Origin of the sequence: Thalassovita autumnalis (assembly GCF_001458255.1) — a bacterium.
Lineage (GTDB): Bacteria > Pseudomonadota > Alphaproteobacteria > Rhodobacterales > Rhodobacteraceae > Thalassobius > Thalassobius autumnalis.
Genome location: NZ_CYSB01000029.1, coordinates 1 through 110,938, shown reverse-complemented (window position 1 = coordinate 110,938; position 110,938 = coordinate 1). Strand labels below are relative to the sequence as shown.

At 60.6% G+C, this 110,938-nt stretch carries 111 protein-coding genes and 2 tRNA genes (1 of these 113 cut by a window edge); 71 read left to right on the top strand and 42 right to left on the bottom strand.

The window, feature by feature from the left end:
* Both gcvP and TL5118_RS10875 read left to right on the top strand, forming a co-directional pair.
* Positions 1–2,839, top strand: the 3' portion of a protein-coding gene (gene gcvP / locus TL5118_RS10880; protein ID WP_058245034.1) for an aminomethyl-transferring glycine dehydrogenase. It extends 8 nt beyond the left edge of the window; the window shows 2,839 of its 2,847 coding nt (coding positions 9–2,847); the start codon falls outside the window, past its left edge; its stop codon occupies positions 2,837–2,839.
* 219 nt (positions 2,840–3,058) lie between these two features.
* Positions 3,059–4,501 carry a Hint domain-containing protein gene (locus tag TL5118_RS10875; protein WP_058245033.1) on the top strand — a complete coding sequence of 481 codons (1,443 nt, stop codon included), beginning with the start codon at positions 3,059–3,061 and terminating at the stop codon, positions 4,499–4,501.
* Between the two features lie 19 nt (positions 4,502–4,520).
* Here the strand turns inward: TL5118_RS10875 and TL5118_RS10870 are convergent, their stop codons facing one another.
* From TL5118_RS10870 to TL5118_RS10860, 3 genes are all read right to left on the bottom strand, one after another.
* A complete protein-coding gene (locus TL5118_RS10870; protein ID WP_058245032.1) occupies positions 4,521–5,375 on the bottom strand; it encodes an inositol monophosphatase family protein in 855 nt (284 codons plus the stop codon).
* A gap of 69 nt (positions 5,376–5,444) precedes the next feature.
* Positions 5,445–7,961, bottom strand: coding sequence for an ABC transporter permease (locus TL5118_RS10865; protein ID WP_058245031.1), 2,517 nt, complete (start codon positions 7,959–7,961; stop codon positions 5,445–5,447).
* Positions 7,958–8,650 carry an ABC transporter ATP-binding protein gene (locus tag TL5118_RS10860; RefSeq protein WP_058245030.1) on the bottom strand — a complete coding sequence of 231 codons (693 nt, stop codon included), beginning with the start codon at positions 8,648–8,650 and terminating at the stop codon, positions 7,958–7,960. The genes TL5118_RS10865 and TL5118_RS10860 overlap by 4 nt, the downstream gene beginning before the upstream one ends.
* Between TL5118_RS10860 and TL5118_RS10855 the strand changes: the two genes are divergently transcribed.
* A complete protein-coding gene (locus TL5118_RS10855) occupies positions 8,649–9,329 on the top strand; it encodes an arylesterase (protein ID WP_058245029.1) in 681 nt (226 codons plus the stop codon). The genes TL5118_RS10860 and TL5118_RS10855 overlap by 2 nt on opposite strands.
* Before the next feature lie 89 nt (positions 9,330–9,418).
* On the opposite strand, the gene TL5118_RS10850 is transcribed toward TL5118_RS10855, so the two are convergent.
* On the bottom strand, positions 9,419–9,625 hold the full coding sequence (locus TL5118_RS10850; RefSeq protein WP_039685727.1) for a cold-shock protein: 207 nt from the start codon (positions 9,623–9,625) through the stop codon (positions 9,419–9,421).
* Positions 9,626–9,848: 223 nt separating this feature from the next.
* Complete coding sequence (locus TL5118_RS10845; protein WP_058245028.1) at positions 9,849–10,055, bottom strand: cold-shock protein; 207 nt, start codon at positions 10,053–10,055, stop codon at positions 9,849–9,851.
* A 246-nt stretch (positions 10,056–10,301) separates the two neighbouring features.
* Between TL5118_RS10845 and trxC the strand changes: the two genes are divergently transcribed.
* The gene (gene trxC, locus TL5118_RS10840; RefSeq protein ID WP_058245027.1) at positions 10,302–10,733 is read left to right on the top strand and encodes a thioredoxin TrxC; all 432 of its coding nucleotides are present in this window, start codon (positions 10,302–10,304) and stop codon (positions 10,731–10,733) included.
* Between the two features lie 9 nt (positions 10,734–10,742).
* Here trxC and TL5118_RS10835 read toward each other — a convergent pair whose 3' ends face one another.
* Positions 10,743–11,063 carry an antibiotic biosynthesis monooxygenase family protein gene (locus tag TL5118_RS10835; protein ID WP_058245026.1) on the bottom strand — a complete coding sequence of 107 codons (321 nt, stop codon included), beginning with the start codon at positions 11,061–11,063 and terminating at the stop codon, positions 10,743–10,745.
* A gap of 190 nt (positions 11,064–11,253) precedes the next feature.
* Here TL5118_RS10835 and TL5118_RS10830 point away from each other — a divergent pair, with 190 nt between their 5' ends.
* Positions 11,254–11,901, top strand: coding sequence for a hypothetical protein (locus tag TL5118_RS10830; protein WP_058245025.1), 648 nt, complete (start codon positions 11,254–11,256; stop codon positions 11,899–11,901).
* Between the two features lie 54 nt (positions 11,902–11,955).
* Positions 11,956–12,438, top strand: a complete 483-nt coding sequence (locus tag TL5118_RS10825; RefSeq protein ID WP_058245024.1) for a HugZ family pyridoxamine 5'-phosphate oxidase — start codon at positions 11,956–11,958, stop codon at positions 12,436–12,438.
* 10 nt (positions 12,439–12,448) lie between these two features.
* Here the strand turns inward: TL5118_RS10825 and TL5118_RS10820 are convergent, their stop codons facing one another.
* The 3 genes from TL5118_RS10820 to TL5118_RS10810 all read right to left on the bottom strand — a co-directional run bounded on the left by TL5118_RS10820 (position 12,449) and on the right by TL5118_RS10810 (position 16,999).
* On the bottom strand, positions 12,449–14,737 hold the full coding sequence (locus tag TL5118_RS10820) for a glycosyl hydrolase family 28-related protein (RefSeq protein ID WP_058245023.1): 2,289 nt from the start codon (positions 14,735–14,737) through the stop codon (positions 12,449–12,451).
* Between the two features lie 141 nt (positions 14,738–14,878).
* On the bottom strand, positions 14,879–15,295 hold the full coding sequence (locus tag TL5118_RS10815) for a DUF4864 domain-containing protein (protein WP_242601770.1): 417 nt from the start codon (positions 15,293–15,295) through the stop codon (positions 14,879–14,881).
* A gap of 60 nt (positions 15,296–15,355) precedes the next feature.
* A complete protein-coding gene (locus TL5118_RS10810; RefSeq protein WP_058245022.1) occupies positions 15,356–16,999 on the bottom strand; it encodes a lysine--tRNA ligase in 1,644 nt (547 codons plus the stop codon).
* Between the two features lie 153 nt (positions 17,000–17,152).
* Between TL5118_RS10810 and TL5118_RS10805 the strand changes: the two genes are divergently transcribed.
* Together TL5118_RS10805 and TL5118_RS10800 are read left to right on the top strand one after the other, a co-directional pair.
* On the top strand, positions 17,153–17,581 hold the full coding sequence (locus tag TL5118_RS10805) for a tellurite resistance TerB family protein (RefSeq protein ID WP_058245021.1): 429 nt from the start codon (positions 17,153–17,155) through the stop codon (positions 17,579–17,581).
* Between the two features lie 156 nt (positions 17,582–17,737).
* Entirely contained in the window at positions 17,738–18,775 is a 1,038-nt protein-coding gene (locus TL5118_RS10800; protein WP_058245020.1) for a phospholipase D family protein, read from the top strand.
* Positions 18,776–18,827: 52 nt separating this feature from the next.
* Here the strand turns inward: TL5118_RS10800 and dacB are convergent, their stop codons facing one another.
* Positions 18,828–20,219: a D-alanyl-D-alanine carboxypeptidase/D-alanyl-D-alanine endopeptidase gene (dacB, locus tag TL5118_RS10795; RefSeq protein WP_306345435.1), complete on the bottom strand. Its 1,392-nt coding sequence runs from the start codon at positions 20,217–20,219 to the stop codon at positions 18,828–18,830.
* Positions 20,220–20,432: 213 nt separating this feature from the next.
* Positions 20,433–21,032 carry a nicotinate-nucleotide adenylyltransferase gene (locus TL5118_RS10790; RefSeq protein ID WP_058245018.1) on the bottom strand — a complete coding sequence of 200 codons (600 nt, stop codon included), beginning with the start codon at positions 21,030–21,032 and terminating at the stop codon, positions 20,433–20,435.
* Between the two features lie 154 nt (positions 21,033–21,186).
* Between TL5118_RS10790 and TL5118_RS10785 the strand changes: the two genes are divergently transcribed.
* The 8 genes from TL5118_RS10785 to TL5118_RS10750 all read left to right on the top strand — a co-directional run bounded on the left by TL5118_RS10785 (position 21,187) and on the right by TL5118_RS10750 (position 29,623).
* Positions 21,187–22,062, top strand: a complete 876-nt coding sequence (locus tag TL5118_RS10785; protein ID WP_058245017.1) for a bifunctional helix-turn-helix transcriptional regulator/GNAT family N-acetyltransferase — start codon at positions 21,187–21,189, stop codon at positions 22,060–22,062.
* A gap of 283 nt (positions 22,063–22,345) precedes the next feature.
* Positions 22,346–24,001, top strand: coding sequence for an energy-dependent translational throttle protein EttA (gene ettA / locus TL5118_RS10780; RefSeq protein WP_058245016.1), 1,656 nt, complete (start codon positions 22,346–22,348; stop codon positions 23,999–24,001).
* A gap of 116 nt (positions 24,002–24,117) precedes the next feature.
* The gene (locus tag TL5118_RS10775; RefSeq protein WP_058260785.1) at positions 24,118–25,095 is read left to right on the top strand and encodes a hypothetical protein; all 978 of its coding nucleotides are present in this window, start codon (positions 24,118–24,120) and stop codon (positions 25,093–25,095) included.
* A gap of 428 nt (positions 25,096–25,523) precedes the next feature.
* Positions 25,524–26,099, top strand: a complete 576-nt coding sequence (locus TL5118_RS10770) for a L,D-transpeptidase (RefSeq protein WP_082626430.1) — start codon at positions 25,524–25,526, stop codon at positions 26,097–26,099.
* 84 nt (positions 26,100–26,183) lie between these two features.
* The gene (locus TL5118_RS10765; protein ID WP_058245014.1) at positions 26,184–26,591 is read left to right on the top strand and encodes a universal stress protein; all 408 of its coding nucleotides are present in this window, start codon (positions 26,184–26,186) and stop codon (positions 26,589–26,591) included.
* Between the two features lie 94 nt (positions 26,592–26,685).
* Positions 26,686–26,967 carry a TFIIB-type zinc ribbon-containing protein gene (locus TL5118_RS10760; protein ID WP_058245174.1) on the top strand — a complete coding sequence of 94 codons (282 nt, stop codon included), beginning with the start codon at positions 26,686–26,688 and terminating at the stop codon, positions 26,965–26,967.
* Between the two features lie 187 nt (positions 26,968–27,154).
* Positions 27,155–28,969, top strand: a complete 1,815-nt coding sequence (lepA, locus tag TL5118_RS10755; protein ID WP_058245173.1) for a translation elongation factor 4 — start codon at positions 27,155–27,157, stop codon at positions 28,967–28,969.
* Between the two features lie 471 nt (positions 28,970–29,440).
* Positions 29,441–29,623 (top strand): hypothetical protein, encoded by a 183-nt coding sequence (locus TL5118_RS10750; RefSeq protein ID WP_058245013.1) that lies wholly within the window; start codon positions 29,441–29,443, stop codon positions 29,621–29,623.
* 110 nt (positions 29,624–29,733) lie between these two features.
* Here TL5118_RS10750 and TL5118_RS10745 read toward each other — a convergent pair whose 3' ends face one another.
* Positions 29,734–30,495: an alpha/beta fold hydrolase gene (locus TL5118_RS10745; RefSeq protein WP_058245172.1), complete on the bottom strand. Its 762-nt coding sequence runs from the start codon at positions 30,493–30,495 to the stop codon at positions 29,734–29,736.
* Between the two features lie 84 nt (positions 30,496–30,579).
* Here TL5118_RS10745 and TL5118_RS10740 point away from each other — a divergent pair, with 84 nt between their 5' ends.
* Positions 30,580–30,954, top strand: coding sequence for a hypothetical protein (locus TL5118_RS10740; RefSeq protein ID WP_058245012.1), 375 nt, complete (start codon positions 30,580–30,582; stop codon positions 30,952–30,954).
* Here the strand turns inward: TL5118_RS10740 and TL5118_RS10735 are convergent.
* Together TL5118_RS10735 and TL5118_RS10730 are read right to left on the bottom strand one after the other, a co-directional pair.
* Positions 30,893–31,807 carry a DUF817 domain-containing protein gene (locus TL5118_RS10735; RefSeq protein WP_058245011.1) on the bottom strand — a complete coding sequence of 305 codons (915 nt, stop codon included), beginning with the start codon at positions 31,805–31,807 and terminating at the stop codon, positions 30,893–30,895. The genes TL5118_RS10740 and TL5118_RS10735 overlap by 62 nt on opposite strands.
* Entirely contained in the window at positions 31,804–32,334 is a 531-nt protein-coding gene (locus TL5118_RS10730) for an RNA 2'-phosphotransferase (RefSeq protein ID WP_058245010.1), read from the bottom strand. Before TL5118_RS10730 ends, TL5118_RS10735 begins: the two co-directional genes overlap by 4 nt.
* A 112-nt stretch (positions 32,335–32,446) precedes the next feature.
* Here TL5118_RS10730 and TL5118_RS10725 point away from each other — a divergent pair, with 112 nt between their 5' ends.
* From TL5118_RS10725 to TL5118_RS21375, 4 genes are all read left to right on the top strand, one after another.
* Complete coding sequence (locus TL5118_RS10725; protein WP_058245009.1) at positions 32,447–33,043, top strand: TetR/AcrR family transcriptional regulator; 597 nt, start codon at positions 32,447–32,449, stop codon at positions 33,041–33,043.
* Positions 33,044–33,144: 101 nt separating this feature from the next.
* Entirely contained in the window at positions 33,145–33,819 is a 675-nt protein-coding gene (locus TL5118_RS10720; RefSeq protein WP_058245008.1) for a PspA/IM30 family protein, read from the top strand.
* Between the two features lie 51 nt (positions 33,820–33,870).
* A complete protein-coding gene (locus TL5118_RS10715; RefSeq protein WP_058245007.1) occupies positions 33,871–34,146 on the top strand; it encodes a YiaA/YiaB family inner membrane protein in 276 nt (91 codons plus the stop codon).
* A gap of 93 nt (positions 34,147–34,239) precedes the next feature.
* Positions 34,240–34,401 carry a hypothetical protein gene (locus tag TL5118_RS21375; protein WP_165590042.1) on the top strand — a complete coding sequence of 54 codons (162 nt, stop codon included), beginning with the start codon at positions 34,240–34,242 and terminating at the stop codon, positions 34,399–34,401.
* Between the two features lie 69 nt (positions 34,402–34,470).
* Here TL5118_RS21375 and glyA read toward each other — a convergent pair whose 3' ends face one another.
* Entirely contained in the window at positions 34,471–35,754 is a 1,284-nt protein-coding gene (glyA, locus tag TL5118_RS10710) for a serine hydroxymethyltransferase (RefSeq protein WP_106404204.1), read from the bottom strand.
* Positions 35,755–35,941: 187 nt separating this feature from the next.
* Between glyA and TL5118_RS10705 the strand changes: the two genes are divergently transcribed.
* Positions 35,942–36,697, top strand: a complete 756-nt coding sequence (locus TL5118_RS10705; protein WP_058245005.1) for an NAD kinase — start codon at positions 35,942–35,944, stop codon at positions 36,695–36,697.
* A 38-nt stretch (positions 36,698–36,735) separates the two neighbouring features.
* Here TL5118_RS10705 and TL5118_RS10700 read toward each other — a convergent pair whose 3' ends face one another.
* Positions 36,736–38,025, bottom strand: a complete 1,290-nt coding sequence (locus tag TL5118_RS10700) for a hydroxymethylglutaryl-CoA reductase, degradative (protein ID WP_278044376.1) — start codon at positions 38,023–38,025, stop codon at positions 36,736–36,738.
* A gap of 101 nt (positions 38,026–38,126) precedes the next feature.
* On the opposite strand from TL5118_RS10700, the gene TL5118_RS10695 reads away from it, so the two are divergent.
* Positions 38,127–40,085, top strand: a complete 1,959-nt coding sequence (locus tag TL5118_RS10695) for a cytochrome c3 family protein (RefSeq protein ID WP_058245003.1) — start codon at positions 38,127–38,129, stop codon at positions 40,083–40,085.
* A gap of 86 nt (positions 40,086–40,171) precedes the next feature.
* Here TL5118_RS10695 and prpE read toward each other — a convergent pair whose 3' ends face one another.
* The 3 genes from prpE to TL5118_RS10680 form a co-directional block, all read right to left on the bottom strand.
* Positions 40,172–42,061, bottom strand: a complete 1,890-nt coding sequence (prpE, locus tag TL5118_RS10690; RefSeq protein ID WP_058245002.1) for a propionate-CoA ligase PrpE — start codon at positions 42,059–42,061, stop codon at positions 40,172–40,174.
* 226 nt (positions 42,062–42,287) lie between these two features.
* Complete coding sequence (locus TL5118_RS10685) at positions 42,288–43,079, bottom strand: hypothetical protein (protein ID WP_058245001.1); 792 nt, start codon at positions 43,077–43,079, stop codon at positions 42,288–42,290.
* Entirely contained in the window at positions 43,072–45,351 is a 2,280-nt protein-coding gene (locus TL5118_RS10680; protein ID WP_058245000.1) for an NADP-dependent malic enzyme, read from the bottom strand. Before TL5118_RS10680 ends, TL5118_RS10685 begins: the two co-directional genes overlap by 8 nt.
* Before the next feature lie 222 nt (positions 45,352–45,573).
* Here TL5118_RS10680 and TL5118_RS10675 point away from each other — a divergent pair, with 222 nt between their 5' ends.
* The 6 genes from TL5118_RS10675 to TL5118_RS10650 all read left to right on the top strand — a co-directional run bounded on the left by TL5118_RS10675 (position 45,574) and on the right by TL5118_RS10650 (position 51,725).
* Positions 45,574–45,990, top strand: coding sequence for a cytidine deaminase (locus tag TL5118_RS10675; protein ID WP_082626416.1), 417 nt, complete (start codon positions 45,574–45,576; stop codon positions 45,988–45,990).
* A 3-nt stretch (positions 45,991–45,993) separates the two neighbouring features.
* Positions 45,994–47,298 (top strand): thymidine phosphorylase, encoded by a 1,305-nt coding sequence (locus tag TL5118_RS10670; protein ID WP_058244999.1) that lies wholly within the window; start codon positions 45,994–45,996, stop codon positions 47,296–47,298.
* A gap of 1 nt (position 47,299) precedes the next feature.
* Positions 47,300–48,511, top strand: a complete 1,212-nt coding sequence (locus tag TL5118_RS10665) for a phosphopentomutase (RefSeq protein WP_058244998.1) — start codon at positions 47,300–47,302, stop codon at positions 48,509–48,511.
* Positions 48,508–49,491: an adenosine deaminase gene (locus TL5118_RS10660; protein ID WP_058244997.1), complete on the top strand. Its 984-nt coding sequence runs from the start codon at positions 48,508–48,510 to the stop codon at positions 49,489–49,491. Before TL5118_RS10665 ends, TL5118_RS10660 begins: the two co-directional genes overlap by 4 nt.
* A complete protein-coding gene (upp, locus tag TL5118_RS10655; protein ID WP_058244996.1) occupies positions 49,491–50,123 on the top strand; it encodes a uracil phosphoribosyltransferase in 633 nt (210 codons plus the stop codon). Before TL5118_RS10660 ends, upp begins: the two co-directional genes overlap by 1 nt.
* A 66-nt stretch (positions 50,124–50,189) precedes the next feature.
* On the top strand, positions 50,190–51,725 hold the full coding sequence (locus TL5118_RS10650) for an SPOR domain-containing protein (protein WP_082626415.1): 1,536 nt from the start codon (positions 50,190–50,192) through the stop codon (positions 51,723–51,725).
* Positions 51,726–51,798: 73 nt separating this feature from the next.
* On the opposite strand, the gene TL5118_RS10645 is transcribed toward TL5118_RS10650, so the two are convergent.
* On the bottom strand, positions 51,799–52,842 hold the full coding sequence (locus tag TL5118_RS10645) for a hypothetical protein (protein ID WP_058244994.1): 1,044 nt from the start codon (positions 52,840–52,842) through the stop codon (positions 51,799–51,801).
* Between the two features lie 140 nt (positions 52,843–52,982).
* Positions 52,983–54,608, bottom strand: coding sequence for an AMP-binding protein (locus tag TL5118_RS10640; protein WP_058244993.1), 1,626 nt, complete (start codon positions 54,606–54,608; stop codon positions 52,983–52,985).
* A gap of 160 nt (positions 54,609–54,768) precedes the next feature.
* Between TL5118_RS10640 and TL5118_RS10635 the strand changes: the two genes are divergently transcribed.
* Both TL5118_RS10635 and TL5118_RS10630 read left to right on the top strand, forming a co-directional pair.
* Positions 54,769–55,431 (top strand): sulfotransferase family 2 domain-containing protein, encoded by a 663-nt coding sequence (locus TL5118_RS10635; protein WP_058244992.1) that lies wholly within the window; start codon positions 54,769–54,771, stop codon positions 55,429–55,431.
* Between the two features lie 148 nt (positions 55,432–55,579).
* The gene (locus TL5118_RS10630) at positions 55,580–56,401 is read left to right on the top strand and encodes a hypothetical protein (protein WP_058244991.1); all 822 of its coding nucleotides are present in this window, start codon (positions 55,580–55,582) and stop codon (positions 56,399–56,401) included.
* A 51-nt stretch (positions 56,402–56,452) separates the two neighbouring features.
* Here TL5118_RS10630 and TL5118_RS10625 read toward each other — a convergent pair whose 3' ends face one another.
* The gene (locus tag TL5118_RS10625) at positions 56,453–57,232 is read right to left on the bottom strand and encodes an SDR family NAD(P)-dependent oxidoreductase (RefSeq protein ID WP_058244990.1); all 780 of its coding nucleotides are present in this window, start codon (positions 57,230–57,232) and stop codon (positions 56,453–56,455) included.
* A 119-nt stretch (positions 57,233–57,351) separates the two neighbouring features.
* On the opposite strand from TL5118_RS10625, the gene TL5118_RS10620 reads away from it, so the two are divergent.
* Positions 57,352–57,918 (top strand): TetR/AcrR family transcriptional regulator, encoded by a 567-nt coding sequence (locus TL5118_RS10620; RefSeq protein ID WP_058244989.1) that lies wholly within the window; start codon positions 57,352–57,354, stop codon positions 57,916–57,918.
* Positions 57,919–57,980: 62 nt separating this feature from the next.
* Positions 57,981–58,949, top strand: coding sequence for a calcium/sodium antiporter (locus tag TL5118_RS10615; protein WP_058244988.1), 969 nt, complete (start codon positions 57,981–57,983; stop codon positions 58,947–58,949).
* Positions 58,950–59,016: 67 nt separating this feature from the next.
* Here TL5118_RS10615 and TL5118_RS10610 read toward each other — a convergent pair whose 3' ends face one another.
* The 8 genes from TL5118_RS10610 to TL5118_RS10575 all read right to left on the bottom strand — a co-directional run bounded on the left by TL5118_RS10610 (position 59,017) and on the right by TL5118_RS10575 (position 66,813).
* On the bottom strand, positions 59,017–61,218 hold the full coding sequence (locus TL5118_RS10610) for a 3-hydroxyacyl-CoA dehydrogenase NAD-binding domain-containing protein (RefSeq protein WP_058244987.1): 2,202 nt from the start codon (positions 61,216–61,218) through the stop codon (positions 59,017–59,019).
* Between the two features lie 22 nt (positions 61,219–61,240).
* Complete coding sequence (locus tag TL5118_RS10605) at positions 61,241–62,452, bottom strand: acetyl-CoA C-acetyltransferase (protein WP_058244986.1); 1,212 nt, start codon at positions 62,450–62,452, stop codon at positions 61,241–61,243.
* 9 nt (positions 62,453–62,461) lie between these two features.
* Positions 62,462–62,755, bottom strand: a complete 294-nt coding sequence (locus TL5118_RS10600) for a hypothetical protein (protein ID WP_131727436.1) — start codon at positions 62,753–62,755, stop codon at positions 62,462–62,464.
* A gap of 11 nt (positions 62,756–62,766) precedes the next feature.
* The gene (locus TL5118_RS10595) at positions 62,767–63,402 is read right to left on the bottom strand and encodes a glutathione S-transferase family protein (RefSeq protein ID WP_058244984.1); all 636 of its coding nucleotides are present in this window, start codon (positions 63,400–63,402) and stop codon (positions 62,767–62,769) included.
* A 277-nt stretch (positions 63,403–63,679) separates the two neighbouring features.
* Positions 63,680–63,892: a hypothetical protein gene (locus tag TL5118_RS10590; RefSeq protein ID WP_058244983.1), complete on the bottom strand. Its 213-nt coding sequence runs from the start codon at positions 63,890–63,892 to the stop codon at positions 63,680–63,682.
* 77 nt (positions 63,893–63,969) lie between these two features.
* Positions 63,970–65,748 carry an acyl-CoA dehydrogenase C-terminal domain-containing protein gene (locus TL5118_RS10585; RefSeq protein WP_058244982.1) on the bottom strand — a complete coding sequence of 593 codons (1,779 nt, stop codon included), beginning with the start codon at positions 65,746–65,748 and terminating at the stop codon, positions 63,970–63,972.
* 30 nt (positions 65,749–65,778) lie between these two features.
* The gene (locus tag TL5118_RS10580; RefSeq protein ID WP_058244981.1) at positions 65,779–66,183 is read right to left on the bottom strand and encodes a MerR family transcriptional regulator; all 405 of its coding nucleotides are present in this window, start codon (positions 66,181–66,183) and stop codon (positions 65,779–65,781) included.
* A 255-nt stretch (positions 66,184–66,438) separates the two neighbouring features.
* Positions 66,439–66,813, bottom strand: a complete 375-nt coding sequence (locus TL5118_RS10575) for a MerR family transcriptional regulator (RefSeq protein ID WP_058244980.1) — start codon at positions 66,811–66,813, stop codon at positions 66,439–66,441.
* A 113-nt stretch (positions 66,814–66,926) separates the two neighbouring features.
* Between TL5118_RS10575 and TL5118_RS10570 the strand changes: the two genes are divergently transcribed.
* The 3 genes from TL5118_RS10570 to TL5118_RS10560 are packed head-to-tail and all read left to right on the top strand — an operon-like array spanning position 66,927 to position 69,215.
* Positions 66,927–67,349: a PaaI family thioesterase gene (locus TL5118_RS10570; RefSeq protein ID WP_058244979.1), complete on the top strand. Its 423-nt coding sequence runs from the start codon at positions 66,927–66,929 to the stop codon at positions 67,347–67,349.
* Positions 67,349–67,858: a PaaI family thioesterase gene (locus TL5118_RS10565; RefSeq protein WP_058244978.1), complete on the top strand. Its 510-nt coding sequence runs from the start codon at positions 67,349–67,351 to the stop codon at positions 67,856–67,858. Before TL5118_RS10570 ends, TL5118_RS10565 begins: the two co-directional genes overlap by 1 nt.
* Complete coding sequence (locus TL5118_RS10560) at positions 67,851–69,215, top strand: MATE family efflux transporter (protein ID WP_058244977.1); 1,365 nt, start codon at positions 67,851–67,853, stop codon at positions 69,213–69,215. The genes TL5118_RS10565 and TL5118_RS10560 overlap by 8 nt, the downstream gene beginning before the upstream one ends.
* 174 nt (positions 69,216–69,389) lie before the next feature.
* Here TL5118_RS10560 and arsC read toward each other — a convergent pair whose 3' ends face one another.
* The 3 genes from arsC to TL5118_RS10545 are packed head-to-tail and all read right to left on the bottom strand — an operon-like array spanning position 69,390 to position 71,118.
* Positions 69,390–69,728, bottom strand: coding sequence for an arsenate reductase (glutaredoxin) (gene arsC / locus TL5118_RS10555; RefSeq protein ID WP_058244976.1), 339 nt, complete (start codon positions 69,726–69,728; stop codon positions 69,390–69,392).
* Entirely contained in the window at positions 69,725–70,783 is a 1,059-nt protein-coding gene (locus TL5118_RS10550) for a quinone-dependent dihydroorotate dehydrogenase (protein WP_058244975.1), read from the bottom strand. The genes arsC and TL5118_RS10550 overlap by 4 nt, the downstream gene beginning before the upstream one ends.
* Positions 70,780–71,118, bottom strand: a complete 339-nt coding sequence (locus TL5118_RS10545; protein ID WP_058244974.1) for a DUF952 domain-containing protein — start codon at positions 71,116–71,118, stop codon at positions 70,780–70,782. The genes TL5118_RS10550 and TL5118_RS10545 overlap by 4 nt, the downstream gene beginning before the upstream one ends.
* 314 nt (positions 71,119–71,432) lie before the next feature.
* Here TL5118_RS10545 and TL5118_RS10540 point away from each other — a divergent pair, with 314 nt between their 5' ends.
* From TL5118_RS10540 to TL5118_RS10505, 8 genes are all read left to right on the top strand, one after another.
* The gene (locus TL5118_RS10540; protein ID WP_058244973.1) at positions 71,433–72,992 is read left to right on the top strand and encodes a bifunctional metallophosphatase/5'-nucleotidase; all 1,560 of its coding nucleotides are present in this window, start codon (positions 71,433–71,435) and stop codon (positions 72,990–72,992) included.
* A gap of 93 nt (positions 72,993–73,085) precedes the next feature.
* A complete protein-coding gene (gene fosX / locus TL5118_RS10535) occupies positions 73,086–73,523 on the top strand; it encodes a FosX/FosE/FosI family fosfomycin resistance hydrolase (protein ID WP_058244972.1) in 438 nt (145 codons plus the stop codon).
* 9 nt (positions 73,524–73,532) lie between these two features.
* Positions 73,533–73,841 (top strand): DnaJ family domain-containing protein, encoded by a 309-nt coding sequence (locus TL5118_RS10530; protein WP_058244971.1) that lies wholly within the window; start codon positions 73,533–73,535, stop codon positions 73,839–73,841.
* 3 nt (positions 73,842–73,844) lie between these two features.
* The gene (locus TL5118_RS10525) at positions 73,845–74,516 is read left to right on the top strand and encodes an SOS response-associated peptidase (protein ID WP_058244970.1); all 672 of its coding nucleotides are present in this window, start codon (positions 73,845–73,847) and stop codon (positions 74,514–74,516) included.
* A gap of 267 nt (positions 74,517–74,783) precedes the next feature.
* Entirely contained in the window at positions 74,784–75,566 is a 783-nt protein-coding gene (locus tag TL5118_RS10520) for an energy-coupling factor ABC transporter ATP-binding protein (RefSeq protein WP_082626414.1), read from the top strand.
* A complete protein-coding gene (locus TL5118_RS10515) occupies positions 75,547–76,146 on the top strand; it encodes an energy-coupling factor transporter transmembrane component T family protein (protein WP_058244969.1) in 600 nt (199 codons plus the stop codon). Before TL5118_RS10520 ends, TL5118_RS10515 begins: the two co-directional genes overlap by 20 nt.
* A gap of 46 nt (positions 76,147–76,192) precedes the next feature.
* Positions 76,193–76,732: a biotin transporter BioY gene (locus tag TL5118_RS10510; RefSeq protein ID WP_058244968.1), complete on the top strand. Its 540-nt coding sequence runs from the start codon at positions 76,193–76,195 to the stop codon at positions 76,730–76,732.
* Positions 76,733–76,867: 135 nt separating this feature from the next.
* A tRNA-Gly gene (locus tag TL5118_RS10505) sits at positions 76,868–76,941 on the top strand.
* 41 nt (positions 76,942–76,982) lie between these two features.
* Here the strand turns inward: TL5118_RS10505 and TL5118_RS10500 are convergent.
* Positions 76,983–77,609: a LysE family translocator gene (locus tag TL5118_RS10500; RefSeq protein WP_058260790.1), complete on the bottom strand. Its 627-nt coding sequence runs from the start codon at positions 77,607–77,609 to the stop codon at positions 76,983–76,985.
* The gene (locus TL5118_RS10495; protein ID WP_058244967.1) at positions 77,602–78,075 is read right to left on the bottom strand and encodes an Lrp/AsnC family transcriptional regulator; all 474 of its coding nucleotides are present in this window, start codon (positions 78,073–78,075) and stop codon (positions 77,602–77,604) included. Before TL5118_RS10495 ends, TL5118_RS10500 begins: the two co-directional genes overlap by 8 nt.
* Positions 78,076–78,283: 208 nt before the next feature.
* Here TL5118_RS10495 and TL5118_RS10490 point away from each other — a divergent pair, with 208 nt between their 5' ends.
* The 3 genes from TL5118_RS10490 (at position 78,284) to TL5118_RS10480 (ending at position 83,959) form a co-directional block, all read left to right on the top strand.
* The gene (locus TL5118_RS10490) at positions 78,284–80,077 is read left to right on the top strand and encodes an ABC transporter transmembrane domain-containing protein (RefSeq protein ID WP_058244966.1); all 1,794 of its coding nucleotides are present in this window, start codon (positions 78,284–78,286) and stop codon (positions 80,075–80,077) included.
* Between the two features lie 487 nt (positions 80,078–80,564).
* Positions 80,565–82,448 (top strand): acyl-CoA synthetase, encoded by a 1,884-nt coding sequence (locus TL5118_RS10485; RefSeq protein WP_058245168.1) that lies wholly within the window; start codon positions 80,565–80,567, stop codon positions 82,446–82,448.
* Between the two features lie 143 nt (positions 82,449–82,591).
* A complete protein-coding gene (locus TL5118_RS10480) occupies positions 82,592–83,959 on the top strand; it encodes an ABC1 kinase family protein (RefSeq protein ID WP_058244965.1) in 1,368 nt (455 codons plus the stop codon).
* On the opposite strand, the gene TL5118_RS10475 is transcribed toward TL5118_RS10480, so the two are convergent.
* The 4 genes from TL5118_RS10475 to TL5118_RS10460 form a co-directional block, all read right to left on the bottom strand.
* Complete coding sequence (locus tag TL5118_RS10475; protein ID WP_058244964.1) at positions 83,910–84,140, bottom strand: hypothetical protein; 231 nt, start codon at positions 84,138–84,140, stop codon at positions 83,910–83,912. The two genes, TL5118_RS10480 and TL5118_RS10475, sit on opposite strands and share 50 nt — an antisense overlap.
* Positions 84,141–84,282: 142 nt before the next feature.
* On the bottom strand, positions 84,283–84,723 hold the full coding sequence (locus tag TL5118_RS10470; protein WP_058244963.1) for an acyl-CoA thioesterase: 441 nt from the start codon (positions 84,721–84,723) through the stop codon (positions 84,283–84,285).
* 10 nt (positions 84,724–84,733) lie between these two features.
* On the bottom strand, positions 84,734–85,894 hold the full coding sequence (locus TL5118_RS10465; protein ID WP_058244962.1) for an iron-containing alcohol dehydrogenase: 1,161 nt from the start codon (positions 85,892–85,894) through the stop codon (positions 84,734–84,736).
* A 132-nt stretch (positions 85,895–86,026) separates the two neighbouring features.
* Positions 86,027–86,101, bottom strand: a tRNA-Thr gene (locus TL5118_RS10460).
* A 327-nt stretch (positions 86,102–86,428) separates the two neighbouring features.
* On the opposite strand from TL5118_RS10460, the gene murA reads away from it, so the two are divergent.
* Positions 86,429–87,694 (top strand): UDP-N-acetylglucosamine 1-carboxyvinyltransferase, encoded by a 1,266-nt coding sequence (gene murA, locus TL5118_RS10450; RefSeq protein WP_058244960.1) that lies wholly within the window; start codon positions 86,429–86,431, stop codon positions 87,692–87,694.
* Positions 87,694–88,167: a DUF2948 family protein gene (locus tag TL5118_RS10445; protein WP_058244959.1), complete on the top strand. Its 474-nt coding sequence runs from the start codon at positions 87,694–87,696 to the stop codon at positions 88,165–88,167. Before murA ends, TL5118_RS10445 begins: the two co-directional genes overlap by 1 nt.
* A gap of 201 nt (positions 88,168–88,368) precedes the next feature.
* Here the strand turns inward: TL5118_RS10445 and TL5118_RS10440 are convergent, their stop codons facing one another.
* Positions 88,369–88,605, bottom strand: coding sequence for a hypothetical protein (locus TL5118_RS10440; protein ID WP_058244958.1), 237 nt, complete (start codon positions 88,603–88,605; stop codon positions 88,369–88,371).
* Between the two features lie 177 nt (positions 88,606–88,782).
* Here TL5118_RS10440 and hisD point away from each other — a divergent pair, with 177 nt between their 5' ends.
* From hisD to TL5118_RS10350, 18 genes are all read left to right on the top strand, one after another.
* Positions 88,783–90,084, top strand: a complete 1,302-nt coding sequence (gene hisD, locus TL5118_RS10435) for a histidinol dehydrogenase (RefSeq protein ID WP_058244957.1) — start codon at positions 88,783–88,785, stop codon at positions 90,082–90,084.
* A gap of 10 nt (positions 90,085–90,094) precedes the next feature.
* Positions 90,095–90,574: a UPF0262 family protein gene (locus tag TL5118_RS10430; protein WP_058244956.1), complete on the top strand. Its 480-nt coding sequence runs from the start codon at positions 90,095–90,097 to the stop codon at positions 90,572–90,574.
* Positions 90,571–91,041, top strand: a complete 471-nt coding sequence (locus TL5118_RS10425; protein ID WP_058244955.1) for an arsenate-mycothiol transferase ArsC — start codon at positions 90,571–90,573, stop codon at positions 91,039–91,041. The genes TL5118_RS10430 and TL5118_RS10425 overlap by 4 nt, the downstream gene beginning before the upstream one ends.
* Before the next feature lie 43 nt (positions 91,042–91,084).
* Entirely contained in the window at positions 91,085–91,480 is a 396-nt protein-coding gene (locus TL5118_RS10420) for a ketosteroid isomerase-related protein (protein WP_058244954.1), read from the top strand.
* Complete coding sequence (locus tag TL5118_RS10415; protein ID WP_058244953.1) at positions 91,477–92,073, top strand: GNAT family N-acetyltransferase; 597 nt, start codon at positions 91,477–91,479, stop codon at positions 92,071–92,073. Before TL5118_RS10420 ends, TL5118_RS10415 begins: the two co-directional genes overlap by 4 nt.
* Before the next feature lie 54 nt (positions 92,074–92,127).
* On the top strand, positions 92,128–93,018 hold the full coding sequence (locus TL5118_RS10410) for a carbon-nitrogen hydrolase family protein (RefSeq protein ID WP_058244952.1): 891 nt from the start codon (positions 92,128–92,130) through the stop codon (positions 93,016–93,018).
* Between the two features lie 83 nt (positions 93,019–93,101).
* Positions 93,102–93,320 carry a translation initiation factor IF-1 gene (gene infA / locus TL5118_RS10405; protein WP_037209844.1) on the top strand — a complete coding sequence of 73 codons (219 nt, stop codon included), beginning with the start codon at positions 93,102–93,104 and terminating at the stop codon, positions 93,318–93,320.
* Entirely contained in the window at positions 93,321–93,896 is a 576-nt protein-coding gene (locus tag TL5118_RS10400; RefSeq protein WP_058244951.1) for a Maf family protein, read from the top strand. It abuts the gene before it with no gap.
* Positions 93,893–94,915, top strand: a complete 1,023-nt coding sequence (locus tag TL5118_RS10395) for a ribonuclease E/G (protein WP_058244950.1) — start codon at positions 93,893–93,895, stop codon at positions 94,913–94,915. The genes TL5118_RS10400 and TL5118_RS10395 overlap by 4 nt, the downstream gene beginning before the upstream one ends.
* A complete protein-coding gene (locus TL5118_RS10390) occupies positions 94,915–95,118 on the top strand; it encodes a DNA gyrase inhibitor YacG (RefSeq protein WP_058244949.1) in 204 nt (67 codons plus the stop codon). The genes TL5118_RS10395 and TL5118_RS10390 overlap by 1 nt, the downstream gene beginning before the upstream one ends.
* A gap of 97 nt (positions 95,119–95,215) precedes the next feature.
* Positions 95,216–96,334, top strand: a complete 1,119-nt coding sequence (locus TL5118_RS10385) for an MHYT domain-containing protein (protein ID WP_058244948.1) — start codon at positions 95,216–95,218, stop codon at positions 96,332–96,334.
* A gap of 367 nt (positions 96,335–96,701) precedes the next feature.
* Positions 96,702–97,568: an FAD binding domain-containing protein gene (locus TL5118_RS10380; RefSeq protein ID WP_058244947.1), complete on the top strand. Its 867-nt coding sequence runs from the start codon at positions 96,702–96,704 to the stop codon at positions 97,566–97,568.
* Between the two features lie 20 nt (positions 97,569–97,588).
* Positions 97,589–98,083, top strand: a complete 495-nt coding sequence (locus TL5118_RS10375; protein WP_058244946.1) for a (2Fe-2S)-binding protein — start codon at positions 97,589–97,591, stop codon at positions 98,081–98,083.
* Complete coding sequence (locus TL5118_RS10370) at positions 98,080–100,509, top strand: aerobic carbon-monoxide dehydrogenase large subunit (RefSeq protein WP_058244945.1); 2,430 nt, start codon at positions 98,080–98,082, stop codon at positions 100,507–100,509. The genes TL5118_RS10375 and TL5118_RS10370 overlap by 4 nt, the downstream gene beginning before the upstream one ends.
* A gap of 92 nt (positions 100,510–100,601) precedes the next feature.
* Positions 100,602–101,468, top strand: a complete 867-nt coding sequence (locus tag TL5118_RS10365) for an AAA family ATPase (RefSeq protein ID WP_058244944.1) — start codon at positions 100,602–100,604, stop codon at positions 101,466–101,468.
* Positions 101,468–102,661 carry a vWA domain-containing protein gene (locus TL5118_RS10360; RefSeq protein WP_058244943.1) on the top strand — a complete coding sequence of 398 codons (1,194 nt, stop codon included), beginning with the start codon at positions 101,468–101,470 and terminating at the stop codon, positions 102,659–102,661. Before TL5118_RS10365 ends, TL5118_RS10360 begins: the two co-directional genes overlap by 1 nt.
* 13 nt (positions 102,662–102,674) lie before the next feature.
* Complete coding sequence (locus TL5118_RS10355; protein ID WP_082626413.1) at positions 102,675–103,580, top strand: XdhC family protein; 906 nt, start codon at positions 102,675–102,677, stop codon at positions 103,578–103,580.
* 28 nt (positions 103,581–103,608) lie between these two features.
* On the top strand, positions 103,609–104,058 hold the full coding sequence (locus tag TL5118_RS10350) for an SRPBCC family protein (protein WP_058244942.1): 450 nt from the start codon (positions 103,609–103,611) through the stop codon (positions 104,056–104,058).
* A 68-nt stretch (positions 104,059–104,126) separates the two neighbouring features.
* Here the strand turns inward: TL5118_RS10350 and TL5118_RS10345 are convergent, their stop codons facing one another.
* Entirely contained in the window at positions 104,127–105,476 is a 1,350-nt protein-coding gene (locus tag TL5118_RS10345) for an aspartate aminotransferase family protein (RefSeq protein ID WP_058244941.1), read from the bottom strand.
* Positions 105,477–105,624: 148 nt separating this feature from the next.
* On the opposite strand from TL5118_RS10345, the gene TL5118_RS10340 reads away from it, so the two are divergent.
* The 4 genes from TL5118_RS10340 to TL5118_RS10325 all read left to right on the top strand — a co-directional run bounded on the left by TL5118_RS10340 (position 105,625) and on the right by TL5118_RS10325 (position 110,658).
* Positions 105,625–106,491 carry a MurR/RpiR family transcriptional regulator gene (locus TL5118_RS10340; protein WP_165590041.1) on the top strand — a complete coding sequence of 289 codons (867 nt, stop codon included), beginning with the start codon at positions 105,625–105,627 and terminating at the stop codon, positions 106,489–106,491.
* Positions 106,492–106,536: 45 nt separating this feature from the next.
* Entirely contained in the window at positions 106,537–107,505 is a 969-nt protein-coding gene (locus TL5118_RS10335) for a TAXI family TRAP transporter solute-binding subunit (RefSeq protein ID WP_058244939.1), read from the top strand.
* A 109-nt stretch (positions 107,506–107,614) separates the two neighbouring features.
* A complete protein-coding gene (locus tag TL5118_RS10330; protein ID WP_058244938.1) occupies positions 107,615–110,230 on the top strand; it encodes a TRAP transporter permease in 2,616 nt (871 codons plus the stop codon).
* Complete coding sequence (locus tag TL5118_RS10325) at positions 110,227–110,658, top strand: universal stress protein (RefSeq protein WP_058244937.1); 432 nt, start codon at positions 110,227–110,229, stop codon at positions 110,656–110,658. Before TL5118_RS10330 ends, TL5118_RS10325 begins: the two co-directional genes overlap by 4 nt.
* Positions 110,659–110,720: 62 nt before the next feature.
* Here the strand turns inward: TL5118_RS10325 and TL5118_RS21530 are convergent.
* Positions 110,721–110,938, bottom strand: a 218-nt coding sequence (locus TL5118_RS21530; protein WP_207383448.1) for a hypothetical protein, incomplete at its 5' end; no start/stop codon positions are given.

Below are 110,938 nucleotides of genomic sequence, written 5' to 3'. Positions count from 1 at the left end.
CCAGCCAACCGACTATTTGCCCTACGATTTTGCCAACCGCCGTCACATCGGGCCCTCGCCTGAAGAAATGGCTGAGATGCTGCAAACCGTCGGTGCCGACAGCCTTGAGGCCCTGATTGATGACACTGTTCCGGCCCTGATCCGCCAGGAGGAGCCGCTGGGCTTCGGCAAGGCGCTGTCCGAGCGTCAGATGCTGGCCCGGATGAAAGAGGTCGCTGGCAAGAACAAGGTTCTGACCAGCCTGATCGGCATGGGCTACCATGGCACCGTGACCCCGCCCGCCATCCAGCGCAACATTCTGGAAAACCCGGCATGGTATACCGCCTACACCCCTTATCAGCCTGAGATTTCACAGGGCCGTCTTGAGGCGCTGTTGAACTACCAGACGATGATTTCCGATCTCACCGGTCTGGAGATCGCTAACGCCTCGCTGCTCGATGAATCCACCGCCGCCGCCGAAGCCATGACCATGGCCGAGCGTGTGTCGAAGTCGAAATCCAAAGCCTTCTTTGTCGATGAAAACTGCCACCCGCAGAACATCGCCGTGATGCAGACCCGCGCCGCGCCGCTGGGTATTGAGGTGATCGTTGGTGCGCCTGAAGATCTGGACGCCACCGCTGTCTTTGGCGCGATCTTCCAGTACCCCGGCACCTATGGCCACGTGCGCGACTTCACCGCCGAAATGGCCGCACTGCATGAAAACAAGGCCATCGGCATCGTGATCGCTGACCCGATGGCGCTGGTTCTGCTGAAAGAGCCGGGCGCAATGGGCGCCGACATTGCTGTGGGTTCGACCCAGCGCTTTGGTGTGCCACTGGGCTACGGTGGTCCGCACGCCGCCTACATGGCCTGTAACGACAAGTTCAAACGCTCGATGCCCGGCCGTCTGGTTGGTGTCTCGATCGATGCCCGCGGCAACCGCGCCTACCGCCTGGCGCTGCAGACCCGCGAACAGCACATCCGCCGCGAAAAAGCGACATCGAACGTCTGTACCGCGCAGGCCCTGCTGGCGGTGATGGCCTCGATGTATGCCGTGTTCCACGGGCCGGCCGGTCTGAAAGCCATCGCGCAGAAGATCCACCGCAAGACGGTGCGTCTGGTCAAAGGTCTGGAAGAAGCCGGTTTTGCGGTCGAGCCGAAGGATTTCTTTGACACTGTGACCGTCGAAGTGGGCCCGCTGCAAAAGGCCGTGCTGAAATCGGCTGTGGACGAAGGCATCAACCTGCGCCCCGTCGGCGACACCAAGGTTGGCATCACCATTGACGAAGCCGTTGTGCCCGCCACCATCGAAGCGGTCTGGCGCGCCTTTGGCATCAGTCGCAAGGACGATCAGCCCGGTGAATGGCGTCTGCCCGATCACGCGCTGCGCAACTCGGACATTCTGACCCACCCGATTTTCCACATGAACCGGGCCGAGACCGAGATGATGCGTTACATGCGTCGTCTGGCGGACCGCGATCTGGCGCTGGACCGTGCGATGATCCCGCTGGGCTCCTGCACCATGAAGCTGAACGCGGCGGCAGAGATGATGCCGATCAGCTGGCCGGAACTGTCGGATCTGCACCCGTTTGTGCCGCTGGATCAGGCGGCAGGGTATGCTGAGATGATGTCGGACCTGTCCGACAAACTGTGCGAAATCTGCGGCTACGATGACTTCTCGATGCAGCCGAACTCGGGCGCGCAGGGCGAATACGCTGGTCTTTTGACCATCGCCGCCTACCACCGCGCCAACGATCAGGGCCACCGTAACGTCTGCCTGATCCCGATGTCGGCCCACGGCACCAACCCGGCGTCGGCCCAGATGGTGGGCTGGAAAGTGGTTCCGGTGAAATCGCTGGAAAATGGCGACATTGATCTGGACGATTTCCGCGCCAAGGCGGAACAGCACGGTGAGAACCTCGCAGGCTGCATGATCACCTACCCCTCGACCCACGGTGTGTTTGAGGAAACCGTGAAAGAGGTCTGCCAGATCACCCATGATCACGGCGGTCAGGTCTATATCGATGGCGCCAATATGAACGCGATGGTCGGCCTCAGCCGTCCCGGCGATCTGGGCGGCGACGTGAGCCACCTGAACCTGCACAAGACCTTCGCCATTCCCCATGGCGGTGGCGGCCCCGGCATGGGTCCGATTGGCGTAAAGTCGCATCTGGTTCCACACCTGCCCGGCCACCCGGAAACCGGGGGCACCGAAGGTCCTGTTTCGGCAGCGCCTTACGGTTCGGCTTCGATCCTGGCGATCTCCTGGGCCTATTGCCTGATGATGGGCGACAGCGGTCTGACGCAGGCCACCCGTGTGGCGATCCTGTCTGCGAACTATATCGCCAAACGCCTCGAAGGTGCGTTTGAGGTGCTCTACAAAGGGCCAACCGGCCGTGTGGCGCATGAATGTATCGTGGACACCCGTCCCTTTGCCGACAGCGCCAATATCACCGTGGACGATATCGCCAAACGTCTGATCGACAACGGCTTCCACGCCCCCACCATGAGCTGGCCAGTGGCCGGCACCCTGATGGTGGAGCCGACGGAATCGGAAACAAAAGCTGAGATTGACCGGTTCTGCGATGCCATGCTGTCGATCCGGGCCGAGATTGAGGCGGTGGAAAAAGGTGACATTGATGCGGAAAACAACCCGCTGAAACGCGCGCCCCACACTGTTGAGGATCTGGTGGGTGAATGGAATCGCCCCTACAGCCGTGAACAGGGCTGTTACCCGGCCGGTGCCTTCCGCGTGGACAAATACTGGCCGCCGGTCAACCGCGTCGACAACGCCCATGGCGACCGCCATCTGGTCTGCACCTGCCCACCGATGGACGACTACGCCGAAGCGGCCGAATAAACCGCGGATATCAAAACAGAAAGCGCCCCTATCCGGGGCGCTTTTTCTTTGGCCGCTGCACCCTCCGCGCAGCGAAATACACCCCTGAATTACGCAGGGTGTCCATGCGCAACCGGTTCAAATTTAAGCCCAATTTGAACCATATTGCCGCCTGCAAGCAGGATTATCTTAAGCCTTGAGGACGTACGCCTGTTCAGGCGCAACTTGGGGCATTTGTTTATGGCTATCGGTGAGGCAGGGTCGATTACGACGAATTCTCCAACGGAGAATGCGCCGATCACTGTCACCCTAGAGGAGCCATTGACCAACCCGGTCTTTGCCTTCACCGCCACCAACAACGGTGGCGATCAGTTCACCATCCGCCTGACAGATCAGGTGCTGGACGGTGATGGCAACACCACCTCCTTCAGCTTCATCATTGAGGAATGGGAATACCACGACGGGCCGCACCCGGCTGTGGAAACCATCAACTGGCTGGCGATTGAGGCCGGGGTGCATACCCTGCCGGATGGCCGGATTATTGAGGCCGGAACAACCGCCACCGATGCCTCGGGCCGTTCGGCCAGTTTCAGCGGCAGCTTCACCGATCCGCCGGTGGTTCTGACCTCGGTCATGTCCAACAATGACACCACCACCGTGGACAGTGATCCGCTGAACATCACCTCTTCGGGCTTTGACCTCTCCCTGCAGGAGGAAGAGGCGCAAGCAGATGATCATGGCACGGAAACCATTGGCTGGATCGCCATTCAGGCGGGCGGCGATGGCTCCGCGGGCACAGCCAACACATTTGGCGGCTTTGACGATAACGTTGATACCTTCGGCCTTGGGGCCACCTTCACCGATGCAGTGGTGCTGGGCGAAACCCAGACGATCAATGGTGGCAACCCCGCCACGGTTGTCATCGACAGCCAGAACAATTCCAGCGTCGACATGTTCCTGGAGGAGGAGGCGTCGCGCGATAGTGAGCTGAACCACATCGATGAAACGCTGGGTCTTGTCGCTTTTGAGGATGGGCTGATTCCCTGTTTCACCCATGGCACCCTGATCCGCACCCCCGCCGGGGAGGAGGAGGTGCAACACCTGCAGAAAGGTCAGCTGCTGCCGCTCTGGTCCGAAGGGGCGGCGCGGGTGCGGCTGGTTCTGCAACGCCATCTGAGCGCCAAGGATCTGGCGGCCTATCCCCACTTGCGCCCGGTGAAGATCACGGCGGGCGCTATGGGGCTGGGGTTGCCAAAACGCGATCTCTGGGTTTCACCGCAGCATCGGATGCTGGTCGCCTCACCGGTGGCAAAACGGATGTTCGGCGCGGCCGAGGTGCTGGTGGCCGCCATCCGCCTGACGGAGCTGCCGGGGATCTACGTGGATGAATGGGTGGACTGCATCACCTATGTGCATGTGGTGATGGATCAGCATCAGGTGATCATCGCCGAAGGCAGCCCCAGTGAAACGCTGTTCACCGGGCCTGAGGCCCTGCGCGCCATGACGCCCGCCGCCCGGGAGGAGCTGTTTCAGCTGTTTCCCGATCTGGCCATCCGCCGCGGCCTGCCCGACCCCGCGCGTCCTATCCCGGAAGGCAAACAGCAAAGGCGGCTGGTTGCCCGGTTGCAGAAAAACGCCAAACGCCCCTTGGATCAGAAGGTGCTAGGCGCGCCGGGCGTTTGAGCGCACCCCTGAAGGGCGATCACTTCAGAAAGGCCAGATGCGCCGCAACCTCCTGCCAGACCTGTTCGTTGGCCGCTGTCAGCAGGTAGCCCTTGGTGATTGCCGTGTCATAATCGCGCCCATCAATGAACCGCGCCACACCGCCGGCGTTTTGCACCGCCAAGACACCTGCGGCATGGTCCCAAGGGTTCAGCATCCCCGACAGGCAGAAATCCACCGCGCCCTGCGCCAGCAGCCGATATTCATGACAGGAACAGCGCAGCATGAAGGTTCGGTTGAAACTGGGCAGCGCCGCCGCCATCTGCGCCTGCACCGATTTTTCCATCAGATACAGATGGACATAACCGGTCAGCGTGTCGAGCGGCCCACCCGTGGCCGTTTGCAGCGGCAGCGGTGGCATCCCATCGCGGGCCAGAACGCTGGGCGCCGCGTCATGAGTCACCACCCAGTCATCCATCACCACATCATAGAGCAGCCCAAAGACCGGCTTGCCCCGCACCGTCGCCGCCAGAATGACGCCGAAAACCGCCAGCCCATTGGCAAAGTTCCAGGTGCCATCCACCGGATCAATGATCAGCGCCAGATCTGCCCCGGCCGCTTTGGCCCGCAGGGTGGGATCGGCGCTGGCAGCTTCCTCACCAAGGATCATGGCCTCAGAGAAGGCTTCGCGCAGCACCGCCGCAATCCGGGCCTCAGCGGCCAGATCCGCCTCGGTCACCAGATCATCGGGTTTGGTTTTCGAACGGATGTCACCCGCTGCCAGATTGCGGAACCGCGGCAGTATTTCTTCGCGGGCCACCTCACGCACCGTGGCGATCAGCAGATCTTGTTGATCTTGGCTCAGCGATGGGTGCTGTTTGTGGTCCTGTGACATGGTGGTCCCCTCTGATGACATCACCAGAGGGGTGCCATCGTGCGATGACATTGGCAAGACAATGAGCGGTTATTCCCGTGCGCGCAGGGTATGCACCGGTTTGGTCCCCAGCGCCGCCCAGGCAAAGCCAAAGCCCGCCAGCAGCGTCGCAACCACACCGCCTGCCACGATCCCAAGGGCGGAACCCCAGATCACTGTGAACTCACTCTCCATCACAAAGCGCATCACCGCCCAGCCGCCGGCAATCCCGGCAAACAGCGCCACCAGCGCTGCGCCGCCGCCTAATAGGGCTGAACGCAGGGCGAAACTGCTCAGGATCCGGGGCCGTGTCGCGCCCAGCGTTTTCAGCACCGCCGCCTCATAGGCCCGCGCAGGGGCACCTGCTGCCGCCGCGCCGATCAACACAAGGAACCCGGTCAGCAGGGTTGCCGCCGCACCCCAGCGGGTGGCATTGGCGATGCCCTCCATCAACACGGTCACCCGGTCGATGGCATCGCGCACCCGGATCGCGGTGATGTTGGGATAGCTGTTGGTCTGATCGCGCAGGATCGCGGCCTCGGCCCCTTCTTCGGCGTAGACCGTGGCGATGAAGCTATGCGGTGCCCCGCGCAGCGCGGCCTCATTCATTGCCAGCACAAACCCCATGCCTGCGGTGGAAAAATCCACCTCCCGGAAGGAAGTGATAGTGCCGGTGATGTCACGGCCCAGAATGTTGATGGTCATGCTGTCGCCCAGGCTCAGACCCATCTCTTCGGCCTCTTCCGCGGCAAAGCTGATCTGCGGCGCGCCGTCATAGCCTTCGCCCCACCATTCGCCTGCCGTGATGCGGGTGGTTGCGGGCAGGGCGTCGGCGTAGGTGACGCCGCGATCGCCGGTGACAACCCAGTGATCGCCAGCCACCTCGGTCGCCGGGCGGTCGTTGATCTGGGTGATCACCCCGCGCAGCATCGGCGCATGTTCGGTGCGGCTGACCGCATCATCGGTGGTCAGCCGGTCCAGAAACCCGTCAATCTGATCGCGCTGAATGTCGACAAAGAAGAACGACGGCGCCTTGCCCGGCAGATCCTGCGCGATGGCGTTTCTGAGGTTGCCGTCAATCTGCCCAACAGCGGCCAGTACGGTCAGCCCCAGCCCCAGCGACAGAACCACCGGCGTGGCCTCATCGCGCGCGCTGCCGATCGCCGCCACCGCCCATCGCAGGGCCGGGCGGCCCCGGGTCCAGGGCGCAACCCGCCGGGCCAGCGCCCTGAGGGCCAGCGCCGCAATCGCCAGGATCACGAGGGACAGAACCACACCGCCAGCGGTCCAAAGTGTCAGCGTCACCGTGCCGGAAAAGGCCACCGCCACCGCCACCAGTGCCGCCGCCAGCAGCAGGGTGATCGCCACAAAGGGCAGGGGGGGCAGCAGTTTGGCACCCGCCATCGCATCGCGGAACAGGGTTGCGGCACGCACCTCACCTGTGCGCGCCAAGGGCCAGAGGGTGAAGATCAGCGCGGTCAGCGCGCCATAGATCGCCGCCTCAATCAGCGGGGCGGGATAAAGGCCAAAGGCCGCCGGCACAGGCAATTGCGCCGCAATCACCGGGCCCAGCAGAACCGGTACCAGCCCGCCCAGCAGCAGGCCCAGGGTGATCCCGACCAAAGACAAGACACCGATTTGGATGAAGTAGACCTGAAACACCGTGCGGCGATCCGCACCAAGGCTGCGCAGCGTGGCAATGACGCTGGTTTTACCCGCCAGGTAGGCGCGCACCGCAGCCGAAACCCCAACACCGCCAACCGCCAGACCGGAGAGGCCAACAAGGATCAGAAAGGCCCCCAGCCGTTCGACAAAGGTGGCAATCCCCGGCGCACCGTTACGGGCGTCGCGCCAGCGCAGGCCCGAATTGGCAAAGAGATCCTGCGCCTCTTGTTTCAACGGCTCCAGCTGGTGCCCCTCGGGCAGCAGCAGCCGGTATTTTGAGGAAAACAGGCTGCCCGGCGCCAGCAGGCCTGAGTTTTCCAAAGCCTCGCGCGTCACCAAGGTGCGCGGACCAAGTGCAAAGCCATCGCCGGCGCTGTCGGGTTCATTGGTCAGGGCCGCCATCAGCACAAAGTCCTGAGTGCCAAGGCGGAAGGTCTCACCGGGCGACAGCTCCATCTGATCGATCAGCAGCGGATCCAGCACCGCACCGGGCAGACCATCCTGCCCCGCCAGCGCCTGATCCAGCGGCAGGGTCGGGTCCAGCGCCACCTGACCGACCAGCGGATAGGCATCATCAACCGCCTTCACCTGTGTCAGCGCCCGCACATCCCCGCGCACCGCCATGGAGCGGAAGTCAGCCACCTCAGAAACGGCCACCGCGGTCTGCGCCATCCAGCGCCTCTCGGCGTCATCGGCAAACCGGTAGGTAAACTCCATCTCCGCATCGCCCCCAAGGAGCGCGGCGCCTTCATTGGCAAGGCCCGCCTCGATGCCGGATCTGACCGATCCGACCCCGGCAATGGCGGCCACACCCAGCACAAGGCAGGCCAGAAAAATGCGAAAACCGCGCAGCCCGCCGCGCAGTTCCCGTCGGGCCAGTCGGGCCGAAAGCGCCAGACTCATGCTGCTGCCCCTGCTGCCGCTTGATCAACGCGGCCATCGCGCAGCCGCACCACGCGGTCACAGCGTTCAGCCAATTCGCGGGAATGGGTGACAAGTACAAGGGTGGATCCATGCCGGTCGCGCAGCCCGAACAGCAGGTCAATGATCGCCGCGCCATTGGCGCCGTCCAGATTGCCGGTCGGTTCATCCGCCAGCAAGATTTTGGGGCGGGGGGCGGCGGCGCGTGCCAACGCCACGCGCTGCTGTTCGCCGCCAGACATCTGCGAGGGATAGTGATCGGCGCGCGCTTCCAACCCGACGGCTTGCAACTCTTCCATGGCGCGGTCAAAGGCATCCCGGTGACCAGCCAGTTCCAGCGGGGTGGCGACGTTTTCGAGGGCGGTCATGGTGGGGATCAGATGGAAAGACTGAAACACAATCCCCATGCTATCGCGGCGGAACCGGGCCAGCTGATCCTCATTCATCGTGGTCAGCTCCTGCCCCAGCGCGGTGACGCTGCCGGTAGTGGCCTGTTCCAGCCCGCCCATCAGCATCAGCAGCGAAGATTTGCCGGACCCCGAGGGGCCGATCAGCCCTAGGCTCTCGCCGCTCTGGACATCCAGTGAAATGCCGTGGAGGATTTCGATGCGCCCGGCGTTGCCATCCAGCGAAAGCGTCACATCTCTTAGAGAAAGAACCGGAGTCACCATGTCTATCAGCCTGTTTATTCGTGTGTTTCTGTCATATGGGGCGGCGATATTGAGGGGCAAGACCCTGCTGCTGCCGCTTTTTCTGCTGGCAGCCCCCGTCGGCGCAGAACCGCTGAGGCTGCTCGCCTTTGGTGACAGCCTGACCCAGGGCTACGGGCTGGCGCAGGGCGATGGCTTTGTGCCCCAGCTTGAGGCCTGGCTGCGTGATCAGGGCCAAGATGTCAGCGTGACCAACGCCGGGGTCTCGGGCGACACCACCGCAGGCGGCCTTGCGCGCATTGACTGGACCCTGACCGAACCCTTTGATGCGATGATCCTTGCCCTTGGCGGCAATGACCTGCTGCGCGGCACCGCGCCAGAGGTCACGCGGGCCAATATCGATGGCATTTTGCAGGTGGTGACAGCCAAGGACATGGATGTGCTGCTGGTCGGCATGGCGGCGCCCAAAAACTATGGCCCTGAGTTTGAAACAGCCTTCAACGGCATTTGGCCCGACCTGTCGGCGCAATATGGCACATTTTACGCACCGTCGTTCTTTGATGGGCTGCCCAGTGATGATCCCGCAGCACTGGGGCAATACATGCAGTCCGACGGCATCCACCCGAACGCCGAAGGTGTGGCGCTGATCGTTGCCGGGCTGGGGCCGCAGGTGCTGCAGTTGCTGGCAGGGGCAAAGTAAGCAGGGACACAGTAACAAGTTGGCAACAAAAAACGGGCCGCTACGGCCCGTTTCGATCTGCTTAACGCTTTTTCAGCTGTGTCGCGGGCTTAGGCCAGCGCGATGTTCACGGCCGATTCGCGACCGTCACGGCCTGCTTCCAGGTCGAAGGTCACCTTCTGGTTGTCAGCCAGACCGGTCAGGCCCGAACGCTCAACAGCCGAGATATGTACAAACACATCTTTGCCGCCGCTTTCAGGTGCGATAAAGCCGTAGCCTTTGGTGGTGTTGAACCATTTTACGGTGCCGTTGGCCATTCCGTAGTCTCCTAATATGTGCTGCCCGCGGAGGTGCGGCAGCCTGGCAGGTCATCAGCAAGATCGAAAAACTGAGCCGTATAATAGGAGCAGAGGTCGAAAGCGTTTAACGTAGCACCCCAGATATGGGCCGCTTCCGCCAACAAGGCAAGTTACCATTCAAAAAAATAACGGGCCCAGAGGGCCCGTCGATGTCATAAATGTATAAAAATCTGTCGGCGGTTTAGACCAGTGACAGGTTCACCGCCAGTTCGCGACCGTCGCGACCTGCTTCCAGATCGAAGGTCACCTTCTGGTTGTCAGCCAGGCCGGTCAGGCCCGAACGTTCCACAGCCGAGATATGCACAAACACATCTTTGCCGCCGTTTTCGGGCGCGATGAAGCCATAGCCTTTGGTGGTGTTGAACCATTTTACGGTGCCGTTGGCCATTCCGTAGTCTCCTAAAATAGTGGCTGCTCCGCTTACTGAAACAGCTTGGTGTCTCTATCGCTGACCTTGGGCTTAGGGCCGTAAACCGTGCTGCGACCAACGAAAGAAATTAACGAACACGCTGACTATGGGTAGAATTACGGTATCGGGCAAGCCTGTTGATGGATTTGCCCGGGCTTGTGGTTTTGCGGCGACATCTTATATCGCGTTGTGAATATGACTATGCCGATGACAACGGAGAGCGCGATGGCTGGCAAGAAATTGACCTGTCTGGACTGTGGGCTGGTGAACCGGGTGCCGGTGGACCGGCTGAGCGCTGGACCGAAATGCGGCACCTGCGGCACCAAACTGTTTGCGCAAAAACCTGTGGAGGTCGATCTGGCCACGCTGCAAAAGGCGGCGCGCAATGATGAGGTGCCGCTGGTGGTGGACTTCTGGGCGCCCTGGTGCGGCCCCTGCCGTCAGATGGCGCCGCAGTTTGCGCAAGCCGTGCAACCGCTGTCGGGCCGCGCCCGGCTGGTCAAGCTGAACACCGAAGCCCACCCCAAAGCCTCCCAGCGCTACGGCATCCGCGGCATCCCGATGCTGGCGGCCTTCCAGGGCGGTAAGGAAAAAGCCCGCAAAGCCGGGGCGATGCCGACCCCGGCGATTGTGCAATGGGTGCAGGGCGCGCTCTGACCCGAAGGGTCAGTCGTAGGAATGCGCCACCTCATACATCACCGGCTCAAAGCTTTTGCTCAGCACGGCAATGTCCCGGTTGCGTTTGCGCATCTCATCGGTGCGCAGCATCGCCTGAAAATCTTCGCGCCGTTGCCATTGCGAATAGTTGGCGATCCGGGTCTGGGCATCATTCACATGCAGGCCTGCCGCGATGAATCCGGGCTGTTTTGAGATGAAGTGTTCATAGGCATCCTGAAGTGCTTCGAGCAGATCTTGGCAGGTGCCTGGCGTCATTTCAAAGGTCGTGATGACAGTCTGAAAATCGTTGGATTGCGAGATCTTAGGCATGAGAACCTCCTCCTGATAGGATCAGCCTAGGCGCAGGACCCCGGTATCTGCAACGTTCATCCTCGCTTATTTTGATCTGACCTCTAGGGGGGCGGGCGTTCTGGGGCCGCATCCACGCCTTGTTAATCGGGGTTAACCCCCTGTTTACCGCTTTCGGTCAGGCTTGCTGGGCTCCGTTAGCGAAGGTCCCATGCGCAGCCTCATATGCCTCTTCTTGCTGATCCACTGTCCTGCCGCAGCTCTCGCTGGGGCGTGGCTGCGTGAGGAGGGCACAGGGTTTTCGTCCCTGTCGTTTTATGCATCCGAACCCTTTGATGAGGAAAGCTATTACACCGGCCTTTATCTGGAATACGGGCTACGGCCCAATCTGACCGTCGGGTTTGATCTGGGGCGCGGGGTGACCGGGCAGAACAAAACCATCGCCTTTGCCCGCCTGCCGATCAAGGCGCAGGGGCAGGACCGGTTGGCGTTTGAACTGGGGCTGGGACGGATCGCGGGCCAGCAGGTGCTGCGCCCGGGCCTTGCCTATGGGCGCGGATTTGACACGCGCTGGGGCGGCGGTTGGTTGGCGTTGGACAGTTTTGTGGAATTTGACCTCGGCGACCGGCAGGTGGATGTGAAGTCGGACCTGACCCTTGGCGTGACATTGGACAGTGGCCGCCGGTGGATGGTGCAACTGCAGGCCGGTCGCGCCGCGGATGAACCTGAGTTCCTGCGCATCGTGCCCTCCACCACCTATGAAATCCGCCCCGGCTGGCAGTTGGAACTGGGCCTGTCCAAAGCGCTGATAGGGGCGCGGGAAAATGGGGTCAAACTGGGCCTCTGGTATGATTTCTGATATTTTAACTCAGGAATGCTTGCCAAAGGTTAGCATCGGGTCTACATCGCGTTTATGCCTGAGTTAGTTCAACCCACCGATGATGAGGCCCGCGCGCTGGCGCGTGGGTTGATTGATGAGGCGCGCTATGGCGCCCTTGCAGTGAATGAGGCCGGCACCGGCCTGCCGATGGTGACCCGCGTGGCTGTTGGCACCACCCCAGAGGGCGCGCCTGTGACGCTGGTGTCCGGCCTGTCTCATCACACCAAAGCGCTGAAAGAGGATCAGCGCTGTTCGCTTCTGGTGGGGGAACCCGGTGACAAGGGCGATCCGTTGACCCACCCGCGGCTGACGCTGATGGCCAAGGTGCGCTTTGTGCACCACGGTGACAGCGAACGCGACGCCTTGGCAGCGCACTATCTGGCCAGCCACCCGAAATCGAAACTCTACATCGATTTCCCCGACTTCTGTTTTGCCATTTTCGAGGTGGACAAAGCCTATATGAACGGCGGCTTTGCCCGCGCTTATGAGCTGACGGCTGAGGATCTGGGCCTCTAACCCAGCGCCGCTAGTTGTTGTCGATCCGCGCCAGAACGGTCACGCTGCCCACAGTGTTTTCCGAAAACCGCAGCGTGATCCGGTCACGGTTTGTGCCCTGTTCGGTCGAGACATAGGGGAAATCGTAATTGGCCACATTGGCGGCATTGGCGATCTTGCCACGCGCCACCACCGAATCCACGTTCTGGGCATAACCGCCAAAGGGCAGCGGCCCGGAACAATCCACCGTCCAGACATTATCCAGCGCGTTTTGGTCATGGCTGATCCGTGCTGGGTTTTCGATCCCTTGGGTGATCGACTGGAAACTGTTGCCCTGCACCAGCACATTGCGGATGCGGCTGTAATCCAGATCGGCAAAGGTCGTGTCGACCAGATCCACCCGGTCCAGATTGCCATGGATGGCGCGGAACATATTGCCGGCGATGGTCAGCCCGTTGATGAAATGCCCCGGCCCATGCGGCTTGATCACAATGAATCGTGACCAGGGGGCGGAGCCGATTGATTGAAAGATATTGTCGGTGATGTTGAGCGCTGAGAAGGAAAACTCAGAGGCAAAATCCGGCTCGGGATCATGCTCATTGCTCCACTCGATAGAACAATTGTCGACGTAGTTGCCATTGATCGTGGCGCGGTTCTGTGTCGCCGTCAGCACCAGCCCGGCCACCCGCACGCCATCGGGTTCATTGTCACCCAGGAACCAATGGTTGCCGGTGATGATGGAGGAGGTGCCCCCAAGCACGGCAAAGTGACGGAACTGGGTGATCCGGTTGTCGCGGATCTTGACGTCATTGGCATTGGCGTTCACCGCAACGGTGCTGCGGTCCTGAACCCGCAGGTTGCCCTCATTTGACAGGAACTGGCAGCGGTCAATCAGCATCCCCTGACAGCCGTCCCCGGGTGAGGTGATGGCGCGGTCTTTCGGCGTGGTGAAGAAACAGTCCTTCACATGGAAAATCAGCCCGGCCGGGGCCATCAGCACCGCACTGGCGCGGCCGTTGCACAGAAACTCAATATCCGACATGGAGAATTTGGACAGCTTCTGGAAGCCGCTGAAATCCATCACATATTTGAACCGGGTGAAGGTGTAAGTCTGCCGCCCCACCGCGTCATAAAGCGGCGCGGAGAGGGTAATGACGCGCGTTGCTTCATTCTTTTCGCGCACATAGACCTCACGGCCGACACCGGCGCCGGTGATCAGCGCCCCAACGGGGATGTTGGCGATATTGTCCACGTCCGTCAGCTGCCAGTGGTTGGAGGTGGCGTAGCTCGCGGGCGAGGTCACCTGTTCGGTGTCCCAATCGCTGGAGTTTTCCACATAGAACATGCCGTTGCGGATATGGCGGCGTTGGGCATATTCGGTGCGGTTCGGCACAGCCGCCGCCATGTCAATCGGGGCCGAGATGTTGATGCGGCGCCCGCCCAGATCCAGCCCTTCGTGATCGGCATTGTTCAAAAGCGACTGAAACGCCTTCTTGAAGGCCAGGACCTCATCCCCGAAGGCGTTGATATAGGTTGGTAGATCAAAGCTTTTGGTCAGCGACAGGATGGCGTCATCGGGCATGCTCAGCGTGCCTTCGAACTCCACCGGGTTTTCCAGCGTCACGGATGAGGCCAGCCGATACGTCCCGGCTGAGATCAGCACCCGACGGCCATTGGCCGCCGCATCCGCGGCCAGAAAGGCCGCGCTGTCATCTGTTGTGCCATCGCCCAACGCGCCATAGTCGCGCACATCGACCCAGTTCATCATGTCGCGGTGGAAGGCCGCGGTGATATCTTCGATCACCAGATCATCAATGCGCACCACGCCGCCATTGCCGCCGGTCAGGTCCAGTCCGAAGTGGCCGTAGATCGCACCATCGCCCCAGACCATATCCACACCTGTGCGCGCGCCGGTGCCAACAATGGCGCTGACCGTGACCACCTCGCCATAAAGGCTGAGGTTGGTTGTGGGGCCGCTCTCCACCAGACCGCCGACGTTGCTGTCACTGGCATTGCCCGCCCAACCCGCAATCCGCACCGAGGGCAGGTTGCCACTGATCGCTTTGACCCGCGCGGTGATGCGCAGGTAGCAGCCGGGCAGCAGCGGAGTCTGTCCCATGTAGCGCAGCCGCTGCGTGCTGTTGGTTTTGACCATCTCAAGGCAGCCACCAAAATCCGCATCCGCCGGCACCAAGGCGGCGTTGGCCGCACCGTCATAGCTGGCCGATCCCGGCGTGCCGTCGCCACTGGACCATTGTGCTAGCCCCGCCGCAAAGGCCGGGGGCATGAAGGTGAGACCGTCGGTGATTGCCTTGTTCATCGCTATGCCCTTTCCCAGAAACGTCCCGCACTGCGGGCCTGTTGAGGGCTAGGGATAGGGGCACAAGGTTAATGCACGCTTGGACCACCGTGACGGTGGCGGCAGGGAGGTAGGCGGCGGGGGACTTGCGGAGCGGAGGCGTCAGACGCCCGCGTCCATCGGGGGGCGCAGGAAGACGCCATCGATGCGCCAGCCCTTATCGGTTTCCACCATCAGATAGTCCAGCTGGTGGCGTTTGCCGGATTTGTCCTGCACCTCAATGCGTTGCACCGCGCCGCCCTCCTGTTCCTGATGGTCCAGAAAGGCCAGGGCGGTGGGGCGCCAGACCATCGGGTAGCCCCGCTGAACCATGGTGCCGAAGTTCTGCGAGGTGCCAAACAGCCGGCGGATGTTGGGGCTGGCAAAACTGAAAGCCGTGGAGAAATCATCGGCCTGAAAGGCGGCGATCTGGTTTCGGATCACCTGCTCCACCGCCGAACGCTCCGCAAGGGCGGCGCGGGGCAGGGACAGCAGCAAAGGCAGCATCAGGGCAAGGGCTAGGGTCGGGATCAAACGCATGGCGGGCCTCCTGACATTCAGGTAGGCCCGCCAAAGTTTCCGTCAAATTTGAGGGATGCCTTACGACAGTTCGCCGTTCAGCCCCTGTTCGATCAGCGCCACAGTTTCCGCCGCACCGTAAAGCGCTGCGAAGGACCCAAAGCGCGGACCCTGCGATTGACCCAGCAGCACCTCATAAAGCGCCTTGAACCAGTCCCGCAGGTTTTCGAAGCCATGGTTCTTGCCCACTGCAAAGACCACCGACTGCAGGAAATCCCCATCGGTGAAATCGGCCTCAGGCAGCGGATCTTCGTTGCCCATCATGGTGTTTTTCTTGGCGATCTGTTCCAGCGCCACCTCTGCCGAGGCGAAGGCCGCTTTCAGATCTTCCAATGCGGCCCGTTCCTGATCGGTCGGGGTGCGGAACACCTTCTCAGGCTTTACGAAGTCGTTGTAGTAGCGCACCGCATAGCCCGCCGCCGCATCCATCTGCGGGTTGGCTTCGGGGGAGGCCTCAGGCGCATAGCGCTGGATGAAGCCCCAAAGCTGCGCCTTGTCATCCGCACCGGCAACCGAGGCCAGGTTCAGAAGCATCGAGAAAGGCACCACCATGTCCGAGGCAGGTACATCACCTGCGTGAATGTGCCAGACCGGGTTGTTCAGCTGGGCCTTCACATCCTGGCCGGGATAGGCGCGCAGCTGCTGGTGATATTCGTCCATCGCCTTGGGGATTACGTCAAAATGCATCCGCTTGGCGGTTTTGGGCTTTTGATACATGAAATAGGCCAGACTCTCGGTCGGGGCGTAGGTCAGCCATTCATCGATCGAAATCCCGTTGCCCGAGGTTTTCGAGATCTTCTGCCCATTGGCATCCAGGAACAGCTCGTAGGTGAAGTGTTCCGGCGCGCGTTGGCCCAGCACACGGCAGATGCCGTCATAGATCGGCGTGTTGGTCGAGTGGTCTTTGCCATACATCTCAAAGTCCACACCCAGCGCCGCCCAGCGGGCGCCAAAGTCCGGCTTCCACTGCAGCTTCACATTGCCGCCGGTGACCGGCACGGTCCATTCTTTGCCGTCCTCATCATCAAAGGTGATGGTGTAGGTCTCGGCACAGACCTTTTTCATCGGAACGTAGAGAACACGGCCGGTTTCCGGGTGGATCGGCAGGAAGATCGAATAGGTCTGGCGGCGCTCTTCGCGCAGGGATTTCAGCATGATGGCCATGACGTCATCATATTTCTCAACGGCGCGTTTCAGCACCTCATCGAATTGGCCGGATTCGTAAAACTCCTTGGCCGAGTAGAAGTCATACTCGAACCCAAAAGTATCCAGGAACCGGCGCAGCATGGCGTTGTTGTGATGGCCAAAGCTCTCATACTCACCAAAAGGATCGGGCACTGAGGTCAGCGGCTTTTGCAGATGCTCATGCAGGCTTTCGGCGTTGGGGACGTTGCCCGGCACTTTGCGCATGCCGTCCAGATCGTCGGAGAAACAGATCAGTTTGGTCGGGATGTCGCTGATCACCTCAAAGGCGCGTTTGATCATGGTGGTGCGGGCCACTTCGCCAAAGGTGCCGATATGCGGCAGGCCCGAGGGGCCATAGCCGGTTTCAAACAGCACATAGCCCTTTTCAGGTTTGCCCTTTGCATAACGCTTTACCAGCTTCCGGGCTTCCTCAAAGGGCCAGGCTTTGGATTTCATTGCGGCGTCACGCAGTTCAGACATCTGCTGTCTCCATAGATAAACGGTCCGCCCGCGCCCCATGCGCGGCAGACCGCCGCTTCCTATTGCGGCAGAGCGCATCAGTCAATATTCTGCAATTGCAAAGGGGCCTTTAGCGCCTCACCAGCCCCCCGTTAGCCCCAGAAAGGCCCGCATATGACCCGCGAACAACCCCCTCATCCGCTCAGCCCGCAGGACTGTCTGGTTGCGATCATGGTCGCAATCTCGGCGGCGGATGCAAATATGCGCACGGCTGAGCTGGTGAAGATCCAAAACGCCGTGAACCACCTGCCGATTTTCGGGTCCTATGACATTGACCGGATCGGGGATGTGTCGCGCATCGTGTTTGAGCTGTTCTCGGAAGAGGAAGGTCTGGACGCCCTCTTTGGCCTGATCCGCGACAACCTGCCGGAGCATCTGTTCGAAACCGCCTACGCGCTGGCCTGTGATGTGGCCGCGGCGGACGGCAACATCCCCGAGTCCGAGCTGCGCCTGCTGGAAGAGATCCGCCATGAACTGAACATCGACCGCCTGCACGCCGCCGCCATCGAACGCGGCGCCCGCGCCCGCCACATCGCCGGGTGACCGGGGACGCCTACGCGTTTTGAGTTCAAGAAACCCCGCTCACGCTGAGCGGGGTTTTGTTTTGGGTGGGGAAATCTTTAAGGTTGTTTTATTTTTTTTGTTGGATATTTAGGATTGTTATTTCTGCAAGATTAAGTTTGAGGTGGTGTTGGTCCAATGACAAGAATTGTAACGGGTCAGGATATTTTGGAGAACGCGAGGGACATTTGTCGCACAGACGATGAACTGGTGTTGGCAGTCTCTTATTGGGGTAAAAACGCAGCAGATTATCTCGGGCTGCGGAAAAGCGACAAAACTCGAGTCGTGCTTAATGTTGCTCATGGCGGTACCAACCCTGCGGAGCTTCAAGTGCTGGCGGATCTTTTCCCTGAAAGAGTGCGGGTGCATCCGGATTTACATGCCAAGATCTATGCGAGCCGCGCACTGGGCCTGATCGGTTCCGCAAATGCTTCGTCAAATGGTTTGCATGGCAGTCTTCATGGCGGTCATGAGGAGGCTGGTGTTGTATTGGTTGGTGAAGCTGCGGCTCAGGCCTTTTCGCAGGCCGAGGCGTTCTACGAAGCTGGCGAGCCGCTGAGTGATGAACACATTGAGATGTGTAAACACAGGTTTGGGGCTGCCACGCTTGGTGAGTATATGCGGATGCGGCCTGCGCAGACGGCCAAAAATGTGCTTGATACGATATGTCAGCTGGATGACCTTTTTGGAAATGTACCTCTGATTTTGACCTATGACACTGTCGCAGACGAAGAAATCCAAAAGGAGTTCACCAAACAGCAAAACGAAGGGGCGAAAGAGCTTCAGGGTGACTATGATGAAACGATCTGGGACTACTGCAATTGGCGATTGAGCCCAAAGTACCTTGGGAAAAAGTGTCTTTCCATTCATCGCTCCTCGGAAAACGCTGAATTTGAGTTGCGGATCGTCCGTCCTGTCAGTCACCCACCTGACAATGCTAAGGGAACATTTGCAGACATGATGGCAGGGAGTGAGCCATTGGCGTTTGCGCTCGGTATATGTGAGAACAAGAGGAAGCGTTACATTACAGTACCGAGGGAAAACGCGGACTGGAAACGTCTAAACGCAGCATTCCAAGTACTTGTTGATGATGGCGGCTGTTATCGGCCGAATGGGTATCAAAACGGCAGAGATCTCATAAATCTCCTGGAAAGTGATCCGAAGTCGACGACCTAACTGAAGGTTCGCAATGTGTTACGATTGTTGGAATAGCCGCCAACCCAGCCCCTCATCCCCCATAGACCCCGCCCCAGCGTTCCAGCAGGGTTTGCTGCAGGGATTTGGAGCGGCGGTTCCAGGCGCGGCCGCCTTCGGGGCGTTCGCGTTCATCCTTCTTCAGCACGCGGCGGCGTTTGTCGTCGGCGGTGAAGATGGCAAAGGCCATCTGCCGCCCGTCTGGCGCGGTGACATAGCCCGCCAGCGATGAGGCAAAGTTCAGCGTGCCGGTCTTTGCCACCACCTTCAGCGGGTGGCGGGTGTTTGGCTTGCCCTTGGCATCGCGCAGGGTGATCTGTTTCAGGAGCGGCCCCAGTTGGGTGCGCGCCTGCGCGGTGGTCAGCGCGGCCACCATATCCTGCGCCGAGAGGCGCGAGCCGTCGCCAAGGCCCGAGTGATCCAGAAACTTGGCCTGCTGCATGCCCAGCCGCTGTTTCGCCCAGCGGGTCATGGCCTGACCCGAGGTGCGCAGCGAGCTGGGGGATTTCCCGCCCGACTGAGTGGCGGCAAGGCCTACCATCTCAGCGCTGAGGTTGGTGGAATATTTCAGCATGCCGCGCAGGATCTCACGCAGGATCGGGCTTTGATGGGTGGCCAGCGTGGTGCCGCCGGGCAGGGACTTCACCACTTTTTCCTTAGGCAAAACAATGCCATGGGCGCGGGCTAGGGTGCGGAATACCTCCCCTGCGTAAAGGTCTGGACGACGCACCGGCAGCCAGCGTGCCCCGCCTTTGCCCAAGGCCCCGCTGGCAACCGTCCAGTGATCGGTGCTGCCCTTTTGCTGATAGGTGTAGACCGGCACCTGCCGTTTGATCACCGCCATGCGGGAGATCTGCACCTCAGGCCGGTAATTGGCCGAGCGGGCGTCCATGGTGACCCCCCAGCCGGCACCGGCGCGTTTCCATTCGAAATGCACCCGATTGTAGTTCAGCGACAGGCCGGAAATCGCCGGGTTATAGCCGACGTGATCGGGTTGGCTGTCATCGATCTGGCGCAGGTAGGGCAGGGCGCCGGCATAGAGCAGGAAGCGCCCGCGCACCTCACGCAGGCCGCTGGCCTTCAGCGTTTTGGCCAGCTGCGCCAGGGCTTCGGTGTCGAGCGTCGGATCGCCGCCACCGGCAAGGATCAGATCGCCCTGCAGCACGCCGTTTTGCACCGGTTTGGTGGCAATCAGCCGGGTGCGGAACCGATGATTGGGGCCCAGCCGGTCCAGCGCATAAAGCGCGGTGACCGCTTTGGTCACGCTGGCGGGGGGCAAAACGGCATTGGCCGCGCGCCCCTCCAGGATCTCACCGCTGTGGGGATCGGCGACCGCACAGCTCAGCCCGCCGCTGAGTTTGGCGCGGGCGAGCAGGGTTTCGATCGTTTCTGCCTTGGGCAGGGTGGGCGTGCCGGGACGCGCCACAGGTCGCAGGGAGCGATCGACGGGTCTGGCAACGGTGGGGCTGGCCGAAAATGCAGCCAGGGCGCTTATAAAAAAACGTCTGGAAAGTGAGTGAACCATAAGGCGCAGTTTACCCCGGGTCTGGGGCGGGCCTCAAGCACGCAGATGGGATGTTTTGATGAATTTCCCGCGACATTGCAGCCCCTTCGGGCCGGAACGTGGGGATAAGGTGGGCTAGCCCCAGCCACCACCGGCGCGGATCTGGGTGGAGGACTGCGCCACCATCGGCATGTTCACAAAGCACCAGCGCGGCGGGCGGCCCTGTGGCAGCGCCTGGCTGTGGCGCGGGGAGAGCTTTTGTTGCCGGTGCATCCGCGCTGCCTTGGAACAGCGCGCCGCCAGCCGGTCACCGGGGCGGGCCAGCACCCCGACGGGCACATCGGCCATGATCTGCTGCCAGTTCTGCCAGCGGTGAAACTGCACCAGATTGTCCGCCCCCATCAGCCAGACAAAGCGCACCCCTGGATAGAGGCGCTGCAGACGGCTGAGGGTTTCGGCGGTGTAGCGGGTGCCGATGTGGCATTCCAGATCAGTCACGGTCACGCGCGGGTGGTTGATCACCTGCCGGGCCCGTTGCAGCCGCTGCGCCATGGCCGCGGGCCCCCGTGATTTCAACGGGTTGCCGGGGCTGACCAGCCACCAGACCCGATCCAGCCCAAACCGCTTCAGCGCTTCGCGGGTGATATGGGCATGGCCGGCATGGGCGGGATCAAAGGATCCCCCAAGCAGGCCGATGGTCTGACCGGCGCGGGCGTATGGCAGGGTGTTGCGCATGTCTTTCCATCTCGGAGCGGGGGCGCGCTGTCAACCGTTAAGCGTCTTTTCGGGGCTGCATGCAGGGCAGGGTGGCGAGGCTTGCAATTTTGATATAGTTGCCTTAAGTCAACTATTCTATCAAGTAAGACATCGCTGCCAGGAAGCCCCCGTAATGCCGCAAGATCCCATCGCCCGTATCCGCCGTTTCAATCGCGCTGTCACCCGTGAAACCGGCGCGTTGGACAATTCCTTTCTGGGCCGCGGGCGGCCTCTGGGCCCGGCGCGGGTGCTGCATGCCATTGGCCCTGAAGGCCGCGATCTGGAATCGATCCGCAGCTATCTGGACCTCGACAAGCCGCTGCTCAGCCGGTTTTTGAAATCGCTGCAGGATGAGGGGCTGTTGGAATTGCAGCGCGATCCCAACGATGGCCGCCGCCGTATCGCCCTGCTGACCGAGGCCGGCAGGGCCGAACGTGATGCTTATAATGCGCTGTCGGATGCGCAGGCCGATAAGATCCTGTCACGCCACCCTCGACCCGAAGCGTTGCTGGAGGCGATGGATCTGGTCGCCTCGGCCCTTGGCCGGGACCGGATCGAACTGGTTGAATGTGACCCCCGTAGCCCCGATGCGGTGGGCTGTCTGGAGGCCTATTACAAAGAGCTGGGCGAGCGGTTCGATACCGGTTTTGACGTCAACCTCAGCGCTGATCCCGATGCCACCGACATGATGGCGCCAAGGGGCGTGTTCTTTGTGGCCTATTCCGATGGCATGCCGCTGGGATGCGTTGGCGTCAAAGGCACCGACAAAGGCTATGCCGAAATCAAACGCCTGTGGATTTCCCCCGCCGCCCGCGGTTTGGGCCTGTCCCGCACCCTGATGGCAGAGGCGGAGCGCGCCGCCAAAGACCTTGGCATCACCCTGCTGCGGCTCGACACCAATTCGGCCCTGCCCGAGGCGGTGGCGCTTTACCAACGCTCCGGCTGGAGTGAGATTGAGCGGTTCAACGATGACCCCTATCCCGACTACTTTTTTGAGAAGAAGATCTGAGGCCTGATTGTCGGCGCGTATTAAGGGGCATGCCTGTTCACTGCTTCTGTTGATGGGTTGGATTTTGCTAGTACGACCGCCTAGCGTTTTTGCCCCTGCCCAACAGGCACTGTTGGGCCGCGCCGTTCCGCCCCCACGGGGCGGCGCGTTCGCACCACCCCTCGGAACGGCGCTCGGTACAATTGGGCAGGTGTTGCATCGTCTCTATCAACCGCATTGCCCCCCCAAGCCCCATCCGCTATCACCTCTGCCAACCTAAGTTTTCCTGTAAGAGAGCTCCCCCATGGCATCCTATCAATATGTCTACCACATGTCCGGCGTCTCCAAGACCTATCCGGGCGGTAAGAAATGCTTTGAAAACATCCACCTGAACTTCCTCCCCGGGGTGAAGATCGGCGTTGTGGGCGTGAACGGCGCCGGTAAATCGACGCTGATGAAGATCATGGCCGGTATGGACAAGGACTTCACCGGCGAAGCCTGGCACGCCGAAGGCGCCAAGGTCGGCTACCTGCCGCAGGAGCCGGAGCTGGACCCGAGCCTCGATGTGCGCGGCAATGTGATGCTGGGTGTGGCCGAGAAAAAGGCTATCCTGGATCGCTACAATGAGCTGGCGATGAACTACAGCGATGAAACCGCGGATGAGATGGCGCAGCTGCAGGATGAGATCGACAGCCAGAACCTGTGGGATCTGGACAGCCAGGTTGATATCTCGCTGGAGGCGCTGCGCTGCCCCCCCGATGATGCCGATGTGACCAGCCTGTCGGGTGGTGAGAAACGTCGTGTGGCGCTGTGTAAGCTGCTGCTGGAAGCACCTGATATGCTGCTGCTTGACGAACCGACCAACCACCTGGACGCGGAAACCATCGCCTGGCTGCAGCAGCACCTGATCGACTACAAGGGCACCATCCTGATCGTCACCCACGACCGCTACTTCCTGGATGACATCACCGGCTGGATCCTGGAACTCGACCGCGGCCGTGGCATTCCCTACGAAGGCAACTACTCGGCCTGGCTGGAACAAAAAGCAAAACGCCTGCAGCACGAAGCCAAAGAAGACAAAGCCCGCCAGAAAACGCTGGAGCGCGAGCTGGAATGGATGCGTCAAGGCGCCAAGGCGCGTCAGGCGAAATCCAAGGCCCGTATCGCCGCCTATAACGATCTGGCCAACCAGTCCGAGCGCGAAAAAATCACCCGCGCCCAGATCGTGATCCCGAACGGCCAGCGTCTTGGTGGTAAGGTGATTGAGGTGAACGGCCTGAAGAAGGCGATGGGTGATAAGCTCCTGGTCGAGGATCTGTCGTTCAGCCTGCCGCCCGGTGGGATCGTCGGTGTGATCGGTCCCAACGGCGCCGGTAAAACCACCCTGTTCCGCATGCTGACCGGTCAGGAACAGCCTGATGAGGGCACCGTGGAATATGGCGAGACCGTGCAGCTGTCTTACGTCGATCAGTCGCGCGACGATCTGAAAGACAATGAAACCGTCTGGGAAGCGATTTCTGGCGGGGCGGAGCTGATTGAATTGGGCGATGCGCAGGTCAACTCGCGCGCCTATTGCTCGTCCTTCAACTTCAAAGGCGGTGATCAGCAGAAAACCCTGAACCTCTTGTCCGGTGGTGAGCGCAACCGTGTCCACATGGCGCGCCTGCTGAAAGAGGGCGGCAACGTGCTGCTGCTCGACGAACCGACCAACGACCTGGACGTTGAGACCCTACGCGCCCTGGAAGATGCGCTGGTTGATTTCGCCGGCTGCGCGGTGGTGATCTCGCACGACCGTTTCTTCCTTGACCGGATCTGTACCCACATCCTCGCCTTCGAAGGTGACGCCCATGTGGAATGGTTCGAGGGCAACTTCGAGGACTACGAAGAAGACAAGAAACGCCGCCTGGGCCCCGACGCGCTGGAGCCGAAGCGGATCAAACACAAGAAATTCACCCGTTAAGGGGTGGCAAAGCGGCCCTTCGGGGCCGCTTTTTTGTTTTGTGAATTCTCCGACTTGCACTCAAAGCGCGATTTTGCTTCTGATTGATGCATCTTATTGATGATTTGGGAAGCGATATGAGAAAGCTGTACATATTTGGTAACGGCTTAGGTCGTGCATTTGACAATGACTTCTACAGTTTAAAGCGGGCACTTGAGGAAGCCTGGTCCGAAGAAGGCCCCCTAAACGATGACGAACGTGCGCTAATTGCAAATTGCCTCAGCGACGGCGCTGTCGGGCCAGAGATGGCAGCTCCTACCGAAGAGGCTCAGTTACGCGATCTGCAACGAGTTGTGGATGCTTGCGATTTGATTGCGCATTTTCAAGAACGCGCCAATTGTGACGAGGCTTGGTTAACTGGTAATGGAGAAGATTTTCCCAATGCTGTGCGCAGGTATTTTCATCACGCAGCATCTCAGTTTCATAGTGCAGAGCACAAGTTACCCCCTGAGTTTGCCCAAAAATTCCGGGCCTTTGTTGAGCGTGACAGACCGCATATTGCTACATTGAACTATGATGATCTTTTGTACGGTTCTTTCGTGGAGACACCAATTGCGCAACAACACTTGTTGCGAGACGGTTTCTTGCGCGGGAAATTTGATTTCGAGTTCCATAAACGGCTTATGATAGAGGGTGAGGGCTGGTTTCTGCATCTCCACGGCTCTCCATTGTTCATTAGAAGAGGTGGTAAAGACCGGAAAATCACGAGAGCGGAGCTGCCTAGTCACCTAGGATACGAGAGAACTCACCTGGTTCTGACAGATGCTAAAAGCAAGCCCGGTGCTATCAATTCATCCGCAATACTTCGGCGATATTGGGCTGAACTTGCAGAGATACTTAAGCAACCAGTCGCGGTTACGCTTTTTGGCTATGGAGGCGCGGATCTACATCTCAATCGTTTGATATCCGAAGCCCATGAGGGCGCGACGATCCGAGTTGTTTCAAGAACTCCTGATGATGAAAATTCCGCAAAAGCACACTGGGAGTGTCTGTTTCGCAGCAGAGATCTGGAGTTTTTGTTTCTAGATAATATCCTCGATCTTCAGGACTGGTGATAATTACCCAAAACCAGCCCGGCTTTGCCGGGCAGCGCCCGAACCGCCCCCACGGGGCGGGCGCTTCGCTTCGCCCCTCGGTTCGGTCGCTAGGGGCTAAGTACAGAGGTATCCGCTTCTAAAACACATCCCCTCACAGCGCCGCCATCTGGCTGAAACATCGCTGGAAACAGGTCCTCGGCCTCCCCACGTCCTTAGACATAGGAGGACACACCGATGCCGAGATCTGAACCCCAACCCACCCGCAAACATGACCTGCCGCGTCCGTCGGAGGCGCAGGGCAGGGCACCTTATCGCTTCACCGATTGGGCGGCGATCTGAGTGCCCAAAGCGGTCCTATTGGCAAAAACGTGATCGCCGGGGCCTTTGAAAACATTGATTTTGCCACCCGGCTCAGGGCATTCTGCGGGCATTCCTTTGCAAAACATATGAGTGCCCCCCTGATGCTACGCCGCCATTTCCTCACCTCCGCTGCCGCCGCCTCGACCACGCTTGCGATGCCCTCCATCGCGCGGGCCTTTGAGGTTGATACGAAATACCTGCCGCAGGAGGTGCGGATCAAAAGCGGGGTAGAGCCGGGGCAGATCCTGATCCTGCCACAGGCGCATTACCTCTATTTGGTCACCGGGCCCAATCAGGCACGGCGCTACGGCGTTGGCGTCGGCAAGGCGGGGCTGGAGTTCAAAGGTGACGCGGTGATCCAACGCAAGGCCAAGTGGCCAAACTGGCGCCCCACGGCTGAGATGATCAAACGTGAGCCGCGCACCTATGCGAAGTTTGTCGACAATGACTACATTCAACCGGGTGGTCCGTCGAACCCTTTGGGCGCGCGGGCGCTTTACCTTTATAAAAATGGCCGCGACACTTATTTCCGCATCCATGGCACGACCCAGCCGCGCTCGATCGGGCGCTCGGTCTCCAACGGCTGTATCCGCATGATCAATGACCATGTGAAGGATCTGTATGAGCGGGTGCCCACGGGAACCCGCGTCACAGTGCTGTAATCCGCCCCTGACCCGGATCTGACCTGTATCAAGGTGGCCTCCTTTCGCCTGTGGCACTGTCACGGCAAGCGAAAGGAGATCCCTATGTATAAGAACATTCTTGTCCCCGTCTCATTTGAAGAAAACCGCGACTCGGCCGGTGCCTTGGAAATCGCCCAAGCGATCCGGGCCGAAGGCGGCAAAATGACCGTGCTGCATGTGATGGAGGCGGTGCCGGGCTATGCGCTGACCTATGTGCCCGAAGGGTTTCACAGCGATATGCAGAAAACTGTTGCCGAAGAACTGGCCCAAATGGTTGAGGGCATCGACGGCGCCGAGGTTCAGGTGGTGGATGGCCATTCGGGCCGCACTATTGTGGATTACGCGGCTGAAAATGACATCGACTGTATCGTCATCGCCTCGCACCGTCCGGGCATGCAGAACCTGCTACTTGGCTCCACCGCGACGCAAGTTGTACGCCATGCCAAATGCGCGGTGCATGTGCTGCGCTGATCGCTGCTGATTGCGTCGAAATGACCGTTGATGGGGCTTGTTCCAGCCGGGGCAAGCCCCATTTCTATGGGGCAACCATAAAGGAGTGATGATGATGCAATGTCCGATCGACGGCGCCCAACTGGTGATGACCGAACGCGCGGGGGTCGAAATTGACTACTGCCCGCAGTGTCGCGGTGTTTGGCTGGACCGGGGTGAGTTGGACAAGATCATCGAACGCTCCGCCGTGCCCGAGGCGCCGCAGCCCGCGCCGCGTCAGGCGTATCGCGAGGAACGCCGTGACAGCGGTTATGACAGCCGGGGCTATGACGATCGCAAGCACTATAAGAAGCGCAAACAGAAGAGCTTCCTGTCCGAGATCTTTGACTTCGACTGATCTGCACGAAGGTATCCGATGGCGCCCGCGAGCCGGGCGCCTTTGCTGTTTCTGAGGATCACGTTTCGTGGCCCAGGGGGCGCACAGCCACGAAAATCAGCCAAACCCCGCGTTCATTGTGCTTTTGCAGGGCGCGGGGCGCATGCGCCATATTGACCAGCGCCCGATTCCAACGCATATCCCGCTCATGACCGACCTGAAAAACATCCGCAACTTCTCGATCGTGGCGCATATCGACCACGGTAAATCCACGCTGGCTGACCGCCTGATCCAATCGACCAATACCGTGGCCGATCGGGACATGAAGGAACAGCTCCTGGACTCGATGGATATCGAGCGGGAACGCGGCATCACCATCAAGGCCAACACCGTGCGCATCGACTATCAGGCGAAGGACGGTGAGACCTATGTGCTGAACCTGATCGACACCCCCGGCCACGTGGACTTTGCCTATGAGGTGTCGCGTTCGATGCGGGCCGTTGAAGGTTCGCTGCTGGTGGTGGATTCGACCCAAGGGGTTGAGGCGCAGACCCTGGCCAATGTCTATCAGGCGATTGAGGCCGATCATGAGATCGTGCCGGTTCTGAACAAGATCGACCTGCCCGCCTCGGACTGTGACCGTGTGGCCGAGCAGATTGAAGATGTGATCGGTATTGATGCCACGGACGCCATTCAGGTCTCGGCGAAATCGGGCATCGGTATTGAGGACACGCTGGAAGCGATCGTGCAGCGCCTGCCGGCGCCGAGCGGTGATCGTGATGCGCCGCTGAAGGCGATGCTGGTTGACAGCTGGTATGACGCTTACCTGGGCGTTGTGGTTCTGGTGCGGATCATGGACGGCACCCTGCGCAAAGGGCAACGTATCACCATGATGCAGACCGGCGCCAACTACCCTGTGGACCGGGTTGGCGTGTTCCGCCCTGAGATGACGCAGGTTGAGGAGTTGGGCCCGGGTGAAATCGGCTTTATCACCGCCTCGATCAAACAGGTGCGTGACACCAAGGTGGGCGATACGATCACCACCGAAAAGAAAGGCGCCGAGGAGCCGCTGGAAGGCTTTAAACCCAGCCAGCCGGTGGTGTTCTGTGGCCTGTTCCCGGTCGACTCGGCCGAGTTTGAGGATCTGCGCGGCGCGATTGAGAAGCTGGCACTGAATGATGCGTCCTTCTCTTATGAAATGGAAACCTCCGCCGCGCTGGGCTTTGGCTTCCGCTGCGGCTTCCTGGGGCTGTTGCACCTTGAGGTGATCCGCGACCGGATCGAACGCGAATATAACATTGAGCTAATCACCACCGCGCCGTCGGTGATCTATCACGTCTACATGAAGGGCAAGGATAACGAGCCCGGTGAGATGATTGAGCTGCACAACCCGGCCGACATGCCTGACCTTTCCAAGGTGGACCACCTTGAGGAGCCGCGCATCAAGGCCACCATCATGGTGCCGGATGAATATCTGGGCGACGTGCTGAAACTGTGTCAGGACCGTCGTGGCCTGCAGGAAGATCTGACCTATGCTGGCACTCGCGCAATGGTGGTCTATGACCTGCCGCTGAACGAGGTTGTGTTTGACTTCTACGACCGTCTGAAATCGGTGACCAAGGGCTATGCGTCCTTTGACTATCAGATGACCGGCTACCGCGAAGACACGCTGGTGAAGATGTCCATTCTGGTCAACGAAGAGCCGGTGGATGCGCTTTCCGTGATGGTGCACCGCGATCGCGCCGAACTGCGGGGCCGCGCCATGTGTGAGAAGCTGAAAGAGCTGATCCCGCGCCACATGTTCAAGATCCCGATCCAGGCCGCCATCGGTGGCAAGGTGATTGCCCGTGAAACCCTGGCCGCGCTGCGCAAGGATGTGACGGCCAAGTGTTACGGCGGCGACATGACCCGGAAGAAGAAACTGCTGGAGAAGCAGAAGGCGGGTAAGAAGAAGATGCGCCAGTTCGGTAAGGTGGACATCCCGCAAGAGGCCTTCATCTCGGCCTTGAAGATGGATGACTGAGACACGACCCCGCACCTTGGTGCGGGGTTTCTTTTGGGGCGCTTCGCTTTTGGGGGCAGTTATGCAGCCCGCTTCATCCGCCTCTATTGTGCGGATGTACTTGGGCGGATTTCTGTATTGTTGATATTTTGACGTCTGTATGGTCAATAGTTTGACGTCATGCACTGACCTGTCGCGCGGCCCTGTGCACGCTTCAGTCGTAGGGAAATTTTAGTTGACAATTAAAACTTGTTTCATGCAAAAGCTGCCAAGTTTTAAAGGCTAAACCTGTATTTTTGAGGTCTGTTTAACTCGAGCGTAGGCTTGAAGAAAAAATATGCCATTTCCCGTATATCTACGGTTGTGGCGATCTGCTTGACCCTACGTTGCTGTCAAAATCACATACTTAAGTGTTGATTCAAATCAAAAGGCAAATCATTCAAAGTAAGTAATATGATCAAGACGTTGAAGTAACTGAATTGGGCGAAAGATATGCTCAGGCTTGCAGCCATCCTGCACCTCTTTATTGGTGCTACGCTTTCCGGCACATGTCTGATTATCGCGCTGGTGATGGGCCATGACAGGGTTGTCGGCCTGCTGACGGCGGCGCTGATTGGATTTGTTCTGTCGCTGCCACTGACCTACCTGGTCGCGCGCAAACTTTATCACGACTGATCAATAGGTTCTCGGCATCCCGCTTCGGCGGGAGGCGGCGATGGTGCTCGCGGGAAGGGGTCCCCCAGGTGCTGTCGCCGCCGCTAAGACCCGTGTGCCCTCCCGGTAAATCAGGTATTAGCGAGGTAGCTGCGCACGGCAGCTTCGAACTCACGCGGCTTTTCCGCATGCAGCCAGTGACCGGCACCCGGCAGTTTGGCAAAGTGGCTGTTGGGGAAATAGCTTTTGGTCAAATCCCGATCTTCCCGGCGCACATAGTCCGATAGCGCCCCGGCTAGAAACAGGGTTTTGCCATCGAACTGCCCGTCAATCTTGGGGAAGCTGAGGATCTGATCCATGTCCCGTGCCAGCACGTCCAGGTTGAGCCGCCAGCGTTTGCCCGCCACATCCAGTGACTGCGTGAAGAAGGTCGGCAACACCGGATCATCCACAATCGCGCGCAGCTGTGCCTCGGCGTCAGAACGTTTTTCGACCTGTGCCAGATCCACCGCGCGCATCGCCTCGATGTATTGGATCTGCGAATGGGTGTAGCTGACCGGCGCAATGTCCGCGATCACCAGCCGGTTGACCAGATCGGGGTGTTTCAGCGCCAGCACCATCGCCGCTTTGCCGCCCATTGAGTGGCCCAGCACATCCATCGGCGCGCCATGGGCGCGGATCACCTCGGCCAGATCTTCGGCCATGTCCTCATAGCTGTGGCTGTCATGCCAGGGGCTGTGCCCGTGGTTGCGCTGGTCAACAGCAATCACCTGCCGTTCGTCAGACAGGCGTTTGGCAATCACACCCCAATTGCGGCCAGAGCCGTAAAGGCCATGAACAATCAAAAGAGCGGGCTGGTCGGTCGGTTCACCGTGGACAATCTGGTTCAGCATGGGGGATAGATAGTGGAGCACGCGCGCGCGTGCCAGAGACATTCGCGCCCCAAAGGCGCAACACTGGATGCAGAGGACGCAAAAGTGATCGACCAACAGGCGCTGACCCGGATGGAGAGTGAGCTGAATGAGCTACTGGCCGAAAAGTTTGGCCTGTCCAGCGGGCCGCTGACCGCACGGTTGCAGCGGCTGGGGCGCCGGGTGCCGGGCTATGTGCGCCGCGCCGCGCAAGTGCTGGTCGAGGCCGGGGCCCATGTGGGCCACCCCAAGCTGATGATGCAGGTCGATGCAGCCGAGGTGGAGCGCGCCTATCGCACCCTGCGCCAGCATCTGAAAACCGTGGATGTCAAAGACCGCCGCAAAGGCGCGGTGCTGTCGCTCTTGGGCAGCCTGTCGTTCAACCTGCTGGCGGTGCTGGCGTTGTTGCTGCTGATTCTGGTGTGGCGCGGCTTTCTGTGATCCGCTGAGGCTGTACTGGCTGACGGTGCAGCGCGTGACGGATCACCAGGGTGACGGTTACGAAGCTGACGTAGAGCAGCAGATACCATGATCCCATCTTGGCAAAGCTGACCTTCTCCAGCGGGTTCTGCCCTGCATAGAGCCACGTGCCGGTGAGCGTGCCGATGTTTTCGGCCAGCCACAGAAAGAAGCTGGAGAAAAACGCCGCCAGTGGCAGCGGCATCCAATACCAGTTGTCGCCAATGCGAAACCAGATCCGGGTGCGCAGAAACATCACCAATGTGGCGGCAAACAGTAGATAGCGCATGTCGGGCACAAAATGATGGGCGAAGAAGTTCACATAGATCGCTGTGGCCAGCATCACCGTGGTCCAGAACGGCGGGTAGGGGGCAAACTGCATGTCAAACAGCCGGATGACCCGCGCCATATAAGACCCCACCGCCGCATACATGAAGCCGGAGAACAGCGGCACCCCCAATAGTTTCAGGATCCCCGGTTCGGGATAGGCCCAACTGCCGGCCTGCACCTTGAACAGCTCCATCGCGGTGCCTGTCAGGTGGAACAGGGCGATGACTTTGGCCTCTTCCCAGCTTTCCAGCTTCAGGCTGAGGAACAGCACCTGCAGGCCCACGGCCACAATGACCAGCGCGTCATAGCGGTGCAGCGCCCAGTCCGGCTGCCAGATCGCCTTGCTGCCGAGAATTGCAGCCAGCAGGCAAATCCCGAACAGGCAGGCCCAGCCCTGTTTCAGCACAAACATCACAAATTCCGCCACCGGCCCCGGCAGCCGCTCACGCATCCAGTCACCAAGGCGGCGTTCAACGGTCAGGGTATGGGGGGCGTGTTGGGTCATTCGGAGAGTGCCTCTGGCGCGACAGAGCCAGTCAGCCAAACGCCGTTTTCCGATAAGTAGAAAGCCTGCCCTTGTTGGTGGAGCGCCGAGGCTGCGACCTGCAAAATCACTGGTTTCCCGTGACGGGCGCCAACAGTCCGGGCCGTCTCCTTATCGGCGGAAAGATGGACGTGCTGGCGACCCATCGGTCGCAAGCCTTCTGCCAAAATTTGCGCGCGTGTGGATTCGGCGGTGCCGTGATAAAGGATTGAGGGAGGTGTGACTGGCTTGAGCCCCAGGTCCACATCGCGGGAGTGACCTTGCCGCGCGCGGATGCGCCGACCATCCTCAGATAGTGCAAACCTTTGTTTTGGATTGGTTTCAACAATCTCTAGCAATTCTTCGTGCGTGATCGGCTGACGGCTATTGGCAAGGATCGCATCCACCGGCGCCCAGCCAGCGGCATCAAGGGTAAGACCGATTTCTTCTGGGGAGTGGCGCAGAATGAGGCTTAGAAATTTGCTTTTGGATATAAGTGACTTTTTCATCGGTCCAGTTAGCCGCGCTTGGGCAGGGCTGTCCAGCTTGGGCCTTTCCCTCGGCGGGTCTTCGCGGTAGTCATGAACGACGTTCAATGTGTTTGGCGATGAGGGGACACAGATGGCAGGCAAGGTAGAGGCCCGGCGCGCGGCGCTGCGGGAGAAGCTGGTGGAACTGGCCGAAGCGCAGATCGTTGCCGAAGGGCTGGGATCGCTGAAGGCGCGGCAGTTGGCGAAAGAGGCGGGGTGCGCCCTAGGGGCCATCTATAACGTGTTTGAGGATATGACGGCGCTTGTGCTGGAGGTGAACGGCCGCACCTTTCAGCAATTGGGGGCGACGGTGCGCGGCTCACTGGAAGGGGCGGAGCATCTGGATCCAAATGCCCGGTTGATTCGCATGAGTCACGCTTATCTGGGCTATGCTGCCGACAACACGCACCTGTGGCGGGCGCTGTTTGATGTGGACATGTCGACCGAAAATGCGGTGCCACAGTGGTATATGCAGGCCTTGGGGGAGTTGTTTGCATTGATCGCCGCCCCCTTGGCCGAACTGTTCCCGGAAAAGGACCGCGATGAGCTGTCATTGATGACACGGGCCTTATTTTCCTCGGTGCACGGCATGGTTCTGCTGGGATTGCAGCAGCGGATTTCCGGGGTGCCACGCGATCAGATCGCAGAAATGATTTCGCAGGTATTGGGTCAAATCGGGAAAAATTGAACATCGTTCAAGAAATGTCTTGAACGATGTTCAGGAGTGTCTTACCTCTAGTTTATGAACGATGTTCACGACAGCATCGCAAGTGAATTGGAGGAAAGATTATGTTCTCGACTTTGAAGACCCTGGTGACCGGCGCAAATGCCCGTGCAGAAGAGCGTCTGCGCGACACCTATGCGATTGAATTGATCGATCAGAAAATCCGCGAAGCTGAGGCGGGTTTGAAAAACGCCAAATTCACACTGGCCAGCCTGATGCAGAAACAGCGCGGCGAGGCCAGCCAGCTGCAGCGGATTGACGGGCAGATCGTGGACCTGACCAGCCGCGCCACCGCCGCATTGGAGGGCGGGCGTGAAGATCTGGCGATGCAGGCAGCGGACGCCATTGCCCGAATGGAAAACGAACGCCAGCAGCGCCAACAGACGCTGGACCGGCTGGAGGCCCGTGTGATGCAGCTGAAACACTCGGTTGAACGCGCCCACCGTCGCATTCTGGATCTGAAGCAGGGCGCCCTGCAGGCACGTGCAGCCCACAAGGAACAGCAGATGCAGAAACGGCTGGGACGTCACGTGGCGCAGGACAGCGCCTTTGAGGAGGCCGAAGGGCTGATCGCCCGGGTGCTGGACCGTGATGACCCCTTTGAGCAGTCCATGATCCTGAATGAGATTGACGCCGATCTGCCCCCCGGCAGCGCCACAGATACCCTTGCTGAGGCCGGGTTTGGCCCCGCCACAAAATCCACCGCCGCCGATGTGCTGGCGCGGCTGAAAACCAAATAATCCCCAACCCAGCACCTGATAGATAACTGATAGACTTAGGAGAATTTAGAAATGACCGATCGTAATGACAACGCCCTTATCGTCCTTCTCAACATGGCTGGTGTCGCCATTGCCTATGGGATGCTGGGCGTCTCACTGTGGCTTTCGACTGAGGTGCCGCTGGCCACCAAAGGGTTCTGGGGCATGGGCATCTTGCTGCTGACACTGAGCCTGATCAACGTGGTGAAATACCGCTTTGACGCCCGCTCCAGCGAGGACCGCATTCGCAAGATCGAAGAGGCCCGCAATGAAAAGATGCTGGAGGAGGCCCTGCGCGAAGACGTGTAAGCCCGGCTTACAAGGTGGCAGCTGAAGTGCAGCTGTCACCACAGCCGTCTTCGCTAAGCTGACAGATAGACAGGTCTTAGCGGAGACATTTCAATGTTTGGGAAACTCACCAGTTGGTTCAGCCAAACGCCACGCAAGATAGACGTGGGTACACACTTGCCAAAAAACCACGAAGCGCAACTTGCCCAACATAGGCGCTGCCGCGCGGCGCTGCGGGCAGAAAACGAAAAGCACCTGTCGCGCTTCTGGTATTGAGGGCTTGCGCCAAAGAAAAACCCCCGGTCCATTGGGCCGGGGGTTCTTATTTCTTGATGTCAGACCTGCTTACAGGTTCGGGTACATCGGGAAGTTGGCGCAGAAGGCTTCGACCTCGGCCTTGACCTTGGCTTCGACGGCGCCGTTGCCCTCTTCACCGTTGGCGGCCAGACCGTCGACAACTTCGACAATCCAATCCGCGATCTGGCGGAACTCAGCCTCACCGAAGCCGCGGGTGGTGCCAGCCGGGGTGCCCAGACGGATGCCCGAGGTGACCATCGGCTTTTCCGGGTCAAACGGGATGCCGTTTTTGTTGCAGGTGATGTGGGCGCGGCCCAGGGCCTTTTCGGTGGCGTTGCCTTTCACCCCTTTGGGGCGCAGGTCGACCAGCATCACATGGGTGTCGGTGCCGCCGGTGACGATGTCCAGACCACCCTTCATCAGCTGATCGGCCAGCGCAACGGCGTTGGCGCGCACCTGTTTCTGGTACTCTTTGAACTCAGGACGCAGCGCTTCGCCAAAGGCCACGGCCTTGGCCGCGATCACATGCATCAGCGGGCCGCCCTGAATGCCGGGGAAGATGGCCGAGTTAATCTTCTTGGCCAGATCGGCGTTGTTGGTCAGGATCATGCCGCCACGGGGACCGCGCAGGGTCTTGTGGGTGGTGGTGGTGGCCACATCCGCGTAAGGGAAGGGCGAGGGGTGTTCACCTGCAGCAACCAGACCGGCGAAGTGGGCCATGTCCACCATCAGGTAGGCGCCAACCTCATCAGCGATCTCACGGAATTTGGCGAAATCGATCTGACGCGGGATGGCGGACCCACCGGCAATGATCAGCGCCGGCTTGTGCTCACGGGCCAGGGCGGCGACTTCGTCATAGTCGATCAGGTTGTCTTGCTGACGCACACCGTACTGAACGGCGTTGAACCATTTGCCCGACTGGTTCGGCGCGGCGCCGTGGGTCAGGTGGCCACCGGAGGCCAGGTTCATGCCCAGGATGGTGTCACCGGGTTTGATCATCGCCATGAAGGCGCCCTGGTTGGCCTGCGACCCCGAGTTGGGCTGCACATTGGCGAACTCACAGCCGAACAGCTCTTTGGCGCGCTCAATGGCCAGGTTTTCGGCCACGTCGACGTACTGGCAACCGCCATAGTAGCGGCGGCCCGGGTAGCCTTCGGCGTATTTGTTGGTCATTACCGAACCCTGCGCTTCCATCACGGCGGCAGAGACGATGTTTTCCGAGGCGATCAGCTCGATCTCGTTGCGCTGGCGGCCCAGCTCATCGGTGATGGAGCCAAACAGCTCGGGATCGCGGGAAGAGAGGCTTTCGGTGAAGAAACCGGTATCGGACATGGGACGCTCCGTCATGGCTGAGTCATGGGATAGGGTTGGCGGCTAGGTAACGGAATAATGGTGAATCGGAAAGCTATGAATGCGACCAAGTGGCGTGTGTTGGCGGCAGGGGTGGTACTTGCTGTGAACTTGTGTTTCGATCGGCACCAATGACGCCTATCGGAAACTACAGGGTGCCGGGTTAACTATGAAAATCGCATTTGTCGCCAGTGACAGCCCTTCGGCCCAAACCGGCCGTGCCGCGCTGATCAGCCGCTATGGCACTGTCGAGGAGGCTGAAGCCGATGTGATCGTCGCTTTGGGCGGTGACGGGTTCATGCTGGCCACGTTGCACCGAACACGTGATCTGGCGAAACCTGTCTACGGGATGAATCGCGGCACCGTTGGCTTTTTGATGAACGAATATGCCGAGGGCGACCTGATGGAGCGCCTAGAGCAGGCTGAGGAGGCGGTGATTCACCCGCTTTCCATGCTGGCGACCTGCGCAGATGGCACCAAACATCGCGAATTGGCGCTGAATGAGGTTTCGGTCCTGCGGTCGGGATCACAGGCGGCGAAGCTGCGGATCACCATCGACGGGCGCCTGCGCATGGAAGAACTGGTCTGCGACGGGGCGCTGATTTCGACGCCGGCGGGATCGACCGCCTATAACTATTCCGCCCATGGGCCGATCCTGCCGATTGGATCGGATGTGCTGGCGCTAACCGCGATTGCGCCGTTCCGGCCCCGGCGCTGGCGGGGGGCCTTGCTGCCCTCCACGGCGAAGGTGCGTTTTGATGTGATTGAGCCAGGCAAACGCCCGGTGATGGCCGAGGCCGACAGCACATTGGTGCCCAATGTCCTGTCGGTGGAAATCCAGTCCGAGCCGGAAATTTCCCACAACATGCTGTTTGACCCTGGCCACGGGTTGGAAGAGCGGCTGCTGCGGGAGCAGTTTGTTTAGACGCAGAACGCATTAATCGGTCCTGAGCCTAGGCCGTCTTAGGACGCGCCTTCTGACAGCAAGGCCCGCGCCACATCTTCGCGGATGGTTTTGCGGGCGATCATCTCCTGTGCGATCTGATCCACCTGCGCCCCGGTTGCCCCTGCGGTGATGGCAACGTTGCGGGCATGCAGGCTCATGTGGCCGCGCTGAATGCCTTCGGTGGCCAGGGCGCGCAGGGCCGAGAAGTTCTGGATCAACCCCACAGCCGCCGTCACCCGTGACAACCGGTCGGCACCATCTGCCTGCATGATTTCCAGCGCGGCCTGTGCGGTGGGATGGGCGCGGGTGGCTCCGCCGACGATGCCCATGGCCAGGGGCAGCTCAATTTCGCCGATCAGATCCTCACCCTCCTGCCAATAGCGGGTCAGCGGCGCATAGCCCGGACCACGGGTGGCGGCATAGGCGTGTGCCCCGGCCTCAATCGCGCGGGTGTCGTTCATTGTGGCCATTGCCACGGCATCAATGCCGTTCATGATGCCCTTGTTGTGGGTTGCGGCCCGGTAAGGATCGGCGGCGGCGAAGGCATAGGCGTTGAGGATGCCCGCCACGGTGTCGGTGCCAATCTCCTCCGCGCTCCAACGCGCACGGGCGCGCACCAGCCGCCGATCAGCAAGGTTTGACAGGATGCGCAGGCCCACGGTGCCGCCGGTCCAGTCTTCGATCTGTGGTGCCAGCGTTTCGGCCATGGTGTTGACCGTATTGGCCCCCATCGCGTCCCGCACATCGACATGCAGGTGCAGGACCAGCATAGCGTTTTCCAGCGTCCGCGCCTCCAGCCCGCGAAACCCGCCACCCAGCGACACCAGCATCGGATCGCACCCGTCGCAGACCGCTTTGATCGTGGCCTCCTGCGCCAAGAGGGCTGCCTGACCTGCCGCGACATCCGGCACATTGGTGATCTGCACCTGCGCAATCATCACGGGATCATCCGCCTCTGTCATCACGCCGCCGCTTGGACGGCAGGCACGTGCCCCGTTGCAGACTGCGGCAATGACCGAACTTTCCTCGGTCGCCATCGGCACCAGCACCTCCGTGCCATCGACCACCAGATTTGTGGCCACCCCCAGCGGCACCTCAATGGTTGAGATCACGTTTTCCGACAGGTGGTCCGCCAGATCCGCGGTGGCACTGTTGCGGTTCAGGGCTGCCTTGGTGTCTGCGCTGAGGCCTGCGGCGTCTGCCACGGCATCCAGCCGTTCGGTGCGCGCCATCTTATGCAGCCCGGGAATGCGGGATGTTGTCATGTCTCTCCTCCGTTTGCGATAGAGGAGCCTGTCAGGGCCTATTTGGTCAATACGGGGAAAGCCCGGTCCTTGCCTGCAGACGCTCGGAGCGCCTAGGGTACGGCAATTGATTGAGACGCCAGATTATCGCGCATGGAGGATGTATGCGCTGCCTAGCCATCACGTTTTTGAGCTTTGTTTTTGCTTTTCCTGCCCTCGGCTTGGCTGAGGCGGGTGCTGTGGATCCTTTGGCCGCGTTTGAGATCCCCGTCACCAGCGGGGCGGCGGCGGGCTATGTGCCCGATGCGGTCTGCGGGGAGTGCCACAGCGACAAATGGGAAAGCTTCCAGCAGGTCGGGATGGGCAAAAGCTTCGTCAAGGCGGATGGCGCGGAGGTGATTGAGCGCTTTGATGAGGATGGGGTGGGGCGGTTTTACCATGAACCCTCCAATCGGCATTACGAACTGTGGGTTGATGACGGGCGCTATTACTTCCGCCGCTATCAGCTGAACGCCAAAGGCCAGCGCACCCATGTGTTTGAAACCCGCGTCGATTGGATCCTGGGATCGGGCCATCACTCGCGGATTTACCTCTATCGGACCGGGTCAGGGGAGCTGATGCAGCTGCCACTGTCGTGGTACACGCTGCAGGGTGGTCTGTGGGAAATGGCGCCGGGCTATGAAGAGGCCGATCACCTTGGCGTAAACCGGCAGGTGCGCCATCGCTGCATGGCCTGTCACAACGCCTTCCCGGATGTGCCAAAGGGCAGCGATCTGGAGGGGATGCCCCAGACCTATCCCGTGGATCTGCCTGAGGGGATCGGCTGCCAGCGCTGCCATGGTCCCGGCGCGGCGCATCTGCGGGCGCTTTATAGTGAGGCCCCGGAAACTGAGGCGATCAAAGCCGCCATCGTGAACCCGATCGACCTGCCGCGGCAGGAGTTATATGGCATTTGTTATGGCTGCCATATGCAGCCCTCGGTCGCTGTCACGCCTGAGTTGCGCCCCGGGCGCGGGGCTTATTCCTTCCGACCGGGGGAGCCGCTGCAGGGCTATAAGACGCTGCTGGATATCCGTGATGAGACGCGTAACCAGTCGCAGCGCTTTGACATCAATCACCATCCCTATCGGATGGAGCAAAGCGCCTGTTTCACGCAGACTTTGGGTCAGGAGAACGCACTGGGCTGTCTGACCTGTCATGATCCCCATCGCAAGGTGCCGGTGGCCGAACGCGCGGATCATTATCGGCAGATCTGCCTCAGCTGTCATGAGGTGGACGCGCGTGATCTGCCAGTGATGGCGTCGGGGGAACCGCATCCGGATGTGGATCCGCAGGGCCAATGTACCTCCTGCCATATGCCTACCCGCCGTACGCAGGATGTGATCCATACCACGATGACTGACCACCGGATCCAACGCGATCCCGGCCCGCTGTCGGTTCTGGTTGCGCCGATGCGCAAACGACCGGCCAAGGTGGCGGCGGTGACGCTGCTCTATCCCGATCAGGGGCTCACCCCGCAGGAAGCGGAGATGGCCAAGCTGATCGGCGGGTTGCGCTACACCTCTTACAAATACGCCCCAGCCGCCAAACAGCTGAAGGCCTTGCTGCGCCAGATGGAGGCGGAGGGCGCTGTGCGCGGGTTTGAGCCCTGGCTGGTTCTGACCCGCAGTGCCTTGGCACAGCAGCGTTATGATCTGGCCCTTGTGGCGGCCGAGAAGGGGCTGAGCGTGGCACCGGACAATGCGATGTTGCTGCAACAGCGTGCGATGGCGCTTTTCCTATCAGGGGACAAGGCGGCGGGGCGCAGGGCGATGGAGGATCTGGTGGCCCGCTATCCCGACTTTGCAATCGCCCGCTACAACCTTGCTGTGTTCCTGCAAGATGCAGGTGAGCAGCAGGCGGCGCTGACGATGCTGGCGCCGATCCTTAACCAGTCCGAGGTCAATTGGCCCGCCTGGCGGCTGAAGGCCCGGATTGAGGCGGCGCGCGGTGATGAACCTGCCGCGATTGAGGCCTATCTGCAGGCGCTGCGCATCGCGCCGCTGGCCCCCAAAGTGCAGGATGAACTGGAGCCGCTCTGGTCCCGGGCGGGTCGGGATCCGGAGGCTTTGGTAATTCCCTGAGGTCGCAAATCCCAACGGAAAACGGCCCAATACAAAACGGCGCAGTCTCCCGCGCCGTTTCTATATTCTCAGGTCGAAAAGACTGGTCAGGCGGCGTAGCCCAACCCCTGCAGCGCAGTCTTGATCTCATCCAGAATGGCGGGATCATCGATGGTGGCCGGCATCTTGTAGTCTTTGCCATCGGCGATCGACACCATGGTGCCGCGCAGGATCTTGCCAGACCGGGTCTTGGGCAGGCGGTCCACAACGGTGGCCAGTTTGAAGGCCGCAACCGGGCCGATCTTTTCGCGCACCAGCTTGACCACCTCTTTTACCACTTCGTCATGGGGGCGGTTGCACCCCGAATTGAGGCAGAGGAAGCCCAGCGGCAGCTGCCCCTTCAGATCGTCCGACACGCCGATCACCGCGCATTCGGCCACATCGGGGTGGGCGGCCAGCACCTCCTCCATGCCGCCGGTCGACAGACGGTGGCCCGCAACGTTGATGACGTCATCAGTCCGCGCCATGATCGAGAGGTAGCCGTCCTCATCAATCATGCCGGCATCGCCGGTTTCATAGTAGCCGGGGAAGGTGGTGAGGTAGGAGGATTTGAACCGCTCTTCCGCGTTCCACAGGGTCGGCAGGGTGCCGGGGGGCAGCGGCAGTTTGATGGCGATGGCGCCCAGTTCACCGGCGGGCACCGGGTGGCCGCCTTCATCCAGGATCTGCACGTCATAGCCCGGCAGCGGCACGGCGGGGCTGCCCAGTTTGGTGGGCAGTTCTTCGATCCCCAAGGGGTTGCCGGCGATGCACCAGCCGGTTTCGGTCTGCCACCAATGGTCAATCACCGGCACGTTCAGCTGCTCCTGCGCCCAGACGATGGTGTCTGGATCCGCACGTTCCCCCGCCAGATAGACCTGTTTCAGGCAGGAAAGGTCATATTTTTTGACAAACTCGCCCTTAGGATCTTCGCGTTTCACTGCACGGAAGGCGGTGGGGGCGGTGAAGAAGCTTTTGACCTTATGCTCTTCGATCACCCGCCAGAAGGTGCCCGCATCCGGGGTGCCAATGGGTTTGCCTTCAAAGACTACGGTGGTGTTGCCGTGGATCAGCGGGCCGTAGCAGATATAGCTGTGGCCAACGACCCAACCCACATCCGAGGCCGCCCAGAATACATCGCCGGGATCGACGTTGTAGAGGTTCTTCATCGTCCAGTTCAGCGCCACCAGATGGCCTGCGGTGGGGCGCACAACGCCCTTGGGCTGGCCAGTGGTGCCTGAGGTATAGAGGATATAGGCGGGGTGGTCGCCCTCCACCGGGACACAGTCTGCCGGTTCCACACCGTATTGGAAGCCGTGCCAGTTGAAATCGCGGCCCTCTTTCAGCTCCGCCACTTCGTTTTCGCGCTGGAAGATCACGGTGAAGTCAGGCTTGTGCTGGGCCAGTTCAATGGCGCCATCCAGCAGCGGTTTGTAATGCACAGTGCGGCCTGGTTCGATTCCGCAGGAGGCGGCGATAATGGCCTTGGGTTTGGCATCGTCAATGCGCACGGCCAGTTCGTTGGAGGCAAAGCCGCCAAACACCACCGAATGCACAGCGCCCAGACGGGAACAGGCCAGCATGGCCTCCAGCGCTTCGGGGATCATCGGCATGTAGATGATGACGCGGTCGCCTTTTTCGATGCCTTTTGCCTTCAGCGCGCCGGCCAGCATGGCCACGCGGTTGCGCAGCTCCACATAGGTGATCCACTTCTTCGATCCGGTGACCGGGCTGTCGTGGATGATCGCCACCTGATCGCCGCGACCGGCCTCAACATGGCGGTCCACGGCGTTCCAGCAGGTGTTGACCTTGCTGTCTTTGAACCATTCATAAAGGGGGGCATTGTCGGCATGCAGCGCCTTGGTCGGGGCCACGTCCCAGTCAATGGCCTTGGCCGCGTCCAGCCAGAACGCTTCCGGGTCGGCCTTCCAGCCTTCATAGACCTCTTTATATGTCATCAGATGCCTCCTCCTTAAATTGCTTGTCTCAGGTGTAGGGGAGGGCTTTCCGGTGAGGCAAGGATGTTGCCGCCAACAGTGACAGAAATACGCAGATATTTGCAGAATCTTCCAAAATCACTCTGCAAAGTTTTGCAAAGCAGCAAATTCTGCAAGAAATACGGGGAAATTACGGTGGAGTTTGCAAAGTTAGCTGCGGCGGGTGTGAGGGCTGCGTGATTCTGGATCACAGCTGAATGTGGATGTGATCATCGTGGCGTGCTGCCGCGCAGCCCTGAAACCTGATCTTGGGGTGGTCGTAGCCGATCTGGGCCAGGATATGCGGTTCAATCAGGGTCTTATGCACCCGGCGGTCCTGGCTGAGCCAGATCAGCGCTTCGCGGGTGCGGGCGACATCCAGTTGCAGATCCGGCAGGCGCGGCTGTAGCCAGTTCAAATCCCAGCGCAGGTCAAAGGCTCGCGGGGGGCAATCGCTTGGGCTGTCCACATAGCCCCAATAGCCTAGCGGTGATTTTCCGGGGCCCGCGACATAGGCGCCATTTGAATCCTGCCAATAAAGCGCCAGATCCAGCGCTTTACCGTCGTTGTGGCTGAGATGCGGCAGCAGGGGTAGCCAGTCAAAGAAGGGGAAGTTGCCATCCAGCGCATAGGTCACGGTGCGCGGGGTGGCGGGAAAGTGCCGGGCCATGTGATCGGCCAGGTCACGCGCGACGCTGTGCAGTTCCGGCGTGACGAAATCGCGGTTCATCAGCCGGTAAACCGCAGGGGTTTTCAGAAACTGCGACGACTGAACGCTGTTGCTGATCCGCGGTACTGAAACAACATTGTTCTGAAACAGCAGGTGCGGCAGCCACAGCAGGGCAAGTGAAAGGGCCAGATAGGCCAGCGTAAAGCGGAAGAGGAAGTGGATGTGGGTGCCAAAGAGCGCAGCGGCCCAGGCGATCCCGCCAACAAAGGTCAACAATGTCAGGAGGAGCACGGCCAGGCCGTGCCCCCCCCAATATAGGACCTTAGCCATAATGATCCACCGGTGTGCCGGCGATGGCGGCCATGTTCAACAGCCCCCGCGCCGTGATCGAGGGGCTGACGATATGGGCCTTGTTGCCCATGCCCATCAGGATCGGGCCAACCTCCAGCCCGTCAGCCCGCATTTTCAGGATGTTGCGCACGCCTGAGGCCGCATCGGCATGGGCAAAGACCAGCACATTGGCCGCGCCCTGCATCCGGGAACGGGGGAAGATGCGCTGACGCAGTTCCGGGTCCAGCGCTACGTCGACGTTCATCTCACCTTCGTAGCAGAAGTCAGGATTGCGGCTGTCGAGGATCTCCAACGCTTCGCGCAGACGTTTGCCGGATCCCTCTTTGTGGTTGCCGAACTGGCTCTGTGAACACAGCGCGATATTGGGCTCCAGACCGAAACGGCGGACGTGACGGGCAGCGCCTTCGACGATGCGCACCAGCTGGTCCGGCGTCGGCAGCTCGTTGACTTGCGTGTCAGCGATGAACAGTGGCCCATCTTCTAGGATCATCAGCGACAGCGCGCCATGGGGCGTCAGGGTCTGGGTGCCAAGGATCTGCTGGATATAGTCCAGATGCCAGCGGTATTCGCCAAAGGTGCCGCAGATCAGGCTGTCCGCCTCACCGCGTTGCACGGCCACCGCACCAATGGCGGTGGTGTTGGTGCGCATGATCGCCTTGGCGATATCTGGGGTGACGCCCTTACGTTCCATCAGCTGATGATAGCTGTTCCAATAGTCAAAGTAACGCGGATCGTTTTCCGGGTTCACAAACTCAAAATCCTGCCCGGGGCGAATGGTCAGGCCAGCGCGTTCACAGCGCGCTTCCAATACTTCGGGGCGGCCAATCAGGATCGGGGTTTCGGTGGTTTCTTCCAGAATGGCCTGCGCGGCGCGCAGCACACGTTCGTCTTCACCCTCGGCAAAGATGATCCGGCGCGAGGCGGCGCGAGCGCTTTCAAACAGCGGGCGCATCAGCAGCGCCGATTTGAAGACCGACTGATCCAGCTTGTGTTTATAGGCCTCCAGATCCTCAATCGGGCGGGTGGCCACGCCACTGTCCATTGCGGCCTTGGCCACGGCGGCGGAGACCACGCCCACCAGACGCGGGTCAAAGGGTTTCGGGATCAGATAGTCACAGCCAAAGGTCAGCTGTTCGCCCTGATAGGCCGCTGCCGCCTCAGCCGAGGTGGTGGCGCGGGCCAGTTCCGCGATGCCCTGCACACAGGCGACGCACATTTCATCGTTGATCTCAGTCGCGCCGACATCCAGCGCGCCGCGGAAGATGAACGGGAAGCACAGCACGTTGTTCACCTGATTGGGGAAGTCGCTGCGGCCGGTCGCGATGATCGCCTCTGGTGCCACTTCGCGGGCCAGGTCCGGCATGATTTCCGGGGTCGGGTTGGCCAGGGCAAAGATGATCGGACGATCCGCCATCTTGGCCACCATTTCAGGCTTCAGCACGCCGGGGCCCGAGAGACCCAGGAACATGTCGGCGCCGTCGATCACCTCATCCAGCGTGCGTTTGTCGCTGGCTTGGGCATATTCCGCCTTCTGCGGCGTCATCTCACTGGTACGGCCTTCGTAAACCAGACCGTCGATATCGCAGAGCCAGACGTTTTCACGTTTCACACCCAGTTTCAGCAGCATGTTGAGGCAGGCAATGCCCGCCGCGCCACCACCGGTGGAGACGATCTTGATGTCCTCAAAGCGTTTGCCAGCCACTTCCAGCGCGTTGGTTGCTGCGGCGCCAACAACGATCGCGGTGCCGTGCTGGTCATCGTGGAAGACCGGGATGTTCATCTTTTCCCGGCAGATCTTTTCCACGATGAAACAGTCGGGGGCTTTGATGTCTTCGAGGTTGATCGCGCCAAAAGTTGGCTCCAACGCGCAGACAATCTCGGCCAGTTTTTCCGGGTCCTTCTCTTCGACTTCAATGTCGAAACAGTCGATGTTGGCGAATTTTTTGAACAGAACCGCCTTGCCTTCCATCACCGGTTTGGAGGCCAGCGCGCCGATGTTGCCGAGGCCCAGAACGGCTGAGCCGTTGGACACAACGCCCACCAGATTGCCACGCGCGGTGTAGCGGCTGGCGTCTGAGGGTTCGGATTTGATTTCCAGACAGGCCTCAGCCACGCCGGGGCTATAGGCGCGGGCCAGATCGCGGCCGTTGGCCAGCGGTTTGGTGGCGCGCACCTCCAGCTTCCCGGGTTTCGGGTGTTCGTGGTAAAACAGGGCTGCCTGGCGCAGTTTCTCGTTATGGCTGTCGGACATCGGATCGCCTCATAAAATATGGTAGTTTAGCGTTAAACTATATTCCTCCTCTGCGAAAGACGCTGATTTTAGCTTAGCGCTAACAGGGCGCTTGCATTGTGCCCCTCGTTTGGTCAAAAGTTTTCCATTCGGTCAAAAAATACGTAACCGTTGCCGGTTGCACTCCAACAAAATAGGGTCACAAGACCCCCTATAAGATCAAGAATAAAAGGATGCCTGACAATGCCCGAGTCGATGCCTGAGAACACCAGCCTGCTGGAGGCCGCCACGGCGGTCCGTGAAAACGCCCATGCGCCCTATTCCAATTTCAAGGTCGGCGCGGCGATCCTGTCAAAGGGTGGCGTGACCTATCAGGGTTGCAACGTGGAAAACGTGGCCTATCCCGAAGGCACCTGCGCCGAGGCGGGGGCCATCGCGGCGATGGTGGCTGCGGGCGAAAAGGAACTGACCGAGGTTTGTGTCATTGCTGACAGCCCGGCGCCGGTTCCGCCCTGCGGTGGCTGCCGTCAGAAACTGGCGGAATTTGGCGCCCGTGATGTGAAGGTTACGCTGGCCACCACCGATGGCACGATCCTGACCACCACCATTGGTGACCTGCTGCCCGGCGCCTTTGACGCCAGCCATATGGAGCGGAGCTGAGCCATGGATGCACGCGCGATCATCGTCAAACTGCGCGAAAAGCAAGAGGTGAGCCGCGAGGAATTGGCGTGGTTTGCCAGAGGCTTGTCTGATCGCACCGTGAGTGACGCGCAGGCCGGGGCCTTTGCCATGGCGGCGCTCTTGAACGGTATGAGCGAAGAGGGTCGGGTGGGTCTGACCCTGGCGATGCGGGACAGTGGCGATGTGATGCGCTGGGATCTGGACCGGCCGGTGATCGACAAACACTCGACCGGTGGCGTGGGCGATTGCGTGTCGCTGGTTCTGGCGCCGGCGCTGGCGGCTTGCGGTGGCTATGTGCCGATGATTTCGGGGCGCGGGCTGGGGCATACCGGCGGCACCCTTGATAAGCTGGAGGCAATCCCCGGTTATCGCACCGGCCTCAGCGAGGAGCAGTTCAAAGACGTCGTCGCCAAAGCGGGCTGCGCGATTGTCTCGGCCTCAGGTGAGGTGGCGCCAGCCGACAAGCGGCTTTATGCGGTGCGTGACGTCACCGGCACGGTGGAAAGCCTGGATCTGATCACCGCCTCCATCCTGTCCAAGAAATTGGCCGCGGGTCTGGAAGGGCTGGTGCTGGACGTCAAAGTTGGCTCTGGCGCGTTTATGAAAACCGCCGATGACGCCCGCGCGCTGGCTGCGGCGCTGGTCTCAACCGCCAATGCTGCCGGCTGCCCGACCACGGCACTGATCACCGATATGAACCAGCCGCTGGCCGCGGAATTAGGCAATGCGCTGGAGGTGGCCAGTTCCATGCGGGTGCTGACGGGCGCGGTTGAAGGGCCGCTGTTTGAACTGTCAGCGGAGCTGGGCGGTGTGGCGCTGGCCAATGCCGGTCTTGCAAAAGACGCGGGTAACGGTGCCGAGAAGATGCGCGCTGCAATCCGCAGCGGTCAGGCGGCTGAGACCTTTGGCCGGATGGTGGCGGCACAGGGTGGACCGCTGCAATTCGTTGAAAACTGGGCCCGTTTCCTGCCCGAGGCGCCGGTGATCCGGGAGGTGAAGGCGCCTGCGGATGGTTATGTCAGCGCGATCAACGGTCACGCGCTGGGTTTGGCGGTGGTCGAATTGGGCGGTGGGCGTCAGGTCGAAAGCGATGTGGTGGATCCGGCTGTGGGCCTGTCCGAGGTTGCAGTTCTGGGCGCAAAAGTGCAAAAGGGCCAACCGCTGGCGCGAATCCATGCGGCCCGGGAAGGGGCTGCGGATGTGGCTGCCGAGGCGGTGCTTGGGGCGATCGCCTTGGGTGAAACTCCCCCTGATCTGCCTCCTCTTGTACATGAAAGGGTCGGCTGAGATGGCGCGCGCATTTTTGGTTGTGATCGATTCAGTCGGTATCGGGGGCGCCCCTGATGCCGACAAATTTTATAACGGGTCGCTGCCCGACACGGGCGCGAACACCGTCGGCCATATTGCCGACGGCTGCGCCGAGGGGCGCGGTGAAGAAGGCCGGTCCGGGCCTTTGAGCCTGCCCACTTTGGATGCGCTTGGGCTGGGCCGCGCGGTTGCGCTGGCCTCGGGCGCTGAAGCACCGGGCCTGGCGGCAGAGCCAACCGGCCTTTGGGGTGCGGCGACCGAGGTGTCACCGGGCAAGGATACACCATCGGGGCATTGGGAACTGGCCGGCGTGCCGGTGCCGTGGGACTGGCATTATTTCCCCGATCAGCAGCCCAGCTTCCCCGACGCGCTGAGCAAACACATTGCACAACATGCTGGCACCGAAGGGATTTTGGCCAATTGCCATGCCTCGGGCACCCAGGTGATTGCCGATTTTGGTGCCGAACATATCCGTTCCGGCTGGCCGATCTGCTACACCTCGGCAGACAGCGTATTGCAGATCGCCGCCCATGAAGAGCATTTCGGCCTCGACCGGTTGTTGCAGCTCTGTCAGGACGTGGCGCCCTATCTGCATGATATGAAAGTGGGCCGGGTCATCGCCCGCCCCTTCATCGGGTCTGAGGCTGAGGGCTTCACCCGCACAACCAACCGCCATGACTATGCCATCGCGCCGCCGTCAGCCACCCTGTGTGACTGGGTGCAGGGTGCGGGACGCAAGGTCTATGGTGTTGGAAAGATTGGCGATATCTTCTCAATGCGGGGGATCGATGATCTGCGCAAAGGGTCGGATGCCCAGCTGATGGGCCACCTGAAGGATCTGGTGGCTGAAGCGGAAGAGGGTAGCCTGGTCTTTGCCAATTTTGTCGAGTTTGACAGCCTTTATGGTCACCGCCGCGATATCTCGGGCTATGCGCGGGCTTTGGAATGGTTTGATGCTGAACTATCCACCATTCTGCCGCAGTTGCGCCCCGACGATATGCTGCTGATCACCGCAGATCACGGCAATGATCCCAGCTGGCCCGGCACCGACCACACCCGTGAACGCACCCCGGTGCTGATTGCGGGCAAAGGGGCCGGCAGCATTGGGCAGGTCGCCTTTGTTGACGTTGCAGCCTCGGTGGCTGCGCATTTGGATGTGGCCGCAGAAGGGCCAGGACGGAGTTTTCTATGAGCTGGAACCAGTTTCCCAAAGTTGAATTGCACCTGCACCACGAAGGCGCGGCCCCGCCCGCCTTTATCCGACAGCTGGCGCATGAAAAGAAGGTCGACCTTGAGGGTGTCTTCAACGAGGACGGCAGCTACGCCTTCAAGGATTTTGTACATTTCCTGAGCGTTTATGAGGCTGCAACTTCGGTGCTGAAAAGCCCTGAGGATTATGCCCGCCTGACCACCGCCGTGCTGGAAGAATGTGCCGCCAACGGCGTGATCTACGCCGAAAGCTTCATCAGCCCCGATTTCTGCGGCGGCCGTGATGTGGGGGCGTGGAAGGAATACCTGCACGCCATTCAGGAAGCGGCTGACAAGGCTGAGGCCGCGCATGGCATCACGCTAAAGGGTATCGTGACCTGCATCCGTCACTTCGGTGGAGAATGGGCCAAGGAAACCGCGCAATGTGCGGCGGAAACCAAGGGGGATTTCATCACCGGTTTCGGCATGGGCGGCGATGAGAACCAGTTCACCCAAGGCACCTTTAAATGGGCCTTTGACTGCGCCAGTGAGGCCGGTCTGCAGCTGACCACCCATGCCGGTGAATGGGGCGGGCCGGAATCGATCCGTCAGGCGCTGGATGATCTGAAGGTGGAGCGTCTGGGCCACGGGGTTCAGGTGATTGAAGATGAAGCGCTGATGCAGCGGGTCATCGACGAAGGTGTGACCCTGGAGGTTTGCCCGGGCTCAAACGTGGTGCTGGGGGTTTACCCGTCGATCAAGGACCACCCGATCAAACGGCTGCGCGATGCGGGCGTGAAGGTCACGGTGTCCACTGATGATCCGCCCTTCTTCCACACCACGATGACCAAAGAATATGAAATGCTGGAGCAGGCCTTTGGCTGGGGCGCCGAAGATTTCACAGCTTTGAATATGACAGCGATTGACGCCGCCTTCTGCGACGCCGATACAAAGACACGTATCAAACAGCGATTGGAAGCCTGATGAGCGAACATCTGACCGTCGTGGACCACCCGCTGGTGCAGCACAAGCTGACCCAGATGCGGGACAAGGACACCGCCACCCCTGAATTCCGCCGCCTCCTGCGTGAGATCAGCCAGCTGCTGGCCTATGAGATCACCCGCGAAATGGAGCTGACCACCAAACGCATCTCAACCCCGATGCAAGAGATGGATGCCCCGGTGCTGCAAGGCAAAAAACTGGCGCTGGTGTCGATCCTGCGGGCCGGCAACGGCTTGATGGACGGCGTTTTGGAGCTGATCCCCGGTGCGCGCGTGGGTTTTGTTGGCCTCTATCGCGACGAAGAGACCCTGCAGCCGGTGCAATATTACTTCAAGGTGCCGGAAAACCTGGAGGATCGTCTGGTCATTGCTGTGGATCCGATGCTGGCCACAGGCAATTCCTCGGCGGCCGCGATCGATCTGCTGAAAGAGGCAGGCGCCACAAATATCCGTTTCATGTGCCTTCTGGCCGCGCCTGAAGGCGTTGCAAAAATGAAGGAAGCCCACCCTGATGTGCCGATCGTAACAGCCTCACTTGATGAGTGTTTGAACGAAAAAGGCTACATCATGCCCGGACTAGGGGATGCGGGCGACCGGATGTTCGGCACAAAATAAGCCCCGATTCTTTACACGAGTCGCTGATTCGTGCAGAGTGCCCCTGCACATTGTGTGGGGGCACAAATGAGTTTTAAACGCGCAGTCGTAACCGCTGTCATTCTTGCATCTACCGGCTTTACTGCCGCGCCTGCGATGGCGCGTACGGATACCAGCATTCCTGCCGAATTTCCGCCCAGCAGTTTCAATGGACGCCAGTATGTCGACAGCCGGGGCTGCGTCTTTATCCGCGCCAGCACGGGCGGTTTGGTGAACTGGATCCCCCGCGTCAGCCGCAGCCGTCAGCACATCTGCAACGCGAAGCCGACTTTTGCACAGGCACAATCTGCTGATTTGCCGGTGATCCCGGATCCGGATCCCGTGCCGGCCATCGTGGCCGCCAAACCCGCCGCACAGCAAGCAGCGCCGAAACCCGCACCGACCGTCGCGGCTCAGCCGGTGCGCACCGCGCGGGCGACAGTTGCCGCGCCGCAGGTCCAAACCCCGCCAAAGGCCGAGGTGATTGCCCCCGCCGCCACAACAGCAGCGACCACACAGCGTCAGCCACGGTTCACCCTGTCGTCCCTGTTTAAACCGCGCACACGCACCACAGTGCAGGCCGTCCCGCAGCAGACCGCAAGAACCGTTGTCAAACCCAGCGCTCCTGCGCCTGTTGCCACGCCCAGCCCGCGCCGCGTGGTGCAGCCTGCCAGCCCGGCCTGTCCCGGCGGCACGGCGGTCAGTCAGCGCTATCTGGGCACTGGCAGCGGTGTGCGCTGCGGACCGCAGCAGAAATCACCTGTTGGCTATGTGACCACACAGGCCCCAACCGTACCGCTGGGCACCTTTGCGGCGCCGATGGCAACCATCGCTTCGGCCCCGTCGGCAACCGGGGTGCGGGTCAAACCGCAGAGTATTTCGCCGGTTCCGCAAAGCCGCACGCAGGCGGCAGTGGTTTCGGACTATGTGGCTGTTGCCGCAGGCAGTCAGCGGGTTGTGCCGCGGCATGTCTATGAAAAACAGCAGCGTTCTGCCCTGCTTGTGGGCATCCCTGAAGGCTACCGGCCGCTGTGGGAAGATGATCGGCTGAACCCGAAACGGGCGCATCAGACCATGGCCGGCAAGGCCGCGATGGATCTGATCTGGACGCAGACCGTGCCGCGTCAGTTGATTGATCGGGCTTCGGGGCGGGATGTGACACGCCATTATCCGGGACTCAGCTATCCCTACACCAGTTTCGCCGCGCAGAATGCGGCAACCTCAACGTCGATTTCGGGTCAGGCTACCCTGTCGAGCAAGTCCTTTGTGACTGAACCGAAGGCACCGGCGGTGCGCAGCAAGGTGAAGCAGGCCAAAAAGAAGCCTGCCGCCAAGCCCACCCCCACGACGAACGAGGCGGCGAAAACCTATGTGCAGGTTGCGATGTTTGCCCAAGCGGGCAACGCCCAACGCACTGCGGGCAATCTGGCGGCCAAAGGTCTGCCAATGCGGATCTGGAACGCCAAGCGCGGCGGCAAGCCGGTGCAATTGGTGGTGGTTGGTCCCTTTGTCGACAGCGGACATGCCAATGCGGCGCTTTCGATCGTGCGCCGGTCGGGGTTCAAAGACGCCTATCTGCGCTAATCGCTTAGACAGAGAATGTGCAAGGCCGGGGTATCTCCCGGCCTTTTGCGTTTCTGGTTGGGTGCTGTGAGGGTTAGCCTTCGCAGATCGCCTGTAGGCGCAGCCAGTCTGCATCGCTGAGAACCGGGCGCGGCGCGGCCTGGGGGAAGGGATCGGCCTCAATCAAGGCAAGCGTGGTTTCCCCGGAGACATCAACGGCATAGGCATATGGGGTCGATTTGACCTCCGCCGTGCGGAAGGCCATCAGCAACGCCTCATCCGGGGTGGGCTGGACGGTGGCGCCCCGTGCGCCACTCAGCAGGGCTTCGGCGTGGTTGCGCAGGCTGGTGGCATCCAAGGTGCCGGTTGCCAGCAGTTGCAGGTTGGCCAGCATACCACTGTCAGACAGTAGCGCGTGCAGCGGATCATTGGACCCTGCGCGCAGCAATTCGGCAATGATGTAGCCAGCGGCCACATCTGGGACTTCGTGATCTTCCAGCAGGCGGCTGTTCAGCAACATCAGGTTGCCGGGCAGCATCGCCACCTCAATCTGGCTGTCACGCACCACGTGAATGTCCAGTGTGTCGGGCGCGATGGGGCGCATGCGTTCGGCCAGCCGGGTCAGTACGGCACCCTGCGCAGGTTTCTGGCAACGCTGTCCACTGAACCCTTCTGCCTCGGCCAACAGGGCCTCACCCAGGGCGCGTTTTTGGCTGGCGGCCAGAACCGAGATGGTGTGATCAACCACCGCTCCCGGCAGCCAGAACACCCCAACCGCCAGAACGGAGCTGAGCGAGAGGCCCATCATCCACCAGCGCAACCGTCCGGGACGGGGGCGGCGTTTTTCGATGGCCGCGCGCAGCTTTTCGATGGCGGCGACCATCTCCTCCTCGCCCTCAGCCAGTTCAAGGGTTTCGCCGCTGTCGCCATCAGGGTGGTAGAGCGCCGGCCAATTGCCGGGATTGGCCCGTTGCAGCGCGGGCAGGGACCAATGGGTCAACGCCCGGTCTTGCATATCGGTGATCACCAAAGTGGCATCGCCGATGGAAACGATGACCTCGCGCCGCTGCTCCTCGGGCGTGGGACGCCAGAGCGCGGTGGCTTCCAGACGTTGATATTTGCGTAGCGCGGTGCTCATGGCGGGCTGCTCTGCCTGTTTTTCCCGATGGATAACACGGGCAGACCCAAGGCGGCAACGCGGGATGCGGGGTGGGTGTGGCTCCCACCCGTTTTTACGGTCCCGCGTGCGCCATTTACCGGGGCAAAGCCGCCCGCGCGTCAGAGCGTTTTGGCGATGCTGCGCAGTTCAAACTTCTGGATTTTGCCGGTCGATGTTTTCGGCAGTTCCTGGAAGACGACTTTTTTCGGTGTTTTGAACCCGGCCAGCCGTTCACGGGCAAAGGCGATCAAGCCAGCCTCTTCTGCCTGATGGCCGTCTTTCAATTCGACAAAGGCGCAAGGAACCTCGCCCCATTTTTCATCCGGTTTGGCCACCACCGCGCAGAGCAACACATCGGGATGGGCCATCAAGACGCCCTCAACTTCGACGGAGGAGATGTTTTCCCCGCCTGAGATGATGATGTCTTTGGCGCGGTCCGCGATTTGCACATAGCTATCAGGATGTTGCACCGCGATGTCGCCGGAATGGAAATAGCCGCCCTTGAAGGCCTCTTCAGTGGCGTCGGGGTTTTTCAGGTAGCCTTTCATCACCCCATTGCCGCGAAACACAATTTCGCCCTGCGTGGTGCCATCCATCGGGATTTGCTGCATGTTTTCATCAACCACGGTGACATGTTCATAGGCGGGCATGGCAACCCCCTGACGGGCCTTGATCGCGGCGCGATCGTCGCCCTGCAGCGGGTCCCAATCGGATTTCCAGGTACATTCGGTGGCGGGGCCGTAGACCTCGGTCAAGCCGTAGACCTGGGTGATGTTGAAGCCCATCGGCTCAATCGCGGCGAGGGTTGCAGGGGCGGGGGGCGCACCGGCGGTGAACACTTCCACCACATGGTCAAAGCTGCGGCGGTCGGCCTCGGCGGCGTGGACAAGAGTGTTCAGCACAATGGGGGCACCGCCGAAATGGGTGACACCTTCGTCGGCGATGGCGTCATAGATGGCTTTGGCGGTGATGTCGCGGCAGCACACAACCGTGCCGCCCATCGCGGGCATCAGCCAAGTGTGGCACCAGCCGTTGCAGTGAAACAGCGGCACGATGGTCAGGTAGCGCGGGTGCAGCACCATGCGCCAGCTGATCACCTGTCCCATCGCGTTCAGATAGGCGCCGCGGTGATGGTAGACCACACCCTTGGGGCGCCCGGTGGTGCCTGAGGTGTAGTTCAGCGCGATGCTTTCCCATTCGTCCTGCGGCATGATCCACTCAAAGGTGGGATCGCCGCTGTCCAAGAGCGCCTCATACTCCATGTAGTGGCCATGGGCGTGGACGCCGGCCTGATCGTCCGCAACCTCAATGATCTGTGGGGCGGGGCCCTCCATCAATTCCAGCGCGGTGGCGAGAGAGGGCAGAAACTGCGGATCACAAAGCACCACCTTGGCGCCGCCATGATCCAGAATATAGGCGATGGTTTCAGGCTCCACCCGGGTGTTGATGGTGTTGAGCACTGCCCCACAGGCGGGGACGCCGAAATGCGCTTCGGCCTGAGCGGGGATGTTGGGCAGGATCGTGGCCACCACATCACCGGGGGCAACGCCCAGACCTTTCAGGGCCGAGGCCAGCCGACTGACCCGGGCGTGGTATTCGCCGTAGCTCTTGCGGTGGCTGCCATAGACCACGGCCGGATGGTCGCGGTAAATCACGGCCGCGCGCTGCAACCATGACAGCGGTGTCAGCGGCACATAGTTCGCCTGCGTTTTGCCTAGACCTGTTTCATCCGCCATCCAGCCCATGGGATCCTCCTGTATTCAGATGTGCGTATATTGTGCAGATGCGGCGAGAATGAAAAGAACGTATTATTGCGTAGGTGTGAAATAATGTTGCGGGTGCAGCATGGGGGCTTGCCTGCGCTTCGGGCTTTTCCGTCCGGATCAATTTGGTTAGCTTGGGGGCATGTTTATCTCTCACGGGCGGCAATACATTTTTATTCACATCCCCAAGACCGGTGGCACCTCAATGGCGCTGGCGTTGGAGGATCGTGCCAAGAAAGATGATGTGCTGATCGGGGATACGCCAAAGGCAGCCAAGCGGCGGCGGCGTTTTAGCGGGGTTGAGACGCGCGGAAGGCTTTGGAAACACTCAACCCTTGCCGATATCGAAGGGCTGGTCGGCCCGGATGAGGTGGAGCGCTACTTCACCTTCACGATGGTGCGTAATCCCTGGGATCGGATGGTCAGCTATTATCACTGGCTGCAACGCCAGACCTTTGACCACCCCGCCATCCAATTGGCGCGGAGTGAGGAGTTTTCCGGCTTCCTGTCGCATCCGATGACCTGGCAGGCGCAAAAACAAGCCCCCGCCCGGCATTACATGACGGATGCCCGCGGCAATGAGGTCTGTGATCAATACGTGCGGCTGGAGCATCTGGAGGAAGACCTGCCCGAGGTGGAGGCCCATCTGGGCTTCACGATTGATCTGCCCCGCGCCAATGCCTCATCACGTGCCGGGGACTATCGCCGCTATTACTCAGACACCGATGCGGCCTTCCTGGCGGAGATCTGTGCTGAGGATATTGATCGCTTCGGCTACCGATTTGAAGATCCGGCCTTTGTCTAAGCCTTAATGCCCGCATTCTGTTGCGCCGCAACTGGTCCTGCGGCCTGAACGGGCTAAATCCAGCATGTTTGAATGGTCTGGCGGTCTGACGCGATAGGCGTTGCCCGCCGTTTACGCGTTTGTTTTCACTTATTTTTAGGAACGACGAATGACGGAAGCAAAGACAATTAAGATGGTCGAGGCCAAAGATGCTGGTACAGTGGCTGTGGCGGCGTTTTCAATACTGGGGATCGGCCGGGCGCTTTATGAAAGCATGGTGAATGGCGCGGCCATTCAGGGGCTGCAAAACCAGTTGAACGCGCTGGCGGCTGAGTTGGATGCGGCCCGCAGCGAATATCGCGGGTTCTTCAGCGATATGACCTTTGCCCGCGCCTATGCGGACATTCAAAGCGTGACCACCACGCTGGCGCTTTGGGAAGGCACGGCAGATGAGGGGCGGGTCAGCGATGCCTGGCTTAATGCCAACGCAAACTATAACTTTCTGCTGACCATGATGCTGAATGCGCCGGGGTTCCTGAGTGATGAGGATCTGGTGCGCATCTCAGCCCTGCATGATGTGACCCTTGCGCAGCAGAGCGCAATTCTGGCGATCCTTGGCAAATCCTATCCCAACGCCAATGAGCTGCTGGACAATATCCCCAAAGCGCAGGCTGCAACTGAGGCGGCGCAGATCCGGCTGTTCACCGAGTTTCACCGCGGCTGTGAGGGGGAGGTGACAGGCGGCCATGATGGTGAGCCGATCATGTCTGAGGTTGGTTACCTGAATGATGACCGGGCCTGCGAATTTGTCGGCGTTGCTGTAGGTTATCACATGCGCGATTATGCCTACAGCATGCGCGCCACCCGCGCCCTGCGCGACGGGATCGTGGCCGAGCTTGCGTTGAAAAAGACCGAGGCCGCCCGGCGGGACGTCGACACATTCTATGAACAAACGATCCAAACCGTTCGGGCGTCAATGGCGCTGGGTTAACCGGAATAGGAACGCGTCCCGCGTTGGGGCGCGTTCACCGTTCACGTGGCCTTACTTGGTCTGCATGCCCGCCATCATCTTCAGCATCCGGCGGCGTGGCAGGAACGGGGTGATCCAGTTCAGCATGAACGACAGGCGGCCATCGTTGATGGCGATCAGATCGCCTTTGACCATCGCGTCATAGCCGCATTTGGCGACGGACTGCGGCGTGGCGGCTTTCTGATTGGCCAGACCGGTGCCACCCAGATCGGCAGCCTCAACAAATTCGGTGGCCACCAGACCGGGGCAGAGCGCGGTGGAGGTGATCCCGTCCTTGCGCATCTCTTCGTCGATGGCCTGACTGAAGGAGGTGACGAAGGCTTTGGTCGCGAAATAGACCGCCTGATAGGGGCCGGGCATGAAGCTGGCGGTGGAGGAGACATGCAGCATCTTGCCGCCGCCACGCTGGCGCATGTCATTGCCGACCAGATGGGCCAATGTCACCAGCGCCGAGACGTTGAGGTCAATCATCGCCTGATCTTTGGCCAGATCCCGATCAAGGAAGGCGCCATGGCCGCCAAAGCCGGCGTTGTTGATCAGCACATCGATCTCAAGCCCCTGTGCCTTGATCACTTCAAACAGTTTGGTCGCCTGCTCGGAGGAGCCGACGTCCATCGCAATCACCGTGACGGTGATGCCATGGGCAGCCTCCAGTTCGGCCTTCAGCGCCTGCAGCGGCGCTTCGCGGCGGGCTGCGATCACCAGATCGCCGCCTCGGGCAGCGTGATAGCGGGCAAATTCGGTTCCGATGCCAGATGAGGCACCGGTGATAAGGGCAAGGTTCTTGGCCATGGGGATCTCCTGGCGGGTATGATGAGGATTTGTCAACGGTTGTTGACGTTCCATATAGGGAGGGTTTTACGGTCGTCAACACTTGTTGACATTTTTTCCACCGCTATTAGGTATGGCCTATGACCAAGGCACTCACGACCAAGGCCCCAACGACCCGGGACAAGCTGCTTGTTGCGGCGCGCCAGTTGTTCTGGACGCGGGGCTATTCCAATGTGTCGGTACGCGATATCACCGGTGCGGCGGGGGTCGATGCGGCTTTGGTGTCACGCTATTTCGGCGGCAAACAAGGGCTGTTTGAGGCCACATTGGCCGAGGTCGCCCCGTGGGAGGCGCTGGCAGCTGACCGCGATGGCCTGCTGGCAGCCGCGGTGGCCAGTTTCACCCATCCGGTGGATGACCAAAGTGAGGCGGCCAGTGCCTTTTCCATGCTGCTGAGCAATGTCATCGACCCGGAAATGGGGCCGCGCATTCAGGATATGGTGCAAAATGGCATGGCGGACCCGTTGGCCGAAACCATCGGCGGGCCGCGTGCTGCGGAACGTGCGGCGATGCTGTTGGCGGTGCTGTTCGGCCTGGCGCTGATGCGCAAGAACTTCCGCCTAGGGGCGCTGAAGGACATGCCACTTGAGGAATTGCGCCAGTTGACCACCCATCTGGCTGAGGCGGCGCTGGGCTATCGCGGCTAAGACCCTCGCAATGGCGCAAAAAGGGGCTAAGCTGATCCTTGTGTGAATGACGAGGTGATCAGATGACTGCGGCGCTGCTGGTATTGCTTGGCCTTGTTGGGCTTGTCCTTGGAGGCGAGATGCTGGTGCGGGGGTCCGTTTCTGTCGCCAAGGGGTTCGGCCTGTCGCCCATGGTGATCGGGCTGACGCTGGTGGGCTTTGGCACCTCATCTCCGGAACTGGTGACCAGCCTGCAGGCGGCCTTGTCCGGGTCTTCGGGCATTGCGGTGGGCAATGTGGTTGGCAGCAACATCGGCAATATCCTGTTGATCCTTGGCGTTGCGGCCTTGATGGCGCCAGTGGCGGTGGATCCACGGGCGTTTCAACGGGACGGGCTGGTGATGATCGCGGCCACCACGGCCTGTTTGATCGTTGTCCTGAACGGCGAAGCCACGCGGCCGATTGGGGCGCTGTTCTTCTTTTCACTCTGTGTCTATCTGGCCGCAACGCTGTGGTATGAGATGCGGCATCAGGGTTCCCCTTCGGGGGAGGTTTATGAGGCCGAAGCAGAGGCCGTGCCGGGGCCAGACCTGGCGCTGGGCCCATCGCTGATGATTGCTGTGGCCGGGCTGGTTGTGACGGTGCTGGGCGCGCGGGCCTTGGTGTCAGGCGCCGTCAGCATTGCCGAGGCGGCGGGCCTGTCTGAGGCGGTGATCGGCCTGACCATTGTGGCGATCGGCACCTCCATGCCGGAACTGGCCACCGCCGTGATTGCCGTGCGCAAAGGCGAAGGTGACGTGGCCCTGGGCAATGTGCTGGGCAGCAATATTTTCAACATTTTGGGCATCTTAGGCATCACGGCCTGGGTGCAACCGATGCAGATCCCGGCTGAGATCATGCGCCTTGATATCTGGGTTCTGGTGGCGGCATCGCTGGTGCTGATGCTGTTTGCCCGCACACGTTGGACCGTCAGCCGGCGGGAGGGCGCGTCGTTTGTGCTGTGCTACGGGATCTATCTGACGGTGCTGCTGACCATGGCCACCGGGACCTGATAGCTTTGCCCAAACGAAAACGCGCCCAGGGATCCCGAGGCGCGTTTGCTGTTCTTAACCGGTGCCTTTAGGCGGCTTTTGCAGCAGCCTTGTCAAACCGACCGTAGAAGCTCTGACCCTTGTCGCCCATTTCCTTCAGCAGGGCAGGCGGGGTGAAGCGATCGCCATAGGTTTCGGCCAGTTCTGCGCAACGCTCAGCCGCATAGGGTGTGCCGATGATGTCGAGCCAACTGAACGGGCCGCCGGACCAAGGTGCAAAACCCCAGCCGAGGATCGCGCCGACGTCGCCTTCGCGGATGTCTTCCAACACGCCCTCTTCCAGCGATTTCACCGCTTCCAACACCTGCGCAAACATCAGACGGTGCTGCACGTCGATCAGCGAGGGCTGATCCGCGGCAACCGGGCAACGTTCGCCCAGACCTTCCCACAGACCCTGACGTTTGCCTTTTTCGTCATAGGCATAGAAACCCGCGGCGGATTTACGGCCCAGACGGCCCTCTTCCACCATGGCGTACATTAGATCATCCACCGGTCCCATATCGGCAGGGTAGGCATCGCCCATCGCTGCTTTGGTCGCTTTGGAGATCTTCACACCCAGTTCCAGCGAGGTCTCATCGATCAGCTGCAGCGGGCCCAGCGGGAAGCCCAGCTGACGTGCGGCGTTTTCGATCAGCGCCGGGGCGACGCCTTCGGTGACCATCCGCGCACCTTCGTTCAGGTAGGGGATGATGCAGCGGTTGGCGTAGAAGAACCGTTCGTCATTCACAACGATCGGGGTCTTGCGGATCTGGCGCACGTAATCCAGCGCCTTGGCCACCGCGCGGTCACCGGTTTCCTTGCCTTTGATGATCTCCACCAGCAGCATCTTCTCAACAGGGGAGAAGAAGTGGATGCCGATGAACTGCTCAGGCCGGCTGGAGGCTTTGGCCAGACCGGTGATCGGCAGGGTCGAGGTGTTGGAGGCGAAGATGCAATCCTCTGAGATCACAGCCTCAACCGCTTTGGTCACCTCGGCCTTGATGCCGACGTCTTCGAACACGGCTTCAATGATCAGATCGGCGTCAGCGAGGGCAGCATAATCGGTGGTCGCGGTGATCAGGCCAAGCACTTGCTCTTTCTTCTCAGCCGTGGCTTTGCCGCGTTTGATGCCCTTGTCCATATAGGTCTCGGTATAGGCTTTGCCTTTGTCCGCGGCCTCTTGTTTCTGGTCGATCAGAACCACTTCGATACCGGCCATGGCCGAAACAAGCGCAATGCCTGCGCCCATCATGCCGGCGCCCAGAACGCCCACTTTCTTGACGGTCTCATCGGCAACGGCGGGACGGTTGGCGCCTTTTTCCAGCGCTTCCTTGTTGATGAAGAGCGACCGGATCATTGCAGCGGAGGAGGGGTTCATCAGCACGTTGGTGAACCAACGGGCCTCAATCTTGATGGCGGTGTCGAAGGGCACCAATGCACCTTCATAAACCGCGCTCAAGAGCGCCTTGGCAGCCGGGAAGGCACCTTGGGTGTTGCCGTTCACCATGGCCGAGGCCCCAACGAAGGTCTGGAAACCAGCCGGGTGATAAGGGGCACCGCCGGGCATTTTGTAGCCCTTTTCATCCCAGGGCTTCACGATCTTCGGTTCAGACAGCACCCATTCACGCGCCGCCGCCATTGGATCATCAGAAACCTCATCCACCAGACCGGCCGCTTTGGCCTTCGCGGGGTTCAGCTGTTTGCCCTGCAACAGGTAGGGCGAGGCGCCCATGGCCCCCAGCTTGCGGACCAGACGGGTGGTGCCGCCCATGCCGGGGAAGATGCCGACCATGATTTCCGGCAGGCCGATCTTGGCTTTGGGGTTGTTGGCGACAAAGGTGCGGTGACAGCTGAGCGGGATCTCAAAACCAATGCCAAGCGCGGTGCCGGGCATTACACAGGCAACAGGCTTGCCGCCTTTGTTGGTCTTCGGGTCCATGCCGGCACGCTCAATCTTGCGCAGGATGCCGTGCATTTTCATCAGCCCGTCAAACAGGCCCTGTTCCGGGCTGTCACCAGCCATTTCTTTCATCTTGGCAATCACGTTCAGGTCCATGCCGCCGGCAAAAGAGCCCGCTTTGCCTGAGGTGATGATGATGCCTTTTACGGCGTCATCTGCTAGCGCGTCATCCATCAGAGCGTCTAGATCATAGAACCCCTGCTCATTCATGACGTTCATGGATTTGCCCTGAGTGTCCCAGGTGATGGTGGCGATGCCCTCGGCATCTTTGTTCATGGTAAAGTCAGTCATAATCTCAACTCTTCCCCTGGGGTTACACGCGTTCGATCACGGTGGCGGCGCCCATGCCGGAGGCCACGCAGAGGGTGGCCAGACCAACCTCTTTGTCCTGACGCTCCAGCTCGTCCAGCAGGGTGCCGATGATGATGGCACCGGTGGCGCCCAGCGGGTGACCCAGCGCGATGGAACCGCCGTTCACGTTGACCAGCGACGGATCAACATCAAAGGCCTGCTGGAAGCGCAGCACAACCGATGCAAAGGCTTCGTTCACTTCAAACAGGTCGATGTCCGAAATGGACATGCCGCTGTCAGCCAGCAGTTTTTCGGTCACCGGAACCGGACCGGTCAGCATGATGGTCGGATCGGTGCCGATTTTGGCGGTGGCGCGGATGCGGGCGCGCGGCGTCAGGCCGAACTTCTTGCCGAACTCTTCGTTGCCCAACAGAACACCTGCGGATCCGTCCACGATACCGGACGAGTTACCGGCGTGGTGGATGTGGTTGATCTTTTCCAGATGTGGGTATTTCAGCAGCGCCACCTTGTCGAACCCGGGCATCATTTCACCCAGATCCTTAAACGCCGGCTTCAGCGCGCCCAGGGCCTGCATGTCAGTACCGGGGCGGGGGTATTCATCACGGTCCAGAATGGTCAGACCGTTGACGTCCTTGACCGCAATCACCGATTTGTCGAAACGGCCATCGGCCATCGCCTCAGCGGCGCGGCGCTGCGATTCAACGGCCAATGCGTCGGCCTGATCGCGGGTGAAGCCATATTCGGTTGCGATGATATCGGCCGAAATGCCCTGCGGGACAAAATAGCGGTCCATCGCCACGGAAGGATCCGCTGCAACAGCCGCGCCGTCGCTGCCCATCGGCACGCGGCTCATCATCTCAACACCACCGGCGATGTAGCCATCGCCTGCGCCACCGGCGATCTGGTTGGCGGCAAGGTTCACAGCCTCCATGCCCGAGGCGCAAAAGCGGTTGATCGACAGGCCGGGGATACGCTCATCCAGGTCCGAGGCCAGCACGGCGGTCCGCGCCAGGCAGGCGCCCTGTTCCATCACCTGGGTGGCATTGCCCCAGATCACATCCTCGACGGCGTGGCCGTCCAGATTGTTGCGCTCTTTCAGCGCGTTCAGCACATTGGCCGAAAGGCGCGAGGCGGTCACCTCGTGTAGCGAGCCATCCTTGCGGCCCTTGCCACGCGGGGTGCGCAGCGCGTCGTAGATATATACGTCAGTCATAGGATCTCCTTAAGAGCTATGGATGATACTGGCTGCCTCGAAACAATCGAAGCAGACGAAGGTGAACAACAAGCCTGCATCGGCGAAGCAAATTGAGTCGCCGATCGAGTCTAGTTGCGAAACAAAGGTCATAGCGACAGTGCAGCTAGGGCAGTTTGGCAGTGCAACCTCTGCCGGCAAGTCAGCAGCTCCACCTACCTTCGAGCGCGTGCCAACATCGTCATCGGCCCAGTCAAACCCCTGAGCGGAAATTGCGTCTTCCGAGCGCGGTTCTAACACGATCTTGAATTCAGGAAGTTTCATGCTCAGATCCACTAGGTCCGGTCCGAGGGGTGGCCGGGCATCAGGTCATAGGGGTGTTTCCAGCCTTTGAGCCTCGAGATATTGTCGAGCCAGCGGTCGATGTTGGACCACTCTTTGCGGTCAAAACCGAAAGGTTCGGGGTAGTAGAGGTAGCCGCAGCAGGAAATGTCGGCATTGGTGATGCCATTGCCCACAATCCAGTCGCGCCCCTCCAGATGTTTGTTCAGCACGGCATAGGCGGCCTTCAGACGGCCCTGCATGAAGGGGATCACCTGCTGCGGGCGCTTGTCCTCGGGCAGGAAGTTCATCAGGAACCGGGTCATGCCGGCCTGGCTGGACAGTTTGTGATTGTCCCACAGCACCCAGCGCAGCACATCGTATTTCTCGGCGTTGCTGCCGCCGAACTTGCCGGTTTTGTCGGTGATATATTGCTGGATCACGCCGGATTGGCTGAGCTTCACATCGCCGTCCACCAGAACCGGCGCTTCGCCCATGGCGTTGACGTTTTCCAGATACTCCGGCTGGCGGGCTGCGCCGTTGAAGAAGTCAACAAACACCGGCTCCCAGTCGAGACCGGAAAGCTGCAGCGCCAGCGCTGCCTTGTAGGAATTACCGCTTTCGCCGAAGCAATGCAGTTTGATGGTCATGGTCTTCCTCCCGAAGCGCGCGGCCTACGGCTGCGTCGTTTTTTGAGTATTTTTGGCAAGATGAAAGCCTTGGGCTTTGTGCAAGTAACGCACTGTTAAGGTTAACCCGCTAGCCTAACCATGCGTCACAGCCTGGAGAGGCGATGGGCGCGCAAGGTGAAACCCCGCGCCATACTCTCCTGAAAGGGACCAGTGTGGCCGGGGCGCCGCGCCCTCAATTCATCTTGCCAAAAATACTCATTCTCCCGTCATTTTCCCCCGCGCTACCGCAGCGGATTTAGCGTTTGCGGGCGTCCAGCGTTGCGTTGAACAGCCGCAGTTTATGGCCGAAGTTTTCCTCATCGATTACCCCGTCGAGGTTTTCAAACAGGAAGGAAATCGCCTCGCCCTCGTCCAGCCCGGCCTCTTGCGAAAACCTCTTCAGGCGCCGGTAGGCGTCCTCGGTCATCGCGATGGGCATGCGGCGGGTCAGGCGAAAACGTTTCGGCATCGGTCCTCCCATGACCCATGACAGGTCAAAACCAACAGGGGCAGGGCGGGCCCGAAGGCCCACCCCGTTTAGATCGTTCAGAACTGTTCGGCGTCCAGCGCCATCACCGTGTCGGCACCGGTGTTGATGCGCGCCAGGTGCATGGCGGTCGCCGGCAGACGGCGGGCCATGTAGTAGCGGCCGGTGGCCAGTTTGGTTTCATAGAACGCCTTGTCCGATGCACCGCCGTCCAGCGCTTCCTGCGCGGCCTTGGCCATCTGCGCCCACACCAGGCCGAGGCAGACATGACCGAAGAGGTGCATGAAGTCGTAAGAGCCCGAAAGCGCCGCGTTGGGGTTTTTCATGCCGTTCTGCATGAAGAACATGCCGGCCGCCTGCAGATCCTTGGAGGCGGCTTTCAGCGGCTCCATGAAGTCGGCTTTCAGGGCTTCGTTTTCGGCGTTTTCTTTGAGGAAGGATTTGACCAGATCAAAGAAGGCCATCACATGCTTGCCACCGTCCTGGGCCAGTTTACGGCCAACCAGATCCAGCGCCTGAACGCCGTTGGCGCCTTCGTAGATCATGGCGATCCGGGCGTCGCGGGTGAACTGGGACATGCCCCATTCTTCGATGTAGCCGTGACCACCGTAGACCTGCTGGGCCTGCACGGTCATGTCGTAGCCCTCATCGGTCAGGAAGCCTTTGATCACCGGGGTCAGCAGCGAGATCAGGCCGTCGGCGTCTTTGTCGCCGTTGCGGTGTGCCTTGTCGATCATCATCGCGCCCCACAGGAGGAAGGCACGGCCGCCCTCTACGAAGCTTTTCTGATCCATCAGGTTGCGGCGGATGTCGGGGTGCACGATCAGCGGATCGGCCGGGCCATCAGGGTTTTTCACGCCGGTCACATCGCGGCCCTGCAGGCGGTCCTTGGCGTAGATCAGCGCGTTCTGGTAGGCGGCTTCGGCCTGAGCCATGCCCTGCATGCCGACGCCCAGACGGGCCTCGTTCATCATGGTGAACATGGCGCGCATGCCTTTGTGTTCGGTGCCCAGCAGGTAGCCGGTGGCCTCATCGTAGTTCATCACACAGGTTGAGTTGCCGTGGATGCCCATTTTCTCTTCGAGGTTGCCACAGCTGACGCCGTTGCGGGCGCCGAGCGAGCCGTCTTCGTTCACGATGAACTTGGGCACGATGAACAGGGACACGCCTTTGATGCCCTCGGGGCCGCCGGGGATCTTGGCCAGCACCAAGTGGATGATATTGGAGGCCATTTCATGTTCGCCCGCCGAGATGAAGATCTTCTGGCCGGAGATTTTGAACGAGCCATCGTCCTGCGGTTCTGCTTTGGTGCGCATCAGACCCAGATCGGTGCCGCAATGCGGTTCGGTCAGGTTCATGGTGCCGGTCCATTCACAGCTGATCATATTGGGCAGATAGGTTTCTTTCTGCTGGTCGGTGCCGTGGGCCAGAATGGCCGATGCCGCGCCGTGGGTCAGGCCCTGGTACATGGTGAAGGCCTGGTTTGAGGCCGAGAACATTTCACCAACCGCGGTGCCCATCACATAGGGCAGGCCCTGGCCGCCGAACTCTTCGGGCATGTCCAGACCGGTCCAGCCACCTTCGCGGACCTGATCAAACGCTTCCTGGAAGCCGGTTGGCACGCGCACAACACCGTTGTCCAGTGAACAGCCTTCCTTGTCGCCCACCACGTTCAGCGGGGCCAGCACCTCGGAGGTGATCTTGCCAGCTTCTTCCAGCACGGCGGAGGTGAAGTCAGCCTCCAGATCGCTGTAGCCGGGGATGTCGGACTGGCTGACGTTCAACAGGTCATGCAGGACAAACTGCAGGTCCTTGGTGGGGGCGGTATAGCTAGGCATGTCTCTCTCCCAAGTAACGAAGGGCCGCGATCACTCTGCGGCGTTTTTTTGCTCCTGAAGTGAGACGATCATTTCGGCGCCCCATTTCATTTGTTCCTTCAGCTCGTCGATCGCTTCTTCCAGTTCGTCGCGCTGGCGGATCATGTCATCCAGACGCTGCTGGGCCACTTCATAGGTGCGGCTCAGCTGGGTCAGCTGGGCGTCGCCCATGTCATAGAGGTCCAGAAGCTGGCGGATTTCCTCCAGCGAGAACCCAAAACGTTTACCGCGCAGGATCAATTTCAAGCGGGCGCGGTCACTTTTGGTGAACAGCCGTTTCTGCCCTTCCCGGATCGGGAACAGCAGTTCCTTTGCTTCGTAGAAGCGCAGGGTACGCGGGGTGACCTGAAATGCGTCGCACATTTCGCGGATGGTCATTGTGTCTTCTTCGGTCATTTTTCACGCTTTCCATATGGGCCCAGGAAGACAGAGCTTGAGCTGTGTCTTAGGGCTACACCACTGATTTACGTTTACGTAATTAATACGTCGCGTCACTTTGGATGTTGACGTAGGATCAATCAAGGTAATCTTTTTGACGGGCGGGAATGACGCTCCGTCAAAACGCAAAAAGCACCCGCTATGGGTGCTTTCTAGGGTGTTTCCCGTGCATGTACGGTGAATTTTGCCCTGATTTTTACGGTTTGTGTAGAATCAGCGACCGTCGAGGGCCGCCAGGGTGTCATCATGCAGGCTCTGCAATTCGTCGATGGCTTCGTCGATTTGCTGACGCTGCTCAGCCAGCTGTTTCAGCTGATTTGAGGCCATCACCACCCAGGCCTTCTGCTGAGCCACATCGCCTTCGTCATCGCGGATCAGCAGCCACTGGCGGATCTCTTCCAGTGGGAAGCCGAATTTCCGGCCACGCAGGATCAGGGTCATCCGGGCCACTTCGCGGTGGCCATAGAAACGGGACCGCCCCTGCCGTTCGGGCTGCAGCAGCTCGATATACTCATAATAACGCAAAGTTCGTGGCGTGACGTCAAACTTGGCGCACATCTCTTTAAAGGACAGTCTGATTTCGGACATAACGCGGTGCTCCCTTGGCGGCAAACTAGGGTCTCGCGGGCAGGAGGGCAACCGTTGGTCTTGCGAATTGAGACCGGAGGCGGTCTTATCGGCGCAGCACAAGAGGGTATGAGATGAGTGAAGAACACACCAAAGCTGCGCAGCAGTTTATCGAGGCGATTCCACACGCTAAGGCGCTGGGCATGGTTTTCACCAACGTCAGTGACGGGCAGGCGGAGATGCAGATGCCCTATGACGAACGTTTCATCGGCGATCCCGAAAGCGGGGTGATTCATGGTGGGGCGGTCTTTGCCCTTTTGGACACCACCTGTGGCGCGGCCGTGATGGCCCATCCTGAGGTGAAGGGCACCACCGCAACCATCGATCTGCGCATTGATTACATGCGTCCCGCCACCCCTGGGCAGGCGATCCGCACCCGCGCGACCTGTTATCGGGTCACCCGGTCAGTGGCCTTTGTGCGTGCTGAAGCCTTGGATGACAATGAGGCCTCCCCGGTGGCCAGCGCCACCGGCGCCTTTGTGGCGGAGAAGAAGTAATGGCCCATAAACGTCCCGAACCGGTTCAGGTGGTAAAACAACGCCGGGATGCGGCGCTGAACGCGCTGGTCGACAGCATTCCCTACATCAAGTTTCTTGGCATTGAGTTTGATCGACGCGGCGATGAGCTGACCGCGATCATGCCCTTCAAAGATGAGCTGATCGGCAACCCCTTTCTGCCGGCGCTGCATGGTGGTGCGACGGCGGCCTTCCTTGAGATGACCGCAATCATCGGCCTCAGCTGGGCCACGCTGTGGGAAGATATCGAAAGCGGCCAGCTGGAGGCCGAGGCGCTGGTCGCCGGGAAAATGCCGCCGCTGCCCAAAACCATCGACTTTACCGTGGACTACCTGCGCTCCGGCTTGCCGCGGGATGCCTATGCGCGGGCGCAGATCAACCGGTCCGGGCGGCGCTACGGTTCGGTGCATGTGGAGGCCTGGCAGGACAATCGCGCCCGGCCCTACGCACAGGCGACCGGCCATTTCCTGATGCCCTCGCGTGATGACTGACAGTCGCAGCTCTGGTCACAGCCCTGAGGCTGAGATCACCCATAAACGGGTGCTCAACATCGCCATTCCGATTGTGCTGTCCAATGCCACCGTGCCCTTGCTGGGGGCGGTGGACACCGGTGTTGTTGGCCAGATGGGGCAGGCGGTGCCGATCGGGGCGGTTGGCGTCGGGGCGATCTTTCTCAGCGCGATCTACTGGATGTTTGGCTTCCTGCGGATGGGCACCACCGGGCTGGTCAGCCAGGCGCTGGGCGCCGGGCGATCCGGTGAGGTTGCAGCGCTGCTGACCCGTGCACTGTTGATCGCGGGCCTTGGCGGGGTTGCGGTCATTCTGCTGCAGATGCCCCTGTTCTGGGCCGCCTTTCAGATCTCGCCCGCCTCACCCGAGGTGGAGGCACTGGCGCGGGACTATATGCAGATCCGGGTCTATTCGGCCCCTGCCGCCATTGCGGTTTATGGCCTGACCGGCTGGTTGATCGCGCAGGAACGCACCCGCGCCGTCTTTGCCCTGCAAATCTGGATGAACGGGCTGAACATCCTGCTGGACCTGTGGTTTGTGCTGGGGCTGGGCTGGGGTGTGGAGGGCGTGGCCATTGCCACCTTCCTGGCCGAATGGAGTGGTGCCCTGATGGGGCTGTGGCTGTGCCGGGCGGGTTTTTCCAATGCGGCCTGGCGCGATTGGGCGCGGGTGTTTGACCGGGTGGCGCTGCGCCACATGATGGCGGTCAATTCAGACATCCTGCTGCGGTCCCTGATGTTGCAGGCGATTTTCCTCTCCTTCCTGCTGACAGGCGCAGGCTTTGGCGACACGACGCTGGCTGCCAATCAGGTGCTACTGCAATTCCTCAATATCACCGCCCATGGGCTGGATGGCTTTGCCTTCGCGGTCGAGGCGATGGTGGGGCAGTACTTCGGCGCGGGCCTCAAGCGGCACATGCGTCGCGCGGCACTCTTGGCGACGATCTGGGGTGTGGTGGTTTCGGTGCTGATGGCGCTGGGCTTTGCCCTGTTTGGCGGGATGATCATCGACACAATGACCACTGCCGAGGATGTGCGTGCCGGTGCGCGCGCCTTCCTGCCCTATCTGGTGCTGTGCCCCGTTGTGGGGTTGGCCTCATGGATGCTGGATGGGGTGTTTATTGGCGCCACAGCCACCCGCGATATGCGCAATATGATGGCGATCAGCCTTGCGGTTTACCTGGCCTCGGTCGCGCTGCTGGTGCCTTCCTTAGGCAACCACGGTCTGTGGATATCTATGTTGGTAAGTTTCGTGATCCGGGCCGTCACCTTGGCAGCGCGTTACCCAAGCCTGGAAGCCCGGGCTGAGGCCAACAGACCCGCCGCAATGGCCGGTTGATCTGCGATACACAGCCTGTGGAAAATCTGGGGATGTTTGCCTTAAGTTACCGAGGGGCGGACCGGATGCGCCACTGTGGATGAACTAAGATATAGCACTGATTTAGATAAGAAAAAGCGATTACCCACCGGCACGTGGCCTGTGGGTAATCAAGCGCATCTAGGGGAGCCGACGTTACAGGATATCCAGCACCTGTTCCGGCGGGCGGCCAATCGCGGCCTTGCCGTTGGCCAAGACCACCGGACGTTCGATCAGGACAGGATTTTGTGCCATTGCGGCGATCAAACCGGCCTCAGGATCGCTTTTGGACAACTCCAGCTCTTTGAAGCGTTTTTCCTTCACGCGCATCAGCTCCACCGCTGAAAGACCCAGCAGGTTCAGCACCTCTTGGATCTCGGAAACGCTGGGGGCGTCATCCAGGTAACGGCGGATGGTCACCTCACCCTTTTCTTCGATCAGGGCCAGGGTCTGGCGCGATTTGGAACAGCGCGGGTTGTGCCAGATGGTTATCACAGCCAGTCCTCCCGTTTGTGGCCCACGGCGTCGGCAACATTGGTGAAGCCGTCCTGCTCCAGCAACCGGTCCAGCCCGCGGGCAATCTCAGCCCCGAGGCTGAGCCCGCCGTAGATCAGCGCGGTGTAAAGCTGCACGGCCGAGGCGCCGGCGCAGATCTTGGCATAGGCCTCTGCCGCCGATGAAATCCCGCCTACACCGATGATCGGCAGACGCCCGTCCAGCTGCTTGGACAGCTGCGCCAGCACCCGGGTCGATTTGTCAAACAGCGGCGCGCCAGACAGGCCACCGGCCTCTGCGGCATGGGGGCTTTGCAACCCGTCGCGCGACAGGGTGGTGTTGGTGGCAATCACCGCATCGATCCCGGTAGACAGCGCCACCTCACCAATTTCAGCGATTTCCGCGCCGGTCAGATCAGGGGCGATCTTCAGGAAGATCGGGATTGGCCGGTCCAGCGCATTGCGGGCGTCAACCACACCGTTCAGCAGGCTGGTCAGCGCCGCCGCGCCCTGCAGGTCGCGCAGTTTTTCGGTGTTCGGCGACGACACGTTGACCGTCGCGAAATCTAAGTTTGCGCCGGTGTGGGCCAGAACACGGGCAAAATCGCTGGCGCGGTCTTCGCTGTCTTTGTTGGCGCCAAGGTTCAGCCCCAGCACCATATCGCGCGGACGCTGCGACAGGCGGGTGCCGATGGCCTCCATCCCGTCGTTGTTGAAGCCAAAGCGGTTGATCGCGGCGCGGTCTTCGGACAGGCGGAACAGGCGCGGCTTGGGATTGCCGGGCTGCGGGCGGGGCGTGGCCGCGCCCACCTCCACAAAACCAAATCCGGCGCGTGACAGCGGTGACAGCGCTTCGGCGTTTTTGTCAAACCCTGCGGCAATGCCCACCGGGTTGGCCATATTCAGACCCGCGACCGAGGTGCGCAACCGCGCTGAGGTCACCAGCCCCGCCAAAGGCGCGGCGCCCGTGCGTAGCGCTAGCAGCGCCAGACCATGGGCGCGCTCGGGATCCACCCGGTGCAGCGCGCTGAGGCCGATCTTTTCGATCAGCTTCATACTATATCCTCCGGAAACTGATGGCTGCCGTCCACCAAGGGCAAAGGCTTGTGCCACAGAACATCCGCCATCTGCATTTTACGGTAGAGATGCGGGAACAGGGCGCCGCCGCGCGACACTTCCCATTTCAGCGCATCGCCCAGGGCATCCGCCTCCAGCGCAACAAGGGTCAGCCCCTCTTCGGCGGTGAAGTGTTTGGCGGCCGTTTCTGCCGCCTGCGCAGCGGTGGAGAAATGCACAAAGCCGTCGGTGACATCGATCGGCGCACCTGTGGTCTCGCCATGATCGACCAGCACCTGCCATTCGGGTGCCCGGAATATCTTGTATATCAGCATGTCCGCGTGATGCCGCCCCGCGCCGCACCCGTCAAGGCTTCGCCCTGCTGGGGCGCGAAAAACACCGCTTTCAATGTTCCGGAAATACTCAATTTCAAAACATCGCGCCGAATCCCATGGCCGCATTTCGATGGCTGCCCCAGCGTCAGGGCAAAAATCCGAATAAACTCATGCGGGTTTCGTAGCGATTCGGTTACAATTGAGGCCTAACAGCGGTGCTGCACCGGCCTGAAACCACTATGTGGACTGAGTTTTTGACAGTTGGTGCACACCAGTGCAGATTCACGCGATAATAATCAACAGAGAGGAAGACCATGTCCGTTCGTCTACTTGCCTCCGCCGCTGCGCTCGCCCTGAGTGCAGGTGCGGCTGCGGCAGATTTTAATCTGACCGTTTTGCACACCAATGATTTCCACGCCCGTTTTGAACCGATCAGCAAATATGACTCGGGCTGTTCGCCTGACAGCAACGCCGAAGGCAAGTGTTTCGGTGGTTCCGCCCGTCTGGTGACCGCTGTTGAAGCGGCCCGTGCACGCGCCGAGAACTCGATCCTGGTGGACGGCGGTGACCAGTTCCAGGGCACCCTGTTCTACACCTACTACAAAGGCAAACTTGCCGCTGAGATGATGAACAAACTGGGTTACGACGGCATGACCGTTGGCAACCACGAGTTTGACGATGGCCCCGAAGTGCTGCGTGGCTTCATGGATGCGGTGAACTTCCCCGTTTTGATGTCGAACGCTGACGTCAGCCAGGAGCCGCTGCTGGCCGGCAAACTGGCCAAATCGACCGTGATCGAACGTGGTGGCGAAAAGATCGGCATGATCGGCCTGACCCCGCAGGACACCGATGAACTGGCCTCGCCCGGTCCTAACGTTATCTTCACCGACCCGTCTCAGGCGGTTCAGGGTGAAGTTGACAAGCTGACCGCGGAAGGCGTGAACAAGATCATCGTTCTGTCGCACTCGGGCTATGTTGTGGACCAGCAGGTTGCAGCCAACACCACCGGTGTTGACGTGATCGTTGGCGGCCACTCCAACACCTACCTGTCCAACACCTCGGACCGTGCCGAAGGCGCTTACCCGACCATGGTCGGCGGCACTGCAATTGTTTCGGCCTATGCCTACGGCAAATTCCTGGGTGAGCTGAACGTCACCTTCAACGATGCGGGTGAGATTGTCTCGGCCACTGGTGAGCCGATCATCATGGACGCCGCCGTGACCGAAGACGAAGCCACCAAGGCGCGTATCACCGAAGCGGCAGCCCCGCTGGATGAGATCCGCAACAAGGTTGTCGCCTCGGCCGCCGAAGCGATCAACGGTGAGCGTGGCGATTGCCGCGTGAAAGAATGCCAGATGGGCAACCTGGTGGCAGATGCGATGCTGGCCCGTGTGGCCGATCAGGGCATCGACATTGCGATCGCCAACTCCGGTGGTCTGCGCGCCTCCATCGATGCGGGTGATGTGACCATGGGCGAAGTGCTGACCGTGCTGCCGTTCCAGAACACCCTGTCGACCTTCCAGATCAAAGGCTCGACCCTGGTTGAAGCGCTGGAAAACGGTGTGAGCCAGATCGAAGAAGTCAAAGGCCGCTTCCCGCAGGTTGCGGGCATGACCTTCACCGTGGACGTTTCGGCTGAAGTTGGCTCGCGTATTTCGGACGTGATGGTTGGCGGTGCGCCGGTGGATCTGGATAAGGTTTACGGTGCTGTGTCCAACAACTACGTGCGCAACGGCGGCGACGGCTACAAAATGTTCCGTGGCGCCATGAACGCCTATGACTTCGGCCCCGATCTGGCAGACGTCACTGCCGAGTATCTGGCAGAAAACGCGCCTTACACCCCTTACGTGGACGGCCGTATCAAGATGAAGTGATCTGGTCGTTGACCGGAAAACACTGAAACATCAGGACGCGCGGGACAGGGATGTTCCGCGCGTTTTGCATATTGAGGAGCGGAGGAGCCCGCGATGATTGAAGGCCTGTCACATATGACCTTTGTGGTGCGCGATCTGGACCGGATGGAACGGATCCTGATCGAAGTTCTGGGCGCCAAGCGGATCTATGACAGCGGGGCCGAGGGGTTTTCACTCTCGGCTGAGCGGTTTTTTGACGTGGCGGGGTTGTGGATCGCGGTGATGCAGGGCGATCCGCTGCAGGCGCGCAGCTACAATCATGTGGCCTTCAAAGTGTCTGAGGCGGATTTGCCCAAACTGACCGAAAAGGTGAAAGCGCTGGGGTTGGAGGTGAAGCCCCCCAGACCCCGCGTCGAAGGGGAGGGGCAGTCGCTCTACTTCTATGATGAGGACAACCACCTGTTTGAGCTGCACACCGGCACATTGGAACAGCGTTTGGCGCGCTATGAACGGGGTGTATCCGTGCTTCCCCCAGCCAGTGGGTCGGGATAAACTGCGGATATGGACCATCCGCTGATCGATCTTATCAACGCCAAAATCGCCGCCGCTGAGGCAGAGGGTGCTTTTGACAACCTCGAAGGGGCAGGGCAGCCCTTGCCGCAGGTGGAGGATCCGGAAAACCATTTGGTCAACCGGTTGGTCAAAGAGGCCGGCGGCGTTCCTGAATTCGTCAGCCTGTCGCGCGAACTGGCCCGGCTGCGTGAAGAACTGCGCGACACAGGTGACCGCACACGCCGCAAGGAGATCATGACGGAAATGTCGATGATGGAAGCGCGTATTGAGATTGCCCGCAAAGAGCATCGGCGCTGAGCGATGTGCGGGCGCTTTGCGGTAACGCTCCCCAATGATGCGATGGCGCAGCTGTTTCAGGCGGCGCCGGCGAACAATCTGCCCGATGTGCCTAATTACAACGTCTGCCCCACGACGGGCATTCACGTGGTCTATTCTGACGGTGATATGCGGCGGCTCGGGGCGATGCGCTGGGGATTTCTGCCGCATTGGTACAAGGCGCCAAATGATGGGCCGCTGCTGATCAATGCGCGGGCGGAAACCATCGCAGAGAAACCAGCCTTTCGCGCGGCCTGCCGCAGCCGTCGCTGTCTGATCCCGACCTCAGGGTTCTATGAATGGAGTAAGGACAGCGAAGGCAACCGTTTGCCATGGTACATCACCCGGCAGGATCACACGCCGCTGGTGATGGCCGGCATCTGGCAGGATTGGCAGGTTGAGGGGGGCGAAGCGTTGCGCACCTGCGCGGTGGTCACCACCGGCGCCAGCAGCGATATCGATCAGGTGCATCACCGCATGCCGGTGATCCTTGGCCCCGATCAATGGGGCAAATGGCTGGGGGAGGAAGGGCACGGCGCGGCTGCCCTGATGCAGGCAGCGCCGCCGCAGACCCTGCAGCTGCACCGGGTCGACCGGCGCGTAAATTCCAACCGGGCCTCAGGGCCAGAGTTGATCGAACCATTTGAGGAAACGTAACCGACCTATGAGGGAATCTGAGGGAATGTCAGTTGGGGGCGAGGGCCGGTTCCTACCAAGCACGGTAGGCGGATCGGAGGACATGTGACGCCGCAGCACCGCTGTTCAGGCAAGCAAGTCGGGCCAAGCATTTCAGGCAGGAGGTCCCTCGCAATTATAACAACGGCAGCTGGCGCGCCCATTTTAGAAGTTTTTTCGAAAAAAAACGCAGCACCTTGCCATGGCCCTGATTCTCCTTGTACTTCCTGCCCGAACGGAGGACGCCTGATGCACAGCCACGAAGACGGCAACACCCCTGGCCAAAGCGCCGCATCGCAGGTTGAAACGCTGAACCCTGCCTGCAAAGTGGAGATCACAGATCTGCGCTATCTGCGTGATGGTGTTGAGATTTTTAATGGTCTGAACCTGTCTCTGCGGGAACATCGCATCGGGGTGATCGGGCGCAATGGCTCTGGCAAATCGCAACTGGCGCGTCTGATCGCGGGGCTGGCGCCTGCAGATGAGGGAACCGTCACCGTGAACGGCGTTGCGGTGGCCAAAGAGCGCCTGCAGGCGCTGCGCACCGTTGGCATTTTGTTTCAGAACCCCGATCATCAGATCATTTTCCCCACCGTCGGCGAGGAGCTGACCTTTGGTCTGGTGGCACAGGGCATGCCCAAGGATGACGCCCAGGCCAAGGCACGCGTCACGCTGGAAAAGTTCAAACGTCCCGATTGGTATGACCGCTCGATCCAGACGCTCAGCCAGGGGCAGCGCCATCTGGTCTGTCTGATGGCCGTGCTGGCCATGAACCCCGGTGTGATCGTGCTGGATGAACCTTTTGCCGGTCTCGACCTGCCCACCACCCTGTCGCTGACCCGCTATCTGGATGGGGTCAGCCCGGCGTTGATCCACATCAGCCATGATCTGGACGCGCTGGCCGATTATGATCGGGTGCTTTGGGTCGAACAGGGGCGCATTGAACGGGACGGCCCCGCCAAAGAGGTGATCGCGGCCTATGTGGCGGCGATGAAAGGGCAGGGTAGCAGCGATGATTTCGCTGACCTCTGAGGTCCGCACGCCTTACCATTCATGGCCCGCGGGCAGGAAGCTGCTGGGCCTGTGCCTGTTTACCGTCGCAGTCTTCTACCTTGAGCAGAGCGTCGCCGCGCTGCTGGTCATGGGAGCTGTGGCCTGCGCCTATCTGGTGGCAGGGCGGCGCTTTGCCCGGCAGGGGCTGCGGCTGATCCGGCCGGTGTTTTGGGTGTCGCTGATCATTATGACTTACCATGTGCTGACCCGCGATGTTGAGGCAGGGCTGTTGGTGTGTATGCGGCTGGCCACGGCGGTGGCGGCGGCCAATCTGGTGACGCTGACCACCGCGCTGGAGGATATGCTGGATGTGATGGAGCGCCTGATGGCGCGGCTGTTTATCGGTGCCAAGATCCGACGCCGCATTGCCTTGTCGGTGACCCTCGTGATACGTTTCATCCCGGAACTGACCCGTAAGGGCGGCACCTTGATCGAAGCCTGGCGCGCCCGCAGTACCAAGAAATTCAGTTGGAAATTACTGTTACCTTTCGCGCTGTTAGCTCTTGATGATGCAGAACAGGTCGCTGAGGCGTTGAAGGCACGGGGTGGTGTGGAATAAACACCTCTGCGAATACAGTAAAACTACGGAGTTGGGGGAAGGACATATGGAACGCAATCTCACTCAAATCGCATTGTTCGCTGCGCTGATCGCAGCACTGGGGCTGATCCCGAAATTTACCCTGCCGCTGGGCGTACCGATCACCGGTCAGAGCCTGGGCATCATGCTGGCGGGCACTGTTTTGGGGGCAAAACGCGGCGCATTGGCCGTGATCCTGTTCCTGGGTCTGGTGGCGCTGGGCCTGCCGCTGCTGGCGGGCGGCCGCGGTGGTCTGGGCGTGTTCAGCGGTGTGACCGCTGGTTTCCTGTTTGGCTGGGTTGTGGCGGCTTACGTGACTGGCCTGCTGGCTGAGATGTGGGCGGGCAAAGGCGGCTGGATCGCACCGGCCATCGCCTCGGCCATTGGGGGCATTCTGGTGCTCTACCCGATCGGCATCATCGGCATGTACCTTAAGCTGGACGCCACGCTGATGGGGCTGACCCTGTCGATGGGGCCGTTTGTGCCCGGCGACCTGATCAAATGTGTCCTGGCGGGTCTGATCACCCAGGGCCTGCGCAAGGCGCGCCCGGGTTTGGTTGCAGGCTAATACGCGCCAAATAAGCGATTGAAAACGGGGCCCACGAGGCCCCGTTTTTCATGGGTGAGGCAGTGGAACGTCCGGGGTGTGCCGCTTTCTGCTTGACCTCCCCCGGTGCATTTCCTAAACCCTCGCCTACTCTGAGCGGGTATGGTGAAATGGTATCATAAGAGCCTTCCAAGCTTAAGGTGCGGGTTCGATTCCCGCTACCCGCTCCAAACTCCCCTGACAGTGATGCCCTTGCGATCTACTGAGGCCGTTAATGTGTTCCGCTGCCTGCGGTCAGGGCCAGTTGCAGCCCCCAGAGGATCAAGACGCTGCCCGCCAGAAGGTCCAGCCATTTCAGCGCGTTGCCTGTGAGCCGTTTGCGCGCCCAAAGCGCCAGCTGCACCAGGATCAACCACCACAGCGCGGAACCAAGAAACACCCCCAGGACCAAAACATAGGCCGCCTGCCCCCCGGTGCCTGCCGCCGCGCCAAGGCCGGCAATCATGCCGGTGAAGGCAATGATCGTCATCGGGTTCGATAGGGTCAGCAGATAGGTGGTGCCAAAGGCGCTGGCGATGTTTCTGCTAGGGGCCATGTCCGCAGCCTCAGGACGCGGCTGAAAGAAGGCCCGCGCACTCAGCACGCCCAGCACCGCGATCAGCAAACCGCCAAACAGCTGCATTTCGGTCGTGTAACTCAGCAGCAGGCCACTGGCGGCGACCCCTGCCGCAACCAGAAACCCATAGGTGCCATCTGCCGCCGCCGCGCCAAGGCCCGTGGCAAACCCCGCCGCGCGCCCTTCGGTCATGGAGCGGCGAATGCACAGAAGCCCAATGGGGCCGACCGGCACCGCGATGGCAAAGCCCACAGCCAGCCCTTTCAGGAAAACCTCAAACATCTGCGCCCCCAATACCGGCCGGGATTGCAATCGCCGGCGTTTCCTTGGGTGACCCCAGGGTGATGACGGTTTCGGTGCGGGTGATGGCGGGCAGGGGTTTGACCGCTTCGCTCAGAAAGGCCTGCAGCGCCGCGGTGTCTGCCACCCGCAGTTTCATCAGATAGGAGTGCGGGCCGGAGATGTGATGCAGCTCCTGCACCTCATCGCGCTGGCTGAGGGCCGCGACCGCTTCGGCCTCACCTTCATAAGACATGTCGATCAGCACAAAGGCACAAAGCGCCGCGTCAAAGCGATCCGGGCGCAGCGTGGCATGCCAGCCGGTGATGGTGCCACTGTCACTCAATCGCCGGATCCGTTCGTTTGTGGCCGAGACCGACAGGCCAACCATCGCCGCCACATCGGTGGAGGAGGTGCGGGCGTTCTGTTGCAGGATGTCGCAGATTTTGCGGTCGGTGCTGTCAATCACGGTAATATCTCCTGCGTAACGTATTAATTGTGTGTTATTTGTCGGCTGAAGAGATGTGAGTCAACAAAAATTACGGCGCTCGACTTGTCTGCCGCGTCGATTTACCGTCACGGAGGCGATACACCGCACCCATCACGGGGCGCGCCACGCTTGCCGGGGCGCGTGTCCTCGCATAAACCCGCTGCGCAAAGCGAAGGAAGGACAGTGCATGGCCCGTGCCCCGATCTCATCGGATGAGGACCGCGAAAAATCCAAACAGGTTGGCGCCCTGCGCGAGCTTTGGCCTTTTCTGAGGCCATACCGCGGGCTGGCTGCCCTGGCGGGCTTGGCGCTGGTTCTGACGGCCAGTGTGTCCTTGATGCTGCCCTTGGCCGTGCGCCGGGTGGTCGATAATTTCAACGCCGAAGATGGCGGTATTCTGGACCTCTACTTCACCGCGGCCATGGCGATTGCTGGCTTGTTGGCGGTGGGCACCGGTCTGCGTTACATGCTGGTGACCCGGCTGGGGGAACGGGTGGTGGCCGATATTCGCAAGGCGGTATTCGACCGAGTTGTCGGCATGTCCCCGGCGTTCTTTGAAAACATAATGACCGGTGAAGTGCTGAGCCGGATCACCACCGACACCACGCTGATCCTGTCTGTGATCGGCTCGTCAATCTCAATCGCGCTGCGCAATGTGCTGATCTTCCTTGGCGGGCTGGTGCTGATGCTGTTCACCTCGGCCAAGCTGACGGGGTTGGTCCTGTTGATCGTGCCGATGGTGGTGGTGCCTATTCTGGTGCTGGGCCGCAAGCTGCGGGTGCTGAGCCGGGAAAACCAGGATTGGATCGCCGCCAGTTCCGGTAGCGCGTCAGAGGCATTGCAAAGCGTTCAGACCGTGCAGGCCTTCACCAATGAGATGGCCGTGCGCCGTGACTTCTCGGATGTGACCGAGGCGAGCTTTGGTTCGGCCAAGCGGCGGATCACAACGCGGGCGCTGATGACGGTGATCGTGATCTTCCTTGTCTTCTCGGGCGTGGTTGGCGTGTTGTGGATCGGTGCAAATGACGTGCGCAGCGGCACGATGAGCGCCGGCGCCTTGGTGCAGTTCGTGATCTATTCGGTGATGGTTGCAGGCTCCGTCGGGGCCTTGTCAGAGATCTGGGGCGAGCTGCAGCGGGCCGCCGGGGCGACCGAGCGACTGGTCGAGTTGCTGAACGCGGAAGACAGCGTCGCCGATCCCGAAGCCCCCAAGGCCGTGCCTGCTGAGGTCACTGGTCAGATCCAGTTTGAAAACGTCAGCTTCCGCTATCCGACCCGGCCTGATGTGTCGGCGCTGGATCAGGTGGATCTGCAAATCCAGCCCGGTGAAACGGTGGCCTTTGTCGGCCCCTCTGGCGCGGGCAAAACCACCATCATTCAGACCATTCTGCGGTTCTATGACCCGCAGGAGGGACGGATCCTGCTGGATGGTGTGGATCTGAAAGATATGGCGCGTGATGCCTTCCGCAAACACCTGGCGCTGGTGCCGCAGGATCCGGTGATCTTTGCCTCAAGCGCGATGGAAAACATCCGGTTTGGCCGGCCTGAGGCCAGCGATGCCGAGGTTGAGGCCGCCGCCAAAGCCGCCGCTGCGCATGATTTCATCATGAAACTGCCGGATGGCTACGCCAGCGAAGTGGGCGAACGCGGTGTCATGCTGTCAGGCGGCCAGAAACAGCGGATTGCCATTGCGCGGGCCATTCTGCGCGATGCCCCGGTACTGCTGCTGGATGAGGCCACATCTGCGCTTGATGCGGCCAGCGAACGCGCGGTGCAGGGCGCTGTGGATGAACTGTCCAAGACCCGCACAACCCTGATCGTGGCGCACCGTCTGGCCACCGTGAAAAAGGCCGACCGGATTGTGGTGATGGACGAAGGCCGCATTGTGGCGCAGGGTACCCATGATCAGCTGGTTGCCGAAGGTGGGCTCTATGCCCAGCTGGCCAAGCTGCAGTTCACCGAAGGCTTTGAAGCGGCCTGAGCGGAACTGAATATGCTGAGTTAGGACACCGGTCGGGCAAACCCCGGCCGGTTTTCTTTTGCGGTCAGCCTGCGCGCAATGTGATGCAGACGCAAGATTCTTCCCCGTGAACCGGTGCCAGAGATGGGTGCATAAGCGGCGCACCCACCACGGGACGGAAGAGGAGGGCCGGGACACTCGCATCGGTCTTCCTCTTCCACTCCTGCAGGTGCGCGCCGGTGACAGGCCACGCGGATCCCCAACGTGGGGGGCTGCACCCGGGACTGATCCCGTAGAAAGCCTTGTTTAGGCGGCATGACCTTTGGGAAACTTCCCGCCCCGCGTGTGATTGCCCCGGTCGAACTTCTCTTTGACGTTGCGCCCCTGTCCGAATGAAACCTTGTATCAGCACAATTTCCCTTCCACATTGTTGCGAGGGACAAAACCGCTTCGTTAAATACTGGCCCATCTGGGGTCCGAAACGGGAGATACTTTGGGAGGAATGCTGATGGCCTTTGCCTCGGTAGAAGATACAATTGCCTTGGAAAACGAAATGCCATGGGAGGACCGCGATGTTCCGGTCACTTTCTATGAGCTGCTGACACGCACCAAGGATCGCCATGGCAACGGCAAAGCCACCACGTTTCAGCTGCTAAGCGGCCCCAAGGACAAGGCGGAAACGCTGACTTGGAACGATCTGCACGCGCGCACCTGTCAGGTGGCCAACATGTTCCGGGATCTAGGGATCGGGGAAAAGGATGTGGTGGCCTGCATCCTGCCCAACTGTACCGAAACACTGCTGACGATCTTTGGTGGCGCCATTGCAGGGATCATCAACCCGATCAACCCGCTGCTGGAGCCGGAACAGATCGCCGCTATCCTGCGCGAAACCAAAGCCAAGGTGGTGGTGACGCTGAAGGCCTTCCCGAAAACCGATGTGGCCCAGAAAACCGCGGAGGCCGTGCGCCACGCGCCGGGTGTTGCAACCGTTCTGGAAATCGACCTGAACCGGTACCTGACGCCGCCGAAATCGCTGATCGTGCCGCTGATCCGCCCGAAGAATCCGGGCAACCACCACGCTGATGTGCTGGACTTCAACAAGACGGCCAAGAAATACCCGACCTCGCTGTCCTTTGCCGACAGCACCGAGGATCGCGTTGCGGCCTATTTCCACACCGGCGGCACCACTGGTATGCCCAAGGTGGCGCAGCACCGCTATTCCGGCATGGTCTACAATGGGTGGCTGGGCGCAACGCTCTTGTTCACCAATGATGACAACGTCATCTGCCCGCTGCCGATGTTCCACGTCTTTGCCTGCCACGTCATCATGATGTCGGCCATTTCGGCGGGCACCCATGTGGTCTTCCCCACACCGGCGGGTTATCGCGGTGATGGCGTCTTTGACAACTTCTGGAAGCTGATCGAACGCTGGCAGATCACCTTCATCATTACCGTGCCCACCGCCATTTCGGCGATGATGCAGCGCCCGGTGGATGCGGATATCTCCTCGGTCAAAACTTCATTCTCGGGCTCCGCGCCGCTGCCGCTGGAGCTGTTCAAACGGTTTGAGGAAACCTCTGGCGTGACCATCGTTGAAGGCTACGGCCTGACCGAAGCAACCTGCTTGGTGTCCTGTAACCCGCCCACCGGTGGCAAGAAGGTCGGCTCGGTCGGGATCCGCTTCCCCTATAGCGATGTGCGCATCTTCAAAGAGGTCAACGGTGAACCGGTGGAATGTGGTCCTGACGAGGTGGGTGAGATCTGTGTCTCAAACCCCGGCGTCTATGCGGGCAACACCTACACTGAGGCCGAGAAAAACGCCGAGCTTTATCATCACGGCAAATACCTGCGGACCGGCGATCTGGGCCGTATCGATGAAGAAAACTACATCTGGATCACTGGTCGCGCCAAAGACCTGATCATCCGTGGTGGTCACAACATTGATCCAGCGGAGATCGAAGAGGCGCTGCTGCAGCACCATGATGTGGCCATGGCCGGTGCCATCGGTCAGCCGGATGCGCATTCGGGCGAACTGCCCTGTGCCTATGTGGAGCTGGTTGAGGGCGCATCCGTCACCGGTGAAGAACTGCTAGCGCACGCCAAGGTGCATGTGCACGAACGCGCCGCCATCCCGAAACATGTTGAGGTGCTGGACGAGCTGCCGAAAACCGCTGTTGGCAAGGTATTCAAGCCGGACCTGCGCAAACGTGCCATCACCCGCATCTACAACAAGGCGCTGGATGAGGCCAAGCTGAACGCCAAGGTGATTGAGGTTCTGGACGACAAGAAACGTGGTCTGGTGGCCCGTGTCGAGCGCACCGGCGTTGTCCATGATGATGAGGTTGGCCACGTTCTGGGCGCCTACACCCGCCCGTGGGAATGGGCTGAGTAACCTCTCAGGCCCTGCAGTAAAGCAAGCCGCCCCTCGGGGCGGCTTTTTGCTGTCTGGAACCTGCGTCAGGGCGGCGCAGGGAATTGACGCTGTGGCTTTCGGCGTTAGCTGGCGAAGGGCGTCGCAAGTCTAGGAGCCGCAGAATGTCTGATACCTCCCATCGTCCGCGTCCCGTTGCGGTGCCTGCGGGCCGTTTGCATCGCATGGCGCGTCTTGGCGGGCTGGCAACACAGGTTGCGGGCGCCGTGGCCCTTGGCGGCGCAAAGGCGCTGGCGGGTGGGGCGCGGCCACAGCTGCGCGATCTGGTGCTGACCCCCGGCAATATCGAACGTCTGACGCAGGAGCTGGCGCAGATGCGCGGCGCGGCGATGAAGGTTGGTCAGCTGATTTCGCTGGAGGCTGGGGATCTGCTGCCGGCAGAACTGACCGCGATCCTGTCCCGGCTGCGGTCTGACGCCCATCAGATGCCGCCGCAGCAGTTGAAGCAGGTGCTGAACGCGGCCTGGGGGCAGGGCTGGCAGCGCCAGTTTGCCCGTTTTGACGTGCGCCCGATTGCGGCGGCCTCGATCGGGCAGGTGCACCGGGCACAGCTGAAGGATGGGCGCGATCTGGCTGTGAAGGTGCAATACCCCGGCGTGGCGCGAAGCATCGAAAGCGATGTGGTCAATGTCGGGGCGCTGTTGCGCGCGGCGCGGGTCTTGCCCAAGGGCTTTGATCTGGCCCCCTATCTGGAGGCTGCGCGCCTGCAACTGCATGAGGAAACCGATTACCTGCGCGAGGGCGCGCAGCTGCAGCGGTTCGCCCGCTATCTGGAGGGGCAGGAGCGGTTCCTGCTGCCGGCGTTTCATGCCGATTGGTCAACTGGGCAGGTCCTGGCGATGTCCCATATAGCGGGTCAGCCGGTGGAGGATCTGCAGGCCGCGCCTCAGCCCACGCAGGATGGCGTGATGCGGGATCTCTTTGCGTTGTTTTTTGATGAGCTCTTCACCCTCGATGACATGCAAAGTGATCCGAATTTCGCCAACTTCCTCTATCAGCCTGAGGAGGATCGGATCGTGTTGCTGGATTTCGGTGCCACCCGCGCCATCGCATCTGATGTGGTGCAGGGGTACCGCGATCTGTTGACGGCAGGCTTGGCCGGGTGTTGGACGGAAATGCAGCAGGCCGCAGCCGCAATGGGCCTGTTGGCGGGGGATATGCGCCCTGACCACCACGCGCGCTTGATCGCAATGATGCAGTTGGTCTTCACGGCATTGCGTGCGCCGGGTCCGTTTGATTTTGCCGATACCCGCCTGTCACAACAGCTGCAGGCCGAAGGGCTGGCCCTGATGGAGGAGGGGATGACCCCACCGCCCGTGGCGATGGATGTGCTCTACGTGCAGCGCAAACTGGGCGGGCTGGCCTTGCTGGCAACGCGCCTTCGCGCGCGTGTTGATCTGCGGGCGCTGCTGGCGTCGCACCTCAGGCCGGCAGGAAATACTTCACCAATCCGTACACATAGAGGCCGCTGAACACGATGTTGATGTATTTCAGCTGAGGTTCCGTGCGCAGCCAGCCGAAATAGGCCCAAAGCAGGCAGAAGGGCAGGCCCAGCACCATGGGCCAGGGATGCCATGCATTGACCAGTGCCAGGGTCGAGGCCAGCCCAAGCGCAAGCGCCAGCCATTTCAACTCTTGCTCAAAACGCGCCATAACGGCCCATCGCAGGATGCCTCGCAGAACGTCTACTGTTGGAATCAGCCTGCGGCATGAAATCTGCCGCTCGGCTGCCCTAGCGGTAACATTGCCTGTGTTTTGCGGTCAAGCGACCTGAATACCAAGGGGGATGGCCCGGTTACGGGCGCATCAGGGCCTGAAACGCGGCGCGACGTTCGCCTTCGATCGGGCTGGGGCGGCGGCTGTCGCGGTTGACATAGACATGCACAAAGGTCCCCTCGGCCGAGGCCTGATCTTCGTCGTTGCGAAACAGCCCCAGCTCATACCGGATCGAGCTGCTGCCCAGATGCGCCACCCGCAGCCCAGCGGTGACCCGATCCGGAAACCCCATCTCAGCGAAATATTTGCAGCCGGTTTCCACCACCAGTCCAAAGGTTTCCGAACTGCGCGGATCCAGCAGGCCACGCTCCATCAGCCAGCCGTTCACCGCAGTGTCAAACAGCGCGTAATGCACCACGTTGTTCATGTGGCCATAGCAGTCATTATCATTCCAGCGGGTTTGCAGCGGGTAGAAATCCACATAATCGGCGCGGCGGGTCGGGGACGTTTTCTCACTCATGCGGCGCCCCTTACCAAGCGGCCCGGTAGATGGCGAGGGCATCTGCCTCGCTCACGCTACGGGGGTTGTTGACCAGCAGGCGCTGCTGCAGCATCGCATCCTCTGCCATCTTGGCCAGGGCGCTTTCGGGTATACCCACATCACGCAACCGGGTCTGCATGCCCAGCGTTTCCGCCAGATTTTCCAAGGCTTCGATAAAGGCCGCGCAGCGGGCCTGGCTGCCCTCTACCTCTGCCAGATGCGGAAAGGCATCTGCCGCGATTTCAGCATATACGGCATGGGCCTCTGGTGCGTTGAACCGCAGCACATGCGGCAACACCAGCGCGTTGGACAGACCATGCGGAATATGGAAGGTGCCGCCGATTGGATAGGCAAGCGCATGCACCGCCGCCACGGGTGAATTGGCAAAGGCCTGACCGGCCAGCATGGAGCCCAGCAACATGGCGCCGCGCGCCGCGGCATTGGCGCCCTCAAACACCGCGGTTTCGATATTGGCCCCCAGCAGCCGCAGCGCTTCGCGCGCCAACAGCTGGGACATAGGATTGTTGTTGGCGGAGGTTGAGGCATAGGCCTCAATCGCGTGCACCATCGCATCCACCCCGGTGGCCGCGGTGATATGGGGCGGCAACCCGCGGGTCAGGTCCGCATCCAGAATAGCAATGTCAGGCAGGATGATGGGGGAGGAGACTCCGCGCTTTTCCTCAACACCGACGGTGATGATGGCCACAGGTGTCACCTCAGACCCGGTGCCGGCCGTGGTTGGCACCAGTACCAAGGGCAATCGGGGCCCTTTGGCCTGGGCCACACCCCAGGCGCTGTCCAGATCCTCGTCCGATCCCAAGAGCAGCGCCGTCAGCTTGGCCACATCCATCGGTGAGCCGCCGCCGAATCCCAGAACGCCTGTGGCGCCGATAGTGCGCCCCACCTCAACCGCCTGTTCCAAAGTCTCGCGGGAGGGGTCAGCCTCCACCCCGTCAAACACCACCACCTCATGACCGGCATCGGTGAGCGAATGCAGCGCCGGATCCAACAGCCCCAGTTTGCGCAGACCAGAATCGGTGATCAGCAACACCGTTTTGCCCAACGTTGCGCCCGCAACCTCAGCCATCCGCGCCGCAGCGCCGGTTTCAAAAACCACAGATTTGGTGGTGTTGAATGCAAACGGTGTCATGGCCTCTCCTCCCTAAACCCCTGATGAGGCTAAGCCGCAGAGCCATAACCCGCAAGCCGGAGGACCACGGTAGGACGCAGGGGCACAAAGACGCTCTAATTGGAGCCACACACAGACTATCTGGGGTGAAGATGGTGCTGCTGGAGAGAATTGAACTCTCGACCTCTCCCTTACCAAGGGAGTGCTCTACCTCTGAGCTACAGCAGCGCCGTTTGCAGTCGTTCCGTCGCCGGTCTCGACTGTGTGGCGGTGTTTAGCCAAACAAGAATCCGGGCGCAAGGGGGTAGTGGACGGTTTTTTCGCCCTCATGTAAGAAACTTTCATGAGCGAGAATTCAAACAGCAAGAAACAGCCTAAAAAACCTGACGCGCGCGAGGACCGATTGAAGGCCGCGCTGAAGGCCAATATGGCTCGTCGGAAGTCACAGGCAAGGGCACGCTCCTCTTCGGTTGAGGTGGAGGGCGCAGAACCACAGGCGCGGTTCAGTGGTCAGGCCCATCGGGGCGCAAGAAAAACGGATAAAGGGCAGGATTGATGGATTCCATTATTGTAACGGGCAACGGCCCGCTGAACGGCACGATTCCCATTGCTGGGGCAAAAAACGCCTGTCTGACGCTGATGCCGGCGACGCTGCTGAGTGATGAGCCGCTGACGCTGACCAATGCGCCGCGTCTTTCAGACATTAAAACCATGTCGGAACTGTTGCGCTCGCTGGGGGCGGAAGTGACCTCGATGCAGGATGGGCAGGTGTTGGCGATGTCGAGCCACACCATTGCAACCACCAAGGCAGACTATGAAATCGTGCGTAAAATGCGTGCGTCGAACCTTGTTCTGGGGCCTTTGCTGGCGCGCGAACATGAGGCGGTAGTGTCGCTGCCTGGGGGCTGTGCCATTGGCGCGCGTCCGATGGATATTCACATCACCGCGCTGGAAGCGCTGGGTGCTGAGATTGAGCTGAAAGACGGCTACCTGCATGCCAAAGCCCCCGGTGGCCTGAAGGGCGCGACGCATGAGCTGCGATTCGCCTCGGTTGGGGCGACGGAAAACGTGGTAATGGCAGCGACGCTGGCGAAAGGCACCACCGTGCTGAAAAACGCAGCCCGCGAGCCTGAGATCGTGGATCTGGTGCATTGCCTGCGCAAAATGGGTGCACAGATTGAGGGCGAGGGTACATCGACCATCACCATTCAGGGTGTGGACCGACTGCATGGCGCCACCCATCCGGTGGTCACCGACCGAATCGAATTGGGCACCTATATGCTGGCCCCAGCGATCTGCGGCGGTGAGGTGGAGCTGCTGGGCGGGCGAATCGATCTGCTGGAAGCTTTCTGTGAAAAGCTGGACGCGGCTGGCATTTCGGTTGAGGAAACCGAAAAGGGCCTGAAGGTGGCGCGCAAGAACGGCCGTGTGAAGGCGGTCGATGTGGTGACCGAACCTTTCCCCGGCTTCCCCACTGACCTGCAGGCGCAGATGATGGCGCTGATGTGTACCGCTGAGGGCACCGCGGTTCTGGAAGAGAAGATCTTTGAAAACCGCTTTATGCATGCGCCGGAACTGATGCGCATGGGGGCCTCGATCGAAGTGCAGGGCGGCACCGCCACCGTGCACGGGGTGGAACGCCTGAAAGGGGCGCCAGTGATGGCGACCGATCTGCGCGCCTCGATCTCGCTGATTCTGGCGGGTCTGGCGGCAGAGGGTGAAACCATCGTCAATCGCGTCTATCATCTGGATCGCGGCTATGAACGGGTCGAAGAGAAACTGGGTGCCTTGGGGGCCAAGATTGAGCGGGTGAAAAGCTGATGGAGGATGATGCGCGTTTCGAAGACGGACAGGAAAAGCCACTGAACCTGGGTGCCTTTGATGGCGAAGATCTGAAGGTCTTGTCGGCCTTGGTGCAGGATGCGGTGTTCCCCGTCAGCGAAATGCGCTGGCAGGCGTCCGAGCGGCGCTTTGCCCTGCTGCTCAACCGGTTTCGCTGGGAAGATGAGGGCCTGAAGCGTCACGGCGCGGAGCGGGTGCAATCCGTTCTGGTGATTGACAATGTGCAAGGCGTGTCCTCGCAAGGGATTGATCGCAAAGACAAAGATATCATTCTGTCGCTCCTGTCGATTGACTGGCAGCCGGGCGAAGACGCTGATGGCGCGTTGGAGCTGGTGCTGGCCGGCGATGGGGCGATCCGGCTGACGGTTGAGGCGCTGGAGGTGTCGCTGCGGGATGTGACCCGGCCCTACCGGGCGCCCTCGGGCAAGGCGCCGGAACATGATCTGAGTTGATCGGGAAGGGCGCTGCGGCGCCCTTTTTGTTGCGCTGGTCCAGCGGGCGCATCAGCCAGCGCCGCGGTCGACCCTCCCCATGGGAGGGCGGTTTTGCAATGTCTTGCGACAAAGCGGTGTTTTGTAAGGATGTGGTGGCCTACTATCGTTCTGGCCTTGTATGCGTCCACCCAGGGTCTGGCCCGGCACGGGTTGACGCCCTCAATGCAGGCTCAGCAACACCTCAATGTCACGACGGCTGAGGCGCATCAGCAATTGGCGGTCCTCAAGGCTCAGCCGGCCTGCCTTGCCAATTAGCCCTTCGATTTGCGCCGCCACCTCACTGGTGGAACGGTAATAAAGCTCGGGGTCTGAGCGGCTGAGTTCCTCCACCAGACGGGTCAGCAGGCGCTTTTGGCGCTCAACGTCCAGATCTTTGCGTTTTTCCTGTAGGGTCATGGCTCGGCTCCTCTCCTGGCTGATAGCTAGGGTTTTGTGACCTGCTGCCAAGGGGCGCGCTGCCGTAGGATGCCGCGCTGTGACCACATGACGCGAAGGTTCCTGCCCCGTGCGGCGACCAGCGCTTGAGGCCCGCCGCACACCCTTGTATGTCAATTTGCAAGAGCCGGAGGGACCATGCCTGTATTTCTGAACACCCAAGCCGCAGATTTTGATGCAGACTTCACCGCGTTGCTGAGCGCCAAACGCGAAGACAGCCCCGATGTTGATGAGGTTGTTGCCGGCATTATCCATGATGTGCGCACCCGTGGCGATGCCGCGGTTATTGAGCTGACGGCCAAGTTTGACCGGCTGGAGCTGACCCCGGATACCCTGCGCTTCTCGGAGGGTGAGATCGCAGCGCTGGTCGCGCAGGTCTCAGACGCGGAGCGTGCGGCGCTGGAACTCGCGGCGGAGCGGATCCGGGCCTATCACGCCAAACAGCTGCCCGAAGATATGCTGTGGGAAGAAGAGACCGGCGCGCAGCTGGGCTGGCGGTGGACGCCGGTTTCTGCGGCGGGGCTTTATGTGCCCGGCGGTCTGGCCTCCTATCCGTCTTCGGTCCTGATGAATGCAATCCCGGCCAAGGTTGCCGGTGTGGAACGGCTGGCTATTGTGGTGCCCACCCCGGATGGTGTGGCCAATCCGCTGGTTCTGCTGGCGGCGCAGCTGGCAGGTGTGGATGAGATTTACCGCATCGGTGGCGCGCAGGCGGTGGCGGCATTGGCCTATGGCACGGAAAGCATTCCGCCGGTGGATAAGATCACCGGCCCGGGCAACGCCTTTGTGGCGGCTGCCAAACGCCGGGTCTTTGGCAAGGTGGGCATCGACATGATCGCCGGCCCGTCTGAGATTCTGGTGATCGCCGATCAACATGCCAATCCGGATTGGATCGCGCTGGATCTGCTGAGCCAGGCCGAACATGACGAAAGCGCTCAGTCGATCCTGATCACCGACAGCCAGGCGATGGCCGATGCTGTGGTGGCCGCGGTGGAAAAACACCTGGAAACGCTGGAACGCCGCGCCATCGCGGGCGCCTCTTGGCAGGACTACGGCGCCGTGGTGCTGGTTGAGGACCTGGATCAGGCGGCGGCGCTCTCAAACCGCGTGGCCCCCGAACATCTGGAGCTGTGTGTGGAGGATCCAGACGCATTGGCGGCGAAGATCACCCATGCCGGTGCGATTTTCCTGGGCGGTTGGACGCCGGAAGCCATTGGTGACTATATCGGTGGCCCGAACCACGTTCTGCCCACCGCCCGCTCTGCCCGTTTTTCCAGCGGCCTCAGCGTGATGGACTTTGTCAAACGCACCACTTTGGCAAAAATGACGCCTGCAGCGCTGCAAGCTATTGGACCTGCGGCGGAAACGCTGGCAATCTCGGAAAGTCTGGAGGCGCACGGCCTGTCTGTTCGCGCCCGCCTTGACGCATTGAATGAGTAAGGAAGAGCCCATGTCCCGGATCAGCCATATTGCGCTGGATGATCGCAACCTGCCGCCGCCCACGCCGGAGATTGAGCAGGAGCGGAAGGTGGCGATGTTTGACCTCTTGGAGGACAACAGCTTTGCCTTACCGGCGCGTGCGGACCGTGAGGTGCCGGTCGGCCCTTATCATCTGGATCTGTCGATCAAGGACAAACGGCTGGTCTTTGATATCAACACCGAGGATGCGCAGAAGGCGGCGGAATTCCATTTGTCGCTGTCGCCCTTTCGTCAGGTGGTCAAGGATTACTGGGCCATCTGCGAAAGCTACTTTGACGCGGTGAAAAACATGCCGCCCAGCCAGATCGAGACCATCGATATGGCCCGTCGCGGCATCCACAATGAGGGCGCGCGTATCCTGCAGGAACGGCTGGAGGGCAAGGCCGAGATCGATCTGGACACTGCGCGCCGTCTGTTCACCCTCATCTGCGTCCTGCATTTCGGAGGATGAGCGCATTGGTTGAGACGCTTCCCCAGTCTGTTCTCTTCTGCTGCGACCATAATTCGGTGCGCTCCCCCATGGCGGAGGGCATCATGAAAAAATTCTATGGCACCGGCACTTACGTGCAGTCAGCCGGTGTCAGGGGCGATTTGGATATTGACGGTTTTGCCATTGCGGTCTGCGATGAACTGGGGGTCGAACTGGCGCGCCATCAGTCGCGCGGCTTTGAGGAGCTGCATGAATATGGTGATCATCTGTCCTCCTTCGATCTGATTGTGGCCCTGACCCCAACCAGCAAGGCCCAGGCCGAGGAGCTGACCCGGGTGTTCCATCTGGATGTGGAATACTGGCCGATCGACGATCCGGCGGGTCTGGGCGAGAACCGCGATCAGAAGCTGGATGCCTACCGCCATAGTCGCGATCAGATCGTGAACCGTCTGATTGCCCGCTGGGGACCACCGCGCGACGGCGTATGATCGCGGCAAGTATCCCAGCAGATCAATATGGAAAGACCAAGATATGAGTGACACGATTCGCGCCTATTTCGCCGCCTTCAACGCCGGGGATATTGACGGCATGCTGGACTGCCTGGCCGAAGATGTGGCCCATCATGTGAATGAGGGGCAGGTGAGGCAGGGCAAAGCGGCCTTTGGCGAATTTTGTGCCCATATGTCACGTTGCTACCGCGAAGAATTGACGGATCTGGTGATCTTTGAGGCCGCGGCAGGCACCCGCGCTGCGGCGGAATACACGGTGAACGGCACCTACCTGGAAACCGATGCCGGCCTGCCCAAAGCCAAGGGCCAGACCTACCGTTTACCGGCTGGATCGTTCTTCAGCCTTGAAAATGGTAAGATCACCCGGGTGGTCACCTATTACAATCTGGCCGATTGGATCAAACAGGTCGCTGCATGAGCCGCGCCGCGATCCGGGTCGATGTCCTGACCGGTGCGGCGTTGGAGGCCGCGCTTGACGATGTGGCACGGTTGCGGATCGAGGTGTTTCGCGACTGGCCGTATCTGTATGACGGCAGTTTGGAATATGAGCGCAGCTATCTGCAAAGCTACCGCGATTCGGCAGATGCCATTTTGGTTGGCGCATTTGACGGTGATCGTTTAATCGGCGCGGCGACAGGCACCCCGATGGAAGATCACGCGGATGACTTCGCGGCGGCGTTCACGGGCGACGGTGCCGATCTGGCCGATATCTTTTACTGCGCGGAATCGGTTTTGTTGCCCGATTATCGCGGTCTGGGCATTGGCCATCAGTTCTTTGATCTGAGGGAGGCACACGCGCGCCGGCTGGGCCGCCGGATCAGCAGCTTCTGCGCGGTGATCCGGCCTGACGATCATCCGATGCGCCCAGAAGGGGCCCGTGATCTGGCCCCGTTCTGGCGTCGCCGCGGTTATGCCCCGATGCCCGGGGCCGTGGTGCATTTTGACTGGACCGATCTGGGTGAGTCCCGCCAAACACGAAAACCCTTGCAGGTCTGGGTGAAAAGCCTGTGAATGCCTGCGCCGGGTCCGCCCCCTCCGGCGCCTAAGACACTAAGGACGAAAGAGATGAGTAGATTTAAAGTTGCCACCGCGGCCTACCCTTTGGGGGTCTTTGACCAGTGGGACGGTTACGCGGCAAAAATCCGGGAATGGGTGGTCGAGGCTGCGGGGCAGGGGTCCGATCTGCTGCTGTTTCCGGAATATGGCGCGTTGGAACTGGCCACACTGGATGGCACCGCGGTTTCCAGCAATGCGGCGTCCTGCCTGCAGGCGACCTCCAACTACGTGCCGCGCTCCAACGAATTGCACAGCGCCTTGGCGCAGGAATTTGGCGTGACCATCGTTGGCGGCTCAGCCCCGGTTCTTGAAAACGGTGTCATGGTCAACCGCGCACCGGTCTTTGGGCCCGAAGGCACGATCAGCTATCAGGATAAGCAGATCATGACCCGGTTCGAACGTGATCCTTGGGCGATCGAAGGGGGCGAACCGCTGCAGATCTTCGACACACCGGTGGGCAAACTGGGCATCCTGACCTGCTATGACAGTGAATTCCCGCTCCTGGGCCGCGCCTTGGTTGAGGCCGGGGCTGAGGTGATCCTGGTGCCTTCCTGCACCGAAGGGCTGGAAGGTTACTGGCGGGTGCGGATCGGTGCCATGTCCCGCGCGCTGGAAGGGCAATGTGTGACGGTCATGGCCTCACTGGTCGGGGATCGCCCCGAGATTTCCGGGATGGAGACCAACACCGGCATGGGCGGCGTCTTTGGCCCCCCGGATGAAGGGTTCCCACCAACCGGCGTGATCGCCGAGGGTACACTGGGTCAGCCGGGCTGGACCTACGGTGAAATTGACCTTGGCAAAGTGCGGGCGGTTCGCGCGGATGGTCATGTTCTCAATGCCAGTCATTGGGGCGAACAGGTCGGTCGTGACGGAAAACCGGACCACATTTTGGTGAAATAGAGATTTCCCCTTGAAAATCTGGTAAAATAAGACCATCTAACGCGCGTCCCGCACTAGGCGGGTCGCCAACCCAAGGAGAGACCATGGCCAAGGAAGAGATGCTCGAATTCCCCGGTGTCGTGAAGGAACTCCTGCCGAATGCGACGTTTCGGGTCGAGCTGGAAAACGGCCATGAGATCATCGCACATACGGCAGGCAAGATGCGCAAAAACCGCATCCGTGTTCTGGCAGGCGACCGGGTTCAGGTCGAAATGACCCCCTACGATCTGACCAAGGGTCGGATCAACTACCGCTTCAAGTAAGTGCGCCTGATCCTCGGGTCAGGTAGCCCACGGCGCAAGGAGCTGTTGGGCCAAATCGGGGTTGTGGCGGATGATATCCGCCCGCCCGATATCGACGAAACCCCCCGAAAATCTGAACAGCCGCGCCCCTATTGCGCGCGTATGGCCCGTGAAAAAGTGCAGGCCGTCACTGCCGATGCGGATGATATCGTGCTGTGCGCTGACACCACCGTGGCCCTGGGCCGTCGCATCTTAGGCAAACCTGCGGATGTGGGCGAAGCGGCTGAGTTCCTGCTGGCCATGTCTGGCCGCCGTCACAGGGTGATCACCGCCGTGGCCGTGCGCCGCGGTGACCGGATCTGGGAAAAAGATGTGGTCACCGATGTGCGGATGAAACGCCTGTCGGATGATGAATTGAACGCCTATCTTGCCACCAATGATTGGCAGGGCAAGGCGGGGGGCTATGGTATTCAGGGGCCAGCTGGTGCGCTGATCCCGTGGATCTCAGGATCATTCACCGCCGTTGTGGGGCTGCCCCTGGCGGAAACAGCTGGTTTGCTGACGGCTGCCGGCTACCCGATGTGGAGGGACACATGAAGGGACGCCAGATCATTCTGGACCATCTGGACGGCCGCGAAGCTGCGGCGCTGATGGTTGATGGCAAGCTGCATGACATTCTGATCGATAGCGATCAGCCGCGTGTAGGCACGGTCTACCGCGCTGTCGCCGATCGCCCGATGAAAGGGCAGGGTGGGCTGTTCCTCAGCACGCCCGACGGGCAGGCCTTTCTGCGTCAGGTCAAAGGGATTTCTCCCGGTGAGCGCCTGCTGGTGCAGGTCACCGGCTATGCCGAAGACGGCAAAGCCCTGCCGGTCACTTATAAGGTTTTGTTCAAAAGCCGCTACGCGATTGTCACGCCGGATGCGCCGGGGCTGAACATCAGCCGCAAGATCCGCGATGACGACCTGCGCGATGTGCTTCTGGGGATTGCGCATGAGGTGATGGGCGAAGAGCCTGAGATGGGTCTGATCCTGCGCTCTTCTTGTGAAGGGGCTGAGGCAGGTGAAATCGCCGAAGACATTATGGCGATGTATGATCTGGCCCAGGCCGTGATGGCCGACCGCACCGGCGACGCCGAAGTGCTGAGCGAAGGCGATGGTCCGCATGGCCAGGCCTGGCGCGAATGGGTTGAGCCAGCAGATATCGTGACCGAAGCAGGCGGCTTTGAAACCCATGGCGTGCTGGACCAGCTGGAGGATGCGCAAACCGCGCGGGTCAAGCTGGAAGGCGGCGCCTATATGTATGTCGAACCCACCCGTGCCATGGTTGCGGTGGATGTGAACACCGGCGGTGATACCTCACCGGCCGCCGGGCTGAAGGCCAATCTGGCCGCTGCCCGTGACCTGCCGCGCCAGTTGCGCCTGCGCGGGTTGGGTGGTCAGATCACCCTGGATCTGGCCCCGATGCCGAAACGGGACCGGCGGACCTTTGAACAGTCGCTGCGGGCTGCGCTGAAGGCGGACACCACCGAAACCGTGATGGCCGGTTGGACGCCGCTGGGGAATTTTGAGCTGCAGCGCAAGCGCGATCGGCTGCCGTTGAAGGATCTGCTGTGATGGCCTGCCCGATCTGTTCAGAAGACAGCAACGCCAAATATCGGCCGTTCTGCTCCAAGCGTTGCGCCGATATTGATCTGGGGCGCTGGCTGAACGGCGGCTATGCCATTCCCTCTGACAACCCAGAGGATGCAGAAGACGTGGCTGAGGCGATGGATGCGGAACTGCGCGCCCAAAACGCCCAACAACAGAAGCCGCACTAGATAAAATTTCTGCAATTTGAAGTTGTTGTGCGCTTCTTCATTTGCGCCAAAAAGAACCCTTTGCTAACCTCCGCCTCGCGCATAGGGAGGCAAAGGCGTGTTGGACTTTACCCACTCATGGTGGCTGGTTGCGGCAAGCTTTGCTGTGGCCTTGATGGCGGGATTCACCGGGCTAACCCTGACCAAGGGCGCCTCGACCTTGCCTGCGGCCCGGCGCAAGATTGCGGTGGCCATGGCGTCCGTCGTGCTGGGCGGTGGCATCTGGTCGATGCACTTCGTGGCGATGCTGGGGCTGCAGCTGCCGATCCTGTTTTACTATGACGCGCTGATCACTTTGGCCTCGGCCTTGGTGGCGATTCTTGTGGTGGGGCTGGCGTTGTTGCTGCTGCATTTTCAGAAACGTCGCCCGCCGGTGATTGTGGCTGCGGGGTGTATCCTTGGTCTGGGTATCGTGGCGATGCACTATATCGGTATGGCGGGCATGCAGCTGTGTCGCCCGGTCTATGGCGTCTTGGACATTGTTATATCAACCGCGGCTTCGCTGGTTTTGTCGACCCTGGCGATCTGGGTGGCCTATGACGCCCGCACCCATCGCAACATCCTGTTGGGAACCGTGTGTTTCGGCCTGGCGGTGGTCAGCATGCACTTCGTTGCCATTGGGTTGACCGAATTCACCACGTCTGAGGCAACCGGCGTTGCCGGACCGGCCTTGGACAATCAGGTGCTGGCCATGGGGGTCACGGTTGCGGTGTTCCTGATCTGCGGGGCGTTTTTGCTAACCGGGATCACCTTTTTCAGCGCCGATGAGGACCTTGCGCCGCCCACCAACCCCGATGTGCCAGAGGTCGCCAGCGCGCCGGAGCCCGCGCCGATAACGGCGCCCAAGGTCGGGGTGCCTTTTGAGCGAGAGGGGCAGACACATTTTGCCCTGCCCGAAACCATTGCGGCCCTGCGCGCCGAGGGGCATTACACCCTGCTTTATGTCGGCGAGGAGAAGCTGTTCTGCCCCTGGTCCATCACCGAAGCGGCAAACCGGCTTGCACCCGCAGGCTTCCTGCGGGTGCATCGATCCTATCTGGTGAACCCCGCCTTCGTGTCCAGCTTTGAGCGCCGCAAGGACAATGGCACCTGCTACTTCGATGAGGTGCCGGCCCTGCCGAAAGTGCCGGTCTCGCGCTCTCGGATGAGCGAAGTGCGCGACGTGCTGGGCGTCTGATCGGGGCGCTTTCTTAACGGATGGTTTCCGGTTTCTCTCCGACGCAGAATAGCGCGATTGGCTGCTTTGCGATGCGCTGACGCCACGTTTGATCCTACTTGTAATCCATGACTTTGCCCCTGCTGAAACTCGCCGTCTGTGGATGCAGTTGGATGCGGTAGTTGCCGTAATTGGGTGCCGCGGTCCCCGCTGAACGCAGCGGCGCTCAACCTGAGCGTGCTGTCTCGCCCTTCGCAACTCGTGCAGACTATTCGCATTTCGTGCAGCGCAACTCGTCAACCGTTTGAGTTTGTTGGCAAACCAACGTCACATTTGAGGTCATCGCCCCGTGTCGCCCGTGAGGACGGGCACAGGGAGGATATGACATATGATACCCAGTGGATTTGAATACCATCGGCCCGCGGACGTTGCCGGGGCATTGTCCATTTTGCAGGAACACGGAGATGACGCGCGGGTGATCGCGGGCGGGCACAGCCTGATCCCGATGATGAAACTGCGCATGGCGGATGTGGATCACCTGATTGATCTGCAAGACATCGACGCCCTCAAAGGCATTTCGATCGGAACCGACGAAGTCACGATCGGTGCAATGGTTACCCAGCATGAGCTGATTGAAAATGACGCGCTTGCGCAGGCCGTGCCGATCATTCGCGAAGCTGCATTGGTGATCGCGGACCCGCAGGTGCGCTACGTTGGCACCATCGGCGGCAATGTGGCGAACGGCGATCCGGGCAATGACATGCCGGGACTGATGCAATGCCTTGATGCGCGCTTTGAACTGGTGGGCCCCGACGGCACCCGTGAGGTTCCGGCGCGTGAGTTTTATGAGGCCGCCTATTTCACCGCCCGTGAGGATGAGGAAATCCTGACCAAGGTGATTATTCCTGTACCCGCCGCAGGGACGGGTCAGGCTTATGAAAAGCAAAAGCGCAAAATCGGTGACTACGCCACCGCAGCGTCGGGTGTGATGATCCAGACCGAAGGCGGTGTCTGCACCGCGGCGTCCATTGCAATGACCAACCTCGCCGATACGCCGATCTGGTGCGAAGCGGCCAGCGACGCGCTGGTGGGCTCCGATCTGGGCGATGTGGCCTGCAAGGCGGCGGTTGCTGCGGCCATCGATGCGATCGAACCCGTGGCCGACAACCGCGGTCCCGTCGAATTCAAGAAACATGTGGCGGGCGTCATTCTGCGCCGGGCCATCGACCGCGCCATTGCGCGCGCGTCCAACTGATCGGGCTGAGGGAGGAACCAATGTCCAAGATGCACGTAAAGCTGAAGGTGAACGGGCGCGAGGTTGAAGGCCTTGCCGAGCCGCGCACCCTGCTGATCCATTTCCTGCGGGAAAATCTGAAAATCACCGGTCCGCATATCGGTTGTGAAACCAGCCACTGCGGCGCTTGCACCGTTGATCTGAATGGCAAGTCGGTCAAATCCTGCACCGTTTTTGTGGCGCAGGCGCAAGAGGCTGAAATCACCACCGTTGAAGGTCTGGCCAATGACGATGGCACCCTTGGTGTCATTCAGGAAATGTTCCGCGAACACCACGGGCTGCAGTGTGGTTTCTGCACACCGGGCATGATCACCCGCGCCCATCGCCTGCTGCAGGAAAACCCCAGCCCAACTGAGGAAGAGGTACGTTTCGGCATGGCTGGCAACCTTTGCCGCTGCACTGGCTACCAGAACATCGTGAAATCGATCATGGCGGCGTCGGATCAGTTGAACGCCCAGAAGGAGGCCGCGGAATGAAGGACGAGGTACAAACCCCCGAAGATCGCGCCGCTGGCCTCAAAGGCATGGGCTGCTCGCGCAAGCGGGTTGAGGACGTGCGCTTCACCCAAGGCAAGGGCAACTACGTCGATGACATCAAGCTGGACGGCATGCTGTTTGGCGATTTTGTCCGCTCGCCCTATGCCCATGCGCGGGTGAAATCGATCAACTCCGAAGAGGCGATGAAAGTGCCCGGCGTGGTTGCCGTGATCACGGCCGCTGATCTGGAACCGCTGGGCCTGCATTGGATGCCGACGCTGGCCGGTGACAAACAGATGGTGCTGGCCGATGGCAAGGTGCTGTTCCAGGGACAAGAAGTGGCCTTTGTTGTGGCTGAGGACCGCTATGCGGCCGCCGACGCTGTGGAACTGGTTGAGGTCGAATACGAAGAGCTGCCGGTGATCGTCGATCCGTTTGAAGCGCTGAAATCCGATGTGGTGCTGCGCGAAGACACGGTAGATGAAAACGGCAAGGCCACCGATGGCGCCCACGGTCCGCGCAACCACCCCAACCACATCTTCACCTGGGAAGCCGGGGAAGAGGCGGAAACCAACGCCGTGATCGACAGCGCCGAAGTGGTGGCGGAAGAGACGATGTATTACCACCGCACCCACCCGTGCCCGCTGGAAACCTGCGGCTCGGTGGCATCGATGGATAAGGTCACCGGCAAGCTGACGCTCTGGGGCACGTTCCAGGCACCGCATGCGATCCGCACCGTGGTCTCACTGATCTCGGGCATTGCGGAACACAACATCCGTGTGATTTCCCCCGACATCGGCGGTGGCTTCGGCAACAAGGTGGGCGCTTATTCGGGCTATGTCTGCTCGGTCGTGGCCTCCATCGTGACGGGCCGCCCGGTGAAATGGATCGAAGACCGGATGGAAAACCTGATGACCACGGCCTTTGCCCGTGATTATTGGATGAAGGGCAAGATCTCGGCCACCAAAGAGGGCAAGATCACCGGCCTGCATTGTCATGTGACGGCAGACCACGGCGGCTTTGACGCCTGCGCTGACCCGACCAAATTCCCGGCCGGTTTCATGAACATCTGCACCGGGTCTTATGACATCCCAACCGCCTATCTGGCCGTGGATGGTGTTTACACCAACAAGGCACCGGGCGGGGTCAGCTATCGCTGTTCCTTCCGCGTGACAGAGGCGGTGTATTTCATCGAACGGATGATTGAGGTGCTGGCGATCAAGTTGAACATGGACGCGGCCGAACTGCGCCGGATCAACTTCATCAAGAAGGAACAGTTCCCTTATCAGTCTGCGCTGGGCTGGGAATATGACTCGGGCGATTATCACACAGCCTGGGACAAGGCGATGAAGGCGGTGGACTATGACGGTCTGCGGGCTGAACAGGCGCAACGGGTTGAGGATTTCAAAGCCGGCAAAACCCGCAGCCTGATGGGCATCGGCCTCAGCTTCTTTACCGAGATTGTTGGCGCGGGTCCGGTCAAGAACTGTGACATCCTTGGCCTTGGCATGTTCGACAGCTGTGAGATCCGCATTCACCCCACCGGTTCGGCGATTGCCCGTCTGGGCACGATCAGCCAGGGGCAGGGCCACGCGACGACCTTCAGCCAGATCATCGCCTCGGAAATCGGTATTCCGGCCGATGATATCACGCTGGAGGAAGGCGATACCGACACTGCGCCCTATGGTCTGGGCACCTATGGATCGCGTTCGACCCCTGTGGCCGGTGCGGCCACTGCGATGGCGGCGCGTAAGATCCGCGCCAAGGCGCAGATGATCGCGGCCTATCTGCTGGAAGTGCATGACGACGACGTTGAGTTCGACGTGGATCGTTTTGTGGTCAAGGGCGCGCCGGAACGGTTCAAGACGATGAAGGAAATTGCCTTCGCCGCCTATAACCAGGCGATCCCCGGCATTGAGCCCGGTCTGGAAGCGGTCAGCTACTATGATCCGCCCAATATGACCTACCCCTTCGGCGCCTATGTCTGTGTGATGGACATCGACGTGGACACAGGGGTGCCGGACATCCGCCGCTTCTATGCGCTGGATGACTGTGGCACGCGGATCAACCCGATGATCATCGAAGGACAGGTGCATGGCGGTCTGACCGAAGCGCTGGCCGTCGCCCTGGGTCAGGAAATTGCCTATGACGAAATGGGCAATGTGAAGACCGGCACGCTGATGGACTTCTTCCTGCCGACAGCATGGGAAGTGCCGAACTATGAAACCGACTACACCGTCACCCCCAGCCCGCATCACCCGATCGGCGCCAAGGGTGTGGGCGAAAGCCCGCATGTGGGCGGTGTGCCCTGTTTCTCCAACGCGGTGCAGGATGCATTCCGGGCCTTTGGTCTGACCCATACCAACATGCCGCATGACCATTGGCGGATCTGGAAAACCGCCAACGATCTGGGACTGCACGACTGAGTGCTCCCTGACTGAAGGAGGGCCGGAAGGGGCTTTTACCCCCTCCGGCGACCTCAGCGTATTTTTAGCAAGATGAAAGAGAGTGTCGGGACGTGACGCATCTGGAATTGCAACAACAGCTGGCCGCGACGGGCTATGTCGCGGATGACAGCCTAGCCATGGCGCTGTCGCTGGGGCTGAACCTTGGCCGGCCGGTCTTGCTGGAAGGGCCCGCAGGCGTGGGCAAAACCGAAGTGGCCAAGGCTTTGGCGACGGTGCAGGGCACCGAGTTGATCCGGCTGCAGTGTTATGAAGGGCTGGATGCCAGCCACGCGATTTATGAATGGAACTACCAACGGCAACTGCTGTCAATCCGCGCCGCTGAGGCACAGGGCGGCGTCACGGAACGGGCGCTCTTTGGCGAAGACTATCTGCTGAAACGGCCTTTGCTACGCGCGATCACCGCTGAGACGGCGCCGGTCTTGTTGATCGATGAAATCGACCGCGCGGATGAAGAGTTTGAGGCCTACCTGTTGGAGATCCTGTCGGATTTTCAGATCACCATCCCTGAGATGGGAACCATCACGGCGCAGCATCGTCCGGTGGTGATCCTGACGGCAAATGGCACCCGCGATCTAAGCGACGCGCTGCGCCGGCGCTGCCTTTACAGCTATCTGGGCTTTCCGGATCTGGAAAGCGAATTGGCCATCCTGCACGCCCGTCATCCCGGGCTGGAGGCGAGACTGGCGCGCCAGATCGTCAGCGTGGTGCAGGCGCTGCGCAAAGAAGAGTTGGAAAAAAGCCCCGGCGTGGCGGAAATGCTGGATTGGGCTGCAGCGCTGGCCGGTCTGGGGGTCAATGACCTGAGTGAGGCCCGCGATCAGTTGCAGGCCACTATGGTGTGTCTGCTGAAAACCGCGGCGGACCGCGATGCGGCGCCGCAGGTGTGGCTGGATCAGGTGATCGGAAAGGTTGCCTGATGATGATCACCCGTTTCCCAACCCGCGCCTCTGGACCTGCCGAGCGATTGGCGGGCTTCATGGCGCATTTGCGGGGCAACGGGTTCACGCTGGGCCCGCAAGAAACCGCGCAGGCGCTGGAGGCGCTGCATCAGGTTGATGTTCGTGATGTGTTTCAGGTGCGCCTGGCGCTGCGGGCCATGCTGGTGCCGGATGCGGAAGGGTGGCGCCGCTTTGATGATCTGTTTGACGCCTATTGGTTCAATGCCGGCAAACAGAAGATGGGGCAGGCCAAATCGGATCATGTGAAGGTTCAGGCGCAAAAGCCGATGCTGTGGCAGGACCATTTTGGCGAAACCCGCGATGGGACCGAAGGCGTTGAGGATACGCCGATGACGGCGGACCCCGAAGGGGAGGATGAGGCCGAAGGCACCGACGGCCAGTTGATCGCCACCCGTCAGGACAATCTCAGCAAACGTGACTTGCGTGAGCTGATGGACGAAGACAGCCTGCGCCGCGCCGAAGAGGCCGCGGAACGCCTGGGCAAGGCGCTGCGGGACAAACGTTCGCGGCGGCGCAAACAGGCGCGCAAAGGCCCGGCGCTGGACCTGCGGCGGATCTTGCGCGGCTCGCTGGCGTCTGGCGGCGATCCGCTGCGGCTGTTTCACCGCAAACGCCCGTTGCGGCCCCTGCGTGTGGTTGCGCTATGCGATGTCAGCGGATCGATGACGGTCTATGCAAGGGTGTTTCTGGCCTTCCTCAAAGGGCTGATTGGGTCTGACACTCAGGCTGAGGCCTATCTGTTTCACACCCGACTTTTGCGCGTGACCGATACGCTGCGCGACCATGACAGCCTGCGCGCCGCTGGCCGCTTGTCGCTGATGGCCGAGGGTTTTGGTGGCGGTACCGATATTTCGGGTTGTTTGCGCAGCTTCCTACAGCATCACGCGGGGCGGGTGCTCAACGGGCGCACCGTCGTTTTGATCCTGTCTGATGGTTACTGCACCTCATCGCCGCAGGATCTGGGATCGGTTCTGGCGCGGATCAAACGGCGGTCGCGCCGGATCGTCTGGCTGAACCCCTTGAAGGGCTGGCAGGGCTACGAACCTGTGGCCGCCGCCATGCAAGAGGCCTTGCCGCATCTGGATGCGCATCTGCCTGCCAATACAATCGAGGCGCTGGCCGCCTTGGAACCCGAATTTGCCCGGCTCTGAAGGAGGAGTGGAGATGGCTGATCTGGATATTTTTGACCACATTGAGGGGCTGCGCACCCGGGGCACACCGTTTTGCGTGGCCACCGTATTGCGCACCGCTGATGTGACCTCGGCCAAGGCGGGGGCCAAGGCGGCGGTCACCTCAGCCGGTGACATTCTGGGCCATCTGGGCGGGGCCTGCGTGCAACGTGCGGTGATCGCCTCCGCCGAGGAGGCGCTGCGCGAAGGCGGGCCGCGGATGATCCGGGTGAAACCCTCGGAAAAAGTGGTCAGCCTCGTTGATGAAGACGGGGTACAACTGTTCAAAAGCGGCTGTCCTTCAGGTGGCACGGTGGATCTGCTGATCGAGCCGTTCCAACTGGCGCCGCAACTGGTGATATTTGGCGACGGGCCTATCGCGCAGGCTTTGGCAGCCCATGCCGAACTGGCTGGGTTCCGAGTGCGCGCAACCCTGTCGGGGGATGATCCGGCGGCTGCTGCTACGGAATTGCAGGCGCGGGACTTTGTTGTTGTCGCCTCACAAGGGCGCGGTGATGCGCTGGCGCTGAAGGCCGCGCTGACCAGCGATGCCGCGCGGGTGTCCATGGTTGCCAGCCGCAAAAAGGCCGGCCACCTGACCGCAAAGCTGACCAAAGACGGCGTCACTCAAGCGCAGATCGCCCGGCTGAAATCGCCTGCCGGTTTGGACATTGGCGCGGTGGATCCGCATGAGATTGCGCTGTCGATCCTGGCGGAAATCATCACCTGGCGCGCGGCCACCAAACATCCGCGCCAGATCGGTGGCCCGGATGGCGAAACCACTGACCCTGCGGAGGGCGAGAGGAGCGGCACGCCAGCATCCTCCCCCGCCGCCGCGACCCCACAAGCAACAGACCGCGCTACCCAAATCGCCTTGCAGGTGTTCCCGCGCTGCTGTTGAACAGATTGACGAAAGAAGGATGAGTTAAATGGAACTGAGCGACGAAATCCGCATCTCCGCCCCTCGTGACGTGGTTTATGCCGCGCTGAATGATCCGGAGGTGCTGCAAGAGTGCATTCCCGGCTGTGAGGAGTTGATCCAGCATTCTCCGGAGGAGCTGGAAGCCAAGGTTGTGCTGAAAATCGGCCCGGTGAAGGCCAAGTTTTCAGGCGCGGTGACGCTGGACAATTCAAACGCGCCCGGCGCCTTCAGCCTGACCGGCGAAGGCAAAGGTGGCGCAGCGGGTTTTGCCAAAGGCGGCGCGGATGTGACGCTGGCCGATGAGGGCGAAGAAACCGTGCTGACCTATGTGGCCAAGGTGGAAATGGGCGGCAAGATTGCCCAGCTGGGCAGCCGCTTGATCCAAGGCACCGCCAAGAAACTGTCGGCGAAATTTTTCCAAAGCTTTGCGGATAAGGTTTCGGAAACCGCCGCTTAAGGGGCGTTTCACGCCGAACAGAAAGGCCAGCCCGTGCGGCTGGCCTTTTGCGTTTCGGGGGTATCAGATCAGCCGGGCAGGGCGGCGCGCAGGGCGATGTCCAGCTTATCCACCACTTCGCCAATCTGATCCTCGGTCATGATAAACGGCGGCGCCAGCAGGATATGCGCGCCGGTCTTGCCATCTATTGTGCCACCCATCGGGTAACACAGCAGACCCGCCTCAAAGGCGGCGGCTTTGATTTTCTTCGGCAGGGCAAGATCCGGGGCAAAGGGCGCTTTGCTGGCACGGTCCGCCACCAGCTCCAGCCCACGGAACAGGCCGCGGCCGCGAATGTCGCCAATATGGGGGTGCTGGCCAAAACGCTCCTGCAACGCGGTGTTCAGCGTCTCCCCCATCACGGCGGCGCGTTTGACCAATCCGCCCTCGGTCAGTTTGCGGAGTACCGCGCGGCTGGCGGCGGCGGCCACTGGATGGCCCAGATAGGTGTGGCCATGCTGGAAGAAGCCGGTGCCCTCTTCGATGGCCTGATAGATCTGTTTCGTACACAGCATGGCGCCAATCGGTTGATAGCCTGCGCCCAGCCCCTTGGCGATGGCGGTGATATCAGGCGCGACGCCCTCCTGTTCGCAGGCAAACAGCGTTCCGGTCCGCCCCATGCCGCACATCACCTCATCCAGGATCAGCAGGACGCCATGTTGATCGCAGATCTCGCGCACCCGTTTGAAGTACCCCTCAACCGGCGGCACTGCGCCGGCGGTGGCTCCGACCACAGGTTCCGCGACAAAGGCCATGACCGTGTCCGGCCCCAGACGCTGAATTTCCGCTTCCAGTTCGTTGGCAACGCGTTGACCGTAGTCAAAGGCACTCTCGCCCTCTGCGCGGCCGCGATATTCGTAGCAGGGGCTGATGTGGGTTGTTTCAATCAGCAGCGGGGCAAATTGTTCGCGCCGCCACATGTTGCCGCCAACCGAAAGAACCCCCAGCGTGTTGCCGTGATAACTCTGGCGGCGGGCGATGACATGGCGCCGCTGCGGCTGGCCAATTTCGGTGAAATACTGCCGCGCCAGTTTCAGCGCTGATTCCATCGCCTCTGAGCCGCCCGAAACAAAATAGACCCGATCCAGCCCTTTCGGGGCGTGATTGATCAGCAGATCCGCCAGCTCTTCGGCGGGGTCTGAACTGAAGAAACTGGTGTGGGCATAGGCCAAAGTGGCGGTCTGGTCCTGCACTGCTGCGATCACATCAGGGTCGGAATGCCCAAGGCAGGACACCGCCGCGCCGCCGGAGCCATCGAAGTATTGTTTCCCATCCTTATCAAGAATATAGCACCCGTCCCCGCGGGCCGCCCGTGGGGGAATCACTTGGGTGTGACGGGGAAAGATATGGGAGGTGTTTGCAAATGTGGATGCAGCCATGGTGCCGCCCTTTCAGCCTGAGACAGCAAAAACAAAGAAAGTCGAATCGTCGCCTGACACGGCGTGACTTGTGGGAGGTGAAACATATGTTTCATTTCTTGACAAGAAAAAATACAAATGAAAAGTTGCGATGAAACAGGGGGGATTCGTGACGCAATTGACATCCATCGAAGATCGGATTGCATCCAGATACAGTGACCTGAGCGCCCAGTTGCGGCGCGCAGCCGATTATGTTGCGTCCAACCCTATTGATGTCGCCTCGCGGTCGTTGCGCGCGATCTCGGCCTCCTCCGGTCTGCCGCCTGCCACCTATTCCCGGCTGGCCCGCGCGCTGGAATTCGACAGCTATGAAGAAATCCGCGAACTGTGCCGGCAGGCTGTTGGTCAGCGCGTCGAGAGCTTTTCGGAAAAGGCGGCGAAGCTGGGGCAGGGGGACGCTACCACCGCATCGATCATCCAGCGCCAGTCTGAGGCGGTGATCGCCAATATCCAGCAGCTGAACGCCCAGCTGGACCCAGATCGGGTGGAGGCCGCGGCCGAAGCCTTGGGTCAGGCGCGCCGGGTGGTTCTGTTTGGCGCCTATGGCTCCACCGGGATTGTCGAATACCTCGCCTACCTTGCCCATTACTGCATGACCAACTGGGTTCTGGCCGGGCGCATGGGGGCCTCACTGGGGGCGGCAATGGTGGATATGGGGCCGCAGGATGCGCTGCTGATTGTGACCAAATCCCCCTATGCCCGCCGCGCCATTGCGGCGGCCCAGATGGCGCAGGATCAAGGAGCGCGTACGATCATCATCACGGATAATCATACGTGTCCGGCATTGAAATTCGCGGATTTTCCGTTCATCGTGCCCTCTGAGAGCCCGCAATTTTTTTCATCATATACAGCTACACTCGCTCTCCTCGAAAGTCTCATGGCAGTTCTTGTGTCCCGCGATCCGCAGGCGACCAGCCACCGCATTAGAGAGGTTGAGCAACGAAATGGCGGACTGGGTGAATTCTGGTCCGGCTGACACCCGAAGATCCTAAACTTGAAACATCAAATCAGGGAGAAAGAGATGTTTTCCAACTTCAAACTCGGCGCATTTGCGCTGGCTGCTACCGTGGCGACTGCCCCTTTCGCAATGGCGGAAGAGTTCATCACCATCGGCACCGGCGGCGTGACCGGCGTTTACTACCCGACCGGTGGCGCAATCTGCCGTCTGGTGAACAAAGGCCGTAAAGAGCACGGCATCCGCTGCTCGGTCGAGTCGACCGGTGGTTCGGTTTACAACATCAACACCATCCGCGAAGGCGAGCTGGAGTTTGGTGTTGCTCAGTCCGACTGGCAGTACCACGCCTATAACGGTACCTCGAAATTCGAAGACGCTGGCGCCTTCGAAGGCCTGCGCGCTGTATTCTCGGTTCACCCCGAGCCCTTCACCGTTGTGGCCCGTGCCGACGCAGGCATCAAAACCTTTGACGATCTGGCTGGCAAGCGTGTGAACATCGGCAACCCCGGTTCCGGTCAGCGCGGCACTATGGAAGTGCTGATGGAAGCCAAGGGCTGGGGCATGGACGCCTTTGAACTGGCGACCGAGCTGAAAGCGGCTGAACAGTCGGCAGCCCTGTGTGACAACCAGATCGACGCCATGGTTTACACCGTTGGCCACCCGTCCGGTTCGATCCAGGAAGCCACCACTGCCTGTGACTCGGTTCTGGTTGAAGTGTCGGGCGAAGCCGTTGACGGCCTGATCGCTGACAACAGCTTCTACCGCACCGCCACCATCCCGGGCGGCATGTACCGCGGCAACGACGGTGACACCGCCACCTTTGGTGTGGGCGCAACCTTCGTGACCTCGGCCGATGTTTCGGACGAAGCGGTTTACACTGTTGTGAAGTCGGTGATGGACAACATCGAAGACTTCAAAAAGCTGCACCCGGCCTTTGCAAACCTGGACCCGCAGACCATGGCAACCGCCGGTCTGTCGGCACCGCTGCATGACGGTGCTGCCAAGTACTACAAAGAAATGGGCTGGATCGAATAATCGATCTTAACCTTCCGGCGGCTGGCTCACCCCAGCCGCCGGTTTTCCATTTGTGAATAAGATAAACAGGCATAGATGCCGGGGGGACATCCGGCAGGGGGAGGGATGCATGGCCAAGCCAAAGACAGAGGGCCGCGCGCTCAGCGAAGAAGAACTACAGGAACTGGTTGCCGCCAGTGACGCAGGCGGGCGAAATCCCGTAGGCGCCGTGGCAACCTTCATGGCAGCGATTGCGCTGTTATGGTCGGTCTTTCAGGTCACCTTGGCCTCGCCTCTGGCAAATTACATCCTGCCCGGCGATTTGATTAACAACTCGCGCCAGATCCATCTGGCCTTTGCAATTTTCCTGGCCTTTCTGGCCTATCCGGCCTTGGCGACCAGCCCGCGCAAGCGGATCCCGATCCAGGATTGGGTGATGGCCGGCGTCGGCGCATTCATCGCGCTATATGGCTATTTCTTCTACGACAAGATCGTGAACTCGGGCGGATTGGCCGATGACACCGATAAATGGGTGGCGCTGGTTGGCCTGATCCTGCTGTTTGAGGCCGCGCGTCGTGCATTGGGCCCGGCCATGGCGATCATCGCGACGATCTTCCTCGGCTATGTTTTCTTCGGCTCCTCCGACTGGGTGCCCGAAGTCATCCGCTGGAAAGGTGCTTCGCTCAAGAAAGCGATGAGCCACATGTGGATCACCTCCGAAGGTGTGTTTGGCATCGCGCTGGGCGTTTCGACCAAGTTTGTCTTCCTCTTCGTGCTCTTCGGCGCACTGTTGGAGAAGGCAGGCGCAGGCAACTACTTCATCAAGATGGCCTTCGGCGCCCTCGGTCACCTGCGTGGTGGCCCGGCTAAGGCGGCTGTTGTTGGCTCCGCCGCAACCGGCCTGATCTCGGGCTCATCGATTGCGAACGTTGTGACCACCGGCACCTTCACCATTCCGCTGATGAAACGTGTGGGCTTCTCCAGTGAGAAGGCCGGCGCGGTTGAGGTTGCCTCGTCGGTGAACGGGCAGATCATGCCACCGGTGATGGGGGCCGCGGCCTTCCTGATGGTGGAATATGTCGGCATTTCCTATGTCGAGGTGATCACCCACGCCTTCCTGCCGGCGGTCATCTCTTACATGGCGCTGGTTTACATCGTGCACCTGGAAGCAGTGAAACGGAACCTGCCCACCTTGGGCGACCGCGTTGTTTCGCTGTCGCGCACCATTTTCGGCATGTTCCTGTTCTTCGCGGGCTTTGCTGGTCTGTGTTACGGCGTGCAGTTTCCGGTGAAAGCAATCGTCGCCATGGTGCCGGGTGGATCGGGTCTGATCCTGTCCGCACTGGTGTTTGTTGCCTATGTGATCCTGCTGTGGCTGGCAGCTTCGGTTCCTGATCTGGAACCGGATGATCCCAACGCCAAAGATGTGCAGCTGCCCGTCGTGGGTGAGATCTACAAAGCGGGTCTTTATTACCTGCTGCCGATCATCGTGCTGGTCTACTTCCTGATGATCGAACAGAAGTCGCCGGGCCTGTCGGCATTCTGGGCGACGGCACTGTTGTTTGTCATCCTGCTGACCCAACGCCCGCTGAAGGCCATGTTCCGTGGCGAGGGTGACCTGCCCGCCGCCTTCAAGTTCGGCGTTGGCGATCTGGCACAGGGCATGATCGATGGCGCGCGCAACATGATCGGCATCGGTCTGGCCACGGCCACTGCTGGTGTGATCGTTGGCACAGTAACGCTGACCGGTGTGGGCCAGGTGATGGCAGATCTGGTGGAGTTCCTCTCGGGCGGTAACCTGATCCTGATGCTGGTGATGGTGGGGCTGTTGTCCCTCATCCTTGGTATGGGCCTGCCGACCACTGCGAACTACATCGTTGTCAGCTCGCTGATGGCGGGCGTGGTTGTGGAACTGGGCGCAAACTCGGGCCTGATCGTTCCGCTGATCGCGGTGCACCTCTTTGTGTTCTATTTCGGCATCATGGCGGACGTGACCCCGCCTGTGGGTCTGGCAAGCTTTGCCGCGGCGGCCGTTTCGGGTGGCGATGCCATTCGCACCGGGTTCACCGCCTTCTTCTATAGCCTGCGGACCGTGGCACTGCCCTTTGTCTTCATCTTCAACACCGACCTGTTGTTGATTGATGTGACCTTGGTGGAGGGTATCATCGTCTTCATTGTGGCGTCTGTGGCAATCCTGATCTTCACCGCAGGCACCATGGGCTGGTTTGTGACCAAGAACACCATCATCGAAAGCGTGCTGCTGATCCTGATCGCCTTTGCGCTGTTCCGCCCGGGCTTCCTGATAGATCGCATCCAGCCTCCGTTTGAGGTCTCAGCCCCAGCACAGCTGGTTGAGGTCATGGGCAAGGCGCCGGAAGGCACGGAACTGCGGGTGGTTGTCTCCGGTCCTGACTTCGACACAGGTGAGGTCAAGGAAACCACCATCGTTCTGCCTGCAACCGGTGCCGCTGATGGTGAGGCCCGTCTGGCCGCCTTGGGTCTGACCACGATCCCAGAGGGTGACGTGCTTCTGTTGGAGGAGCCTTTCCCGGGCACCCCCTATTTTGAGACGATGTCGAACTTTGACTTCTATGGCGATGCCCCGATGCAGGTCACTTCGGTGGCTGCTCCGGCGGATCAATTGCCGAAGGAGTTGATGTATATCCCGGCGCTGCTGCTGCTTGCTGGCATCGCCTTCCTGCAACGCGGCCGTGCCGCCCGTCAGCCCAAGGAGGTTCAGGCATGAGCAGTGCAATCCTTTGTGCCATCGACATGAGTGAACACAGCCCGGACAAACGGGTGCTGGAAGAGGCGGCCAAGCTGGCCCGCCTTGATGGCGCCCAATTGGATGTCATCACCGTGGTGCCCGACTTTGGCGCCGGGGAGATCCCGGACTTTTTCCCAAAGAACTATCACGCCAAAGCCGTGGAGGAGACCGTGTCGCGTCTGAAGGCTTTTGTGAAATCGGTTCTGGGGGAAGAGCTGCCGTTCAAGGTCCGCCATGAGGTGGCCACCGGCAAGGTCTACCAGGAGGTGCTGCATGCGGCCGAACTGGCTGGCAGCGATCTGATCGTGATCGGCTCGCACCGCCCCACGGCACGGGACTACCTCTTGGGCACCAACGCCGCCAAAGTGGTCCGCCACGCCGAGGTGTCGGTCTACGTGGTGCGCTAAAGGCGACTCGGACCGGCGTGAAAACCGAGTCACTTGAGTGAATCAAAAGGGCGGCTGAGCAATCAGCCGCCCTTTTTGCCGGAAATCGCACGCAAATGGCGAGTGTAGCCCCTTGATACACCCCCGAATAAGCGATTTGCCAAAGCGACTCGTGGGGGATTCCCGGTGACGGGGCAGGGATTCTGGAGTTTTGATTGTGGAAATGCAGGCGCATGGCCATTCCTTCTCTTTCTTTCTCCTTCTATGTTATTGAATTCATTTATTTTTTGATCTTTTTTGT

What these genes read in the sequence shown, in the direction of transcription:
- TL5118_RS10470 (WP_058244963.1), bottom strand. Translation starts at nt 84,723, where the DNA reads ATGAGTGAGAAAACGTCCCCGACCCGCCGCGCCGATTATGTGGATTTC.
- TL5118_RS10735 (WP_058245011.1), bottom strand. Translation starts at nt 31,807, where the DNA reads ATGACCCAACACGCCCCCCATACCCTGACCGTTGAACGCCGCCTTGGT.
- TL5118_RS10865 (WP_058245031.1), bottom strand. Translation starts at nt 7,961, where the DNA reads ATGAGTCTGGCGCTTTCGGCCCGACTGGCCCGACGGGAACTGCGCGGC.
- TL5118_RS10850 (WP_039685727.1), bottom strand. Translation starts at nt 9,625, where the DNA reads ATGGCCAACGGCACCGTAAAATGGTTCAACACCACCAAAGGCTACGGC.
- TL5118_RS21375 (WP_165590042.1), top strand. Translation starts at nt 34,240, where the DNA reads ATGTTTGGGAAACTCACCAGTTGGTTCAGCCAAACGCCACGCAAGATA.
- TL5118_RS10835 (WP_058245026.1), bottom strand. Translation starts at nt 11,063, where the DNA reads ATGCCTAAGATCTCGCAATCCAACGATTTTCAGACTGTCATCACGACC.
- TL5118_RS10475 (WP_058244964.1), bottom strand. Translation starts at nt 84,140, where the DNA reads ATGGCGCGTTTTGAGCAAGAGTTGAAATGGCTGGCGCTTGCGCTTGGG.
- TL5118_RS10500 (WP_058260790.1), bottom strand. Translation starts at nt 77,609, where the DNA reads ATGTTTGAGGTTTTCCTGAAAGGGCTGGCTGTGGGCTTTGCCATCGCG.
- TL5118_RS10630 (WP_058244991.1), top strand. Translation starts at nt 55,580, where the DNA reads ATGACGGAAGCAAAGACAATTAAGATGGTCGAGGCCAAAGATGCTGGT.
- infA (WP_037209844.1), top strand. Translation starts at nt 93,102, where the DNA reads ATGGCCAAGGAAGAGATGCTCGAATTCCCCGGTGTCGTGAAGGAACTC.
- TL5118_RS10575 (WP_058244980.1), bottom strand. Translation starts at nt 66,813, where the DNA reads ATGTCCGAAATCAGACTGTCCTTTAAAGAGATGTGCGCCAAGTTTGAC.
- TL5118_RS10720 (WP_058245008.1), top strand. Translation starts at nt 33,145, where the DNA reads ATGTTCTCGACTTTGAAGACCCTGGTGACCGGCGCAAATGCCCGTGCA.
- TL5118_RS10610 (WP_058244987.1), bottom strand. Translation starts at nt 61,218, where the DNA reads ATGACTGACTTTACCATGAACAAAGATGCCGAGGGCATCGCCACCATC.
- TL5118_RS10345 (WP_058244941.1), bottom strand. Translation starts at nt 105,476, where the DNA reads ATGGCTGCATCCACATTTGCAAACACCTCCCATATCTTTCCCCGTCAC.
- TL5118_RS10395 (WP_058244950.1), top strand. Translation starts at nt 93,893, where the DNA reads ATGAAGGGACGCCAGATCATTCTGGACCATCTGGACGGCCGCGAAGCT.
- ettA (WP_058245016.1), top strand. Translation starts at nt 22,346, where the DNA reads ATGGCATCCTATCAATATGTCTACCACATGTCCGGCGTCTCCAAGACC.
- TL5118_RS10510 (WP_058244968.1), top strand. Translation starts at nt 76,193, where the DNA reads ATGGAACGCAATCTCACTCAAATCGCATTGTTCGCTGCGCTGATCGCA.
- TL5118_RS10350 (WP_058244942.1), top strand. Translation starts at nt 103,609, where the DNA reads ATGGAACTGAGCGACGAAATCCGCATCTCCGCCCCTCGTGACGTGGTT.
- TL5118_RS10490 (WP_058244966.1), top strand. Translation starts at nt 78,284, where the DNA reads ATGGCCCGTGCCCCGATCTCATCGGATGAGGACCGCGAAAAATCCAAA.
- TL5118_RS10620 (WP_058244989.1), top strand. Translation starts at nt 57,352, where the DNA reads ATGACCAAGGCACTCACGACCAAGGCCCCAACGACCCGGGACAAGCTG.
- TL5118_RS10485 (WP_058245168.1), top strand. Translation starts at nt 80,565, where the DNA reads ATGGCCTTTGCCTCGGTAGAAGATACAATTGCCTTGGAAAACGAAATG.
- fosX (WP_058244972.1), top strand. Translation starts at nt 73,086, where the DNA reads ATGATTGAAGGCCTGTCACATATGACCTTTGTGGTGCGCGATCTGGAC.
- TL5118_RS10410 (WP_058244952.1), top strand. Translation starts at nt 92,128, where the DNA reads ATGAGTAGATTTAAAGTTGCCACCGCGGCCTACCCTTTGGGGGTCTTT.
- TL5118_RS10425 (WP_058244955.1), top strand. Translation starts at nt 90,571, where the DNA reads ATGAGCGCATTGGTTGAGACGCTTCCCCAGTCTGTTCTCTTCTGCTGC.
- TL5118_RS10815 (WP_242601770.1), bottom strand. Translation starts at nt 15,295, where the DNA reads ATGCGTTTGATCCCGACCCTAGCCCTTGCCCTGATGCTGCCTTTGCTG.
- TL5118_RS10875 (WP_058245033.1), top strand. Translation starts at nt 3,059, where the DNA reads ATGGCTATCGGTGAGGCAGGGTCGATTACGACGAATTCTCCAACGGAG.
- TL5118_RS10820 (WP_058245023.1), bottom strand. Translation starts at nt 14,737, where the DNA reads ATGAACAAGGCAATCACCGACGGTCTCACCTTCATGCCCCCGGCCTTT.
- TL5118_RS10530 (WP_058244971.1), top strand. Translation starts at nt 73,533, where the DNA reads ATGGACCATCCGCTGATCGATCTTATCAACGCCAAAATCGCCGCCGCT.
- TL5118_RS10640 (WP_058244993.1), bottom strand. Translation starts at nt 54,608, where the DNA reads ATGGGCTGGATGGCGGATGAAACAGGTCTAGGCAAAACGCAGGCGAAC.
- TL5118_RS10595 (WP_058244984.1), bottom strand. Translation starts at nt 63,402, where the DNA reads ATGACCATCAAACTGCATTGCTTCGGCGAAAGCGGTAATTCCTACAAG.
- TL5118_RS10645 (WP_058244994.1), bottom strand. Translation starts at nt 52,842, where the DNA reads ATGAGCACCGCGCTACGCAAATATCAACGTCTGGAAGCCACCGCGCTC.
- TL5118_RS10695 (WP_058245003.1), top strand. Translation starts at nt 38,127, where the DNA reads ATGCGCTGCCTAGCCATCACGTTTTTGAGCTTTGTTTTTGCTTTTCCT.
- TL5118_RS10355 (WP_082626413.1), top strand. Translation starts at nt 102,675, where the DNA reads ATGGCTGATCTGGATATTTTTGACCACATTGAGGGGCTGCGCACCCGG.
- TL5118_RS10330 (WP_058244938.1), top strand. Translation starts at nt 107,615, where the DNA reads ATGGCCAAGCCAAAGACAGAGGGCCGCGCGCTCAGCGAAGAAGAACTA.
- TL5118_RS10325 (WP_058244937.1), top strand. Translation starts at nt 110,227, where the DNA reads ATGAGCAGTGCAATCCTTTGTGCCATCGACATGAGTGAACACAGCCCG.
- prpE (WP_058245002.1), bottom strand. Translation starts at nt 42,061, where the DNA reads ATGACATATAAAGAGGTCTATGAAGGCTGGAAGGCCGACCCGGAAGCG.
- TL5118_RS10800 (WP_058245020.1), top strand. Translation starts at nt 17,738, where the DNA reads ATGACAAGAATTGTAACGGGTCAGGATATTTTGGAGAACGCGAGGGAC.
- TL5118_RS10785 (WP_058245017.1), top strand. Translation starts at nt 21,187, where the DNA reads ATGCCGCAAGATCCCATCGCCCGTATCCGCCGTTTCAATCGCGCTGTC.
- TL5118_RS10810 (WP_058245022.1), bottom strand. Translation starts at nt 16,999, where the DNA reads ATGTCTGAACTGCGTGACGCCGCAATGAAATCCAAAGCCTGGCCCTTT.
- hisD (WP_058244957.1), top strand. Translation starts at nt 88,783, where the DNA reads ATGCCTGTATTTCTGAACACCCAAGCCGCAGATTTTGATGCAGACTTC.
- TL5118_RS10825 (WP_058245024.1), top strand. Translation starts at nt 11,956, where the DNA reads ATGCCTGAGTTAGTTCAACCCACCGATGATGAGGCCCGCGCGCTGGCG.
- TL5118_RS10715 (WP_058245007.1), top strand. Translation starts at nt 33,871, where the DNA reads ATGACCGATCGTAATGACAACGCCCTTATCGTCCTTCTCAACATGGCT.
- TL5118_RS10805 (WP_058245021.1), top strand. Translation starts at nt 17,153, where the DNA reads ATGACCCGCGAACAACCCCCTCATCCGCTCAGCCCGCAGGACTGTCTG.
- TL5118_RS10445 (WP_058244959.1), top strand. Translation starts at nt 87,694, where the DNA reads ATGGAGGATGATGCGCGTTTCGAAGACGGACAGGAAAAGCCACTGAAC.
- TL5118_RS10685 (WP_058245001.1), bottom strand. Translation starts at nt 43,079, where the DNA reads ATGGCTAAGGTCCTATATTGGGGGGGGCACGGCCTGGCCGTGCTCCTC.
- TL5118_RS10550 (WP_058244975.1), bottom strand. Translation starts at nt 70,783, where the DNA reads ATGAAGCTGATCGAAAAGATCGGCCTCAGCGCGCTGCACCGGGTGGAT.
- TL5118_RS10770 (WP_082626430.1), top strand. Translation starts at nt 25,524, where the DNA reads ATGAGTGCCCCCCTGATGCTACGCCGCCATTTCCTCACCTCCGCTGCC.
- TL5118_RS10430 (WP_058244956.1), top strand. Translation starts at nt 90,095, where the DNA reads ATGTCCCGGATCAGCCATATTGCGCTGGATGATCGCAACCTGCCGCCG.
- TL5118_RS10420 (WP_058244954.1), top strand. Translation starts at nt 91,085, where the DNA reads ATGAGTGACACGATTCGCGCCTATTTCGCCGCCTTCAACGCCGGGGAT.
- TL5118_RS10360 (WP_058244943.1), top strand. Translation starts at nt 101,468, where the DNA reads ATGATGATCACCCGTTTCCCAACCCGCGCCTCTGGACCTGCCGAGCGA.
- TL5118_RS10675 (WP_082626416.1), top strand. Translation starts at nt 45,574, where the DNA reads ATGCCCGAGTCGATGCCTGAGAACACCAGCCTGCTGGAGGCCGCCACG.
- TL5118_RS10725 (WP_058245009.1), top strand. Translation starts at nt 32,447, where the DNA reads ATGGCAGGCAAGGTAGAGGCCCGGCGCGCGGCGCTGCGGGAGAAGCTG.
- TL5118_RS10440 (WP_058244958.1), bottom strand. Translation starts at nt 88,605, where the DNA reads ATGACCCTACAGGAAAAACGCAAAGATCTGGACGTTGAGCGCCAAAAG.
- TL5118_RS10665 (WP_058244998.1), top strand. Translation starts at nt 47,300, where the DNA reads ATGGCGCGCGCATTTTTGGTTGTGATCGATTCAGTCGGTATCGGGGGC.
- lepA (WP_058245173.1), top strand. Translation starts at nt 27,155, where the DNA reads ATGACCGACCTGAAAAACATCCGCAACTTCTCGATCGTGGCGCATATC.
- TL5118_RS10570 (WP_058244979.1), top strand. Translation starts at nt 66,927, where the DNA reads ATGAGTGAAGAACACACCAAAGCTGCGCAGCAGTTTATCGAGGCGATT.
- murA (WP_058244960.1), top strand. Translation starts at nt 86,429, where the DNA reads ATGGATTCCATTATTGTAACGGGCAACGGCCCGCTGAACGGCACGATT.
- TL5118_RS10845 (WP_058245028.1), bottom strand. Translation starts at nt 10,055, where the DNA reads ATGGCCAACGGCACCGTAAAATGGTTCAACACCACCAAAGGCTATGGC.
- TL5118_RS10830 (WP_058245025.1), top strand. Translation starts at nt 11,254, where the DNA reads ATGCGCAGCCTCATATGCCTCTTCTTGCTGATCCACTGTCCTGCCGCA.
- trxC (WP_058245027.1), top strand. Translation starts at nt 10,302, where the DNA reads ATGGCTGGCAAGAAATTGACCTGTCTGGACTGTGGGCTGGTGAACCGG.
- TL5118_RS10760 (WP_058245174.1), top strand. Translation starts at nt 26,686, where the DNA reads ATGCAATGTCCGATCGACGGCGCCCAACTGGTGATGACCGAACGCGCG.
- TL5118_RS10615 (WP_058244988.1), top strand. Translation starts at nt 57,981, where the DNA reads ATGACTGCGGCGCTGCTGGTATTGCTTGGCCTTGTTGGGCTTGTCCTT.
- TL5118_RS10390 (WP_058244949.1), top strand. Translation starts at nt 94,915, where the DNA reads ATGGCCTGCCCGATCTGTTCAGAAGACAGCAACGCCAAATATCGGCCG.
- TL5118_RS10590 (WP_058244983.1), bottom strand. Translation starts at nt 63,892, where the DNA reads ATGCCGAAACGTTTTCGCCTGACCCGCCGCATGCCCATCGCGATGACC.
- TL5118_RS10680 (WP_058245000.1), bottom strand. Translation starts at nt 45,351, where the DNA reads ATGTCCGACAGCCATAACGAGAAACTGCGCCAGGCAGCCCTGTTTTAC.
- TL5118_RS10765 (WP_058245014.1), top strand. Translation starts at nt 26,184, where the DNA reads ATGTATAAGAACATTCTTGTCCCCGTCTCATTTGAAGAAAACCGCGAC.
- TL5118_RS10855 (WP_058245029.1), top strand. Translation starts at nt 8,649, where the DNA reads ATGTCTATCAGCCTGTTTATTCGTGTGTTTCTGTCATATGGGGCGGCG.
- TL5118_RS10375 (WP_058244946.1), top strand. Translation starts at nt 97,589, where the DNA reads ATGTCCAAGATGCACGTAAAGCTGAAGGTGAACGGGCGCGAGGTTGAA.
- TL5118_RS10660 (WP_058244997.1), top strand. Translation starts at nt 48,508, where the DNA reads ATGAGCTGGAACCAGTTTCCCAAAGTTGAATTGCACCTGCACCACGAA.
- upp (WP_058244996.1), top strand. Translation starts at nt 49,491, where the DNA reads ATGAGCGAACATCTGACCGTCGTGGACCACCCGCTGGTGCAGCACAAG.
- TL5118_RS10600 (WP_131727436.1), bottom strand. Translation starts at nt 62,755, where the DNA reads ATGAAACTTCCTGAATTCAAGATCGTGTTAGAACCGCGCTCGGAAGAC.
- TL5118_RS10520 (WP_082626414.1), top strand. Translation starts at nt 74,784, where the DNA reads ATGCACAGCCACGAAGACGGCAACACCCCTGGCCAAAGCGCCGCATCG.
- TL5118_RS10480 (WP_058244965.1), top strand. Translation starts at nt 82,592, where the DNA reads ATGTCTGATACCTCCCATCGTCCGCGTCCCGTTGCGGTGCCTGCGGGC.
- TL5118_RS10560 (WP_058244977.1), top strand. Translation starts at nt 67,851, where the DNA reads ATGACTGACAGTCGCAGCTCTGGTCACAGCCCTGAGGCTGAGATCACC.
- TL5118_RS10585 (WP_058244982.1), bottom strand. Translation starts at nt 65,748, where the DNA reads ATGCCTAGCTATACCGCCCCCACCAAGGACCTGCAGTTTGTCCTGCAT.
- TL5118_RS10750 (WP_058245013.1), top strand. Translation starts at nt 29,441, where the DNA reads ATGCTCAGGCTTGCAGCCATCCTGCACCTCTTTATTGGTGCTACGCTT.
- TL5118_RS10870 (WP_058245032.1), bottom strand. Translation starts at nt 5,375, where the DNA reads ATGTCACAGGACCACAAACAGCACCCATCGCTGAGCCAAGATCAACAA.
- TL5118_RS10605 (WP_058244986.1), bottom strand. Translation starts at nt 62,452, where the DNA reads ATGACTGACGTATATATCTACGACGCGCTGCGCACCCCGCGTGGCAAG.
- TL5118_RS10860 (WP_058245030.1), bottom strand. Translation starts at nt 8,650, where the DNA reads ATGGTGACTCCGGTTCTTTCTCTAAGAGATGTGACGCTTTCGCTGGAT.
- TL5118_RS10415 (WP_058244953.1), top strand. Translation starts at nt 91,477, where the DNA reads ATGAGCCGCGCCGCGATCCGGGTCGATGTCCTGACCGGTGCGGCGTTG.
- TL5118_RS10635 (WP_058244992.1), top strand. Translation starts at nt 54,769, where the DNA reads ATGTTTATCTCTCACGGGCGGCAATACATTTTTATTCACATCCCCAAG.
- TL5118_RS10650 (WP_082626415.1), top strand. Translation starts at nt 50,190, where the DNA reads ATGAGTTTTAAACGCGCAGTCGTAACCGCTGTCATTCTTGCATCTACC.
- TL5118_RS10465 (WP_058244962.1), bottom strand. Translation starts at nt 85,894, where the DNA reads ATGACACCGTTTGCATTCAACACCACCAAATCTGTGGTTTTTGAAACC.
- TL5118_RS10775 (WP_058260785.1), top strand. Translation starts at nt 24,118, where the DNA reads ATGAGAAAGCTGTACATATTTGGTAACGGCTTAGGTCGTGCATTTGAC.
- TL5118_RS10580 (WP_058244981.1), bottom strand. Translation starts at nt 66,183, where the DNA reads ATGACCGAAGAAGACACAATGACCATCCGCGAAATGTGCGACGCATTT.
- TL5118_RS10790 (WP_058245018.1), bottom strand. Translation starts at nt 21,032, where the DNA reads ATGCGCAACACCCTGCCATACGCCCGCGCCGGTCAGACCATCGGCCTG.
- TL5118_RS10545 (WP_058244974.1), bottom strand. Translation starts at nt 71,118, where the DNA reads ATGCTGATATACAAGATATTCCGGGCACCCGAATGGCAGGTGCTGGTC.
- TL5118_RS10540 (WP_058244973.1), top strand. Translation starts at nt 71,433, where the DNA reads ATGTCCGTTCGTCTACTTGCCTCCGCCGCTGCGCTCGCCCTGAGTGCA.
- TL5118_RS10705 (WP_058245005.1), top strand. Translation starts at nt 35,942, where the DNA reads ATGAAAATCGCATTTGTCGCCAGTGACAGCCCTTCGGCCCAAACCGGC.
- TL5118_RS10370 (WP_058244945.1), top strand. Translation starts at nt 98,080, where the DNA reads ATGAAGGACGAGGTACAAACCCCCGAAGATCGCGCCGCTGGCCTCAAA.
- TL5118_RS10335 (WP_058244939.1), top strand. Translation starts at nt 106,537, where the DNA reads ATGTTTTCCAACTTCAAACTCGGCGCATTTGCGCTGGCTGCTACCGTG.
- TL5118_RS10670 (WP_058244999.1), top strand. Translation starts at nt 45,994, where the DNA reads ATGGATGCACGCGCGATCATCGTCAAACTGCGCGAAAAGCAAGAGGTG.
- glyA (WP_106404204.1), bottom strand. Translation starts at nt 35,754, where the DNA reads ATGTCCGATACCGGTTTCTTCACCGAAAGCCTCTCTTCCCGCGATCCC.
- TL5118_RS10565 (WP_058244978.1), top strand. Translation starts at nt 67,349, where the DNA reads ATGGCCCATAAACGTCCCGAACCGGTTCAGGTGGTAAAACAACGCCGG.
- TL5118_RS10625 (WP_058244990.1), bottom strand. Translation starts at nt 57,232, where the DNA reads ATGGCCAAGAACCTTGCCCTTATCACCGGTGCCTCATCTGGCATCGGA.
- TL5118_RS10745 (WP_058245172.1), bottom strand. Translation starts at nt 30,495, where the DNA reads ATGCTGAACCAGATTGTCCACGGTGAACCGACCGACCAGCCCGCTCTT.
- TL5118_RS10730 (WP_058245010.1), bottom strand. Translation starts at nt 32,334, where the DNA reads ATGAAAAAGTCACTTATATCCAAAAGCAAATTTCTAAGCCTCATTCTG.
- TL5118_RS10525 (WP_058244970.1), top strand. Translation starts at nt 73,845, where the DNA reads ATGTGCGGGCGCTTTGCGGTAACGCTCCCCAATGATGCGATGGCGCAG.
- TL5118_RS10515 (WP_058244969.1), top strand. Translation starts at nt 75,547, where the DNA reads ATGATTTCGCTGACCTCTGAGGTCCGCACGCCTTACCATTCATGGCCC.
- TL5118_RS10380 (WP_058244947.1), top strand. Translation starts at nt 96,702, where the DNA reads ATGATACCCAGTGGATTTGAATACCATCGGCCCGCGGACGTTGCCGGG.